Source organism: Methylosinus sp. KRF6 (assembly GCF_018887255.1).
Taxonomy (GTDB): Bacteria; Pseudomonadota; Alphaproteobacteria; order Rhizobiales; family Beijerinckiaceae; genus Methylosinus; species Methylosinus sporium.
The window spans coordinates 170,777-280,996 of the sequence record NZ_JAHLJF010000001.1 but is presented as its reverse complement, the minus strand read 5'-3'; the positions used below and the strand labels follow the sequence as shown (position 1 = coordinate 280,996).

The 110,220-nt window shown below is 64.8% G+C and carries 115 protein-coding genes and 4 tRNA genes (1 of these 119 running past the window's edge); 59 read left to right on the top strand and 60 right to left on the bottom strand.

Annotation, left to right across the window (positions count from 1 at the left end):
- The 4 genes from KP010_RS01400 to KP010_RS01385 all read right to left on the bottom strand — a co-directional run.
- On the bottom strand, window positions 1–410 hold the 5' portion of the coding sequence (locus tag KP010_RS01400; RefSeq protein WP_142863291.1) for a Uma2 family endonuclease. Its footprint begins 148 nt before the window's first position; 410 of the gene's 558 nt are visible here — the first part of the coding sequence; it begins with the start codon at window positions 408–410; the stop codon falls past the left edge of the window.
- Between the two features lie 46 nt (window positions 411–456).
- A complete protein-coding gene (locus KP010_RS01395; RefSeq protein ID WP_142863292.1) occupies window positions 457–1,092 on the bottom strand; it encodes a glutathione S-transferase family protein in 636 nt (211 codons plus the stop codon).
- Between the two features lie 190 nt (window positions 1,093–1,282).
- Window positions 1,283–4,030, bottom strand: coding sequence for a DNA gyrase subunit A (gyrA, locus tag KP010_RS01390; RefSeq protein WP_142863293.1), 2,748 nt, complete (start codon window positions 4,028–4,030; stop codon window positions 1,283–1,285).
- Window positions 4,031–4,402: 372 nt separating this feature from the next.
- Window positions 4,403–5,527, bottom strand: a complete 1,125-nt coding sequence (locus KP010_RS01385) for a hypothetical protein (RefSeq protein WP_142863294.1) — start codon at window positions 5,525–5,527, stop codon at window positions 4,403–4,405.
- A 176-nt stretch (window positions 5,528–5,703) separates the two neighbouring features.
- Between KP010_RS01385 and KP010_RS01380 the strand changes: the two genes are divergently transcribed.
- Window positions 5,704–6,021: a GCG_CRPN prefix-to-repeats domain-containing protein gene (locus tag KP010_RS01380; protein ID WP_216280299.1), complete on the top strand. Its 318-nt coding sequence runs from the start codon at window positions 5,704–5,706 to the stop codon at window positions 6,019–6,021.
- A gap of 178 nt (window positions 6,022–6,199) precedes the next feature.
- Window positions 6,200–6,273: transfer RNA gene (locus KP010_RS01375), tRNA-Cys, on the top strand.
- A 127-nt stretch (window positions 6,274–6,400) separates the two neighbouring features.
- Here the strand turns inward: KP010_RS01375 and KP010_RS01370 are convergent.
- From KP010_RS01370 to nhaA, 4 genes are all read right to left on the bottom strand, one after another.
- Window positions 6,401–7,135, bottom strand: coding sequence for an FkbM family methyltransferase (locus KP010_RS01370; protein WP_166141632.1), 735 nt, complete (start codon window positions 7,133–7,135; stop codon window positions 6,401–6,403).
- A gap of 431 nt (window positions 7,136–7,566) precedes the next feature.
- Window positions 7,567–7,929: a hypothetical protein gene (locus KP010_RS01365; RefSeq protein ID WP_166141631.1), complete on the bottom strand. Its 363-nt coding sequence runs from the start codon at window positions 7,927–7,929 to the stop codon at window positions 7,567–7,569.
- A gap of 103 nt (window positions 7,930–8,032) precedes the next feature.
- Complete coding sequence (locus KP010_RS01360; RefSeq protein WP_216280298.1) at window positions 8,033–8,371, bottom strand: hypothetical protein; 339 nt, start codon at window positions 8,369–8,371, stop codon at window positions 8,033–8,035.
- Between the two features lie 46 nt (window positions 8,372–8,417).
- Window positions 8,418–9,617, bottom strand: a complete 1,200-nt coding sequence (gene nhaA / locus KP010_RS01355) for a Na+/H+ antiporter NhaA (RefSeq protein ID WP_167398732.1) — start codon at window positions 9,615–9,617, stop codon at window positions 8,418–8,420.
- A gap of 172 nt (window positions 9,618–9,789) precedes the next feature.
- Here nhaA and KP010_RS01350 point away from each other — a divergent pair, with 172 nt between their 5' ends.
- Window positions 9,790–10,908 carry an anhydro-N-acetylmuramic acid kinase gene (locus KP010_RS01350; RefSeq protein ID WP_216280297.1) on the top strand — a complete coding sequence of 373 codons (1,119 nt, stop codon included), beginning with the start codon at window positions 9,790–9,792 and terminating at the stop codon, window positions 10,906–10,908.
- Between the two features lie 100 nt (window positions 10,909–11,008).
- On the opposite strand, the gene KP010_RS01345 is transcribed toward KP010_RS01350, so the two are convergent.
- Window positions 11,009–11,452 (bottom strand): hypothetical protein, encoded by a 444-nt coding sequence (locus tag KP010_RS01345; protein ID WP_216280296.1) that lies wholly within the window; start codon window positions 11,450–11,452, stop codon window positions 11,009–11,011.
- A 216-nt stretch (window positions 11,453–11,668) separates the two neighbouring features.
- Here KP010_RS01345 and KP010_RS01340 point away from each other — a divergent pair, with 216 nt between their 5' ends.
- The gene (locus KP010_RS01340) at window positions 11,669–12,238 is read left to right on the top strand and encodes a redoxin family protein (RefSeq protein ID WP_108918202.1); all 570 of its coding nucleotides are present in this window, start codon (window positions 11,669–11,671) and stop codon (window positions 12,236–12,238) included.
- A gap of 301 nt (window positions 12,239–12,539) precedes the next feature.
- On the opposite strand, the gene KP010_RS01335 is transcribed toward KP010_RS01340, so the two are convergent.
- The gene (locus KP010_RS01335; RefSeq protein ID WP_108918173.1) at window positions 12,540–13,214 is read right to left on the bottom strand and encodes an alpha/beta hydrolase; all 675 of its coding nucleotides are present in this window, start codon (window positions 13,212–13,214) and stop codon (window positions 12,540–12,542) included.
- Between the two features lie 301 nt (window positions 13,215–13,515).
- Between KP010_RS01335 and KP010_RS01330 the strand changes: the two genes are divergently transcribed.
- From KP010_RS01330 to KP010_RS01280, 11 genes are all read left to right on the top strand, one after another.
- Complete coding sequence (locus tag KP010_RS01330; RefSeq protein ID WP_142863302.1) at window positions 13,516–14,676, top strand: cysteine desulfurase family protein; 1,161 nt, start codon at window positions 13,516–13,518, stop codon at window positions 14,674–14,676.
- A gap of 67 nt (window positions 14,677–14,743) precedes the next feature.
- A complete protein-coding gene (sufB, locus tag KP010_RS01325) occupies window positions 14,744–16,213 on the top strand; it encodes a Fe-S cluster assembly protein SufB (RefSeq protein ID WP_108918175.1) in 1,470 nt (489 codons plus the stop codon).
- A 140-nt stretch (window positions 16,214–16,353) separates the two neighbouring features.
- Window positions 16,354–17,103: a Fe-S cluster assembly ATPase SufC gene (gene sufC / locus KP010_RS01320; RefSeq protein WP_142863303.1), complete on the top strand. Its 750-nt coding sequence runs from the start codon at window positions 16,354–16,356 to the stop codon at window positions 17,101–17,103.
- Window positions 17,084–18,418, top strand: a complete 1,335-nt coding sequence (sufD, locus tag KP010_RS01315; RefSeq protein WP_142863331.1) for a Fe-S cluster assembly protein SufD — start codon at window positions 17,084–17,086, stop codon at window positions 18,416–18,418. The genes sufC and sufD overlap by 20 nt, the downstream gene beginning before the upstream one ends.
- Entirely contained in the window at window positions 18,415–19,665 is a 1,251-nt protein-coding gene (locus tag KP010_RS01310; RefSeq protein ID WP_142863304.1) for a cysteine desulfurase, read from the top strand. Before sufD ends, KP010_RS01310 begins: the two co-directional genes overlap by 4 nt.
- A gap of 69 nt (window positions 19,666–19,734) precedes the next feature.
- On the top strand, window positions 19,735–20,091 hold the full coding sequence (locus tag KP010_RS01305; RefSeq protein WP_026598750.1) for an iron-sulfur cluster assembly protein: 357 nt from the start codon (window positions 19,735–19,737) through the stop codon (window positions 20,089–20,091).
- A gap of 15 nt (window positions 20,092–20,106) precedes the next feature.
- Entirely contained in the window at window positions 20,107–20,532 is a 426-nt protein-coding gene (locus KP010_RS01300) for a VOC family protein (protein ID WP_108918178.1), read from the top strand.
- A 58-nt stretch (window positions 20,533–20,590) separates the two neighbouring features.
- Window positions 20,591–20,959: an iron-sulfur cluster assembly accessory protein gene (locus KP010_RS01295; protein ID WP_185966512.1), complete on the top strand. Its 369-nt coding sequence runs from the start codon at window positions 20,591–20,593 to the stop codon at window positions 20,957–20,959.
- Window positions 20,960–21,099: 140 nt separating this feature from the next.
- Window positions 21,100–22,167 (top strand): phosphoribosylformylglycinamidine cyclo-ligase, encoded by a 1,068-nt coding sequence (purM, locus tag KP010_RS01290; RefSeq protein ID WP_216280295.1) that lies wholly within the window; start codon window positions 21,100–21,102, stop codon window positions 22,165–22,167.
- Window positions 22,164–22,817: a phosphoribosylglycinamide formyltransferase gene (purN, locus tag KP010_RS01285; protein ID WP_216280294.1), complete on the top strand. Its 654-nt coding sequence runs from the start codon at window positions 22,164–22,166 to the stop codon at window positions 22,815–22,817. Before purM ends, purN begins: the two co-directional genes overlap by 4 nt.
- A 368-nt stretch (window positions 22,818–23,185) precedes the next feature.
- Entirely contained in the window at window positions 23,186–23,896 is a 711-nt protein-coding gene (locus KP010_RS01280; protein WP_216280293.1) for a glutathione S-transferase family protein, read from the top strand.
- A gap of 4 nt (window positions 23,897–23,900) precedes the next feature.
- Here KP010_RS01280 and ndk read toward each other — a convergent pair whose 3' ends face one another.
- A complete protein-coding gene (ndk, locus tag KP010_RS01275; RefSeq protein ID WP_108918182.1) occupies window positions 23,901–24,323 on the bottom strand; it encodes a nucleoside-diphosphate kinase in 423 nt (140 codons plus the stop codon).
- 205 nt (window positions 24,324–24,528) lie between these two features.
- Between ndk and tpiA the strand changes: the two genes are divergently transcribed.
- The 5 genes from tpiA to KP010_RS01250 all read left to right on the top strand — a co-directional run bounded on the left by tpiA (window position 24,529) and on the right by KP010_RS01250 (window position 27,732).
- Window positions 24,529–25,287 carry a triose-phosphate isomerase gene (gene tpiA, locus KP010_RS01270; protein WP_216280292.1) on the top strand — a complete coding sequence of 253 codons (759 nt, stop codon included), beginning with the start codon at window positions 24,529–24,531 and terminating at the stop codon, window positions 25,285–25,287.
- 99 nt (window positions 25,288–25,386) lie between these two features.
- Window positions 25,387–25,617, top strand: a complete 231-nt coding sequence (locus KP010_RS01265) for a hypothetical protein (protein WP_142863310.1) — start codon at window positions 25,387–25,389, stop codon at window positions 25,615–25,617.
- 212 nt (window positions 25,618–25,829) lie between these two features.
- Window positions 25,830–26,909, top strand: coding sequence for a 3-deoxy-7-phosphoheptulonate synthase (locus KP010_RS01260; protein WP_216280291.1), 1,080 nt, complete (start codon window positions 25,830–25,832; stop codon window positions 26,907–26,909).
- Between the two features lie 220 nt (window positions 26,910–27,129).
- The gene (locus KP010_RS01255; RefSeq protein ID WP_142863312.1) at window positions 27,130–27,342 is read left to right on the top strand and encodes a hypothetical protein; all 213 of its coding nucleotides are present in this window, start codon (window positions 27,130–27,132) and stop codon (window positions 27,340–27,342) included.
- 81 nt (window positions 27,343–27,423) lie between these two features.
- A complete protein-coding gene (locus KP010_RS01250; RefSeq protein ID WP_216280290.1) occupies window positions 27,424–27,732 on the top strand; it encodes a hypothetical protein in 309 nt (102 codons plus the stop codon).
- A gap of 18 nt (window positions 27,733–27,750) precedes the next feature.
- Here KP010_RS01250 and KP010_RS01245 read toward each other — a convergent pair whose 3' ends face one another.
- Window positions 27,751–27,981, bottom strand: coding sequence for a hypothetical protein (locus tag KP010_RS01245; protein WP_108918204.1), 231 nt, complete (start codon window positions 27,979–27,981; stop codon window positions 27,751–27,753).
- A 165-nt stretch (window positions 27,982–28,146) separates the two neighbouring features.
- Here KP010_RS01245 and KP010_RS01240 point away from each other — a divergent pair, with 165 nt between their 5' ends.
- Entirely contained in the window at window positions 28,147–28,593 is a 447-nt protein-coding gene (locus tag KP010_RS01240; RefSeq protein ID WP_142863314.1) for a four-helix bundle copper-binding protein, read from the top strand.
- A 61-nt stretch (window positions 28,594–28,654) separates the two neighbouring features.
- On the opposite strand, the gene KP010_RS01235 is transcribed toward KP010_RS01240, so the two are convergent.
- From KP010_RS01235 to KP010_RS01225, 3 genes are read right to left on the bottom strand one after another with little or no spacing between them, the layout of a single operon-like run.
- The gene (locus KP010_RS01235) at window positions 28,655–30,091 is read right to left on the bottom strand and encodes a TadE/TadG family type IV pilus assembly protein (protein WP_142863315.1); all 1,437 of its coding nucleotides are present in this window, start codon (window positions 30,089–30,091) and stop codon (window positions 28,655–28,657) included.
- Window positions 30,092–30,111: 20 nt separating this feature from the next.
- Entirely contained in the window at window positions 30,112–30,687 is a 576-nt protein-coding gene (locus KP010_RS01230) for a TadE/TadG family type IV pilus assembly protein (RefSeq protein WP_142863316.1), read from the bottom strand.
- 27 nt (window positions 30,688–30,714) lie between these two features.
- Window positions 30,715–31,302: a TadE/TadG family type IV pilus assembly protein gene (locus tag KP010_RS01225; RefSeq protein ID WP_246659882.1), complete on the bottom strand. Its 588-nt coding sequence runs from the start codon at window positions 31,300–31,302 to the stop codon at window positions 30,715–30,717.
- 195 nt (window positions 31,303–31,497) lie between these two features.
- On the opposite strand from KP010_RS01225, the gene KP010_RS01220 reads away from it, so the two are divergent.
- Window positions 31,498–32,262, top strand: coding sequence for a metallophosphoesterase family protein (locus KP010_RS01220; protein ID WP_142863317.1), 765 nt, complete (start codon window positions 31,498–31,500; stop codon window positions 32,260–32,262).
- 68 nt (window positions 32,263–32,330) lie between these two features.
- On the opposite strand, the gene KP010_RS01215 is transcribed toward KP010_RS01220, so the two are convergent.
- Window positions 32,331–32,798 carry a MucR family transcriptional regulator gene (locus tag KP010_RS01215; protein ID WP_142863318.1) on the bottom strand — a complete coding sequence of 156 codons (468 nt, stop codon included), beginning with the start codon at window positions 32,796–32,798 and terminating at the stop codon, window positions 32,331–32,333.
- A 332-nt stretch (window positions 32,799–33,130) separates the two neighbouring features.
- A tRNA-Val gene (locus KP010_RS01210) sits at window positions 33,131–33,205 on the bottom strand.
- Window positions 33,206–33,462: 257 nt separating this feature from the next.
- Between KP010_RS01210 and KP010_RS01205 the strand changes: the two genes are divergently transcribed.
- The 5 genes from KP010_RS01205 (at window position 33,463) to KP010_RS01185 (ending at window position 37,820) form a co-directional block, all read left to right on the top strand.
- Window positions 33,463–33,642 carry a YdcH family protein gene (locus KP010_RS01205; protein WP_142863319.1) on the top strand — a complete coding sequence of 60 codons (180 nt, stop codon included), beginning with the start codon at window positions 33,463–33,465 and terminating at the stop codon, window positions 33,640–33,642.
- A 155-nt stretch (window positions 33,643–33,797) separates the two neighbouring features.
- Entirely contained in the window at window positions 33,798–35,234 is a 1,437-nt protein-coding gene (locus KP010_RS01200; RefSeq protein ID WP_142863320.1) for a protein adenylyltransferase SelO family protein, read from the top strand.
- 10 nt (window positions 35,235–35,244) lie between these two features.
- Window positions 35,245–35,838, top strand: a complete 594-nt coding sequence (locus KP010_RS01195) for a hypothetical protein (protein ID WP_142863321.1) — start codon at window positions 35,245–35,247, stop codon at window positions 35,836–35,838.
- 111 nt (window positions 35,839–35,949) lie between these two features.
- Complete coding sequence (locus KP010_RS01190) at window positions 35,950–36,168, top strand: YdcH family protein (protein WP_108918206.1); 219 nt, start codon at window positions 35,950–35,952, stop codon at window positions 36,166–36,168.
- 500 nt (window positions 36,169–36,668) lie between these two features.
- On the top strand, window positions 36,669–37,820 hold the full coding sequence (locus KP010_RS01185) for a PepSY domain-containing protein (RefSeq protein WP_108918207.1): 1,152 nt from the start codon (window positions 36,669–36,671) through the stop codon (window positions 37,818–37,820).
- A 10-nt stretch (window positions 37,821–37,830) separates the two neighbouring features.
- On the opposite strand, the gene KP010_RS01180 is transcribed toward KP010_RS01185, so the two are convergent.
- Window positions 37,831–38,400, bottom strand: coding sequence for a hypothetical protein (locus KP010_RS01180; protein WP_166141610.1), 570 nt, complete (start codon window positions 38,398–38,400; stop codon window positions 37,831–37,833).
- Window positions 38,401–38,477: 77 nt separating this feature from the next.
- A complete protein-coding gene (locus KP010_RS01175; RefSeq protein WP_246659883.1) occupies window positions 38,478–38,999 on the bottom strand; it encodes a copper resistance CopC family protein in 522 nt (173 codons plus the stop codon).
- A 220-nt stretch (window positions 39,000–39,219) separates the two neighbouring features.
- Between KP010_RS01175 and KP010_RS01170 the strand changes: the two genes are divergently transcribed.
- Window positions 39,220–40,350 (top strand): HupE/UreJ family protein, encoded by a 1,131-nt coding sequence (locus KP010_RS01170; RefSeq protein WP_108918209.1) that lies wholly within the window; start codon window positions 39,220–39,222, stop codon window positions 40,348–40,350.
- A gap of 188 nt (window positions 40,351–40,538) precedes the next feature.
- Entirely contained in the window at window positions 40,539–41,852 is a 1,314-nt protein-coding gene (locus KP010_RS01165; protein ID WP_216280289.1) for a glycosyltransferase family 2 protein, read from the top strand.
- A 118-nt stretch (window positions 41,853–41,970) separates the two neighbouring features.
- On the opposite strand, the gene KP010_RS01160 is transcribed toward KP010_RS01165, so the two are convergent.
- Window positions 41,971–42,046: transfer RNA gene (locus tag KP010_RS01160), tRNA-Glu, on the bottom strand.
- A 156-nt stretch (window positions 42,047–42,202) separates the two neighbouring features.
- Here KP010_RS01160 and KP010_RS01155 point away from each other — a divergent pair.
- Window positions 42,203–44,053 (top strand): ABC-F family ATP-binding cassette domain-containing protein, encoded by a 1,851-nt coding sequence (locus tag KP010_RS01155; protein WP_142862566.1) that lies wholly within the window; start codon window positions 42,203–42,205, stop codon window positions 44,051–44,053.
- Between the two features lie 10 nt (window positions 44,054–44,063).
- Here the strand turns inward: KP010_RS01155 and KP010_RS01150 are convergent, their stop codons facing one another.
- Window positions 44,064–44,390: a GNAT family N-acetyltransferase gene (locus KP010_RS01150; protein WP_142862565.1), complete on the bottom strand. Its 327-nt coding sequence runs from the start codon at window positions 44,388–44,390 to the stop codon at window positions 44,064–44,066.
- Window positions 44,391–44,625: 235 nt separating this feature from the next.
- On the opposite strand from KP010_RS01150, the gene KP010_RS01145 reads away from it, so the two are divergent.
- Window positions 44,626–45,927: a lipoprotein-releasing ABC transporter permease subunit gene (locus KP010_RS01145; protein ID WP_185966466.1), complete on the top strand. Its 1,302-nt coding sequence runs from the start codon at window positions 44,626–44,628 to the stop codon at window positions 45,925–45,927.
- 5 nt (window positions 45,928–45,932) lie between these two features.
- Entirely contained in the window at window positions 45,933–46,610 is a 678-nt protein-coding gene (locus KP010_RS01140; protein ID WP_142862564.1) for an ABC transporter ATP-binding protein, read from the top strand.
- 50 nt (window positions 46,611–46,660) lie between these two features.
- Here the strand turns inward: KP010_RS01140 and KP010_RS01135 are convergent, their stop codons facing one another.
- Entirely contained in the window at window positions 46,661–47,230 is a 570-nt protein-coding gene (locus tag KP010_RS01135; RefSeq protein ID WP_142862563.1) for a hypothetical protein, read from the bottom strand.
- Between the two features lie 467 nt (window positions 47,231–47,697).
- Here KP010_RS01135 and KP010_RS01130 point away from each other — a divergent pair, with 467 nt between their 5' ends.
- Window positions 47,698–48,447 (top strand): enoyl-CoA hydratase, encoded by a 750-nt coding sequence (locus tag KP010_RS01130; RefSeq protein WP_142862562.1) that lies wholly within the window; start codon window positions 47,698–47,700, stop codon window positions 48,445–48,447.
- 61 nt (window positions 48,448–48,508) lie between these two features.
- Here the strand turns inward: KP010_RS01130 and KP010_RS01125 are convergent, their stop codons facing one another.
- The 3 genes from KP010_RS01125 to KP010_RS01115 all read right to left on the bottom strand — a co-directional run bounded on the left by KP010_RS01125 (window position 48,509) and on the right by KP010_RS01115 (window position 53,374).
- Entirely contained in the window at window positions 48,509–50,815 is a 2,307-nt protein-coding gene (locus KP010_RS01125) for a bifunctional diguanylate cyclase/phosphodiesterase (RefSeq protein WP_142862561.1), read from the bottom strand.
- Window positions 50,816–50,869: 54 nt separating this feature from the next.
- Window positions 50,870–51,766 carry a crotonase/enoyl-CoA hydratase family protein gene (locus KP010_RS01120; protein ID WP_142862560.1) on the bottom strand — a complete coding sequence of 299 codons (897 nt, stop codon included), beginning with the start codon at window positions 51,764–51,766 and terminating at the stop codon, window positions 50,870–50,872.
- 234 nt (window positions 51,767–52,000) lie between these two features.
- The gene (locus KP010_RS01115; protein ID WP_142862559.1) at window positions 52,001–53,374 is read right to left on the bottom strand and encodes a multicopper oxidase family protein; all 1,374 of its coding nucleotides are present in this window, start codon (window positions 53,372–53,374) and stop codon (window positions 52,001–52,003) included.
- Between the two features lie 286 nt (window positions 53,375–53,660).
- On the opposite strand from KP010_RS01115, the gene KP010_RS01110 reads away from it, so the two are divergent.
- From KP010_RS01110 to KP010_RS01090, 5 genes are all read left to right on the top strand, one after another.
- A tRNA-Leu gene (locus KP010_RS01110) sits at window positions 53,661–53,745 on the top strand.
- A gap of 76 nt (window positions 53,746–53,821) precedes the next feature.
- On the top strand, window positions 53,822–55,186 hold the full coding sequence (gene tig / locus KP010_RS01105; protein ID WP_142862558.1) for a trigger factor: 1,365 nt from the start codon (window positions 53,822–53,824) through the stop codon (window positions 55,184–55,186).
- A gap of 245 nt (window positions 55,187–55,431) precedes the next feature.
- Window positions 55,432–56,067, top strand: coding sequence for an ATP-dependent Clp protease proteolytic subunit (locus KP010_RS01100; RefSeq protein WP_142862557.1), 636 nt, complete (start codon window positions 55,432–55,434; stop codon window positions 56,065–56,067).
- An 81-nt stretch (window positions 56,068–56,148) separates the two neighbouring features.
- Window positions 56,149–58,161 carry an acetyl/propionyl/methylcrotonyl-CoA carboxylase subunit alpha gene (locus KP010_RS01095; RefSeq protein WP_142862556.1) on the top strand — a complete coding sequence of 671 codons (2,013 nt, stop codon included), beginning with the start codon at window positions 56,149–56,151 and terminating at the stop codon, window positions 58,159–58,161.
- A gap of 124 nt (window positions 58,162–58,285) precedes the next feature.
- Window positions 58,286–58,972 carry an arylesterase gene (locus KP010_RS01090; protein WP_142862555.1) on the top strand — a complete coding sequence of 229 codons (687 nt, stop codon included), beginning with the start codon at window positions 58,286–58,288 and terminating at the stop codon, window positions 58,970–58,972.
- Window positions 58,973–58,981: 9 nt separating this feature from the next.
- On the opposite strand, the gene KP010_RS01085 is transcribed toward KP010_RS01090, so the two are convergent.
- From KP010_RS01085 to purE, 4 genes are read right to left on the bottom strand one after another with little or no spacing between them, the layout of a single operon-like run.
- Window positions 58,982–59,227 (bottom strand): DUF2442 domain-containing protein, encoded by a 246-nt coding sequence (locus KP010_RS01085; protein WP_142862554.1) that lies wholly within the window; start codon window positions 59,225–59,227, stop codon window positions 58,982–58,984.
- Complete coding sequence (locus KP010_RS01080) at window positions 59,202–59,444, bottom strand: DUF4160 domain-containing protein (RefSeq protein ID WP_142862553.1); 243 nt, start codon at window positions 59,442–59,444, stop codon at window positions 59,202–59,204. The genes KP010_RS01085 and KP010_RS01080 overlap by 26 nt, the downstream gene beginning before the upstream one ends.
- Window positions 59,445–59,487: 43 nt before the next feature.
- Window positions 59,488–60,576 (bottom strand): 5-(carboxyamino)imidazole ribonucleotide synthase, encoded by a 1,089-nt coding sequence (locus KP010_RS01075; protein WP_142862552.1) that lies wholly within the window; start codon window positions 60,574–60,576, stop codon window positions 59,488–59,490.
- Entirely contained in the window at window positions 60,573–61,046 is a 474-nt protein-coding gene (purE, locus tag KP010_RS01070) for a 5-(carboxyamino)imidazole ribonucleotide mutase (RefSeq protein ID WP_142862567.1), read from the bottom strand. The genes KP010_RS01075 and purE overlap by 4 nt, the downstream gene beginning before the upstream one ends.
- Before the next feature lie 237 nt (window positions 61,047–61,283).
- Between purE and KP010_RS01065 the strand changes: the two genes are divergently transcribed.
- On the top strand, window positions 61,284–61,820 hold the full coding sequence (locus tag KP010_RS01065; protein ID WP_142862551.1) for a phage tail protein: 537 nt from the start codon (window positions 61,284–61,286) through the stop codon (window positions 61,818–61,820).
- An 18-nt stretch (window positions 61,821–61,838) separates the two neighbouring features.
- On the top strand, window positions 61,839–62,381 hold the full coding sequence (locus KP010_RS01060) for a GNAT family N-acetyltransferase (RefSeq protein ID WP_142862550.1): 543 nt from the start codon (window positions 61,839–61,841) through the stop codon (window positions 62,379–62,381).
- A gap of 30 nt (window positions 62,382–62,411) precedes the next feature.
- Here the strand turns inward: KP010_RS01060 and KP010_RS01055 are convergent, their stop codons facing one another.
- Window positions 62,412–63,911: a Hint domain-containing protein gene (locus tag KP010_RS01055; RefSeq protein WP_216280288.1), complete on the bottom strand. Its 1,500-nt coding sequence runs from the start codon at window positions 63,909–63,911 to the stop codon at window positions 62,412–62,414.
- Between the two features lie 296 nt (window positions 63,912–64,207).
- Between KP010_RS01055 and KP010_RS01050 the strand changes: the two genes are divergently transcribed.
- From KP010_RS01050 to KP010_RS01040, 3 genes are all read left to right on the top strand, one after another.
- Window positions 64,208–64,864 carry a hypothetical protein gene (locus KP010_RS01050; RefSeq protein WP_142864438.1) on the top strand — a complete coding sequence of 219 codons (657 nt, stop codon included), beginning with the start codon at window positions 64,208–64,210 and terminating at the stop codon, window positions 64,862–64,864.
- A 117-nt stretch (window positions 64,865–64,981) separates the two neighbouring features.
- Entirely contained in the window at window positions 64,982–65,536 is a 555-nt protein-coding gene (locus KP010_RS01045; RefSeq protein WP_246659993.1) for a TIGR02281 family clan AA aspartic protease, read from the top strand.
- A gap of 75 nt (window positions 65,537–65,611) precedes the next feature.
- Window positions 65,612–65,998: a GtrA family protein gene (locus KP010_RS01040; RefSeq protein ID WP_108918513.1), complete on the top strand. Its 387-nt coding sequence runs from the start codon at window positions 65,612–65,614 to the stop codon at window positions 65,996–65,998.
- A gap of 24 nt (window positions 65,999–66,022) precedes the next feature.
- On the opposite strand, the gene KP010_RS01035 is transcribed toward KP010_RS01040, so the two are convergent.
- From KP010_RS01035 to KP010_RS01005, 7 genes are all read right to left on the bottom strand, one after another.
- Window positions 66,023–67,519: a Hint domain-containing protein gene (locus KP010_RS01035; RefSeq protein ID WP_185966613.1), complete on the bottom strand. Its 1,497-nt coding sequence runs from the start codon at window positions 67,517–67,519 to the stop codon at window positions 66,023–66,025.
- Window positions 67,520–67,700: 181 nt separating this feature from the next.
- Window positions 67,701–68,522, bottom strand: coding sequence for a phosphosulfolactate synthase (locus KP010_RS01030; RefSeq protein WP_142864435.1), 822 nt, complete (start codon window positions 68,520–68,522; stop codon window positions 67,701–67,703).
- Window positions 68,523–68,555: 33 nt separating this feature from the next.
- Window positions 68,556–69,950 (bottom strand): MmgE/PrpD family protein, encoded by a 1,395-nt coding sequence (locus KP010_RS01025; protein WP_142864434.1) that lies wholly within the window; start codon window positions 69,948–69,950, stop codon window positions 68,556–68,558.
- 64 nt (window positions 69,951–70,014) lie between these two features.
- The gene (hrpB, locus tag KP010_RS01020; protein ID WP_253203517.1) at window positions 70,015–72,489 is read right to left on the bottom strand and encodes an ATP-dependent helicase HrpB; all 2,475 of its coding nucleotides are present in this window, start codon (window positions 72,487–72,489) and stop codon (window positions 70,015–70,017) included.
- A gap of 90 nt (window positions 72,490–72,579) precedes the next feature.
- Window positions 72,580–72,957: a helix-hairpin-helix domain-containing protein gene (locus KP010_RS01015; RefSeq protein ID WP_142864433.1), complete on the bottom strand. Its 378-nt coding sequence runs from the start codon at window positions 72,955–72,957 to the stop codon at window positions 72,580–72,582.
- A gap of 72 nt (window positions 72,958–73,029) precedes the next feature.
- Entirely contained in the window at window positions 73,030–73,869 is an 840-nt protein-coding gene (gene hisN / locus KP010_RS01010) for a histidinol-phosphatase (protein WP_142864432.1), read from the bottom strand.
- A gap of 20 nt (window positions 73,870–73,889) precedes the next feature.
- Window positions 73,890–74,813 (bottom strand): N-formylglutamate amidohydrolase, encoded by a 924-nt coding sequence (locus KP010_RS01005; RefSeq protein ID WP_216280287.1) that lies wholly within the window; start codon window positions 74,811–74,813, stop codon window positions 73,890–73,892.
- A 212-nt stretch (window positions 74,814–75,025) separates the two neighbouring features.
- Between KP010_RS01005 and cpdR the strand changes: the two genes are divergently transcribed.
- Complete coding sequence (cpdR, locus tag KP010_RS01000; protein WP_108918517.1) at window positions 75,026–75,400, top strand: cell cycle two-component system response regulator CpdR; 375 nt, start codon at window positions 75,026–75,028, stop codon at window positions 75,398–75,400.
- Between the two features lie 97 nt (window positions 75,401–75,497).
- Entirely contained in the window at window positions 75,498–75,728 is a 231-nt protein-coding gene (gene rpmE, locus KP010_RS00995) for a 50S ribosomal protein L31 (RefSeq protein ID WP_108918516.1), read from the top strand.
- Window positions 75,729–75,840: 112 nt separating this feature from the next.
- Here rpmE and KP010_RS00990 read toward each other — a convergent pair whose 3' ends face one another.
- Together KP010_RS00990 and KP010_RS00985 are read right to left on the bottom strand one after the other, a co-directional pair.
- Window positions 75,841–76,377, bottom strand: a complete 537-nt coding sequence (locus KP010_RS00990) for a DUF1465 family protein (protein ID WP_167398743.1) — start codon at window positions 76,375–76,377, stop codon at window positions 75,841–75,843.
- Between the two features lie 340 nt (window positions 76,378–76,717).
- Window positions 76,718–76,930 carry a hypothetical protein gene (locus KP010_RS00985; protein WP_142864430.1) on the bottom strand — a complete coding sequence of 71 codons (213 nt, stop codon included), beginning with the start codon at window positions 76,928–76,930 and terminating at the stop codon, window positions 76,718–76,720.
- A gap of 209 nt (window positions 76,931–77,139) precedes the next feature.
- Between KP010_RS00985 and KP010_RS00980 the strand changes: the two genes are divergently transcribed.
- Window positions 77,140–77,931 (top strand): inositol monophosphatase family protein, encoded by a 792-nt coding sequence (locus tag KP010_RS00980; RefSeq protein WP_108918505.1) that lies wholly within the window; start codon window positions 77,140–77,142, stop codon window positions 77,929–77,931.
- Between the two features lie 2 nt (window positions 77,932–77,933).
- Entirely contained in the window at window positions 77,934–78,425 is a 492-nt protein-coding gene (locus tag KP010_RS00975; RefSeq protein ID WP_142864429.1) for a GNAT family N-acetyltransferase, read from the top strand.
- Between the two features lie 6 nt (window positions 78,426–78,431).
- Here the strand turns inward: KP010_RS00975 and pyk are convergent, their stop codons facing one another.
- Window positions 78,432–79,865, bottom strand: a complete 1,434-nt coding sequence (gene pyk / locus KP010_RS00970) for a pyruvate kinase (protein ID WP_108918515.1) — start codon at window positions 79,863–79,865, stop codon at window positions 78,432–78,434.
- 45 nt (window positions 79,866–79,910) lie between these two features.
- Window positions 79,911–80,336 carry a DUF1036 domain-containing protein gene (locus KP010_RS00965; protein WP_108918503.1) on the bottom strand — a complete coding sequence of 142 codons (426 nt, stop codon included), beginning with the start codon at window positions 80,334–80,336 and terminating at the stop codon, window positions 79,911–79,913.
- A gap of 288 nt (window positions 80,337–80,624) precedes the next feature.
- Between KP010_RS00965 and KP010_RS00960 the strand changes: the two genes are divergently transcribed.
- Window positions 80,625–83,156: a hypothetical protein gene (locus KP010_RS00960; RefSeq protein ID WP_142864428.1), complete on the top strand. Its 2,532-nt coding sequence runs from the start codon at window positions 80,625–80,627 to the stop codon at window positions 83,154–83,156.
- Between the two features lie 29 nt (window positions 83,157–83,185).
- On the opposite strand, the gene hemB is transcribed toward KP010_RS00960, so the two are convergent.
- Window positions 83,186–84,211 (bottom strand): porphobilinogen synthase, encoded by a 1,026-nt coding sequence (gene hemB, locus KP010_RS00955; protein WP_108918501.1) that lies wholly within the window; start codon window positions 84,209–84,211, stop codon window positions 83,186–83,188.
- Between the two features lie 327 nt (window positions 84,212–84,538).
- Here hemB and KP010_RS00950 point away from each other — a divergent pair, with 327 nt between their 5' ends.
- A complete protein-coding gene (locus KP010_RS00950) occupies window positions 84,539–84,949 on the top strand; it encodes a hypothetical protein (protein ID WP_142864427.1) in 411 nt (136 codons plus the stop codon).
- A gap of 203 nt (window positions 84,950–85,152) precedes the next feature.
- Here the strand turns inward: KP010_RS00950 and KP010_RS00945 are convergent, their stop codons facing one another.
- The 8 genes from KP010_RS00945 to gatC form a co-directional block, all read right to left on the bottom strand.
- A complete protein-coding gene (locus KP010_RS00945; RefSeq protein ID WP_108918499.1) occupies window positions 85,153–85,512 on the bottom strand; it encodes a histone in 360 nt (119 codons plus the stop codon).
- On the bottom strand, window positions 85,487–85,714 hold the full coding sequence (locus KP010_RS00940) for a hypothetical protein (protein WP_216280286.1): 228 nt from the start codon (window positions 85,712–85,714) through the stop codon (window positions 85,487–85,489). The genes KP010_RS00945 and KP010_RS00940 overlap by 26 nt, the downstream gene beginning before the upstream one ends.
- A 457-nt stretch (window positions 85,715–86,171) precedes the next feature.
- Entirely contained in the window at window positions 86,172–87,644 is a 1,473-nt protein-coding gene (gene gatB, locus KP010_RS00935) for an Asp-tRNA(Asn)/Glu-tRNA(Gln) amidotransferase subunit GatB (protein WP_166143844.1), read from the bottom strand.
- A 153-nt stretch (window positions 87,645–87,797) separates the two neighbouring features.
- Window positions 87,798–88,361, bottom strand: coding sequence for a DUF4276 family protein (locus KP010_RS00930; RefSeq protein ID WP_166143846.1), 564 nt, complete (start codon window positions 88,359–88,361; stop codon window positions 87,798–87,800).
- Entirely contained in the window at window positions 88,358–89,545 is a 1,188-nt protein-coding gene (locus tag KP010_RS00925; RefSeq protein WP_216280285.1) for an AAA family ATPase, read from the bottom strand. The genes KP010_RS00930 and KP010_RS00925 overlap by 4 nt, the downstream gene beginning before the upstream one ends.
- A 66-nt stretch (window positions 89,546–89,611) precedes the next feature.
- Window positions 89,612–89,956: a chorismate mutase gene (locus tag KP010_RS00920; protein ID WP_216280284.1), complete on the bottom strand. Its 345-nt coding sequence runs from the start codon at window positions 89,954–89,956 to the stop codon at window positions 89,612–89,614.
- The gene (gene gatA, locus KP010_RS00915; protein WP_166143851.1) at window positions 89,953–91,452 is read right to left on the bottom strand and encodes an Asp-tRNA(Asn)/Glu-tRNA(Gln) amidotransferase subunit GatA; all 1,500 of its coding nucleotides are present in this window, start codon (window positions 91,450–91,452) and stop codon (window positions 89,953–89,955) included. The genes KP010_RS00920 and gatA overlap by 4 nt, the downstream gene beginning before the upstream one ends.
- A gap of 75 nt (window positions 91,453–91,527) precedes the next feature.
- Complete coding sequence (gatC, locus tag KP010_RS00910) at window positions 91,528–91,815, bottom strand: Asp-tRNA(Asn)/Glu-tRNA(Gln) amidotransferase subunit GatC (RefSeq protein WP_166143853.1); 288 nt, start codon at window positions 91,813–91,815, stop codon at window positions 91,528–91,530.
- A gap of 137 nt (window positions 91,816–91,952) precedes the next feature.
- On the opposite strand from gatC, the gene ruvX reads away from it, so the two are divergent.
- On the top strand, window positions 91,953–92,435 hold the full coding sequence (gene ruvX / locus KP010_RS00905; RefSeq protein WP_024880149.1) for a Holliday junction resolvase RuvX: 483 nt from the start codon (window positions 91,953–91,955) through the stop codon (window positions 92,433–92,435).
- A gap of 10 nt (window positions 92,436–92,445) precedes the next feature.
- Here the strand turns inward: ruvX and KP010_RS00900 are convergent, their stop codons facing one another.
- On the bottom strand, window positions 92,446–92,946 hold the full coding sequence (locus tag KP010_RS00900) for a hypothetical protein (RefSeq protein WP_142864423.1): 501 nt from the start codon (window positions 92,944–92,946) through the stop codon (window positions 92,446–92,448).
- A gap of 573 nt (window positions 92,947–93,519) precedes the next feature.
- Here KP010_RS00900 and KP010_RS00895 point away from each other — a divergent pair.
- Window positions 93,520–93,723 (top strand): hypothetical protein, encoded by a 204-nt coding sequence (locus KP010_RS00895; protein WP_142864422.1) that lies wholly within the window; start codon window positions 93,520–93,522, stop codon window positions 93,721–93,723.
- A 21-nt stretch (window positions 93,724–93,744) separates the two neighbouring features.
- Here the strand turns inward: KP010_RS00895 and dprA are convergent, their stop codons facing one another.
- Together dprA and plsY are read right to left on the bottom strand one after the other, a co-directional pair.
- Window positions 93,745–95,013: a DNA-processing protein DprA gene (gene dprA / locus KP010_RS00890; RefSeq protein WP_216280283.1), complete on the bottom strand. Its 1,269-nt coding sequence runs from the start codon at window positions 95,011–95,013 to the stop codon at window positions 93,745–93,747.
- Entirely contained in the window at window positions 95,010–95,606 is a 597-nt protein-coding gene (plsY, locus tag KP010_RS00885; protein ID WP_142864420.1) for a glycerol-3-phosphate 1-O-acyltransferase PlsY, read from the bottom strand. The genes dprA and plsY overlap by 4 nt, the downstream gene beginning before the upstream one ends.
- Window positions 95,607–95,822: 216 nt before the next feature.
- Between plsY and KP010_RS00880 the strand changes: the two genes are divergently transcribed.
- The 4 genes from KP010_RS00880 (at window position 95,823) to xth (ending at window position 100,404) form a co-directional block, all read left to right on the top strand.
- Complete coding sequence (locus tag KP010_RS00880; protein ID WP_142864419.1) at window positions 95,823–96,920, top strand: helix-turn-helix transcriptional regulator; 1,098 nt, start codon at window positions 95,823–95,825, stop codon at window positions 96,918–96,920.
- Between the two features lie 38 nt (window positions 96,921–96,958).
- Complete coding sequence (locus tag KP010_RS00875) at window positions 96,959–98,326, top strand: WYL domain-containing protein (RefSeq protein ID WP_142864418.1); 1,368 nt, start codon at window positions 96,959–96,961, stop codon at window positions 98,324–98,326.
- Between the two features lie 143 nt (window positions 98,327–98,469).
- A complete protein-coding gene (locus KP010_RS00870; RefSeq protein ID WP_108918524.1) occupies window positions 98,470–99,558 on the top strand; it encodes a YcjF family protein in 1,089 nt (362 codons plus the stop codon).
- Window positions 99,559–99,603: 45 nt separating this feature from the next.
- A complete protein-coding gene (gene xth / locus KP010_RS00865; protein ID WP_142864417.1) occupies window positions 99,604–100,404 on the top strand; it encodes an exodeoxyribonuclease III in 801 nt (266 codons plus the stop codon).
- A 4-nt stretch (window positions 100,405–100,408) separates the two neighbouring features.
- Here the strand turns inward: xth and KP010_RS00860 are convergent, their stop codons facing one another.
- The gene (locus KP010_RS00860) at window positions 100,409–100,906 is read right to left on the bottom strand and encodes a hypothetical protein (protein ID WP_142864416.1); all 498 of its coding nucleotides are present in this window, start codon (window positions 100,904–100,906) and stop codon (window positions 100,409–100,411) included.
- Window positions 100,907–101,271: 365 nt separating this feature from the next.
- On the opposite strand from KP010_RS00860, the gene KP010_RS00855 reads away from it, so the two are divergent.
- Complete coding sequence (locus tag KP010_RS00855) at window positions 101,272–101,883, top strand: hypothetical protein (protein WP_246659992.1); 612 nt, start codon at window positions 101,272–101,274, stop codon at window positions 101,881–101,883.
- A 192-nt stretch (window positions 101,884–102,075) separates the two neighbouring features.
- The gene (locus tag KP010_RS00850) at window positions 102,076–102,675 is read left to right on the top strand and encodes a superoxide dismutase (protein ID WP_142864414.1); all 600 of its coding nucleotides are present in this window, start codon (window positions 102,076–102,078) and stop codon (window positions 102,673–102,675) included.
- 71 nt (window positions 102,676–102,746) lie between these two features.
- On the opposite strand, the gene KP010_RS00845 is transcribed toward KP010_RS00850, so the two are convergent.
- Window positions 102,747–102,914 (bottom strand): hypothetical protein, encoded by a 168-nt coding sequence (locus KP010_RS00845; RefSeq protein ID WP_166143866.1) that lies wholly within the window; start codon window positions 102,912–102,914, stop codon window positions 102,747–102,749.
- Window positions 102,915–104,117: a pyridoxal phosphate-dependent aminotransferase gene (locus tag KP010_RS00840; RefSeq protein WP_142864413.1), complete on the bottom strand. Its 1,203-nt coding sequence runs from the start codon at window positions 104,115–104,117 to the stop codon at window positions 102,915–102,917.
- A 182-nt stretch (window positions 104,118–104,299) separates the two neighbouring features.
- Between KP010_RS00840 and KP010_RS00835 the strand changes: the two genes are divergently transcribed.
- Together KP010_RS00835 and KP010_RS00830 are read left to right on the top strand one after the other, a co-directional pair.
- Entirely contained in the window at window positions 104,300–105,556 is a 1,257-nt protein-coding gene (locus KP010_RS00835; protein WP_216280282.1) for a glycosyltransferase family 87 protein, read from the top strand.
- Between the two features lie 156 nt (window positions 105,557–105,712).
- The gene (locus KP010_RS00830; RefSeq protein WP_108918532.1) at window positions 105,713–105,958 is read left to right on the top strand and encodes a hypothetical protein; all 246 of its coding nucleotides are present in this window, start codon (window positions 105,713–105,715) and stop codon (window positions 105,956–105,958) included.
- A gap of 64 nt (window positions 105,959–106,022) precedes the next feature.
- Here the strand turns inward: KP010_RS00830 and KP010_RS00825 are convergent, their stop codons facing one another.
- From KP010_RS00825 to KP010_RS00810, 4 genes are all read right to left on the bottom strand, one after another.
- Complete coding sequence (locus tag KP010_RS00825) at window positions 106,023–106,631, bottom strand: copper chaperone PCu(A)C (protein ID WP_142864411.1); 609 nt, start codon at window positions 106,629–106,631, stop codon at window positions 106,023–106,025.
- A 130-nt stretch (window positions 106,632–106,761) separates the two neighbouring features.
- Window positions 106,762–108,705, bottom strand: coding sequence for a c-type cytochrome (locus tag KP010_RS00820; RefSeq protein WP_142864410.1), 1,944 nt, complete (start codon window positions 108,703–108,705; stop codon window positions 106,762–106,764).
- 88 nt (window positions 108,706–108,793) lie between these two features.
- Complete coding sequence (locus tag KP010_RS00815; protein ID WP_142864409.1) at window positions 108,794–109,159, bottom strand: copper resistance CopC family protein; 366 nt, start codon at window positions 109,157–109,159, stop codon at window positions 108,794–108,796.
- A 61-nt stretch (window positions 109,160–109,220) separates the two neighbouring features.
- Complete coding sequence (locus KP010_RS00810; protein ID WP_108918536.1) at window positions 109,221–109,835, bottom strand: hypothetical protein; 615 nt, start codon at window positions 109,833–109,835, stop codon at window positions 109,221–109,223.
- Between the last annotated feature and the right edge of the window lie 385 nt (window positions 109,836–110,220).

Here is a 110,220-nt window from a genome sequence, read left to right as displayed (position 1 = left end):
ATGAGATAATGCGCGACGCTCGCGATGCGAAAATAGCCGACGAGCTTGCCGAGAGCGTCATTGCGCCCTGTGGATGGCGACAGCACCTCGACGACGATAAGAGGCGCTTCGACGAAAAGCGTGTCCGGCGGCAGCTCCGGTCCGCAATAGAGCTGCGCATCGGGCTCGAAGACGGTCGTCGCATCGACGCGCACGGCCATTCCGTCCGGCAGCACATGGCAGGGTGCGCCTGCGTGGCGCACAGCGTCCTTCAGCGCGATAAAGGCCGCGCCTTTCGCCTTCGCATGGGCGGCTCGTTCCGCCGCCTGAGCGAAAACTTCACCATCGACGAGCTCGTGTCGGCCGGGCTGTCCTTCGGCCCAGACCACGAATTCCTCGGCGGTCATTTTCGTCTTCGGCAGAGCGCTCATGCGGAGCATCCTAGCGGAATGGCGCATCCGGCGCCATTCCGGGGCGTCACCCCTTCAGATCGTCGAAGGGCACCATCACATGCTGGCGATAGGCCGGCCGCTCGCAGAGGCGCGCATACCAAGCCTCGACATTGGGGAGCGACGGCCGCTCTATGTCGAGCGAGAAATAGCGAAACAGCGTCGTTCCGGCGGGAATGTCGGCGAGCGTCGGCTCGTCGCCGGCGAGGAAAGGACGATCCGCGAGCCAGCCGTCGAGAAATCGATAATGCTGCGCGCAGCGCGCGACGGCGGCGATGATCGCCGGCCAGTCGCGCTTTTCCTCCGGCGTGCGGTAATAGCCCATGAACACGCCGTCGATGAAAGCGGGCTGCAGCGTCGTCTGCGCCCAATCCATCCAGCGATCGGGATAGGAGCGCGTCGCCGGATCCGCTGGCCAGAAGGCCTCGCCGCCGTGCCGCGCGGCGAGATAGCGCAGAATGGCGTGAGACTCCCACACCACCACGCCTTCGTCGTCTATGACCGGAATGCGGCCATGCGGATTTTTCGCGCGAAACTGCGGATCGTCCAGCCCGCCGAAAGCGCCGCCGAGCGGCACATGGGCGTGATCGAGCGCGAGCTCGCCGACGAGCCACATGACCTTCTGCACATTGAAGGAGTTGCGCCGTCCCCAGATCGTGAGCATGCGTTGGTCTCCTTCTTCGGCAATCTCGGCGTTGCGGTAATCTAGCCCGAGGCGCAGGCGCGCGCCATTGACGTGGGGTTGCGTTTATCGAAGCCGCGTAGCTGCGCGCGACGAGAGCAATTCATGAAAACAAATTGCGTTTCGCCGAAAATCCCCCGGCGAAACGCGCTTCTTTGGCGGCGACCAAGGCTCAAGCGATCTCGCCGCCTGTATCGCCGGCCCCCTCGTCCTCGCCGGCGTCGGCCAAATGCTCGACCGAGACGACGCGCTCGCCCTCCGCCGTGTCGAAGACGATGACGCCCTGCGTGCCGCGGCCCGCTATGCGTATGCCTTCCACCGGGCAGCGGATGAGCTGGCCGCCATCCGTCACCAGCATGATCTCATCGCCGCGCCCCACGGGGAAGGAGGCGACGAGCTTGCCGTTGCGGGCGTTCACCGCCATGGCGACAATGCCTTTGCCGCCGCGTCCGGTGATGCGATATTCGAAGGACGAAGAGCGCTTGCCGTAGCCGTTCTCGGAGACGGTCAGAATGATCTGCTCGGCCTGCTCCATTTCGCGATAGCGCGCCTCGGTCAGCTCGATCGCGGTCGAAGCCTCCTCGGCCTCCGCCGCGCCCTCCTCCGCGCCTTCCGCTCCCGCATTGCGGCGCTGCGCGGCGGCGCGCTTGAGATAGGCCGCGCGCTCCTCGCCGACAGCCTCGAAATGCCGCAGGATCGACATTGAGATCACGCGGTCGTCGCCAGCTAGCGCTATGCCGCGCACGCCCATGGAGGTGCGGCCCTGGAACACGCGCACGTCGCTGACCGGGAAGCGGATGCACTGCCCCTCGCGCGTCGTCAGCAGAATATCCTCCTGCTCCGCCGCTGTGGCGACATCGACGATGGCCTCGCCTTCGTCGAGCTTCATGGCGATGATGCCGGAGCGCCGCACATCGGAGAAATCCGAGAGCTTGTTGCGGCGCACTGTGCCGCCCGTCGTCGCGAAAATGGCGTCGAGCGTCGCCCAGCTCGATTCGTCCTCGGGCAGAGGCATGATGGTGGTGATGCGCTCGTCCTGCTCCAGCGGCAGAAGATTGACCAGCGCCTTGCCGCGCGCCTGCGGCGCCGCCAAAGGCAGACGCCAGACCTTTTCCTTGTAAGCCCTGCCGAGCGAGGAGAAGAACAGCACCGGCGTATGCGTCGAGGCGACGAAGAGGCGCTGAACGAAGTCTTCTTCCTTCGTCTGCATTCCCGAGCGGCCCTTGCCGCCGCGCCGCTGTGCGCGATAGGTCGAGAGCGGCACGCGCTTGATGTAGCCGGCGTGCGAGACGGTGACGACCATATCCTCTCTGGCGATGAGGTCCTCGTCCTCCACATCGCCGTCGCCATCGACGATCTGCGTCCGGCGAGGCGTCGCATAGGCCTCCTTGACCGCGATCATCTCGTCCTTGACGATTCCGAACAGCTTTTCGCGCGAGCGCAGAATCTCGAGATATTCGGCGATCTCGGCGGCGAGCTTGTTCAGCGCCTCGGCGATCTCCTCGCGGCCGAGCGCGGTGAGACGCTGCAGGCGCAGCTCGAGAATGGCGCGCGCCTGCGCCTCGGAGAGGCGGATGGTTCCGTCCTCGGCGAGCACATGGCGCGGATCGGCGATCAGCGCGACCAGCGGCGCCATATCCTTGGCCGGCCAGGCGCGCTCCATCAGCGCCTCGCGCGCGGCGGCGGCGTCGGCAGACGTGCGGATGAGGCGAATGACCTCGTCGATATTGGCGACGGCGATGGCGAGGCCGACCTGCAGATGCGCGGCGTCGCGCGCCTTGGCGAGGCGGAACTTCGTGCGCCTTGTGACGACCGTCTCGCGGAAGTCGACAAAGGCGACGAGCACGTCCTTCAGCGTCAGCAGCTCGGGCCGGCCGCCATTGAGCGCGATCATATTGACCGGGAAGCTCGATTGAAGGGCCGTATGGCGCCAGAGCTGATTCAGCACCACATCCGCAACCGCGTCGCGCTTCAGCTCGACGACGATGCGCATGCCTTGGCGATCGGATTCGTCGCGGAGATCCGAGATGCCTTCGATCTTCTTCTCGCGGACGAGCTCGGCGATGCGCTCGATCAGCGCGGCCTTGTTCACCTGATAGGGAATCTCGGTGAAGATGATCGCCTCGCGCTCCTTGCGGAGCGTCTCGACCTCGGCCTTGGCGCGCATGATGATCGAGCCGCGCCCGGTCGTATAGGCGTTGCGTATGCCGCCGCGGCCGAGGATCGTCGCCGCCGTGGGGAAGTCCGGGCCGGGCACGATCTCCATGAGCTCGGCGACGCCCATCTCGGGCCGGTCGATCAGCGCAATTGCGGCGTCGATCACCTCGCCGAGATTATGCGGCGGAATATTGGTGGCCATGCCGACGGCGATGCCGCCCGCGCCATTGACGAGGAGATTGGGAAAGCGCGCCGGCAGAACCGTCGGCTCCATCTCCTTGTCGTCATAGTTGGGCTTGAAGTCGACCGTGCCTTCGTCGATATCCTCGAGCAGGGCAAGCGCCGGCTTGGCCAGACGCGACTCGGTGTAGCGCATGGCCGCCGGCGGGTCGTTGTCGACGGAGCCGAAATTGCCCTGGCCGTCGATGAGCGGCAGCCGCATGGAAAAGGGCTGCGCCATGCGCACCAGCGCGTCATAGATCGCGGCGTCGCCATGCGGGTGATATTTACCCATGACGTCGCCGACGATGCGCGCCGATTTCACATAAGGCTTATCGGGCGTATGGCCGTTCTCGTGCATGGAGAACATGATGCGCCGATGCACGGGCTTGAGCCCGTCGCGCACATCCGGCAGCGCGCGGCTCACGATCACGCTCATCGCGTAATCGAGATAGCTGCGCTTCATCTCGTCGGCGATCGAGACCGGGCGAATGTCTGAACCGGGCGTCGGAGGCTTTGTGTCGTCTGTGTCGTTCTCGGCCAATGGCTCGCCAATCCGCTTCGATCGTCCCGCGCTCCGCGGCGAAATCCTGCCGCGGCGAAGTCGCGCCGGCTCTGGGAAAGAGCGCTTCTCGTCGTCGTCCCGTCTCGCCGACGAAGGCGAGGCGGCTGCAAGGTCCGCCGCTCGGGAGAGCGGCGGGACGTGGAGATCGCGCTCGCAGGACGTTTCGAGCGAAGCGCGCCGAGGCGAGCCTAGCGGCAGCCGTCGACGACGCTCGAAACCGCCATTTTTCTATAGGCGATTCTCGGCGGCGACGCCAGTTCGCCCCGCCGCGCGGCGTCGCGGTTCTGCTCGGAGAAACACGGGTTTAGAAAAATTCCTCAAATCTTGTCCGATTCATTTTGGGCGGCGGCGTCAGCTCTGCGCCGAACGCAGCCGACGTCGGGCGTTCATGACGATCGCCCGCGCGCTGGCGTCGCCCGGCTCCAGCAGCTCGAGCCCATCCTCTTCGCTCGTCTCCCACGAATCGGCCACGCGCCCCCTGCCCTCCGACTCGACGAGGCCGATCGAGCGATTTTGCTGGGCCGCCACCGGCTCGCCCGTGGTTTTCGCGCCGCCGAAACGCGCGCGGAGCGCATTCGCGACTTCCGCCCAATCGAGCGATTTCGGCTTCTTCGGCGCTTCATTCGGCGCCGCGGCGGTGGGCGCTTCGAGTGCTCGCTCGGCCGGCTTCCGGCCGCGCAATGCGAGGAATTTGGCGCGCAGCGGCTCGATTTTCGCGCGCATAGCGGCGAGACCGGCGGCCGGCGCGGCCTTCTCCTGCGCGGACGGGGCGGCGGGCGCGCGCCGGACATATTTCATGCCGAGCAGCCCGATGAGCGCGAAGGCGGCGACCAGCGCCTGCCAGAGGGCGAGCGGCGACTCGCTCTCCTCCGCGGACGCTTCTTCGGGGAGTGGAGCGGGAGCGGCCGCCGCGGCGGGGTTAGGCAGAGTTTCGACTGCGGCGAGCGGCGGCGCGGCCTCCCCGGCGACAGGCTCCTCGCCTTTTTTGGATTCGGCGATCGCTTCCGAATCTGCGGCTCGCGGTGAAGGCTCCGCCGGCTCCTCCATCGCGGCGGCTATGTTCTGCGGCGCAGCCGCGGCCGCCTCCGGCTCGGCCGGCGGCGCGACGGGGCCCGGCTCCCCGGCCGTCGCGACCTCGGCGACGGGCGCGCTCTCGATGAGTGGAAGCGGCGCGTGCAGGAAAACGGGAGCCGCCGGCTCCGACTTCGTCGATACGGTCGGCGGTGGCGCGGCGACCGCGGCCGGCTCCGCCGGTCGGACCGCTTTTGCAGGTTTCGCAGCGACGAGCGGCGCGAGCTGCACGACGATATCGTCGTAGCCTTTGCTGGTCGGCGCGCCGAACTCCTCGATCGGCGCGCTCCCGCCGCCGCGCGAACGGCGCGGCTCGGCGACGGCGCATCCGAAATGTGCGGCGGCGACGGCCAGAGTCAGGCCGCCGACGAGCAGGCGCGTGAACGGCGTGAATATCGACCTCATCTCCGAAGCTCCACTGCAATGACGAGGCGTCAGCTTGCCTCTCGGAGTTGAACAAAGCCTTAGCAATGCGATGAACGATCTGTTAACGCCGTGATCTCGCGACGCATTCACCGTCGGTTCACCCGCATGGGGCGATGCTCAGGCCCTCGCTTCGCATTCCCGACAGGAGGAGACAAATGAAGTTGAAGCTCGCTTTCCTCGCCGCTCTGGCGCTCGCCGGCGTCGAGGCCTCGTCCGCCATGGCCATGCCCCTCGCGCCACTGGCGGAAGGGGTGGCCGCCCCGCTGACCCAGGCTATCGGCTATCGTTGCGGCCCCGGCTGGCACGTCGATCCCTGGGGACGCTGCGTCCCGCATCGCCGTCCGCCGCCGCCGGCCTATGGTCCGCGTCCGGGCTACCGTCCGCCGCCGGTCTATGGACCGCGTCACGGTTACCGTTGCGGCCCCGGCCTCCATGCCAATCAGTGGGGCCGCTGCGTCCCGAACCGCTGGTGATCGGCCACGGCGCGTAGAACCGAAGAGCTCGCCGAGTTCTGCGCGCCGCGCCAACTCTGTTGCAACGAGACCGACTGTTGCAACCAGACTGTCGCTACGGAGTCTTGCCGTTCGCCGCCGGGTCCTGTATGAGCGAGCCTTCTCACGTCGACGTCGAGCTTTCGGCGCCCACGTCTGGGGCCTCGTGGCGGAGTGGCTACGCAGAGGACTGCAAATCCTTGTACGGGGGTTCGATTCCCTCCGAGGCCTCCAACATCAATCCTCACATATGGGTGGGATTACCCGATAGCTCGCTATCGGGTATGCTGGTTTCGAGGAGTATGCGCTTCGGCGTCGGGGCTTTTTGTTCTTTTGCTTGACGCACTTGCTTTTGGCGCACTCAAAACGCGCGCTCGTCATTGAACAATTTGCTTCCATCCCGCACAAAAACAATCTCTGTTTGCAAGAGCGCGCCATCGCAGCCCCGCTGCATGTACGAGACAAAATCATACATGCGGAACCCGTTCATCCCCGCGTATGCGATCACCTCATGCGCGAGCGGGCCACTGTCGTAAATGCGCCGGAATGACACCTCCAGCAGCATCACATCGACAAATGGCAAGCATTCCCTCGCGCCCTCTAAAACTTCGAGTTCGAATCCTTGAACGTCGGCCTTGAGCAGCATCGGCGCCTGGAATCCGAGCTCGTCCCGGAACGAGTCCAACGTTCGCACAGGCACGCTCCGCTTGACTCCATGGAAATCATGGCTGGAGAAAAAGCTCGATTGTGCGTCGTTGTCGTTGAGTTCGAGTTGACCGTTCCTGGAGCCGATTCCACCGAGGAAATAGCGAACGCGATTGTTGGAAGAAGCTAAAGATTTGAGCGCCGTGCACTTGTATTCCAATGGCTCCGCCAAAAAATACTGCGCCAATGGAAAGATCGACATGCACTCTCGTGACCAACTCCCGGTCGATGCGCCGATGTCTAAAACTGTGGCCGGCGCCCATCCTGTTCTAGCGATCTGGCGAAATGCGGCTTGAAATCCACGCGGCCCCCATTCGGCATTGACGACGCGCGCACCGAATGTGGCGACTGTGCTATTGACGATATGCTTCGCATATTGACGCACCTTCATTCGCTCGCCTCGCTACTCGTTGCTGCCGCTACAATTTGCCGCGCAGCTCGATGAACGTGGTCGGCGCCTCGGCAGCTTCGATGCGATCCTTTTGCTGCCCGCGGGCGCCCTTTAACTCGTCGAGCTTTTCTTTCTAGGCCGCTTCTGCGGGCCGCACAATCTGAGGGGCGACGTCTGAAAAACCCCTCACCATGTGTTTGACATCATGAATTTGTTCATTTTTGGAAGTCCCGCCGCGGCCTCCAGCCGCGCCCCTTCTCTCGACAGCCAGATCGAACAAAGCGAAAGAGCGAGCAGGAAGGCTCGCTGTCCGGGATGCGCCCTTGGACCGCGAACCTTCGGACTCGCTCTCGATACTTTGCGAATGAGATTCTAAGCTATTGTTTCAACGCGTTTCCGACGTTGAGCGGCGTCCCCTTCGGCGGGAACGGCTAGAGGCGCTCGCTCAGCAGCGATTTCTCCAGAGCGCCCAATTTCTCGGGAAGATCGGCGACCGTGTCCGCGAGGGCGGCGGCGAGCAGGCTCTCGGCCACCTCGTGCTTATATTCGTCGAACACGGCTTCGAGCGCGTCATAAGAGTCGTCGAGGATCGGCCGCGCCACGGCGACGCCGGCATGGTCGTCCGCGCAATTCGCGATGCGATCGAATCGCTTACGCGTCGCCTCCGGCAGCATGGACAGAACCGCCCGCTCATAGGCCCCATCGAACATGTCCCGCAGCGCGAGAAGCGCGCGCATCAGCCGATAGAGCTCGATGACCTCGGGGCTGTTGGATGCTCTGAAAACTTGATCCATCGGAAATCCTACTTTCTCGAATTCAATAATTTCGAGTTCAACCCGGTTCGCAACGCTTGTCAAGGTTGTGGTGGGCGCGTCGCACGCGCGTCAGGGCTCTGTGTCAGGGCGCTGCGACCTGCCGGTCATGGCGGCGCTTGATCGCGTCGATTTCTTCCAGCATCGCCGTCAGCGCGTCGAGCGCGGCGCGCTCCTCCGCCGTGAGCTCGCATTGCGGATGAAAATGCTTCAAGAGCACGGCCATAGCGTCGCCGATGCGGCCGAGCTGCTTACCATAGCTGCCGACGTCCGCGAGAACATCCTCCTCGACCCGAGGGGCGCTCGAGCGGCCGAGATTTATATTGATGAGTCCGAATTGACCGCCATAGGGGCTGAAGACGGCGGTCCAGGGATTGATCGTCTGGGCGACGTCGCCGGACAGAGGAAGCTTGAAATTGGCCATGAGCCGACCTCGCTGAAATGGAGCCGATCGAGCTTACCCTATTTTTTCACGAATCGATCGGCGCGCGTCCTGCCGACGCGCGCTTCGACATGATCCACAGCGCCAGTGAGCCGAGCAGAATGGACGCGCCCGAGCCGGCGAGCACGCCGATCTTGGTCGCGCGCATCGCCCCCTCGTCGGCGTCGAATGCGATCTGGCCGATGAACAGGCTCATGGTGAAGCCGACGCCGCAGAGGACGGACACGCCGTAGAGCTGGCCCCAGCCGCTCTTGGGAGGTCGGGACGCGATGCGCGTCCCTATGGCCAGCGCGATCGCCGCGAAGACCCCGGCCTGCTTGCCGAGGAAGAGTCCGAGCGCCACGCCGAGCAGAACCGGCCCCCCGCCCGCCGCGAGATCGCCGCCGCCGAACGCCACGCCCGCATTGGCGAAACCAAAGAGCGGCAGCACGATGAAGGCGACGAAAGGCCCGAGCGCATTCTCGAGCCGGTGCAGCGGCGTATGCTCCTCCGGATCCGGCCCGGAGAGGCGCAGCGGAATCATCGCGGCGAGCAGAACGCCAGCGAGGGTCGCATGGACGCCGCTGAGCTGCACGAAATGCCACAGCGCCACGCCGAGCAGCAGATAGGGCGTGAGGAATTTCACCTCGAAGAGATTGAGGCCGAGCAGCAGAAACAAGGTCACCCCGGCGCCGAGCAGGGGCGCCGCCGACGGCTCGCCCGCATAAAAGACCGCTATGATGACGATCGCGCCGAGATCGTCGAGAATGGCGAGAGCGGTGAGAAACACTTTCAATGCGCCGGGAACGCGATCGCCGAGCAGCGCCAGCACGCCGAGCGCGAAGGCGATGTCGGTCGCCGAAGGAATCGCCCAGCCGCGCGCCGTTTGCGGCGATTGGGCGTTGAAATAGGCGAAAACCAGCGCCGGCGCGACCATGCCGCCGAGGGCTCCGACGCCCGGCAGCACGCGCGCCGACCAATGGCGCAAATGCCCATCGACGAGCTCGCGCTTGATCTCGAGTCCGACGAGCAGAAAAAATATCGCCATCAGCCCGTCATTGATCCAATGCAGCGTCGAATGACCGGCGATCGGCGCCTCGAGCAGATCGTGATAGGCCGACGCCCAAGGCGAATTGGCGAGCGCCAGCGCGACGGCCGCGCTCACCATCAGCACCACGCCGCCGGCCGCTTCGCTGGCGAGAAAACGGCGCAGCGTCGAAGGCTCCGCATGATGCGAATGATGTTTCACGGCGCGCTCCGCCCAAGGTGAACGAGAAGCGCCACAGTTGAGCGATTTGCGGCGATCTGGCAAGGAAAACCGGATTGAAAATCCGGTTCGGAAAACCGATTCGGAAAACCGGATCGGCTCAGAGCGCTCTATATGGACGCGGACCGGATATCGACGCCGACAGGAGACGCAAATGACCCTCTCCCGCGCCATCGGCCTCATGTCCGGCACGTCCATGGACGGGGTGGACGTCGCCTTGCTCGACACGGATGGCGAAGCGCGACTCGTCTTCGGACCGACCGGCTTTTTCGCTTACTCCGAAGCGGACCGCGATCTGCTTCGCGCCGCCCTCGCCGAAGCAACGGATCTCGCCGACCGCGAGGCGCGGCCGGGCGCGGTCGGCGCGGCCGAGCGTCTGATCACCGAGCGCCATGCGCAGGCGGTCGAATCGTTCCTGCGCGACGAGAAGCTCGATCCGGCCGCCGTCGATATCATCGGTTTTCACGGGCAGACGGTCCTGCACCGGCCCGAGCGCCGGCTGACCGTCCAGATCGGCGACGCGAAGGCGCTGGCCGAGCGGCTCGGCGTCGATGTCGCCTTTGATTTTCGCGCCGACGATGTGGCCGCCGGCGGCGAAGGCGCGCCATTGGTTCCGGCCTATCATCGCGCTCTGGTTGCAGCGAGCGGGATCGCAGGGCCGGCCGCCGTGATCAACATAGGCGGCGTCGCCAATGTCACTTTCGTCGATGGCGCGGCCGAGCCCGTCGCCTTCGACACCGGCCCCGGCAATGCGCTCATCGACGATGTCATGCTCGCGCGAACCGGCCAGCCGGTCGATCGCGACGGCGCGACCGCCGCCAAAGGGCGCGTCGACGAGGCCGTTCTGCAATCGCTCCTTCTTCATCCATATTTTCAAAAAACCTATCCGAAATCATTGGATAGAAATGATTTTTCATTTCACCTAACAGATAAGCTCTCGGTCGAGGACGCGGCCGCGACGCTGACCGCCTTCACTGCGGCCTCGCTCGCTCTCGCCTTCGGGCAGAGGCCTTCTGCTCCGGCGCGCGCGATCATCTGCGGCGGCGGCGCGCATAATCCGACGCTGATGGGCGAGCTCGCCCGCCGCCTCCCCTGCCCGGTCGCCACCGCGGCCGAGGTCGGCTGGATGGGCGATGCGATCGAGGCGCAGGCCTTCGCCTTTCTCGCGGTGCGTGTGCTGAACGGCCTGCCGCTGACCTTCCCCGGAACGACCGGGGTGAGCGCGCCGACCAAGGGCGGCCGGATTGTCCGATCCGATCGGACGATGCGCTAGAGTCATTCCGTGTTTCATTGAAACACGGAATGACTCTCGGCCTTTGTTTTGACGCGTTTCCAACGCCGAACCGGTGTCCACTTCGGCTGGAACGGACACTCTAAAGGACGTGAATCACGGCCGTGTACCGCAGGCGCCCGCCGTTGAATGTCCAAATCTCATATTCGACGAGGTCTTCGCCCTGAAAACCGGGCGTGGAGCGATATTCGACCTTGGCGCCCTGCGTCCCTTTGCCATTGCAATGCGCGCGCGGATTGCCGGGTGAAAAGCCCGGATAAACCACCGACCTCACGATCGTCAGACGCCCGTGCTGCGGTTCCCGCGCGACGCGAACGTCGGCGCGGCGAATGCTGGAGCAGTCCGGATCGATATTATTGCTCAGAGTGTGGAGGCGCACGAGCGCGCCCGACGCGACCGTCGCCTCCCGTCGGATGAGAACCTCGCTGCCGCCATTGGCGAAACTGACCTGTGGTCCGACGTTGCAACCCGCCAGCGCCAGAGCGAATAGGATTGCGACGCAACGCCATCGTCTCGAAATTTTCATGAAGAGCCTCCTGAAATCGGCCGCATATCGAAGATTTTCCGCGGAACAATTCGGCGCCGCCCCACTCTCCGCGCGTAGGGAGAAGCAATCGTTCAGAAACGATGAAGCAGGACAATCGCAATTGTCAAGAACCAGCCGCCTCGCACGCGCCGCCCTGTTCATTCCATATTGAAGGTTTCCAATCCAAGCTGCGGCGAGGCGAATGCAGGAGCGAAGATGCGCGCGGCCACCAATGACGACAGACGCATGACCACAAGCCGGCGCGGCCTGCTATTGGCTGCTTTCGGGCTGGCGGCTGTCGGCGCGGAAGTCTGGTCGAGAAAAGATCTCTCTGTCCGCTTCTTCAACACTCTGTCGATCGAGGCTTTCGACCTGCCGCCGACGCCGGGGCTGACTTTCGCCGATGGGCGTCCGACGCCCGGATTTGCATCCGCCGATCTCGCTGACAAGCACGCCCTGCTCTATCTTTGGGCCTCCTATTGCCCGAGTTGCCGGGCCGAGCATCATCTGGTGATGGCGCTGGCGCAAAAAGGCGTCGCCATCTACGGCGCCAATGTGAAGGACGATCCCGACCACGCCCGCAGATTTTTGGCTGAGCATGGCAATCCGTTTGTCGCGGTCGGACGGGACGAGCGCGCCTTGCTCCAGCGGGCGCTCGGCGCGCGCGGCGTTCCGGCGAGCTTCGTCGTGGCGCCGGGTCCGAAGATCGATATCGCGATTCTCGGACCGATCGACGAAGACGCGATCGCGACCCGCGTGCTGCCGGCGCTGGCCAAGGGCGCGTGAGAGCGTCGAATGCGCACATTAAATTTTCGTAATAAAGAATTGAGCGTCAGGCGGCGGCGTTTATTCCGCGCCTCTTCCAATATTGACAAAATTTAACTTGAGCTCGGAGCGCGTAGAGAAGAGTCTTCTCCCGCTCCCGCCGGTTCGCGGCTCTCTTTCTCGAGACCGCGCCCCGCCATCCGGCCCGCCCCGGCCCCGTCTCAGCGGATCGTGGGGACGGCGGGAGCGCTCCCTGCCGCAGACATGAAAATGCACGACGCCCGCATAGCGTCGCGCTCCCCTTTCGGCTCTTCGACCGTCGTCAGTCGCCACGCGCGGGAATGGCGATGCGCGGCGGATTGCCGAGACGCTTGTCGAGATAGGAATCGACATGAGCGATCAGCGGCTCGATGCGGTTCTCGAAGAAATGGTTCGCCCCCTGCACGACGGCGTGCTCGATGACGATGCCCTTCTGCGTCTTGAGCTTCTCGATGAGGCCGGTCACTTCCTTGAGCGGCGCCACGCGATCTATGTCGCCATGGATGAACAGGCCCGATGACGGGCACGGCGCCAGAAACGAGAAATCGAATCGATTGGCCGGCGGCGCGACCGAGACGAAGCCCTCTATCTCCGGCCGGCGCATCAGCAATTGCATCCCGATCCAGGAACCGAAGGAGACGCCGGCGATCCAGCAGGCGCGCGCCTCCGGATTGACGGCCTGCGCCCAATCCAGCGCGGCCGCGGCGTCGGAGAGCTCGCCGGCGCCGTGATCGAAAGCACCCTGGCTGCGGCCGACGCCCCGGAAATTGAAGCGCAGCACGGAAAAGCCGCGCTCGGCGAAAGCGTAATAGAGATGATAGACGATCTGATTATTCATCGTGCCGCCGAATTGCGGATGCGGATGCAGCACGATGGCGATCGGCGCGCCGCGCTGCGCCGATTGATGAAAGCGGCCTTCGAGCCGGCCGGCAGGGCCGGTGAAAATGACCTCGGGCATTGAGTTCCTCGTCTCCCCCGCGCGAAAAACGCCCTATGCGGCCGAGCGGTTTCCGCCGGGGCCGAAAATGCGTTATGCTCCGGCCGGAGCGCCCCTTTCGGGCGTCCGCGCGTCCGGCGCGCTCCGAACCCGCGGCCCTTTGACGGCCGAGCGGGCCTTCTAGCATGTGTGACCTCGCTAGATGCAAGAGTTTTGAAGGTCGCGGCGCTTTCTGTCCGACCGATCGCGAGCTCGGCCGAGATCGCAATTCGCCGGCCGCAGGCCTCTCCCATTCTCGTTGCGGAACGATTAGCTTCGCCTCATGTCCGCACCGCGCGCCTATCTCGATCACAACGCCACCACGCCGCTGCGGCCGCAGGCGCGCGACGCCATGCTCGCGGCGCTGGAGACACTCGGCAATCCGTCCTCCGTCCATGCCGAAGGCCGAGCCGCCCGCGCGCTGATCGAGGGGGCGCGCAGTGAAATCGCCGCGGGACTTGGGACGAAATCGCGCAATGTCGTCTTCACGTCCGGCTCGACCGAGGCCGCCAATCTGATTTTGACGCCTTTCTTACAACGAGACCAAACTACGGCGGAGATCGATTTGCTGCTCCTCGGCGCCGGCGAGCATCCGGCCGTTCTCGCCGGGCATCGCTTCCCCGCCGAGCGCGTCGAGACCATCGGGCTCGACCCGGAGGGCGCCCTGTCGCTCGATGCGCTGGCCGATACGCTGCAGCGCAACAAAGACAAACGAATCCTGCTCGCCCTGCAGGCCGCCAACAATGAGACCGGGGCCATACAGCCGGTCGCCGCGGCGGCCGATCTCGTCCATGCGGCAGGCGGGCTTCTGGTCTGCGACGCCACCCAGGCGGTCGGACGGCTGGAGACCACATTCGCGGCCCGGCCGGCCGATGCTTTGTTCTTTTCCTCACATAAGATCGGGGGACCTATGGGCGCCGGAGCACTGGCGTTCGCGGAGGACCGGCTCCATATCAGAGAGGCGCTTTTGCGCGGCGGCGGCCAGGAGGGCGGACGCCGCGCCGGAACCGAGAATGTGGCCGCCATCGCCGGCTTCGCCGCGGCTTTCGCAGTCGCGAAAGACAGCATGGAAGCGGAGGCCGAAAGGCTCGGCGCGCTGCGCGACCGACTGGAGGCGAAAATCGCGGAAATCTGGCCGGAAGCCATGTTTCTCAGCGCGAAAGGCCCGAGGCTCGCCAATACCTCCGCCTTTCTGACCCCGGGCCAGAAAGCGCAGACCTTGCTGATGGCGCTGGACGTCGAAGGGATCGCGCTCTCCTCCGGCTCGGCCTGCTCCTCGGGCAAGGTGAAAGCCTCCCATGTGCTCGCCGCTATGGGCCTCGAGGACAAAGCCGCGCTCAGGGCGAGCTTGGGTTGGAGTTCGACGGAGGAGCATGTAGATTTGTTTGGTATCGCTTTTGCAGGGGTCGCGAAGAGGATCAGGGCGCGGCGGACGGCCGCCTGAAGGGCGGCTTAGGCGGCTCTAATTTCGGCCGGCGGGCCTTGAACCCGTCGAGACGAGGAGAGGACAAATGGCGGCTCGCCAGGAGACGGTGGCGCGCGTCGAAGAGATCGACGTCGACGCATATAAATACGGCTTCACCACCGATATCGAATCCGAAAAGGCCCCGAAGGGCCTCAGCGAGGATATCGTCCGCTTCATTTCGGCAAAGAAGAACGAGCCCGAATGGCTGACCGAGTGGCGGCTCGAGGCCTATCGGCGCTGGCTGACGATGGAGGAGCCCAAATGGGCTCGCGTCGATTATCCCGCGATCGACTATCAGGACCTCTATTACTATTCCGCGCCGAAATCGACGCCCGGCCCCAAGTCGCTGGACGAGGTCGATCCGGAGCTGCTGCGCACCTATGAGAAGCTCGGCATTCCGCTGCGCGAGCAGGAGGCGCTCGCCGGCGTCGAGCAGCGCAAGGTCGCTGTGGACGCGGTGTTCGACTCGGTCTCGGTGGCGACGACCTTCCGCGAGGAGCTCTCCAAGGCCGGCGTGATCTTCTGCCCGATCTCGGAAGCGGTGCGCGAGCATCCCGAGCTGGTGCGCAAATATCTCGGCTCAGTCGTTCCGGTGACGGATAATTTCTACGCCACGCTGAACTCCGCCGTCTTCTCGGACGGGTCTTTCGTCTACATCCCGCCGGGCGTACGCTGCCCGATGGAGCTGTCGACCTATTTCCGCATCAACGAGAAGAACACGGGACAGTTCGAGCGCACGCTGATCATCGCCGACGCCGGCTCCTATGTCAGCTATCTCGAAGGCTGCACGGCCCCCAAGCGCGACGAGAACCAGCTGCACGCCGCCGTGGTCGAGCTCGTCGCTCTCGACGACGCCGAGATCAAATATTCGACGGTGCAGAACTGGTATCCCGGCGACAGCGAGGGCAAGGGCGGCATCTACAACTTCGTCACCAAGCGTGGCGATTGCCGCGGCAAGAACTCGCATATCTCCTGGACGCAGGTGGAGACGGGCTCCGCGGTGACGTGGAAATATCCGTCGTGCATTCTGCGCGGCGATAATTCGCAAGGCGAGTTCTATTCGATCGCAGTGTCGAACGGCTATCAGCAGGTCGACAGCGGCACGAAGATGATCCATCTCGGCAAGAACACCAAGAGCCGCATCATCTCCAAGGGCATTTCGGCCGGCAATTCGCAGAACACCTATCGTGGACAGGTGTCGGCGCATCGCAAGGCGGAAGGCGCGCGCAATTTCACAAATTGCGACAGCCTGCTCATCGGCGACAAATGCGGCGCGCATACTGTGCCCTATCTCGAGTCGAAGAACGCCTCCGCCGTGTTCGAGCATGAGGCGACGACGTCGAAAATCTCCGAGGACCAGCTGTTCTATTGTATGCAGCGCGGCCTCTCCGAAGAAGAGGCGACGGCGCTCATCGTCAATGGTTTCGTGCGCGACGTTCTGCAGAAGCTGCCGATGGAATTCGCAGTGGAAGCGCAGAAACTGATTGCAGTGAGCCTCGAAGGCAGCGTCGGTTGACGTATCGATGAGCAAAGAGGCGCTCTGCGTTTATTGAGCGCCTCTTTACGAGGCAGGCGGGCGACGAAACGGCCCCGATTGAGCGGCCTCCGATTTGCAACGTCCCTCGCACGACAGCGAACAGCCAACAGGACGACACCATGATCGAAATCAAGAATCTCCACGTCTCCATCGGCGAGCGTAAAATTCTCGACGGGCTGAACCTCACGGTGAAGGACGGCGAAGTGGCGGCCATCATGGGGCCGAACGGCACCGGCAAATCCACGCTCTCCTATGTCATCTCCGGCCGCGAGGGCTATGACGTCACCGAGGGCGAGGTGCTGCTCGACGGCGAGAATATTCTGAACCTCGAGCCGCATGAGCGCGCCGCCAAGGGCGTGTTCCTCGCCTTCCAATATCCGGTCGAGATTCCGGGCGTCGCGACGATGACCTTCCTCAAGGCCGCCGTGAACGCGCAGCGCCGCTCGCGCGGCGAGGAAGAGCTGCAGACGCCTGACTTCATGAAAATGGTGCGCGAGGCTTCCACCAAGCTCGGCATCAACATGGACATGCTGAAGCGCGCGCTGAACGTCGGCTTCTCCGGCGGCGAGAAGAAGCGCATGGACATTCTGCAGATGAGCCTGCTGGAGCCCAAATTCGGCATTCTCGACGAGACCGACTCCGGCCTCGACATCGACGCGCTGCGCATCGTCTCCGAGGGCGTGAATGCGCTGCGCTCGCCGAAGCGCGGCTTCCTCGTCATCACCCATTATCAGCGCCTGCTCGATTACATCAAGCCGGACACTGTGCATGTGATGGCCAAGGGCAAGATTCAGAAGACCGGCGGGCCGGAGCTCGCGCTCGAGCTCGAGAAGAGCGGCTATCGTGATTATGTCGGCGAAGCGGCGTGAGGGTGAGATCATGACCGTGCAGGCGATCGACAAGAAGAGCGAGGCCGAGGCGGCCTTCGCCGGCGCCTTCGAGGCGATGAAGGGCAAGGGCGCGCCCGCGTTGCGCCAGGCCTCGTGGGAGTTCTTCACGCGCAAAGGGCTGCCGACGCGTCGCGTCGAGGCGTGGCACTATACCGATCTGCGCGCCTCGCTGCGCACCGTGGCTCCGCTCGGCGCGCCGGGAGCGATCACGCTGCCGCCGACGACCCTCGGCCGTGTGCGTCTCGTCGTCGCCGACGGCGCGTTCCGTCCCGAGCTGTCGGACGTCGCTTCTCTGCCGGCCGGCGTCGAGCTCTCCTCTCTCGCCGATGTCCTCGCCAAGGAGGACGCTTCCGTCCTCACGGCGCTGGGCCTGCCGGAGAACGCCGGGGCCGACGCCGTCATCGCTCTCAATGCGGCGCTGATGCAGGACGGCGTGGTGCTGCGCATCGCTCCGGCGACAGAAGTCGCCGAGACGATCGAGATATTGTTGCTCTCCTCCGGCGGCGAGGCCTGCTCCTCCTTCACGCGCTCGCTCGTCATCGTCGGCGACGGCGCCAAGGCGAAGATCGTCGAGACCTCGCTCGCCCTCTCGCCCTCCGGCGCGCAGGAGAACCACGTTCTCGCTTTCGCGATCGGCGCGGGCGCCGAGGTCGAGCATATCGCCGACATCGGCCCGCAATCGGAATCCGCCATCCGCCTGTTCAGCCTGCTGATCACGGCGCAGGCGAAAGCCGCGTTCAAATCGCTCGGCTTCGTCGAAGGCGGCGGCCTCGTGCGTCGGCAAATCTTCGCGCGACTCGCCGGCGAGGAGGCGAGCGTCTCGCTCGACGGAATCTCCCTGCTCGGCGGCAAGGATCACGCGGATACGACGCTCGTCGTCGAACATGCCGCGGCTCATTGCCAGAGCCGCGAGCGTTTCCGCAGCGTGCTCGACGGTCAGTCGACCGGCGTGTTCCAAGGCAAGGTGGTGGTGCGCCCGGGCGCGCAGAAGACCGACGGCTCCATGCAGTCGCGGGCTCTGCTGCTCAGCGAGAACGCCACGATGAACAATAAGCCGGAGCTGGAGATTTTCGCCGACGACGTCGTTTGCGGCCATGGCGCCACTTGCGGACGCCTCGACGCCGACCAGCTCTTCTATCTGGTAGCGCGCGGCCTGCCCAAGCATGAGGCCGAGGCGCTGCTGATCGAAGGCTTCGCCGGCGAGATCGTCGAGGCGCTCGGCGAGGAGGCGGTGCGCGACATCTATTTCGAGCGCATCCGCAGCTGGCTCGGCAAGCGAGGGGGAGCGAAGTGAACCAGCCGCTCTTGGCCGAGGCCACGCCCGCCTATGATGTCGAGGCGATCCGCCGCGACTTTCCGATCCTGGCCGAAAAGCCCTATGGCAAGGATCTCGTCTATCTCGACAACGCCGCCTCGGCGCAGAAGCCGCGGCAAGTGATCGAGCGCATCTCCCAGGTCTACGAGCACGAATACGCCAATGTGCATCGCGGCCTGCATTATCTCGCCAATGCGGCGACCGACGCCTATGAGGGCGCGCGCGAGACTTTGCGCCGCTTCCTCAACGCGGAGAATCGCGAGGAGATCATCTTCACGCGCGGCGCGACGGAGGCGATCAATCTCGTCGCCTCTTCCTATGGGCTCGCGCATATCGGCGAGGGCGATGAGATCATCCTCTCGATCATGGAGCATCACTCCAACATCGTGCCCTGGCATTTCCTGCGCGAGCGCAAGGGCGCGGTGCTGAAATGGATCGAGACCGACGATGACGGCGTCTTCTCGCTCGAGGATTTCGAGAAGCTCATCACGCCGCGGACGAAGATCGTCGCGCTGACGCATATGTCCAATGTGCTGGCGGCGCCGACGCCGATCGCCGATATCGTGCGCATCGCCCATTCTCATGGCGTGCCGGTGCTCGTCGACGGCTCGCAGGGCGCGGTGCATCTCGATGTCGACGTGCGCGCGCTGGACGTCGATTTCTACATCGTCACCGGCCATAAGCTCTACGGACCGACCGGCATCGGCGCTCTCTATGGCAAGCGCGAATGGCTCGAGAAGCTGCCGCCCTTCGCCGGTGGCGGCGAGATGATCGAGACGGTCACGCGCGACTATGTGACCTACAACACGCCGCCGCATCGCTTCGAGGCCGGCACGCCGCCCATCGTGCAGGCGGCGGGGCTCGGCGCGGCGCTCGACTATATGCAGAAGATCGGCCGCCCGGCGATTCGCGCCCATGAGGCCGATCTCACCGCCTATGCGCATGAGCGCCTCTCCGTTATACCGGGGCTTCGAATCTTCGGTCACGCCAAGGACAAGGGACCGATCGTCGCTTTCGACATGCCGGAGGCCCATGCCCACGACATAGCGACCGTTATCGACCGCTCCGGCGTCGCCGTGCGCGCCGGGACCCATTGCGCCATGCCGCTATTGCAGCGCTTCAACGTCACCTCCACCTGCCGCGCCTCTTTCGCAATGTATAATACGCGCGACGAGGTCGATCGCCTGGCGGAAGCGCTGCTGAAAGCAAAGGCGCTGTTTTCTTGATGAGGAGACAGAATCGTGACCAAGACCGATGACGCGGTGGAGCCGCAGGAAGTCGTGACCGGTCGGGAGCTGACTCGGGATGAGCAGCAGTCCCTGCCCGCGGGCCGATCGAAGGAAGAGGTCGAACGGCTGACGCAAGGCATTGTCGCCGCGCTGAAGACCGTGCAGGATCCCGAGATTCCCGCCGATATTTTCGAGCTCGGCCTGATTTACAATATCGACATCACGCCCGAGGACGTCGTCTATATCGATATGACCTTGACCGCGCCGGGCTGTCCCGTCGCCGGCCAGATCGTCGAGCAGGTGCAGAGTTCGGTGAGCCTCGTGCCGGGCGTGATGGCCGTCATCGTCAAGCTCGTCTTCGAGCCGCCATGGGACCAGAGCCGCATGTCGGACGAAGCGCGCATGACTCTCGATATGTGGTGAGAGTGAGGAGAGCCGATGGACGCGCCCGCGCCGAAGATCGACGGGTGTCTCGAGACGGCTCTCTATGTCGAGGATTTGGCGCGCGCCTCGCATTTCTATGAGGACGCGCTCGGCCTCGAGCCAATGTTCGCCGATCAGCGGCTCATAGCTTATGATTGCGGACCGCGTAGCGTGCTCTTGTTGTTCGCGCGGGAAACAATGAGCGAGGCGGTGGTTCTGCCGGGGGGCGAGATACCGCCGCACGAAGGTCGCGGGCGCCTGCATTTCGCGCTCGCGATCCGGCCCGACGATCTCGGCCTGTGGGAGCGGCGGCTCGCGGAGAGGAATGTGCCGATCGAAGCGCGGATGGAGTGGCCGCGCGGCGGGCGGAGCCTCTATTTCCGCGATCCCGACGACAATCTCGTCGAGCTGGCGACGCCGGGCATATGGAAGAATTATTGATCGCGACGTCGGCTCGCGCATTCACGCGGCAGACGAAAGGGATGTAGGGAGCGAACAGATGAACGTCATGAGCCTCAGCGATTCCGCGGCGGAGCGCGTGCGCGGCCTGCTCGCCGGCGCCGAGAACCCCAATATCGGCCTGCGCATCTCCGTGGAGAAGAGCGGTTGCGCCGGCATGGCCTATAAGATGGAGTTGGCCGAGCCCTCGCCGGGCGACGAGGTGATCGAGGAAAAAGGCGCGCGCGTCATCGTCGCCGGCCAGGCGGTCATCTATCTGCTCGGCACGCGCATGGATCTCGATGTGCAGCAATTCTCGTCGAGCTTCGTGTTCCAGAACCCGAACCAGACCTCGGCCTGCGGCTGCGGCGAGAGCGTCGAGCTCAACCCGGTCGATCCGAGCGCGGTCGAGAAGCATGTGAGCGGCTGAGTCCGTCTCGCGCGGAGCGGGGCGACGAGGCGGTCGGAAAAATCGTCCTTCGCTCTGCCCCGCGACACCCGCAAAACGGATTGCGCCCAGCCGCGTAAGGCGCTAGGCCGCAGGCTCGAAATCGAGCGCGGGATATCGCAATGGCGGCAGGACAAAAAGATCTCACTTACGCCCAGGCCGGCGTCGACATAGACGCCGGAAATCGGCTGGTGGACCTCATCCGCCCCGCCGTGCGCTCGACGCGCCGACCAGGCGCGGATGGCGAGATCGGCGGCTTCGGCGGCCTCTTCGACCTCAAGGCGGCAGGTTTTTCCGATCCCGTTCTGGTCGCCGCCAATGACGGCGTAGGCACCAAGATCAAGATCGCCATCGAATCCGGCCTTCATGACACGATCGGCGTCGATCTCGTCGCAATGTGCGTCAACGATCTCGTCGTGCAGGGCGCCGAGCCTCTGTTTTTCCTCGACTATTACGCGAGCGGCAAGCTCGAGCCGGGCGCAGCGGCGGCCGTCGTCTCGGGGATCGCCGCCGGCTGCGTCGAGGCCGGCTGCGCGCTGCTCGGCGGCGAGACGGCGGAAATGCCGGGCCTCTATTCCAAGTGCGATTATGATCTCGCAGGTTTTGCCGTCGGCGCGGCCGAGCGCTCGCGCCTGCTGCCGCGCGCCGAGGTGAGGGAAGGCGATCTTCTGTTCGGTCTGCCCTCCTCCGGCGCCCATTCCAACGGCTTCTCGCTCATTCGCCGCATCGTCGCCGAGTCGGGCCTCGCCTGGGACGCGCCCGCGCCCTTCGCGGCCGAGCGGACGCTGGCCGAGGCGCTGCTCACGCCGACGCGCATCTATGTGAAGCCGCTGCTCGCGGCGTTGAAGCGCAGCGAGAAAATTCTCGCCCTCGCCCACATCACCGGCGGCGGCTTTCCCGACAATCTGCCGCGCGTGCTGCCGAAGGGGCTGGGCGCCGCGCTCGATCTCGGCGCGTTTCGCCCGCCGCCGGTCTTCTCCTGGCTCGCGCTGACGGGCGGCGTCGCGGAAGCCGAAATGCTGCGCACCTTCAACTGCGGCATCGGCATGGTCGTGGTCGTCGCCAAAGACGGCGCGGACGAAGCCGTCGCGGCGCTGCGCGAAGCGGGCGAGACGCCGATCGCCATAGGCGAGATTGCGGCGACCGGCGACGGGCCGCGCGTCGTCACGCGCGGGAATCTGCCGCTGTGAGCCGGCGGCTGCGCACTGCGATCCTCATTTCCGGGCGCGGCTCCAATATGGACGCGCTGATCGAGGCGGCCCGCGCGCCGGATTTTCCGGCCGAGATCGCGCTCGTCGTCTCCAATCGCCCGGAAGCCGTCGGACTCGCCAAAGCCAAAGCGGCGGGCGTCGCCGTCGCCGCCGTCGATCATAAGATCTACGCCGGCCGGGAGGAGTTCGAGCGCTCGCTACAGATCGTGCTGGAGACGCATCGAATCGAGCTTCTCTGTCTCGCCGGCTTCATGCGTCTGCTGACGCCCTGGTTCATCGGCCAATGGCGCGGGCGTATGCTCAATATCCACCCGGCCTTGCTTCCGGCCTTTCGCGGCCTGCACACACATGAGCGGGCGCTCGCCGCTGGCGTGAAAATTCACGGCTGCACGGTCCATTTCGTCGTCCCGGAAATGGATGAGGGGCCGATCGTCGCCCAGGCGGCGGTCGCCGTGCTCGATTCCGATACGCCGGAGAGTCTCGGGACGCGCGTGCTCGAGCAGGAGCATCTGCTCTATCCGCGGGCGTTGCGGCTCGTCGCTTCCGGCGCCGTCAGGGTCGAGGGCAATCGCGTGCTCGGGGCGAGCCCGTCGCCGCAGCCGGCGCTCGCCGTCCCCTCCTCCGGCTGATCCTGCCGCGGGCATCCGGCGCCTGGGCGAAAGCCATGGCCGAAGGGATAGGACGCGCCGCCCTTGCAGGGGCTCGGAAGCGCGAACCAGCAGAGATAGACGCCGAAAGCCAAAAGCTTGGCGAGGCCGAGCGCGCCATCGAAGGGCATCGCTACGAGCAGAATCGCGAGCGCCAGCAAGCCTGTCGCCCTAGCCCCCCAGTCGACCCAGCGTTTCGTCATCATATCGCCCTCGCCGCCATCGCGCGCGGATCAGCCCCAATGTTAACGCAAAGATACGAGACTTACTTGCCTTTGCCCGTCGAGAATAGGGTCTTTGCAGCTTCTCGATCATATTCTCGAAGTGGCTTCCGCAAAGAGGTTTCGACAATGATAAAATTATACTCGTTCGGCCCTTATTTCGGCCTCCCGGATGCAAGCCCCTTTGTGCTCAAGACCATGGCGCTGCTGAAATTCGCCGGTCTTCGATACAGCGAAGATCACTCCGGCTACGGCCGCGCACCCAAGGGCAAGCTGCCTTATATCGATGACGAGGGAAAAATCATCGCCGATTCCACCTTTATCCGCCTCTATCTCGAAAAGACCTATGGCATGGATTTCGACGCAGGCCTCACGCCGGAGCAGCGCGCCGCCGGCTGGGCCGTCGAGAAAATGCTGGAAGAACATTATTATTGGCTGATGGTGCAGGCCCGCTGGATCGACGATGGCAATTTCGAGCGTGGTCCGGCGAAATTTTTCGCGCGCGTTCCGGCGCTCGTTCGCCCGCTCATAAAGGCGCTGATCCGAAAGAAGATCGCCCGCTGCCTCACGGCGCAGGGCCTCGGGCGGCATTCGAATGAGGAACTCGCCGAATTGGCGCGTCGCGACGTGGACGCGCTCTCAATTCTGCTCGGCGACAAGCCCTATCTCTTCGGCGCGGCGCCGAGCGCCGCCGACGCCACGGCCTTCGCCATGGTGGCGGAATCGCTCGTTCCCGAGCTCGAATCGCCGCTCCGCGACGCGGTGGCGAGCAAGCCCAATCTCGTGGCTTACCGAGACAGGCTGCTCGCCGCCTATTTTCCGAATTATGTCGCGGCCTGAAAAATCAGCCGACGATCTCATTGCCCGAAAAGAACTGCGGGATCTCGATCGCCGCCGTCTCCGGCGCATCGGAGCCATGCACGGAATTCTCGCCGATGGAGACGGCGAATTCCTTGCGGATCGTGCCCGGATCTGCGCTGGCCGGATTGGTCGCGCCCATCACAGCGCGATATTTGGCGATGGCGCCCTCGCCTTCCAGAACCTGGACGACGACCGGGCCGGAGATGATCGAGTCGATCAGCTCGCCGAAGAAGGGGCGCTCCTTGTGGACGCCGTAGAAGGTCTCGGCTTGCTCGCGCGTCATCTGAATGCGCTTCTGCGCCACGATGCGGAGCCCGGCGTCCTCGATGAGGGCGTTGATCTTGCCGGTCAGATTACGCTTGGTGGCGTCCGGCTTGATGATGGAGAATGTGCGTTCGGTCGCCATGGGCGCGTCTTCTCGTCGAGTTCGAGGATGGGAAAGATCGCGGCGCTTATAGCTGTCGGCCGAACGCCCGGCAACCCGGCCGGAGCGGCGACAATTTTCCTTTTGACCGCAACCGCGCCGCGTCGCGGCGAATTGCCCATGGCGGCGAGCGCTGATATGGCCAGATTGCTCGCTTCACGCTTCGATTTGAGAGGAACGCCCGGACATGTCTTCCACGCCGCGCCCGCTCGTCGCCGGAAATTGGAAAATGCACGGGCTTTCGGCGTCGCTCGGCGAGATCGAGGCGGTAGCGGGCGGCTATGACGCGGCTCTGCGAAAAAAAGTGGAGCTGGCGATCTGTCCGCCGGCCACTCTGCTGGAGCGCGCGTCGCGACTCCTCGCCGGGGCCGAAATCGCGGTCGGCGGCCAGGATTGCCACGAAAAGCCGAGGGGCGCCCATACGGGGGATATATCGGCTGAAATGCTGGCCGACGCCGGCGCTTCCTATGTGATCGTCGGCCATAGCGAGCGGCGCGCGGATCATGGCGAGAGCGACGCGCTGATCCACGCCAAGGCGCTGGCGGGCCTACGCGCCGGGCTCTCACCCATCGTCTGCGTCGGCGAGACTCGCGCCGAGCGCGACGCCGGCCGCGCATCCGCGATCGTCGAGGCGCAGCTCGACGGCTCGCTGCCGCGCCGCGCCGCGCCAGACAAATTGGTTGTCGCATACGAGCCCGTATGGGCGATCGGCAGCGGCCTCACGCCGACGCCTCTCGACGTCGCGCAAATGCACGCCGCCATCCGCGCCCGGCTCATCATACTCTTCGGCGCCGGCGCCGCGGCGACTCGCATTCTCTATGGCGGCTCGGTGAAGCCCGCCAACGCCGCCGAGCTGCTGCGCGTGAAAAATGTCGATGGCGCGCTCGTCGGGGGCGCCTCTCTGACCGCGAAGGAATTTCTGGAAATCGCCGAAGTCTATCGCTGAGCGGCGACGTTCTCGCAATCGTTTCGCGATAGGGTCTCGAAGCGTAACGGCGTCTTCGCCATTTTTCATTCGCTTTCATTGCTCGCGAGGAGATTTTCAATGTCCTACACGCTCATCGTCGCGACCTTCGTCGTCACCACCTCCCAGGCCGCCGGCGCCGTGGCGACCAACGCCATTCCCGGCTATGCGACGGAAGAAAAATGCGTCGAGGCCGCACGCAAGCTGCAGCCGCGCGCCTCCTTCGGAATAGCGGCCGACGGCAGGGAGAACGGCTCGCCGTTGAATACGCGCATGACCGGATATTCGGGACTCTGCGTGCCGGCGCCTTGACTCCTTCCCCCTCTCCGCTTTAACTCTGCCGTCATGACCCTCGCCCGCTCTACGCGCTACTACTGGTACTTTAGCTATCCTGCGCCGGCGGCGACGGGAGGCGAACGCGTGTGACTTGACGTAACGCGAAGCCTGAAAACCCCGAGAGCCGCCAGTCCCGCTGGCGGCTTTTTTATGCCGCCGGCGTGACGCTCGAAAACAAGGAGCCCGCCGTGCCGACCGAAACCGACGACCTTCGCATCGTCAAAATCGCCGAATTGAGCCCGCCCGCCGAGATCATGCGCGAGCTTCCGCGCAGCGAGACGGCGAGCGCCACCGTGCTCGGCGCGCGCGCCGCCCTGCGCGAAATTTTGCGCGGGCGCGACGATCGCCTCGCTGTCGTCATCGGCCCCTGCTCGGTCCATGATCCGGACGCCGCGATGGAATATGCCCGCCTGCTGGCCGAGGCCGAGCGCGAGCTCGGCGACCGGCTCCTGATCATCATGCGCGTCTATTTCGAGAAGCCGCGCACCACTGTGGGCTGGAAAGGCCTCATCAACGACCCGCGCCTCGACGGCAGCTTCGACATAGAAGCGGGCCTGCGCCTCGCGCGGCGGCTGCTGCTCGAGGTCAATGAGCTCGGCCTGCCGGCGGGCTGCGAATTCCTCGATATGACGACGCCGCAATATATCGCCGATCTCGTCGGCTGGGGCGCGATCGGCGCGCGCACCACGGAGAGCCAGGTGCATCGCGAACTCGCCTCCGGCCTCTCCTGCCCGGTCGGCTTCAAGAACGGCACCGACGGCAATGTGCGCATCGCGCTCGACGCCGTGCTCTCCGCCTCGCAGCCGCATCATTTCCTCGCCGTCACCAAGGACGGCCGCTCCGCCATCGCCTCGACCAGCGGCAATGAGGATTGCCACATTATTCTGCGCGGCGGAAAGACGCCCAATTACGACGCCGCCAGCGTCGACGCCGCAGCCAAAGAAGCCGAGAAATCGCGCGTCTCGCCATATCTGATGATCGACGCCTCTCACGCCAACAGCAGCAAGAAGCCCGAGAACCAGCCTCTCGTCGTCGATGATGTGGCCCAGCGGATCGAGGGCGGCGAGCGGCGCATCATCGGTCTGATGATCGAGAGCAATCTCGTCGCAGGGCGACAGGATATCGTTCCCGGCAAGCCGCTCGTCCATGGCCAGAGCGTCACCGACGGCTGCATCGACTGGGCGACCTCGCTCGCCGCGCTGCGTCGTCTCGCGACCGCTGTCGAGCTGCGGCGATCCACCTCGGGGACGACGCGCATCGCCTCCTAAGCCGATGCGCCGCACCCCGTAGCTTCAGCTGATCAGCTTGAAAGAGCGGGGATATATCGACTTGTCCCCGATCTTTCGCGAGCTTCGGCTGGAACGCGCGGCCTGCGGCTCGGCCGGAAAACGCGACACTGCGCCGCAGGGCCGGCGCTCTACGTCATGTGCCACAGATATGTCGCGTGAACGAACGCGGCTGCAACGGCTGCGACGAGGAGCTGATCCTATGGAGATTTCCCTGGAACAGGCCGTCGAGATTCATGCACGCGCGCTGACCCACCGGCTGCTGGGTGAAGCGCCGTCCAATGCGCGGGAAAGGGCCACCGATTTCCAAAAAACGGGCGACAGCGAGGGCTGCGTCGTGTGGCTGCGCGTCGCCGAATGCGCGGAGCGGCTGCTGCGCGAGAAAGCCCCCGCCGCGCCTGCGCTCGATAGGTAGTTCCCCCGATAGCCACTGTCACAAAACGTCATTTTCGTCGGTTTAGCGCTCTGCGTCAGAAACGAGTCGTGGAGCCGACCGATGATACAGATCGCCGAAATACTGGCGCCGAGCGGCCTCGATCTCCTGCCGATCGAAGACGCCGCCCCCTCGAAGGCGCATGAGCGAACGCTCGCCAGCTATCTCCTCAACAGCCACCGCGGCGCCGCCGCCGTGCGCGACATTCTCGTCGCCGATATTCGCGGCTTTGTCGATCTCGGCCAGGCGCGCGCCGCCGCCGATCTCATGGTCGTCTTGCGAATGCTGCTGGCGAGATGGCCGGAGACGCGCCGCCGCGCGCCGCGGCCGCTGGCCTGGGACGCGACGGCCCCTTCGCCCTGCGATGCGTGACGCGCAGACGCTCGCGCCTCAGTGGCGCGGCTCCTCTTCGAGGGCGCGCGCCAATTCGCCGATGACGCGCTCGACAAGCGCATTCTCGGCGTCGAAATAGGCGCGCTCCTCGCGCTCCAGCTCGTCGAATTCGTCCGGCTCACAGAGTTCTTTGCGGATGTCGCACAGCCGCTCGAAGCGACGTCGCAGGCAACCCATGAGCGCTTCCGCATCTCCGCGCGCGAGCGTGAGCGCGATTTTCGGCTCCATCTCCCCCTCCTTGCGTCTTCCTCCCCTTTTTCCTCCTAAATGGCCTTTCCGCTCGCGTGCGCAATAAAAATGACGCGCTGCTAGACCGAGAAAAAAGATTGAATTTTCTGCGGCCTGCGCCAGTTGGAGCAAAACTTTCCTATCGAAGCGAAAGGAAGGCTCTCCATGGAACGTCGCGAATTCGTCGCCGCCGCCGTCGGCGCGGCCGCCGCCCTCTCCGCCACGCGCGCTCTGGCCGAGGAGCAGTCCGCCAGTCCGCACTCGGAGCACATGATGCACGGTCCGAAGTTTCAGCCGCTGATGAAGACCAGCGCTGAATGTGTCTCGACCGGTAATGAATGCCTGCGTCACTGCTTCGGAATGCTGTCGATGAACGATACGAGCATGGCCGGCTGCACCAAGGCCGCCTATGATCTCGTCTCCGCCTGCGCCGCGCTCGAATCGCTGGCGGCGGTCAATTCGCCGTTCACGCCGACCCTGGCCAAGGCGGTCGGCGACGTCTGCATGGCGTGCAAGAAAGAATGCGACCGCTTCCCGCAATATTCCGAATGCAAAGCCTGCGGCGACGCATGCAAGGCCTGCGCGGACGAATGCCGCAAGGTCTCGGTCTGACGCGGACGCGAGCGATCGAGCCTGCGCGGGCGACCGGCGAATTGCGCAGGCTCGCGCCCGATCATTGCGTGAGATGCGAGGCGGTGGAGACGGCCTTTTGGAACAAGGTCGCCAGAGCGGTGGTGATGTTGCCGCCCGTGTTGACCTCGAAGTAGAGATCCGAGGACGAGGCGCAGCTCTTCAGATTGTCGGAAATCTGCGAGGCGAAAGTCGCGACGGTGGCGTTGTAGAAGCCGTTGCTCGGCACGGGATAATAGGTCGTATAGAGCACAGCGATGCGAATGCCGCGATTTTTGATCGCCGTGCAATATGAGACATCGACCGGCTGAAGGCAGCGATAGAAAGAACCATAGGAATTCGAATAGCTCGAATTGATCGAGGTCGTGCAGCTCGTGTTGGAATAATTGCTCGCGTCGATCACGCCGTCGGTCACCAGCATCAAGACCTCTTGCGGCGTGTCGCCGGCGGCGGTCGTGCCACTACCCGGCGCCGGCATGGTTGCGTTCAGCTTGGTGAACGCCTGATTGAGATCGGTCATCGCATCATTGTTGCGCAGCGCGCCGCCGGTCGTGACCGTATTGTAGGTCGAGACGCCGGTCGGATAGGTGTAGGACGAATTGGACGCGAGATAATTGTTCGAATCCATCAAGGGCGGAGTCATGGTTTCGATATTGGCCTGGATGAGGCTCACATTGGCGCTCGTCGTCGGAACGAGGCTCTGCATCATCGAGACCGCATAATTGAAATTATAGGCCGCCAGACGATAGGTCGCGCCATTGGAGGACATCAGCGATTGCGCCGTCGAGGCGAGGCTCTTGGCGGCCTCGCGCACATTGTCGATGCGCAGCTTTATGCCATTGTTCTTGGCGTAGGCGTAGCTGTCGATGGTTCCCCAGCCTGCATATTTGTTCGTGTATTCGCCGTCGCTGAGGTTTTTCTCGTGACACGCGAAAGCGCATCCGGTCGCGTTCATCGCATCGACGCCCGCTTGCGTCGCCGGCAGCTCCATCGAGGGGGAGTTGTCGAGCAGCAGATAGAAATCGATATTGCGCGCCGTCGTCGCGCTCGCCACGGCGTTCACCGTTATGTTCGACGTGCGCAAGCCGTAGAAAGCGCCGAAAGAATTCGGCACCTGCGTCGTATAGGTGACCGACACGCTGCGCGTCATGGAGCCCGGTTCGACTTTGTCGTGGACGTCTATGGCGAGATTGGCCGCGTTGTAGGTCTGACGCGTGATCTGCGCCGCCTGCGCGGCGAACATGGTCGTTGCGGCGGCTTTGGCGACGGCCTCCGATTTCAGCATCATCGGCGGAGTCGTCGCGGCGAGCGCTGCGGCGTCGGCGGCCGCGTAGAGCTGCGTCTTGACGCGCCCCGCGCTCGCATAATCGACGGCGCCGCCGGCGGCGATCATCAGAGGGATCGCGGTGAGCGCGAATATGATTGCGACATTGCCCTTGCGATGGGCGAAGAATCTCGCGAGAGCCGGGAAGATCGTCATGCGTCGCGCCGCCTTTTCGTTCAGTTCACCCGCTGCACCGACGAGGTGATGCGTGGATTGATATAGAATGTGTAACGGATCGGCACGGCGGGGATCAGCTTCGCGCCGAAGGGCGGGGTATAGTCATAACGAACTTCGGCATAGATCAGCCAGGTTCCGGCCTGCGCCATGCCGGCCGGCAGCACGAAGGTCGATTTGTCGACGAGACCCGTCGTATTGAAGGGCTCGTTCCATTCGACCGTCGTCGTCTTGCCTTTGTCATCCGTGGACAGCTGGGCGAGAACGATCTTCAGATTGGCGCTCGGGAAGGGCGCGATGATTTGCGTCGAAGCGTTCAAAATAGTGGTGAGATCGGCGGAAGACACGACCGCGCGCCGCGCGACGAGATCGGTCAGCGTGCGTCCCGTGATCGCCACCTTGCGGCTGATGCCGATCGCCTCTCCGAGCGTGAATTCGGCGACGAGGATCAGCACGGCGATCGGAATCAACAATGCGAATTCCACCGCGATCATGCCGCCTTCGTCGCGCCGCAGCGTGCGAGCGCCATCTCGCGCGCGCCGGCAGGCGCGCGAGAAGAAGCGGCTGAGACAATGCATTCGCAAAGGACCTGCTCCGATGCTATTTCAAGAATAAGGCTCGACCTGGAATACGGCGGTCGCCATCAGCAAGCGTCTGCCATTGGCGAGATTGGCCAGATTGAAGCCGAGAGGCCCGCCGACGACGGGAAATTGATAGATCACGCGCAGCACGAGGATGCTGCCGACGCCGCCGGTCTGGAATTTCCAGCTATTGGTGACCTTGCCGCTGGAATCATATGTGAGCGTCGGCGCCGATGTGTCGACGGAGGAGAAGGCGCTCGCGGTCTGCAGATCGACCAGCACCTGCGAGCAGGTGAAGAGCGCTGTGAGACCGCCGCAGACCTTGGTCGTGAATTGCTCCCGATTGAGGCCGCTCTTCTGGACCTCGCCGGTCAGCAGAGTGCGCGCCGATTTCTCGACGGCGGATTCGAGCTCCTGCTGCGCGAGAAACACGACGCCGACCTGGCAGATCGCGATCAAAATCGCAAAGAGCGGCGCCGCGACGAAGGCGAATTCGACGATCGCCGCGCCGCGGCGGCACGCCAAAAGCGCCGCGCCCGTGCGAAACGCCCTTACGTCGACATCGGCCTCGCGCGCCGCTCGATCGCCGGCTTTTTCATCGTCCCCGCGCATATTTTCTCTCCGCCCCCAGCATGAGCGGAAGCCGGCAAAAAAAACGTTACCAGAGCGGAGCTGTTCGCGGGGGCGCGAACAGGATAAAGGCGACGATCGCGGTCCCGCGCGATTTCATCGGCCGACGATCTGCTCTAGTGTCTGGACAGAATGTCGCGGCGGGCCTCCGAGCGCGACTGGTCTCGGACCGACGAAATGACAAATTCTCGCTTGACGCAATTTCAGACATTGCAGACCGGGCTTCCGACGCGCCTCCCACCCGATCTGCGAATTTACGCCGTCGGCGACATCCATGGACGCGCCGACCTCCTCGACAAGCTCGCGCGGCGCATCGAGGAGGAGCGCGCATCGGCGCCGTCGGCTGTGCTGACGATTTTTCTCGGCGACTACATCGACCGCGGCCTGCAGTCCTCCACCGTCGTCGATTGGCTGAGCCGCGGCGATTTTCCGACGCCCTTTCTCGCGCTCCGCGGCAATCACGAGGAGATATTCATGCGCTTCCTCGAGGACGCGTCCGTCCTCGAGAGCTGGCGCAGGTTCGGCGGCATCGAGACCCTTCATTCCTATGGGGTGGAGGTCTCTTCCATCATGCGCGGCAAGGGCTATGAGGAGGCGCGCCGCGCTTTGTCTGCGCGGCTCCCGGACGCGCACAGGCGCTTCATTCAGGAGACGCCGCTGACCGCGAGCTATGGCGATTATTTCTTCTGTCATGCGGGCGCAAAGCCCGGCGTGCCGCTCGACGCTCAGAGAGCCGAGGATCTGTTGTGGATTCGGGAGGAGTTTTTGAGCTTCCGAGGCGCCTGGGAAAAGATGATCGTGCATGGCCACACGCCCGTCTCCGAGCCCGACATCCTGCCCAACCGCATCAATGTCGATACGGGCGCATTCGCGACCTCTATCCTCACCGCTCTCGTTCTCGAGACGGACAGTCGCCGAATGTTGTTCGCGGGCCATGTCTGACAGGCTCGTGAAACCGACGCGCGGCCGCTCTCGCGCCGATCCGGCGAAAGCGGCGCGACGGATGTGCGTCACGCCTCGGCGACCGCCTTGCGCGCCGGCGCGCCGCGCTTTTTCGGGGGCGGCACGAGCTTCGCGGCGGGCTTGCGGCCGAGGCCGAGCGATTTCGCCAGCGCCGAGCGCCGGGCGGCGTAATCGGGCGCGACGATCGGATAGTCGCTCTTCAGATCGAAAGCGGCGCGATATTCGTCCGGGGTCAGCTTATGTTCGGCCTGCAGATGACGCTTCAAGGATTTGAACGGCTCTCCGCAGCAAAGACAAATAATCGCTTCGGGGCTCACCGATTTCTTCACGGGAACGGACGGCCGCCATTGCTTGGCTTCTCCCTCGGCGGCGGCCGCCATCGCCGCATCGCCGTTGCCGAAAGCTTTTTTCACCGCCGCAATGACAGAAGGGAGATCGACAGGAGCAACAGTATTATTCGAAAGATAGGAAGAGAGTATCTGTGCGACGAGCGCTTTGTCTTCGGCTTCGGACATGGTGCTTTCCTCGGCGTTCAAATCTTTTATATTGGAGCCGATATCGCTGTCGATTGCAATCGTCGCCTTACTCGCAAAGACACGCGCATCGAACAAGAAACTCGCTTTTTTTGCAGCGGCTCATCACGTCGAAATATTGCAGAGCGATCGAAACCGTCGCACGGCGCGAAAGCCGCTTCTCGGCAATCGGAGCATCCCCTGCGACCCGAGCGATTCTTCGGCGGACGCTTTCGCTGCGTGATGGCCCTTTTGGCCGAATCGGACGCACGACGATGCGCGAAGCGAGAGGTCGAAGCCCGCTCGAAGCGACATGAAACTCGATGTGACATAGATGGTGGGCGCGACAGGGATTGAACCTGTGACCCCTACGATGTCAACGTAGTGCTCTCCCGCTGAGCTACGCGCCCCCTGCGCCGACCGGTTTCGTTCGACGCGAGTGACGCCCGTATAGCGGCAGTCGGGCCGAGGCGCAAGCGCCCTGGAACGGTTTCCCCGCGCGCGGCCGAACATCGGCCCGACGCCTGAAAACTTTAAGAATTCGTTCCGCGGCCAGGGCTTTTGAACGAAATAATTCGCGCACCCGCGACGTCGCCGCCCCTTGCGGGCCATATAATTCCTGTCACACTGGCGTCGTCCTTCTGTCATCAACCAAAGGAGGCGCCGTATGTCGCTACAGACCCATCTCGTCGAGCTCGAACGCCGCCATCAGGCGCTCAAGAAAGAGATCGAGCAGGTGCAGCATCATCCCCGATACGACGATTCGAAGCTCCACGAATTGAAGCGAAAAAAGCTTCAGCTCAAGGACGAGATCAACAAGCTGCGGCAAGGCGCCAGCGTGCACTGACGGCCCGAACCCGAGGTCCAGCGTCGAGGCGGAGAGCTTTCTCCGCCTTTTTTTCGGCAGGTCCTCTCTCGCTCCGCCCGCGCCGCACGGGCGCCCGGCTTGCTTCGCGGGGCTCAGAGCCGCAGAATCTCCTGCCAAAGCGAGAGCCGAGACCCATGCCCCCTGCCCCGCGCTATCGCGCCGAAACGCTCCACGCCACGCTCGGCGACGGTTTCTTCGATCCCGTCGACGCCGCCCGCTTCCCCCGGCATATTTTGCGCTATCGCAATCAGCGCTGGGCGGCGCGCGTCGGCCTCGATACGCTGACCGAGGAGGAATGGATCGCCCATCTCGGCCGTTTCGAGCCGCTGCCCGGCGGTTTCCCCAAGCCGTTGGCGCTGCGCTACCACGGCCATCAATTCCGCGCCTACAATCCCGACATCGGCGACGGCCGCGGCTTTTTGTTCGCGCAATTGCGCGACATAGAGGACGGGCGCCTGCTCGATCTCGGCACGAAGGGGTCCGGCCGCACGCCCTGGTCGCGCCAGGGCGACGGCAAGCTCACGCTCAAGGGCGGCGTGCGCGAGATTCTCGCCACGGAAATGCTGGAGGCGCTCGGCGTCGACACCTCCAAGAGCTTCAGCCTGATCGAGACCGGCGAGCCGCTCTATCGCGGCGACGAGCCCTCGCCGACCCGCTCCAGCGTGCTGGTGCGGCTGTCCCATTCCCATATCCGCATCGGCACATTCCAGCGCCTCGCCCATATCGGCGACGAAGAGGCGCTCGGCCGGCTCGTCGCGCATTGCGTCGCCCATTATTTCCCCGAGCTCGCGGGCGAGCCGGCGGAAAGCCGCGCCGGCGCCTTTCTGGAGCGCGTGGCGGCGCGCGTGGCGCGGCTCGCCGCCCGCTATATGGCGGCGGGCTTCGTCCATGGCGTGCTCAATTCGGACAATATCAACATAACGGGCGAGAGCTTCGATTATGGGCCGTGGCGTTTCGCGCCGCGCTATGATCCGCAATTCACGGCGGCCTATTTCGACGACAGCGGGCTCTATTCTTTCGGCCGCCAGCCCGGCGCGCTCGGCTGGAACCTGACGCGGCTCGCCGAAACCATTCTGCAGCAGGTCGGGCTGCAGCGGGCGGAACAGATACTCGGCGGCTATCAGAACCATCTTCAGCGCGAGTTCCGACTCGCCCTGCTCGATCGCTTCGGCCTGCTGCCGGCGCGAGATCCCGAGCAGGACGCCGCCCTCGCAAAAGCTCTGCTGGAATTTCTCGGCAAGACGCAGGCGTCTTTCGAACAGACCTTCTTCGATTGGCGCGGCGGCATGGCGAGCCGCGAGCGCGCCGCCGCGAGCCCGCAGGCGGCGGCCTATGACGCGCCGGAATTCGCGAGCCTGCGCGAGGCGCTCGCCGCCCATGAGACGGCGCCGGGCGCCAATCTCGACCATCCCTATTTCCGTCGCGCCACGCCCTGCACTATGCTGATAGAAGAGGTCGAATCGATTTGGGCGCAGATCGTCGAGCGCGACGATTGGAGCGCGCTCGACGACAAGATCGCCCAGATCGCGTCGATGCGCGAAGCCTATGCGCCGGCGCCCGCCGGGGGATGACGTTCGGAAGATGAACCGCTCGATCTGCATCTGTCTGCTCTGCGCTCTCTCGAGCGCCGCCGCGGCCAAAAATCTGCTGATCGAGAAAATCCCGCCGAGCGGGGCCTGCTTCTTCAACCGCTTCGACGAAGCCTATCTGCGCGCGCATCCCGGCCAGACGATCGTCTCGGTGCGGCTCTCGCTTCGGCGCGAGTTCCCCGCCGCCGCCGAGAATGAGCGCGAGCTGCGCGTCGAATTCCGTCACAAAGGCCATGGCAAGCCCTTCTATGTCGTCGGCGGCTGCGCCTGGAGCGAGGAGGCCAATCGCGACGTCGGCGGCCACCGCCTCGCGCGATCGTTCCGCGAGGACGCCGCCGCCCGCTGCGTGGCGCACGGCGGCCTCGGCCGCGCGGCTGCGGAAGGCGGCGACTTCCCCATCGATCTCTCCGAGGACGGCGCTTCGCTCACGCTCTATCTGGACGAAAGCGTGAGCGGCTGGCGCGGCCCGGATCAGAACAAGAAAGCGATCCGTCTGGAGCTCACGCGCCACAATCGGGTCTTCGAGCTGGAGCGCGTCGACGCTTCGGCTTGCGTGGAGCTGGACAAAGCGGTCGCGGTCGACTGATCCTTCGGAATTTATGCGGAGCCGCCGCCGTATCGGGACTTGAAGATGAAGGCGATGCGAGGCGATAATCACATGTCACGACTCGCCGCGCCGCTCGGGCAGGCTCTCCTAATGATCGATGAACTCAACGAAACAGAACGCAGCTCGATCCGGGTCGAAGTAGAGCGTCTGAGGCTCGAGCACCGGGATCTCGAGGATGCGATCGACGCCCTTCTCACCGTCGGCGCCGTGGACCAGCTGCAAATTCAGCGGCTGAAAAAGCGAAAATTGCTGCTGCGCGACCGCATCGCTTTTCTGGAAGATCAGCTGACGCCCGACATCATCGCCTGAGACGGGCGAAAGCGACACGCTATTTCCACATTCTGAGGCCGACAGCGACGACGAGGGAAACGACCGCGACGATCGCGATGACCGCCACCAGCCTCACTGTCTCTTTGCTTTCCTGGGCGCTCCCCATACGGTCCTCCGCCGTGCTTTTTTCAATTTTGGCGAGCCTAGGCCTGTTCAAGAGAGATACAATATGCCGAAATGCGACGGAACAGCGCAGTGAGCATCGCCCTTCGAGCGCGCGACATCGCAGCCGGCGCCTCGATCATTCGATATTACACATTTGCGGCCCGCAACCAAAACATCCCGAGGCGCGCGATCGAAATTTGTCGGAATGCGGCGCCACGACCGGCGCGGTCGCGCCGCGAAAACCCGGCGCTTCGGCGCCATTGACACAGGCCGCGGAAGACGCTCCCCTCGCGGCCGCGGAGCGCGGGCGAAGCCGAAACGAAAACTGTCTCGATCCCGCCGCGCCCGCAGTCGAGACGGCGGAGGCGTCTGTCATGAGTCGAACCGGCTCGGGCCGCGAGATTTTTCTGGCGACGCATCGCATCATCGGCCTCTTCGCCGGCGCGATCTTCGTGCTCATCGGGCTCAGCGGCGCTCTGCTCGCCTTTCGCGAGGACATTGACGAGTGGCTGAACGCCCCGCTCATGCGCGTCGAATCGCCGACGCGACCCGCCATGCGTCCGCTCGACGAGATTTTCGCGGCGGCGACCGCCGCCATTCCGGCGGACGGACGGCCTGAACGCATCACGCTCCCGCGTCATTCGCGCGCGGCCGCGATCGTGAGCTACATGGTCGAAAGCGACGATCTCGACAGCTACTTCCACCAGCTGTTCGTCGATCCCTATACGGCCAAAGTCATCGGCAGCCGCTTATATTCGCATGGCGACGATGTGTTCTCGCAGCCTTTCGTCCAGATCGTCATGGCCTTTCACTGGACGCTGCTGCTCGGCGCGAACAACGCCTATCTCGTCGGCGCCGTCGGAATTCTTTTGTTCTTCTCCGTTCTCTTCGGACTTTATCTCTGGCGCCCGCGCAATGGCCGATGGCGGCAGGGCTTGACGATCAAATGGGGCGCGAGCTTCGAGCGGGTCGCCTATGACGCGCACAGATGCGTCGGGGCCTATTTCGCCATTCTTCTGCTCGCGACGCTCGCCACCGGAGTCGCGATGATTTTCAAGCCGGCGACGCATTCGCTGGCGACTCTCATCTCCCCCGTACGCCCCGAACCCGATTTTGGAAAATCGACGCCTATCCCCGGCCGAGCGCCGATCGGCATCGACGCGGCGGTCGCCAGCGCGGAGCAGATTTTTCCGACGGGTCGGCTGCATTGGATTTTGCTGCCGAGCGGCGAAGACGGCGTCTATGTCGTCGGCGAGCAATCGGCGGACGAGCCCAATCGGACCAAGACATTCCGCAATGTCGGCGTCGACCGCTACAGCGGACGCGTGCTGCAGACGCAGGACCGCGGCGAGTTCACCGCCGGCGAGACGCTGCTCGAATGGCTGTTCCCGCTGCATTGCGGCGAGGCCTTCGGCGCGCTCGGCCGCACGATGGTTCTGCTGACGGGGCTCGCGCCCCTGCTCCTCTACGTGACCGGCGTCCTGCGATGGCGCCACAAGCGCCGCGCGCGCCGCCGGACGATATGACGCGAAGACGTCACTGGCCGACCGAAATCGGCATTTCGATCATGTCCTCATCGCTCTTGCCGTCGCCGAAAGCGAGCTTCAGCATATATTTCCCCTTGTGATCGACAGAGGATTCCAAGGTCACGAAACCAGCCGGATGCGTCTTGGAGGGCAAGGCGGTCAAGAGCTCGAGCCCGCCTTTGGCGTCCGTCTTGTAGAAGGACAGCGCGACCGCCTGGCTCCGCACGTCTTTCTCCATCAGAGTGACGGAGAAGATCACCTTTCCGGTCCCCGGCACCCGATCGCAATATTCGTCGTATTTGCTGAGATCGTCGGTCCGCCCGCCGGCGCTCTTGTCCGAGTCGGCGAGGAAATAGGTGGTCAGCCGCGCCGAATAGAAATCACTCACCTTGAGGCAGTTCGCCATGGTGCGGTCGCCGGCCTTGACCGCCGGCCGATAGAGATGCGCGTCGAGAAAATCGTTCCAATACAGGCTGAAAGAAGGGCCCCAGAGAGAATAGGAGAAGGCGGCGACATTGCCGGCGGCGATCACCACGACGGCGAGGAACAAAATCAGATTCATCCGGCCGTTCGGGCTCATCGCGACGGCTTCCTTCCCTTTGCGGAGCGGCTTATGGTCGCGCGAAGACGGCCGCTCGCCGCCGGCCTTCGCGCCTTTCAGGGGCGCACCTCGAAATCCCAGGCGCCGCTGACGAGATGGCCGTCAGCGGACAGAGCGCGATAGCGAACCGTATATTTGCCGGGACCGAGCGGATTGACGCTCACCGAGACATGGGCGGGGTCGGCTCGGTCGATCGCCGCATCGCGCTTGTCGACGCGCTCGCCGGAGGCGCTGATCACCGCCAGAGCGGCGAAGGCGTCTCTTATGCCGGCGTCATACCAGACGTCGACCTTGCCGATGTTTCCGGCGGCGACGCCGTCCTGCGCCGGAGAGGTGCGCACGACGATCGCATGGGCGAGCAGAATGGGCCGCTCCGCTTTCTGCGCAGGGCCGGGAAGCGTCTCGAAATGCGGCAGGCGGCCTTTGGGGAGAGTCTCTGCGCCGCTCGCGCGCGCCCATGCGCTCGGCGCGACGTCGATCAAAAAACCGATCGCCAGAAGAATGCTGCGCGCCACCGACCAGCGGCTGGCGCCACCTCGGCGTCGCTCGCATCGGGGAGCTGCGGCGGGAAGGATCATGGTTTCCGTCTGTCGTACATCCATCGATGCTAAGCCGGTCGTCGAATACGAGCAAGGCGCACGCTCGACTTGTGATTGTGCGCCGCGGCGCCCGATCGGCTCCCCGACACGAGCCCGGATACGAGCCTGGACGCCGGCCTTGTCAAGATCGGCGTGATATGCACTATCGATATTTCGTGCATACGCCGCCATGTCGCGAGGCGTCAAGGGAGTCGAAGGAATGGCGCTTTCGCGCATCGCTCTGCTGCTCATCGTCGCCCTGTCGGTCGTCGGCGGCGCGGGAACGGCGAAGGCGCATACGGCCGATATCTCCAGCAGCCGCATCGTTCCCGAAGGAGACGGCCGCTATCGCGTCGATGTCGGCTTTCTCGGAGCCGACATAGAGCGCATGTTCGCCGAGAGCGGGCCGAGCCGGGCCGATGTCGATCTCACCGAGCCGGGCGTGATCGAGGCGATGATCGGCAAATTCATTCAAAGCCGCGTCGCGCTGCAGAACGAGGCCGGCGCCGCCTGCCCGAGCGAGATCGTCTCGGTGGGCGCGGACCCCGCCAATCCGCGCGACTCGAAAGTCGTGCTGCGCATGGATTGCAGCGCGGTTCCGGGCCAGATCCTCTACAACCCCTACAAGCTGCTCGAGGCGCAGGGATCGCGCGCGAAACATCTCGTCGGCGTCGGCGAGCGCAACGCCGACGAGCGCCTCACCGAGGCGCAGAGCCTCGGCGCGGAGCCGGCGCCGGGCGAGGTCATGATCTTCCCCGGCGACGCTCTGGTCGATCTCTCCAAGCCGCTACTGACGCCCTGGGAGCTCGCGCCGAAATTCTTCGCCGCCGGGATCGAGCACATTATGACCGGCTACGATCATTTGTGCTTCCTCATCGCGGTGATGCTGTGGGCGACGCGCGTCTGGCCGGTGGTGAAGCTGGTGACCGCCTTCACCGTCTCGCATTCGATCACGCTGTCGCTGGCGGCGCTCGGCCTCGTCGATCTGCCGAGCCGCTGGGTGGAGATCGCGATCGCGGCGTCGATCGTCTATGTCGCGATCGAGAATTTCTTCACCTGCAAGGTGGAAGGCCGCTGGCGCGACACTTTCGTCTTCGGCCTCATCCACGGCTTCGGTTTTGCGAGCGGGCTCATCGAAATCGGCGTGCCGCAGCGCGCCATCGCGCCGGCGCTGGCGAGCTTCAATCTCGGCGTCGAGGCCGGCCAGATCGGCGTCGTGCTCATCGCGCTGCCCCTGCTCTCGGCCTTCGACAGGCTGTTCACCCATGGAGTGCGCGATCCGCGCCTCGTGCGCCTCGGCTCGGGCGTCATCGCCTGTCTCGGCGCCTATTGGCTGTTCGAGCGAGTTTAGGGCGCTTTTCGGTCGCGCGGACTCGGCTCGTTCGCTTCCAAAGAGAGCATCCGCCACATCCAGAGCCGCGCGTTTTACAATTCGGTATATTACGTATATTATCCTCGACAATCGATTTTCCGCCGCGACGGGACGTCGCCGAATTGGCGTCGAAATCGCCGCAAATAGTATAAAGCGTCGAGTCGGCCATGCTTGAAGATTTTACACAATTTCACGACGCCGACCATAAGATAAAACTCGTCGACGAGGACGATCGGCGGAGCGAAGGGCGCGCATCCGGCAGGAAGCTCGGCTTCGACTTGCCGCTCGTGAGCATAATCATCACGAACTATAATTATGGACGCTTCTTGATCGAAGCGGTCGATTCGGCGCTCGCTCAGACCTATCCTCGCATCGAATGCATCATCGTCGACGACGCGTCGACCGATGAAAGCGAGGTCATTCTCGCGACGATTCGACGGCGAAATCCGCAAGTCGAGATCATTTCGCATAGAGCCAATCAGGGGCAGACGGCCGCTTTCGGCACCGGCTTCGCCGCCAGCTCCGGCGAATATGTCGTCTTTCTCGACGCCGACGACATCCTCCTCCCGACCTTCGTGGAAACGCATATCTTCGTGCATTTCTCACTACGGACGGCGGTCGGCTTCACCTCTTCCGATATGTTGCAATCCACCAAGGGCGGCGTGGTCAGAACGTCGTGGATCGCCTTTGGCGACTTCATCGCTTCGGGACGCGGCTTGCGAAAGGAGCGGCTGCGCCCCTTCGGCCTATCCTCCGGCCTCTGGCCGTTCGAAGAAGCGCCGCTGAACGATATCGAGTCGCGCATTCACTTCATCGACGCGCATGATTGGGAAAACTGGGTCTCCGCGCCGACCTCGGGCAATTGTTTCCGGCGCGACGCGCTGACATTGTTCCTCGGCGGCCGCACGTCCATGGATCTGCGGTTCCACGGCGACACTTATCTGAACAAGGGCGTGCGGCTCGTGAGCGGCGTCGCGCTCATCGACGCCCCCCTCACCATTTATCGAATTCACGGCGGCAATGGATATGCGGGCCATGCCGAGCTTTGCGGCGTCCACAGCGCCGATCCCATGAAGGCGTTCAGGGCCGAATATGCGGCGTGGCGCGCCGTCGTGGATCGGCTGATCGACGAAGTCGATGCGCTGGCCGTGCGCCTTGGCTCGGATCGCTATGTCAGCGCCCTGCTCTGCCTGCAAAAATCCTATGCGGCACACCCCGACTTTGAGCAATATGAGAGCCTCGCGCGCTATATAGAGACGCGATTGGCGGCGCGCGCGGAGGCGATGCGCCTATGTCTCGGTGCGGATGGATTCGAGGAATTGTCGAGACGCATAAGACGCGCCCGCAAAGGCCAGATCGCTTCGAAAAGACGCGCTCCCCGGCCCTGGACGCGCCCTATGGCCGAATTTTGCCTGACTTTCGGACGCCTGCTGAGTCTACCGGAGCTGGTAAAACTCGGCGATCAGCTCTGGCATTTCTAAAAATCGACCCGGCGCAACCCCCGATTTGGGACGCCCGCCGCCACGCCGAAATTCACCCGCCTACTCCGGCCGATTCGGACGGCAAAATCCGATGGCGGCTGTAATGCTCGATTTTCATTGGCGCGCCCAACGGGAATCGAACCCGTGTTTTCGCCGTGAAAGGGCGACGTCCTAGGCCTCTAGACGATGGGCGCGGGCTGCGCCGTCCAGCGGGCGGCGCGAAGCGGGCGCAGATATAGAGGGCTGCGCTCGGGCTGACAAGCGTCAAGACGGCCTTCTCACAAGCCGAGCGCGAGGCTTCGGCGGCGCCGACGTTGCACATCGCCAGCAAAGGCCCTAGAGGCGAGGCCATGCTCTCCATTGACGATCTCACTTACAGGCTCGGCGAGAGGCTGCTCTTCGACAAGGCCTCGGTCTTCGTGCCGCCGCGGACGCGCGCGGGCTTCGTCGGCCGCAACGGTGCCGGCAAGACCACGCTGTTCCGAATCATCTGCGGCGAGATCGCCGGCGAGACCGGAACCATCTCCCTGCCCGCCAGACTGAAGATCGGGCGCGTCGAGCAGGAGGCCCCGGGTGGGCCAACGGCGCTGGTCGATTTCGTGCTCGCCGCGGATGTGGAGCGCGCCGCTCTGCTGGAGCGCGCCGAGACCGAGACCGACCCGCATGAAATCGCCGAAATCCAGACGCGCCTCGTCGATATAAACGCCCATGCGGCGCCGGCGCGGGCGGCGGCGATTCTCTCCGGCCTCGGCTTCGACGCCGAGGCGCAGCGGCGCCCGCTCTCGGAGTTTTCGGGCGGCTGGCGCATGCGCGTCGCCCTCGCCGCGGTGCTGTTCTCGCAGCCGGAGCTGCTGCTGCTCGACGAGCCGACCAATTATCTCGACCTCGAGGGCACGCTCTGGCTCGTCGATTATCTCGCGCATTATCCGGCCAATGTCGTCGTCATCAGCCATGATCGCGATCTGCTGGACGCGGTGGCGACGCATATTCTGCATCTCGAGCGCGGCAAGCTGACGATCTACAAGGGCAATTACAGCTCCTTCGAGGCGCAGCGGCTCGAGGCGCGCGCGCTCGCCGCCAAGGCCGGCAAGAAGCAGGAGGAGCGCCGCCGCGAGCTGCAGGCCTTCGTCGACCGCTTCCGCGCCAAGGCGACCAAGGCGCGTCAGGCGCAGTCGCGCCTCAAAATGCTGGCGAAGCTGGGGCCGGTCACGGCGGTCGTCGACGACGAGGTGCTGCCGATCTATCTGCCGTCGCCGGAAAAGCCGCTGTCGCCTCCGATTATCGCATTCGAGAATGTGAGCGTCGGCTATGGCGAGCGCACCGTGCTGTCGCGCCTGTCGCTCAGCCTCTCCAATGACGATCGCATCGGATTGCTGGGCTCCAACGGAAACGGCAAATCGACCTTCGCCAAGCTGCTGGCAGGGCGGCTCGAGCCCAAGAGCGGCAATATGGTTCGCGCCGCCAAGCTGGAGGCGGGATTTTTCGCGCAGCATCAGGTCGACGATCTCAACGAGAAGGACTCGCCCTACTCCGTCTTCGCCGCGCTGATGCCCGGCGCGCCCGAGGCGCGCATTCGCGCGCGGGCGGCGCAGACCGGCTTTTCCGGCGCGCGGGCGGACACCAAGGTTGAGCGCCTCTCCGGCGGCGAGAAGGCGCGGCTGCTGCTCGGCGTCGCCTCATTCTACGGGCCGCATCTGCTCATTCTCGACGAGCCGACCAACCATCTCGACATCGACAGCCGCGCCGCGCTGGTCGAGGCGATCAACGCCCATGAGGGCGCGATCGTGCTGGTCTCGCATGATCGCTATTTGCTGGAGGCCTGCGCCGATCGCCTATGGCTCGTCGAAGGCGGCACGGTGAAGGCCTTCGACGGCGATGTCGACGAATATGCGCGATACGTTCTGGCGCGCGCCAATGGCGACGCCCGCGAGCAGCGCAAGGAGGAGGAGCCGCGCGAAAAGCCGCGCCGGGTCGATGGCAAGCGTGACGCCGGCCAGATGCGCCGCAAGCTGGCGGCGACGGAAGAGCGCATGAAAAAGCTCGCAGAGCTATTGGCGCGCGTCGACGCCGCGCTGGCCGATCCGAGCGCGTTTTCACGCAATCCGCAGGAGGCCAATCGCCTCGCCCAGCAGCGGGCCGATCTCGCCTCGGCGCTGGCCGAGGCGGAGGATCAGTGGCTCTCGCTCTCGGACGAAGGCTAGAGCGCCCGCGTCAGGCCGATTTGCGCAGGACCAGTTCGGCGAACTCCGGGTGGCGCGCGATATAATCGGCCACGAAGGAGCATTCGGGAACGACCTTCAGCCCGCGCGCCCGCGCCCATTGCAGCGCGCCGCGGATCAGCTCCGAGGCGGAGCCTTTGCCGCGCAGCGCCGGCGGCGTCTCCGTATGGGTGAAGACGATGGCGCCGGGCGCCATGCGGTAATAGGCGACGGCCGTTCCGTCTTCGAGATCGAGCTCGAAACGATCGAGCTCGACATTGTCGTGGACAGCGCCGTGCGCCTTATGAGCGCTGCTCTTCGCCTGGGCGATCGAACCCATTTCTCGTCTCCTCGATTGCCCACCGCCGATGTCGAGGTGGTGAATGCAGTGCAGCAAATTAAGGGCCAGACGTTAATTTTTCTGGCCTCGGCAGACTCGGCTCTAGGCCAGCTGTCGGTTTTCCGTCCATGCCGGCGACGACCGCGCCTTCGCCTTCGATTCGCCTCTCTCACATGGGAAACGCCCATTTCTGTGGCGCGCTTGAAAGGCTCGAGCGGATGGGCACAATGCCGAAATGAGCGAATCTACTTTGTCCTCCGTGGTCGAGACCCAGCCGCCGCCGCGCTTGCGCGCCTTCGCGCCCTTCGAATGGATGGTCGCCTTCCGCTATGTGCGGGCGCGGCGCGCCAATGGCTTCGTCTCGGTGATCGCCGGCTTCTCCTTTCTCGGCATCATGCTGGGCGTGGCGACGCTCATCGTCGTCATGTCGGTGATGAACGGCTTTCATCACGAGCTGATGGACAAGATCGTCGGCATAGACGGCCACGCCTTCGTGCAGGCGGCCGAGCGGCCGCTGACCGATTGGGCCGAGGTCACGGCGCGGATGCAGCGCCTGCCCGGCGTGAAGCTCGTCGCGCCCATGGTGGAGGGCGCGGCCGGCGTCTCCTCCCCTTATGGGCAGTCGGGCGCGCTGGTGCGCGGCATACGCGAGCAGGACATTCTGCGCCTGCCGGGCCTCGCCGGCAATGTGAAGGACGGGACCTTCCAGGGCTTCGACAGCGCCGGCGGCGTCGCCATCGGCCAGCGCCTCGCCGAGTCGCTCGGCGTGCGCGTTGGCGACAATATCAGCATTCTCATCGCCAAGGGCGCCTCCACCCCCTTCGGCGTCGCGCCGCGCATAAAAGCCTATCCGGTGACGGCGATCTTCCAGATCGGCATGTCGGAATATGACCGCGTGTTCGTCTACATGCCCTTCGCCGAATCGCAATTGTTCTTCAACCATGAAAATGAAGCGACGGTGATCGAGGTCTTTCTCGACGCGCCGGACGCCGTAGACAAGTTCCGCGCCGACATAGACGCCAATATCGATCGGCCGATGATGCTCACCGACTGGCGGCAGCGCAACAAGACCTTCTTCGACACGCTGCAGGTCGAGAGCAATGTGATGTTCATCATATTGACGCTGATCGTGCTGGTGGCGGCGCTCAACATCATCTCCGGCCTCACCATGCTGGTGAAGGACAAATCCTCCGACATCGCCATTTTGCGCACAATGGGCGCGACGCGCGGCGCGGTGCTGCGCATCTTCCTCATCATCGGCGCGTCCATCGGCGTCGTCGGCGACATCGCCGGCTTTCTGCTGGGACTGACGCTCGCCAAAAATCTCGACACGATCCGGCTGCTGCTCAACAAGCTGATGCACGCCAATCTGTTTCCAGCGGAGCTCTATTTTCTGTCGCGCCTGCCCTCGATCGTCGAGCCGCGCGAGGTGGCGCTCGTCGTCATCATGACGCTCGTGCTCGCCATTCTCGCCTCCATCTATCCTGCCTGGAAAGCGGCGAGCCTCGATCCGATCGACGCCCTACGCCACGAGTGAGACCCATGACAGTTCTCGAGCTTTCCGGCGTCGCCCGCCATTATCGCGAAGGCGACGGGCGTCTGGACATTCTCATCGGCGCCGATCTCACGCTCGCGGCCGGCGAGACGGTGGCGCTGATCGCGCCTTCAGGCGCCGGCAAATCCACTCTGCTGCATATCGCCGGCCTGCTGGAGCGCGCCGACGATGGCGAGGTGCTCATCACCGGGCTGGCGACCTCCGACATGAGCGATAATGAGCGCACCAGCCTGCGCCGCTCGACGATCGGCTTCGTCTATCAGTTCCACCATCTTCTGCCGGAATTCACCGCGCTCGAGAATGTCGCGCTGCCGCAGGCGATCAACGGGCTGGATCGTCGCGAAGCGGAGCGGCGCGCCACGGAATTGCTCGATTATCTACGGCTCGGAGCCCGGGCGAAGCACTCGCCCTCGCAGCTGTCGGGCGGCGAGCAGCAGCGCGTCGCCATCGCCCGCGCGGTCGCCAATGCGCCCCAATTGCTGCTCGCAGACGAGCCGACCGGCAATCTCGATCCGCGCACCGCGGAGCATGTCTTCGCGACATTGATGACGCTGGCGCGCAACACCGGCCTCGCCGCGCTGGTGGCGACGCATAACCTCGATCTCGCCGATCAGATGGATCGCCGGATCACGCTCAGCGACGGCCGTTTGGTGGAACTCGCCTGAAGCGTTCCGGCCGGGCGCTCGCCCGACCGGAGCTTTCGCGCCGATCGAAGTCAGGCGGACTTCTTTTTCTTGTCGATGAAGCTGCTCTTGTACCAGAGCCCGAAGCCGACGAGGCCGAGCGCGGCGAAGAACACAGCGATAATGATGTTCTTGTCCTCGGTCGTGCCGACCGCGAAGGGGAAGCGCGAGACATATTCACGCCCGTCGTCGGCCTTGGCTTTCACCAGGCCGATGAAATTGCCCTTCTGAGTGAAATTGTATTCGAAATTCAGCGTGCCCGTGCGGTATTTCTTCGGCGGCACGTAGACTTCCGTGTTCTGCTCCAAATTCTCGTTGTCGTCGCTCTGGCCGACATTGCGAAGAATGCGGATTTCCAGCTCCATGTCGCGCAGCTCGTCCTGCACGGCGTCCAGCACGATGATGGTCGGGCCGACATCGGGAATGTCGTCGCAAAACACCTCGCGTGACTTCAGCGGCTGATAGCCGGTGAAGTTCATCGTATCGGGGCCGATCTTCATGATGCATTGGCCGGTGTCGGAGCTCACGCCGCCATGCGCATGGGCCTCGCCGACCAGTCCGGCCGTCGCCAGGGCAAGAGCGACCAGAAGTCGAAGATTCATCTTTTCTCTCCCTCTCCTTCGTTTTCGCCGCTTCTGCGAGCGGCTGCAGCACTCTCGCCGAGAGTGGCGTCGATGACCGCGCTGCGACTCGGCCCGGGCGGCCGAATGTCGCTCCCGGCTTTTAGCACACACTGTCATCGAGATAGGGACGAAGTTTTCGTCTGCGAACCCGAGCGCGGGAAAATGCCGCGGCCACGCCGTGACAGCCGACGCCGATGAGGCGTCCGGCTTCGCCCTTTTTCGTCGCCGTTCGCGCGTAATCCGCTCTTTCGGGCGGGACTTCCAACGGTCGAGCACCCGTCTAGCGGCAAAAAGTCGCAGCCTGCTCAGTCGGCGCGAATCCTTGGAGTACGTACGTAAATTTCGGACCGAAGCGTTAACCATAACCGAAGACGCAGCCGAAATTTCTTTAAAAATTTAAGTAATCCGGTAAGAATTATGAAACCTTTCGAGATAGGAGACGAAACATGAATGCGGTTGTTTCGAAGAACGACATCACCTCCGCTGTCGCTGCCGAGACTTATGTTTCACCTTCCGACTTTTCGGATCCGCTGGATTTCATCCGCCAGCGCTCGTCGCTGGAAATCCATCGCATGGATGAGCTCGATACGATCCTCGTGAGCAAACTCGCTTGCGGTTTCGATCGCGACAGCATCGACGGGCTGGCCTTGTTGCTCCAGAGAATTTCGGAGGGCCATCTGCCGGGCCTGAAATATCTGGTTTTCGACTTTGCGCATTGCGACGACGCTCGCGCTGTCGCGGCGGACGGCTTCGACGAGCTGGCGTCGGCGACGGCGCGCCTCATCCTCGACGCTCCGGTGATCTCGATCGCATGGGCGAGGACCTATCTGAACGGAGCGGATCTCGACTTCGCCCTCTCCTGCTCGATGCTGGTGGCCGATCGCTACGCGCGCTTCTGCTTCGAGGCCGATCTCGCCTCGGCGGTCGGCGTCTATGGCGCGCTGGCGCAGAAGCTCGGCTTCGTGAAAGCGGAGCGGCTCATGGAAAATGGCGAGATACTGACCGCCGAGCAGATGCAGGAGCTCTGCCTCGTCAAGCACATCGTCGAAAATGGCGAGGGCCTCATGGGAGCGGAGAGCTATGTGCGGCAATGCGGGCGCCGCTACAATTCCTCCTACAGCATGTTTCGCGCGCAGCGCATCAGCGCGCCGCCGGTGCGTCGGCAGACGACGACGGCGGCGAGCCGGCGCGTCTGAGACGACGACGAGACAAACGGCAGGCGCCCGCATTTCGCGGGCGCCTACGGCCTAACCTCTGTCAGGCGACGACCTTCAATTTGCCGCCGCGCGAGACGCCGGCGAAGAGCAGAGCCAGCTCCGCCTGCGGCTTCGCCATGCTGAACAAAAACCCCTGCATCAGATGGACGTTCTTCGCGAGAAGGAGCGCCCTCTGCTCATTCGTCTCGACTCCCTCCGCCACGAGGTCGATCCCGAGCTCGGCGGTCAGCAGCGAGACCGCGCCGATGATCGCCTGCGTCTTGCTCGAAGCGCTCAGATCCGAGACGAAGCTGCGGTCGAGCTTCACCTTGTCGACCGGAAAACGATTTAGATAGCCGAGGCTGCTGAAACCCGTTCCAAAATCGTCGAGCGACAAGCGGACGCCGAGCGCGCGCAGACCCGCGATCTTGTCGGCGGCGTCCTCCGTATCCTGCATGAGCGTGGATTCGGTGATTTCGATCTCGAGCCGGCTCGGCTCCAATCCAGCGACGTCGAGCGCGTTGCGGACCTTGTCGATCAAATCGGGCTGCTGAAACTGCCGCGACGAGAAATTCACCGCGACGCGCGCCTCGGACGGCCACAGATGCGCGTCCCGACAGGCCCGGCGCAGCACCCATTCGCCGAGCTCGACGATCATGCCGGTCTCCTCGGCGATCGGAATGAAGGCGGAGGGCGACACATAACCCAATTGCGGATGGCGCCAGCGCGTCAGGGCCTCGCAGGTGGACACCGATTGATCGCGGGCGTCGAAGATCGGCTGATAATGAACCTCGAGCGCCTCGGTCCGCAGCGCCTCGCGCAATTCGCGCTCGATGCGCCGCTTGCTAACCAGCGCATCCTCCATCGCCGTATCGAACCAGAGCGCCTGCCGTCGTCCGGCCGCCTTGGAATTATACATTGCGAGATCGCCGCATTTCAAAAGGCCCTCGGCCGTGCTCGCGTCCCGCGGCGCGACGCAGAGGCCGACGCTCGCGCCGATCACGATCGTATGTCCTTCGACGACATAGGGGCGGCCGATCGCCTCTATGGCGCGGCGCGCCAACGCGTCCGCAGGCGGCGTCTCTATGGTGGGATGCATGAGAATGCAGAATTCGTCGCCGCCGAAGCGCGCCACCATATCGACGGACCGAACGCATTCGCGCAGACGTTCGGCGACCGCGCACAAGAGCCGATCGCCGATCGTGTGGCCGAGCGTGTCATTGACCTCCTTGAACTGATCGAGGTCGATGCACAAGAGCGCGAGGCTCAATCCGCGTTTGCGAATGTGCCGAAGATCCCGCTCCAGCCGCTGCTGAAACTGAAAGCGATTGGCCAATCCGGTCAGCGTGTCGAAATGGGCGATCCGCTCGATCTCGCGCGCGGCGCGTCTTTGCTCGGTCACATCCTCGACCACTGTGACGAAAGCCCCATTGTCGGCCGGCTCGCAGCGGAAATCGAAGATTCGCGCGCCGATCTCGCGCGAGAAAACGTCGGTGCGCGAAAGCGACGTGCGCGACGTCCATTGCTCCAGGAAAATTCGCGCATCCTCGTGCGACATTTTCGTGCTGTCGCCGATCATGTCGGTCAGCGTGGCGAGGTCCTTCGGCATATTCTGCGGGTCGAGGCCGAAGAAATCATACATGCGCCGATTGACGACAGTGAGCGACTTGTCCGCGCGGCCCATGCACAGACCATGCGTCATGCTGTTCAAGGCGGATTTGAAGCGGCGCCGCTGCGTATCGGCGTCGCGTCCGTTGCGCAGAGCCGATTCGAGATTCCCGTGAAGGAATTTCGTCGTCGAGCGCAGCGAGACCATGACGAGGACGAAGATAGAGGCGAGCCCCCAATAACGCAGATCGTCGTGCATGAGGGCCGCAACCGTCAGCGGCGTGCAGAGACCGATCATCTGCGCATAGACGATCCTCGGACTGCCGGCGTTGCGTCCAGCCAGCATTCCGACGCCGCTCATCATGATCACTATGCCGTAATAGCCGCCGATCTCGTCATGGTGCTCCGAAAATAGAATCGCGACGCTGACGCCGACGGCGGTCATGAAGCCGACGCCGCCGATCCCGTAACGGATCTCCCAGAGCTGCGCGTCGCGACGGCGGATATCGCGCGGCGTCATCGTGTGGGAATAAAGGACGTAGAGCCGATATGCGGCAAAACACATCATGACGATCGTCAGAACGACATAGACCTCGCGCCCGGTCATCAGCCAGGCGCTCACCGGCGCGATCAGTCCCCCGACCAGGCCGGCCGCGAATGAGCCGGGCGTTCCGAAAAGCGTGTCCACGAGGTCGCGATAAATCTCCTCGCGCGCTTCGCAAGCCTCTGTGTCGTTCGCATTTACGTTCGACGCCCGCATGAAACCGTCTTTCGAGTTGAGCGCCGCGGACGGACTCCGAACGGCGGCGCGCAATTATGCCGATTTCGTCTTCTGGCCAGAGAGGCGCCCCTGGGCGGCGACCAATCTCTCCATATGACGCAAATCCGGCTCTCCGATCGAAAACGAGCAATCCACCCACAAGTCGACGACGCGCAAAAGCTCTTCGCGCGTGATCGGAAAACACGAACGACGCAGATCGGCGAGCGCCCGGCGCCGCAGCCAACGCTCCTCGCCGCCCTCGCACATCCAAGCGAGCGTGGTCTCCCGCAGGCCCCCGTCCGGCGCCAGCACGTCGACGACGCCGAGCTCGTGCATTTTTACCGCAGTGTGAGCGGCGCCGGTCGCGATGATCTGTTCGCCCAGCGCCACCCCCAGCCGACGCTTCAAGAAGCTCACGGCCCCCATGCCGGGAAAAGTATTGAAGGCGACCTCCGGAACGCCGAGCTTGGCGCTCTCCTCGGCGATCAGGAAGTCGGTCGCCATCGCGCCCTCGAATCCGCCTCCGAAGCATTGGCCGCGGACGGCGGCGAGGGTCACGAGCGGCAGTCCGAGCGCGGAGGTCAGCCCATACATCACGTCGATGCAGACATAGGCGTAGGTCCGCAGACTATCCCTGTCGCGCTTGCGGACAGCGGCCGCAAAGGTGGCGAGATCGCCGCCCAGGCTGAAAACCGCCGGCTTGTTCGAGCTCATCACGAAATAGCGGATCGGCCACTGCGCGCCGCAGGGCGAATTAACGAGCTCCTTCAGCGATTCGCGCAGAGCGACGGCTTCCAGAAGCATCTTCAGCGTATAGCAATGCGGAGCGGTTTCTTTATAGCTCATCCAAACGGATCGGCTCTCGACCTCGTAGCCGATGTCGAGAGTCTCGAACTCCCAATCTGGGAACTCGCGCGGATTTCGGCGTTCATGCTCGAAGGCTGCCGTCATGGCCTTTTCCGGGATTGATTTCGCAAGTCGACGTCTATCGCGCCCCGCCGGGAGCTCATCCTTTTCGACCAGCCCGATCTCACTGCCATTATATGCTATTAATCGAGACGGGTTATCGTAGAGTTACCCCGATCATCGCGAAAGTCCTCGATCTGCTCGCTTTTCGGAGCGCGACGACATTATTCCGCGATATTGCATGGGGCCGCGGCGACGCGCAACCGACAAGGCTCGCGCTCACTTGACCTCGAACCAAGCGGCGAGCCCGGCCGCCTCATGCTCGAGAATATCGTCGTGGACCGCCCATTTGCCGGGACTGTCGGCGACGAAGGCGACATGCTTGGTCTTGCCCGGCGGCACGACGACGCCATTGCGCCAATAAGGCTCCCATCCATCGTCGAGGTCATGCAGAAGGCGCACGCAATGGCCGTGCACATGCATGACGACCGGGACCGCGGCGCGATTGACGAAGCCGAGCGTCACCGGGCTCCCGCGCTTCACCTGGAACAAGGGCGGCCCGCCATAGGCCTTGCTCGCCGCGCCATTGATGCGCCAGCCGGACCCCGGCGACGCCGGCGGCTCAATCAGCAGATCGACCTTCTTGGCCGCTTGCAGCTTGATCTCCGTGGGCAGCAGCGGATTTTGCGGCGCCGCCGCTATTGGCGGGCGAGCCGGCGCCGCGGCGCCGCGCGTGGTGAAGATCGCGAGATCGCGATCGGCCTCGTCGACCCCACGCAGGACGAGCTTGGCGGCGGCGTTCTCGGCCCGCGGCAGATCGAACATCAGCTCGAAGCGCGCGCCCGGCGCGGCGGGGATCGTGCGCCGCACCGGCTCGAAAGCGTCGCAGGGCTGGCTGTCCACGGCGACGACGAATGGCTGAATATTCTCGAAGCCGACGAACATGATTCGCGCATTGGCGAGATTGGCCAAGCGCAGGCGGATGCGCGCGCCGGGCGAAAAATCGCGGCGCGCCGGCGCCGGAGCGCCGTCTACGGCGACCAGTGTTCCGATGCGCCCGGCCGCGGCGGCCGCGCCGAAATCGCCCTCGATCACGCCATTTTTGTCGAGCCGCCAATCGTCGAGCGCGAGCAGCAGATCGGCGTCGGATTCGAGCGGCTTCAGCGACGACTTGGGCTCATCGACCACGAGAAGCCCCTTCAATCCGCGGCCGCAGAGTTCAGGCGTCGCGCCGAAAACCGAGGGGCGGTAGCAAAAGAGCCCGGCGTCGAGCGCCCGCCGGCGATAGTCGAATCGCGCGCCGGGCGCGACCTCGGCCTGTGTCAGCGGCGCGACGCCGTCCATGGCGTTGTCGCCGCGCATCCCGTGCCAATGAATGGAGAGCGGCGCGTCGAGGCGGTTGACGAGGCCGACCGCGAGCTCCTCTCCCTGCGAAAGGCGCAGCACAGGGCCGGGCGTCTTCCCCTCGAAACCCCATATCTCCGTCGCATGGGCGTGGTCCGGCAGCAGGCGCGCCGTCCCCTTGCGCGCCTCCAGCGTCGTGAGCCCGGCCATCTTGGTCCCGGCGACGGGCGGCTCGGCGCGGGCGTCGAGCGAGACGAGGGTCGCGGCGACCGAGCCCAAAAATGCGCGGCGTGAACAATTGAACGGCATGGGGGCTCCGATTCTCGCCGCCGCATATGGCCAGACCGGCGCGCGGCTTTCAACCGAGAGCGGTTAGCATCCATCCGATGACATTTTCTTTAGCGCCGGCGGCGCGTCGTGCTATAGAGCCCCCCGCCCGAGCCGGCGCGTGGCGGCGTTCGCGCGTCGACGCCGACGTTTCGAAGCTGGCGTTCGATTGTCGCCGCGACGTTTCGACGCCGTTTGGCTCGTGGCTTCGGTCCTTTGGCGTTTCGCCCGCGAGCCGGCGGCTCGTCGGGCGTTTGCGCGTCGGGGCGCGGGCGTGGCGGAACTGGTAGACGCGCCGGATTTAGGTTCCGGTGACGCAAGTCGTGGGGGTTCGACTCCCTCCGCCCGCACCATCCGACGCGCGCCGGCGGCAGAGATATTTTCCCGGCGCACGCCGGACTGGTCGAGATTCGAGAAGGCGAAAACGACATGCAGGTGACGCAGACCCTGTCGCAGGGCTTGAAACACGAGTTCAAAGTGGTGCTTCCGGCCGGCGACCTCGCCGCCAAGCTCGAGTCGCAGCTCGTCGAGCTGCGCGGCAAGGCGCAGATCAAGGGCTTCCGCCCCGGCAAGGCGCCGATCTCCTATCTCAAGAAGATCTACGGCAAAGGCATAATGAGCGAGGTCCTGCAGGAGGCCGTCAACGAGGCCAATCGCAAGATCGTCGAGGACAATAGCCTGCGCGTCGCCATGGAGCCGCGCCTCGACTTCCCGACCGATCAGGCCGAGGTCGAGAAGGCGCTCGAGGCCGAAGGCGACTTCTCCTATTCCGTCGCCTTCGAGGTGCTGCCGGCGATCGAGCTCGGCGGCTTCGACGACATCGCCATCGAGCGTCCCATCGCCGAGGTCTCAGAGGAGGAGGTCCAGAAGGCGATCTCCGATCTCGCCGACCGCATTCGCGAATTTGAGGATAAGGAAGGCGCCGCCGCCAAGGGCGACCGCGTCACCATCGATTTCGCCGGCAAGCTCGACGGCGAGCCCTTCGAGGGCGGCACTGGCGGCGACGTGAATTTGGTGCTCGGCTCGGGCTCCTTCATCCCCGGCTTCGAGGAGCAGCTCGAGGGCGCGGCCAAGGACGAGCAGCGCGTCGTCAAGGTGAAATTCCCGGAGGATTACGGCGTGCCGACGCTCGCCGGCCGCGACGCCGAGTTCGACGTGACCGTCAAGGCCGTCGCCGGCCCGAAGGAGCTGCCGATCGACGACGCTTTCGCCAGCAAATACGGCTTCGAATCGCTCGCCGAGCTGACCTTCGCCGTGCGCGGCAATCTCGAGGCGGATTACGCCAAGGCCTCGCGCGCCAAGCTGAAGCGCTCGCTGCTCGACGCTCTCGACAAGAAATACAGCTTCGAGCTGCCCGAGGGTCTCGTCGCCCAGGAGTTCGACACGATCTGGAACCAGCTCGAGGCCGAGCGCAAGCGCTCCGGCAAGAGCTTCGAGGACGAGAACACGACGGAAGAGGCGGCGCGCGAGGAATATCGCAAGATCGCCGAGCGCCGCGTGCGTCTCGGCCTGGTGCTGGCCGAGATCGGCCAGGGCGCCGGCGTCACCGTCGAGGACAAGGACGTCACCGATGCGCTGGTCGAGCGCGTGCGCGCCTTCCCCGGCCGCGAGAAGCAGGTGTGGGACTATTACCGCAACAACCCGCAGGCGCTCGCCCAGATTCGCGCCCCCCTCTATGAGGAACGCGTCGTCGACCATCTGGTCGCCAAGATCAGCGTCACCGACAAGACCGTGACCAAGGAAGAGCTGCTGGCCGCCGAAGAAGAAGACGATCTGGCCCAGCCCGCCGTCTGATCCGGCCCGCCGACCCGGGGCCCTTAAGGGTGGCCCCGGGGTTTCCGCCCGCCCCTTTTGCGGTTTGCGTCTGGACGGCCTGCCGCAATATGCTACCAACGAGTCAAAAGCTGGCTCGTGGCTTTCGCTCCAAATCGGGAGAAAGACGGCGGGTCGAAGAGGCCGCCGCGAGGCCGGGAGCGCCATGCCCCCGCCGCGCGGGGCCCGGTTCGCAGGCCAGTCAAATCTAAAAAAGGCGCAAACAGATGCGTGATCCGATCGACGTCTACAACCAATATCTGATCCCCCAGGTGATCGAGAACACGAGCCGCGGCGAACGCGGCTTCGATATCTATTCGCGCCTGCTGCGCGAGCGAATCATCTTTTTGACCGGCCAGGTCGAGGACCATATGGCCTCGGTCATCATCGCCCAGCTCCTCTTCCTCGAGGCGGAAAATCCCAAGCGCGAGATTTTTCTCTACATCAACTCGCCGGGCGGCGTGGTGACCTCCGGTCTCGCCATCTACGACACGATGCAATACATCAAGCCCAAAGTGGCGACGCTCTGCATCGGCCAAGCGGCCTCCATGGGCTCGCTGCTGCTCTGCGCCGGCGAGGCCGGCAACCGCATCGCTCTGCCCAACGCCCGCATCATGGTCCATCAGCCTTCGGGCGGCTTCCAGGGCCAGGCCTCGGATATCCTCCGCCATGCGGAGGATATTATGAAGATCAAGCGGCGTCTCAACGAAATCTACGTCAAGCACACCGGCCGGGACTATGACACGATCGAGCAGACGCTCGATCGCGATCACTTCATGTCCGCCGAAGAGGCCAAGGAATTCGGCATCGTCGACCGGGTGGAGATCAACCATCCGGACGATCCGACCGAGACCAAGGCCTGAGGAAGACCAAATCCCGGCGCGCCCACTTTTCTCGCTGGTCGAGAAAGGCAGGCGCGCCGTTCCGCATGTATCGGGGCGCGCATGTTTCGTAAAATCCTGATCGCCAATCGTGGCGAGATCGCTTGCCGCATCATCAAGACCGCCCGCCGCATGGGCATAAAGACGGTCGCAGTCTATTCCGACGCCGACGCCGACGCGCTTCATGTCGAAATGGCCGACGAGGCCATTCATCTCGGCCCGCCCCCTGCTGCGCAATCCTATCTGCTCATCGACAAGATCGTCGCGGCCTGCAAGGAGACCGGCGCCGAGGCCGTGCATCCGGGGTACGGCTTTCTCTCCGAGCGCGCCGCCTTCGCCACGGCGCTGGCAGAGGCGGGCATCGTCTTCATCGGCCCCAATCCACGCGCTATCGAGGCGATGGGCGATAAGATCGAGTCGAAGAAATTCGCCTCCGCCGCCAAGGTGAATGTCGTTCCCGGCTATCTCGGCGTTATCCAGGACGGCGAGGAAGCGGTCCGCATCGCCAATGAGATCGGCTATCCGGTCATGCTGAAGGCCTCGGCCGGCGGCGGCGGCAAAGGAATGCGCGTCGCCTTCAAGGCAGAGGAAGTGGTCGAGGGCTTCAACCGCGCCCGTTCCGAAGCCGCCTCCTCCTTCGGCGACGACCGCGTCTTCATCGAGAAATTCATCGTCAATCCGCGCCACATTGAAATTCAGGTGCTGGGCGACAAGCACGGCAATGTGATCCACCTCAATGAGCGCGAGTGCTCTATCCAGCGACGCAATCAGAAGGTGATAGAGGAAGCCCCCTCGCCGCTTCTCGATGAGGAGACCCGCGCCGCCATGGGCTCGCAGGCCGTCGCCCTCGCCAAGGCGGTGGATTACGATTCCGCCGGCACGGTGGAATTCGTCGCCGGCCAGGACAAGAGCTTCTACTTCCTCGAGATGAACACCCGCCTACAGGTGGAGCATCCGGTCACCGAGCTCATCACCGGCGTCGATCTCGTCGAGCAGATGATTCGCGTCGCCGCCGGCGAGCCGCTGTCGCTGCGCCAGGAGAAGGTGACGATCAACGGCTGGGCGGTGGAAAGCCGCATCTACGCCGAGGATCCGACCCGCAACTTCCTGCCCTCCATCGGCCGTCTGGTGAAATACCGCCCGCCGGCGGAGAAACGCGAGGGCGCGATCACCGTCCGCAACGACACGGGCGTCGCGGAAGGCCGCGAGATCTCTATCCATTACGATCCGATGATCGCCAAGCTCGTCACCCATGGCCCCGACCGCCTCGCGGCGATCGACGCCCAGGGCAATGCGCTGGATCGCTTCGTGATCGACGGCATTCGCCACAACATCCCCTTCCTCGCCTCGCTGATGCAGCATGAGCGCTGGCGCTCGGGCCAGCTCTCCACCGGCTTCATCGCGGAGGAATATGCAGGCGGCTTCGCCGCCCCGCAGCCGGATGGCGAGGTCGCCCACGTGCTGGCGACCGTCGCCGCGCTGGTCGACCACATCGGCAATGAACGCAAGCGATTGATCAGCGGCCAGCTCGCCCATGGCCGGCCGCTCGAATTCGAGCGCAAGCGCGTCTGCGCGCTCGGCGAGCAGCTGTTCCATGTGACTCTGGACACGCAGGGCGAGGCGCTGATTGTCCATTTCGAGGAGGAGGACGGCCGCACGCGGCGCATCTCCTCCTCCTGGCGGCCGGGCGATCCCGTCTTCGAGGGAGCCATAGACGGCGCCTCCATCTATGTGCAGGTGCGGCCGATCCTCAACGGCTTCCAGCTCTCGCACCAGGGCGTCGCCGTGGACGCCCGCGTCTTCACCCAGCGCGAGGCCGAGCTCAATGCGCTGATGCCGAAGAAGAAGAGCGCCGGCGTCTCCAAGCATCTGCTCTGCCCCATGCCCGGCCTCGTCAAGACGGTCGATGTCGTCGAGGGCCAGGAGGTGAAGGCCGGCGAGCCGCTCTGCATGGTGGAAGCCATGAAGATGGAGAATGTGCTGCGCGCCGAGCGCGACGTGACGATCAAGAAGATCGTCGCCAAGCCGGGCGACAGCCTCGCCGTCGATGCGGTCATCATGGAGTTCGCCGAGTAACGGCCGAGCCAAAGCATTGAAAAGATTCGAGAGCCCGGCGAATGCGCCGGGCTTTTTTCATGGTCGGTCAACGCGCCGCCGCTACCGTCCGCTCGATTTCATTTCAGGCGTTCGAGGTGACCAAATGGCCCGTCAAATTTTCCGCTTCGGCGCCGCTCTCGGCGCCGCCATTGCGCTCTCCGCGTCGACCCATGGCTCGCCCGCGCGGAGCCAGCCCTCCGCCCCGCTGAAGCTGCTGATATTGGGCGATAGTCTCAGCACCAGCCTCGGCGTGCCGGAAGGCTATGGTTTCGGCCCGGCGCTGGCCGCGCGTCTGCGCGCCGACGGCTATCGCAATGTCGAGGTGGTCAATGGCTCCATGGCCGGCGACACCACTGCTGACGCGGCCACGCGCCTCGCCTCGACGCCGCAGCAATATGACGCCGACGTCGTCATCGTCGAGCTCGGCGGCAATGATATGCTCACGCAGACCGAGCCGGCCGTCGTCGCACGCAATCTCGATTGGATTCTCGACGGCTATAAGAAGCGCGGAACTCGAATCGTCATCGGCGGGATGCTGTCCAAGCCCGAGCTCGGCTTCGTCTATAATGTGACCTTCGATCAGATCTATCCGAAGCTCGCCGCGCGCTGGGGCGCCTCGCTCTATCCCTTCTTTCTCGCGGGCGTCTTCGGCCATCCGGCGCTGATGCAGGACGACCACATCCATCCCAATGCGGCGGGCGTCGCTCGCATCGTCGCCGGCATAGCGCCGCTGGTGGAGCGCAATCTCGACGCGGCGGCGGGCCGGCGCAGAGTGGCGGAGGCGCCGTGAGGCGGAGCGTCAACTCGGCAAGCCGAGAAGATTATAGACGGAGATATCCTCGTCTATATCTGGCCAATGAATGCCTTCGCCTCGACCGACGAGCCGCCAATTGCGTCGCTGCTCGGGCTCCGCGTCACGCAGGAGAGGAAACCATTCGAGAGGCGCAGCAATTTCCCGCCCGTCCGCGAGAAAAACGCGCAGCGTAGCGTCGTCGATCTCGAGGTCGACTGCAGCGGGATCAAGTCTGGCGGCCGTGCCGGGCATTCCACGCCTCCTCGAATGTCTTTCTATACTCGATCACTGTCAGCCGCAGTCGTTGAAGCTCCTGCGATCGAAATCCCTGAGAACGCGCCAACTCGACCGGATCGAGCCAGAATTTGGCGGAGCCGCCATTGCTCTCGACATGGATATGGGGCGGCTCACCCCTTTCGGAACTGTAAAAGAAGAATCGAAAAGACCCAACACGCAAAATCGTGGGCACGTCTCGTCATCCTTCGCAGAAGAGAATCGAGACAAAACGAAAATCAGTCTCGATCCGCGAACACCCGCGTCACATGCCCCATCTTGCGGCCGGGGCGCGTCTCCTTCTTGCCGTAGAGGTGGAGGCAGGCCCCCTCCTCCGCCAGAAGATCCGGCCATTCGTCGACTTGCTCGCCGATCAGATTGCGCATCTCCACGCGCGCGCCATGGCGGCGCGTCGAGCCGAGCGGCCAACCGGCGACGGCGCGCATATGCTGCTCGAATTGCGAGGTCACGGCGCCGTCCAGCGTCCAATGACCGGAATTATGCACGCGCGGCGCGATCTCATTGACGACGAGAAGCTCGCCGCCCGCCGTCTCGACCACGAACATCTCCACTGCGATCACGCCGACATAATCGGCCGCCTCGGCGATTTTGCGGGCCATTTCGACGGCGGCCGCCGCCGACTGCGGCGAAATCCGCGCCGGCGCGACGGTCAGCGCGAGAATATGATGCTCATGGACATTCTCGCAGACGTCATAGGCGCGAAAGGCGCCGTCCGCGCCGCGCGCCGCCACCACGGAGACCTCGCGCGCGAAGGGCACGAAGCCCTCGAGGACGCAAGGCGCGCGGCGGAGCTGCTCGAAAGCGGCGGAAAGATCGGCGCCCTCGCGCAGCATGATCTGGCCCTTGCCGTCATAGCCGAAGCGCCGCGTCTTCAATATGGCGGGTAGGCCGAGACGCGACACGGCGGCGGCCAGCATGTCGACGCTTTCGACATTCTCGAAAGGCGCCGTCTCTATGCCCAGGCCGCGGACGAAATTCTTCTCGGTGAGCCGGTCTTGCGTCAGCGCCAGCACGCGCGGATTGGGCCGCACGAGCGAATGCGCCTCGAGAAAAGCCGCCGTCTGCGACGGCACATTCTCAAATTCATAAGTCACGACATCGACGGCCGCGGCGAATTCGGCGAGCGCCGTCTCGTCCTCGAAAGAGGCGATGGCGCGCGCGGCGCAGACATCGAAAGCCGGATCATCGGCCACGGGCGAATAGACATGAGCGCGCAGGCCGAGCCGCGCGCCGGCCTTGGCCAACATGCGGGCGAGCTGGCCGCCGCCCAATATTCCGATGGTGGAGCCGGGGCGCAGGCTGGTCATTTCGTTCCCGCATCGTCGCTCGGCGTCTCGGCGACCTGCTCGGTCTGGCGGCGACGCCATTCCTTCACCCGCGCGTCGAGATCGGCGTCGCCGCGCGCGAGAATGGCGGCGGCGAGCAGAGCGGCGTTGATCGCGCCGGCCTTGCCGATGGCCAGAGTGCCGACCGGCACCCCGCCCGGCATCTGCACGATGGAGAGCAGCGAATCCATGCCGGAGAGCGCGGCGCTCTCGATCGGCACGCCGAGCACGGGAAGCGTCGTATGCGCCGCCGTCATGCCGGGCAGATGCGCCGCGCCGCCGGCCCCGGCGACGATGACCTCGAACCCCTCCGCCTCGGCGCCTTTGGCGAAGGCGCTGAGCCGGTCCGGCGTGCGGTGGGCGGATATGATGCGCGCCTCATAGCCGACGCCGAGCGCATCGAGCGTCTCGGCGCCATGCCGCATGGTGGCCCAATCGGATTGGGACCCCATGATGATCGCGACAGGCTTCTTGGACTGCGCCACGGCTCTTCCGGCGGGCTCGAGTGCATGAAGCACAGCCCCTTAGCCGAACCGACGGCGCGGCGCAAGCGCATGTGCGCCGGGCGCCATGGCTTCGAGCGGCGTCTCGGGCGCGACGCATTCGACGCTACCGTTGCAGTGGACTCGCTTCTCGCCTCGAGGTAGCAAGACGAGCTTTATCGGAGTTTTTCAGTTCGGGAGCAAAATATGTCCGAGCCATTTATCGGAATGATCGTCGCATTCGCCGGAAACTTCGCGCCGAGAGGATGGGCGCTCTGCCAAGGGCAGCTTCTCAGCATTGCGCAGCACACCGCGCTCTTCTCCATACTCGGCACCACTTATGGCGGCAATGGTCAGACCAACTTCGCGCTGCCCGATTTGCGCGGCCGCGCCATTGTCGGCCAGGGCCAAGGTCCCGGGCTGGGCTTCTATGCGCTCGGCGAGATCGCCGGCGTCGAAAGCACGACGCTGACGACCAGCCAGATGCCGGCGCATACGCATCTGGTCAGCGCGCAAGCGACCGCCGCGAGCACGCCCAGCCCCGCGGGCGCCGTCCCCGCCGAGCTGGGAGCCGGAAAGAACGCCACCAACCTCTACGGCCCGCCGACCCCGGCGACAGCCGTTGCCATGGCGCCGTCGATGATCTCACCGACCGGCGGCAATCAGCCCGTCTCCGTGCTGAGCCCCTTCACGGTAATCAATTATATCATCGCTCTGGAAGGCGTTTTCCCGTCTCCCGCCTGAGAGACGGCGTGCGCGCCGATGGACGAGAGCGACCCCACTGCGGAAATGCGCCTCGGCCGCCGAAACGAGACGCCCGCGGATGCGGCGTTTCGTTTCGAGCTCTTCTGTCGGTCGCGTCCGCCGGGCGAGGAGTTCGGAGCTCTCGACCCGTCGCTTCGGGACATGCTGCTGCGCCAGCAATTCCTGGCGCAGATCGCCGGCTATCACGCGCAGTTTCCACAGGCTCGCCATGAGATATTGGAAATAGGCGAAGAGCCGGTCGGCCGCCTCGTCGTCGAGCGCGGCGTAGAGGCTCTGCATATCGTCGATCTGGCGATCATGCCGCAATGGCGCAGCCGCGGAATCGGCGCGCGCCTGCTTCGAGAGCTCGCCGACGAGGCGCGCATCGCGCATATGCCGGCTCGCTTCCGCTCCTTCCTGCTCAATGAGGATGGAAACCGGCTCTTTCAGCGCCTCGGCTTCATCCCGGTCGCCCGCACGGAGCTGCAGATCGTGTGGGAATCGCGCAGCGGCGACGAGCCGCTCTCTCCCCCCGAAGGCCGCGCGCCCGCGCGTCCGTGAGACGAGCGCGCGGGACGAGAGGGAGCGCGCTCAGGCCGCGCGCGAATCCAGAGCCTCGGAACGCACCGCATAGAGCCGAGGCCGCGCCGGAGCGTTCGTTTCCGCCGGAGCTTTCCATCCACGCTGCGCCGAGGCGTCGAAGGAGATGGTGAGCGCGACATGGGCGCCGGCGAGCGTATCGAAGAGCGACGACGGCAACCCCGTTTCCTCGCCGATGGTCCAGCGCCGGTCCGCGGCGTCGCTCGCTTCCACGGGATGGAAGCAGGGAGCCAGACGCGCATCGTCGAGAGCGATCGGAAAGGCGCTGCGTCCGTCCGAAACGGAGAGGCCGAGGATCGACAGGCCGAGCGGCCGAGCGTCACGATCGAAGCGAATATCCGCGGGCGAGAAGCTCGCGCATCGCAGGCGAATGTCCTGCGCGGCCTTAGGAAACAGAAACACTGCCGAATCGCCGGCCAACAGCGGCAGATATTCGACGCCATCGGCGACGAGCCGCAGATCGGCGTCGAAGTCGCGGGCGTAGCCGAGCTGCTCGGCGCGCCGCTCGAGCTGCAAACGCATCGCCGCGACGACGACATTCGACGCGAAAGGCCGGCAGAAATCCGACGCCGCGAGGCGTTCGACGCGCACCGCGCCGAAGCTCTCCGAAAATGAGCCGCGCTCGCCGGTCGCGCTGTAGCTTTCGGCCGGCATTCCATTGGCGATCAGAATGTCATGGCTCTCGAGCTCGATATGCCAATAATCGACGACGTCGGTCGGAACGCGGGCGATCGTCGCGCCATTGACCAGCTCATCGGCATAGACCAGCACCTCGCCGAGAAAATCGACACAGAGGGCGTGGGCGGGCGAGACATAGAGATCGCGCTCGGGGCGGTTCTCCGCAAAGGCGCCCGCCGCGATGCGCACCGGCCAGGCGTCGCGCGGGCGCGCGCGCGGAGCGCAATCGACGATCCGGTGACCGATCCAGGCGATCGGACGCTCCTCGTCCTCCGCCGTCAGCACGACGTCGCCGGCGCGCAGCGTCTCTATGGCGACATCGCCGCGCGGCGTGCGGATCAGCGTCCCGGCGGCGAAGCAGGTGATGGTGATCGAGACGCTCTGCGCGGCGTTGAAGTTGCCCCCGGTTCTGGTGTCCTGAAAATAGCTGCTGCGGCCGGCGTCGTAATAGAAATCGACGTTCGGGCCCGAGTAGCCGCTGACGGCTTGATTGCCGTTCGCTGTCGGATTGTCGGTGACGAAATTGATCCCGTTGAAATTGACATAAGCGCCGCTCGGCCCGTTTCCCGCGGGCCAGAAATGATTGTCGGAGCCCTCCGCCAAGCCGGCCGCGCTGGCCGGGTCGACGACGCCGATGATATTGTAGGTCGTGCTGCCGACCTTATAGGTCCCGGTCGCATTGGTGACGGTATATGATCCATCCGCGTTGAGCGTGTCGCTGTACGTCAGATTGAGCGTCACATCGACTCTCGTGTTCGGCGGCATGCCGTCGGACGCTGGCGGAATAGTGTAGGAAATCGTCGCCGTTCCCATGAATAGCCTCCGAATTCATCAATCTATGAGGCGGCGCCTCATTCCTATTTCCATGAAACGAGTAATTAATAAATAGCCGGCGAGGCAGTGTCAATAATCCGCGACATGAGCTTCTCGTGGAGCGCCGCGCCTCTACATGCGTTGAGAGCCGTTGCAGAAACCTCGATCCCGATGATTTGCTCGAGCACGACGATCGCCATTCGGCTGCGGCGGGCGAATTCACGCCGGCCCCGAATGGCGAAGCGCGTCCTCCTCCGCTATCATCGCGACATATTGCGTGCTGTTTCGGAGGCGAAATGGATATCAAGGGAATGCAGGAGGCGCTCGCGGCTCTGAAGAGCCTGATCGCGACTTTGGGCCTCGTTCTGGCGATCGGCTTCGCCATCGTCAACGCCAATGCGATCGGCGACGGACTCGCGGCTCTCGCCGATCGCTTCGGCGGGCTGCGCGGAGCCGAGATCGCCGGCGTCAAGCTGGATTTCGGCGAGGCGACGATCGAGCAGCGCGTGCCGCCCACGCTGTTCGAGCGGCTCGACGCCAAGGACCGCCGGCGCGTCGCCCGCGATTTGAACACGCTCGAGCCGCGCATGGCGCTGCGGCTGCTGCAGGTCGGCCTGCTGGCCAATCTCTGCGAGTTCGAGAGGCCGACGACCTCTATGATCGACGATTTCAGCACCGATCATCATCTGCAGGATCGCGGCCTCGCCTCTCTCGTCGACAATCCGCAGATCAAGGCGAGAGTGATCGCCGAACTGGCGAAGGCGGGCGGGAAACCCGGCATAGGCGAGCCGCGCGCCTGCTACGACATCACGCTGACCGATCATGGCTGGGACGTGCGGACCGCGCTGGTGCATGTGGTGAGCGCAGGCTTCGGCTCCGCGCCGATGTTCCGCGAGCCGGCGCCCGATCAGGAGGTCGCCCAGGAGCAGCGCGCCATCTCCAAAAAGCGCTGACCAAAATCCTCCGACACGCCCGAGTTTGAGAAAACGCCTTAAGTATTGATCAGGGTCCCTCGGCTAGTTTGCCCTCCGTGGCCGGCGGTGTGTCGCCGGCGTTCAGGGACCATGCCGATGTCCAGCTCTATCCTCCGCACCGCCATCGGCGGGGCGTTTTTCACGCTCGTCGCCTCTCAATCGCTCGTTCACATTCTCACCCAGGTGCAGGCCAAAACAGCGCCCTACCGCCCTCAGGCGGAATATGCCGCCCCGATGCGCGCCTATGCGCCCGTCGCGCCGGCGACGCCGAACGCCGCGATCGGCGAGGCGATCATTCCCGCCGATCGTCTCGGCCAATATTCCGCCAATGTCGAAATCGAAGGCCAGCGCGTCCGAATGCTGGTGGACACGGGCGCGAGCACGGTCGTGCTGTCCTATGAGGACGCCGCCGCGATCGGCTGTCTGCCGGCGCCCGCGGATTTCAAATATCCCGCCCAGACCGCAAATGGCGTCGCCCATATGGCGTGGGTGAAGCTGCGCGAGGCCCGTCTCGGTCAGGTCGCGCTGCGCGACGTCGACGCCTATGTGGCCGAGCGCGGCGCCCTCGGCGCCAGCCTGCTCGGCATGACCTTTCTGTCGCGCCTGTCCCATATCGAGGCGGGAAACGGAAAGCTGGTTCTGCGTCAGTAGGCGCGGAGCGCCTCCCGGTCTCATCCGTGGGCCCGGCCTCTCGCGCGGGAGCGGAAAACATGCGATTGTCCGCGCATGTCGCTCCCCCGCCAGCTCTCCGTCTTCGCTCTGGTGGGCGTCGTCGCGACCGCGCTCCATTATGGCGTGCTCGTCGGGCTCGTCGAGCTTTTGGCCTGGCCGCCGGTTCCGGGCGCGCTCGCCGGCTATCTCTCCGGCGGAATCGTCTCCTACATCCTCAATCGCCGTCACACATTCGAGAGCGACCGCCCGCATGAAGAAACGACATGGCGTTTCGCCCTCGTCGCCTTCGTCGGCTTCTGCCTCACCTATGGATTCATGAATCTCTTCATCGAACGCATGGGCGCTCCCTATCTTCCGGCGCAGATCGTCACCACGGGGATCGTCTTCTTCTGGTCCTATCTCGGCAACCGCCTGTGGACCTTCCGCGCAGGGCCGGCCTGAGCGGCCGATCCTGCGCCATGATCGTCAGGCCGCCTCACGGCCCTCGGCGATCAAGACGTCGACGCCGCGAAGCGCGCGCTCCTCCGCCTCGCTTCGCGACAGAGGCGGCGCCCAGCCGCGCATCTCGTCGCAATTATAAGCGACGACCAGCGCGATCTGCGCGCCGCTCAATTGCGCGAAGAGCGACGGCGGCAGCGCGAGCCCCTCTTCGCGAGTCCAGCGCCAGGGGCGTTGCTCGCTCGCCTCCTCGGGATGGAAGAAAGCGGCGAGCTGCGGATCATCGAACGGAATGCGCGCGATCTCGCGACCGTCGGTCGCCACGAGGCCGCTCAGCGAGACGCCGAGCCGGCGCGTGTCGCCTCCGAGCCCTGAATCATCGGCCGGAACGAAGCTCGTCGAGACGAGCCGAATGTCCTGCGCCGCACGCGGAAACGAGAAGATCGCCGAGCCATTGGCGCGGATCGGAGCGATCTCCGCGCCATCGACCAGAAGCCGCACGTCGGGATCGAATTCGCGCGAATAGCCCGAGCGCTCGGCGCGAGCCACGAGCCGCTCGCGCACGGCCGCGATCATCGCCGGTGAAGCGAAGGGACGGCAGAAGTCGGAGTCGAGGCGCCGCTCCGACGCCGGCGAGCCTTGGATATGGAGAAAGAATCCACGCTCGCCGGTGGCGCTATAACTCTCGGAGGGCAGATTTTCGGCGATCAGAATATCATGGCTCTCCAGTTCGACATGCCAATAATCGACCGTCTCGACCGGGACGCGGGTGATCGTCGCGCCATTGACGAGGCTTTGCGCGTGAATCAGCGCCTCGCCGACGCATTCGACGCAGAGCCCATGGCCGGGCGACACATAGAGATCGCGCGCCGGGCGATTTTCGCCGAAAGCGGCCGCCGCGATGCGCACCGGCCAGGCGTCGCGCGGCTGCGCGCGCCCCGTGCAATCGATCTTGCGATGGCCGATCCAAACGATCGGACGTTCGCGTCCTTCCGTCGTCACGACGAGATCGCCGACGCGAAGATTCTCGACGGCGATTTCGCCGCGCGTCGTTCGAATGCGTGTGCCGGTGACGAAGCAGGTCACGGTCGCGCTGAAATTGGTCGCGGCGAGCGGACTCTTCTGAACGCCCGTGTCCTGAAGATAGGCTTGCTGACGCGGATCATAGTAGAGATCGACATTGGGCCCGACATAGCTGCCGTTTCCGCCGGTCTGATTGCCATTGGCGGCGGGATAGTCGGTAATGAAATTGACGCCGCTGTAATCGACATAGGCGCCATTCGGCCCGTCGCCGCCCGGCCAGAAATGATTGTCGGCGCCCTCGGGCGATCCGCTCGGGTCGACGACGCCGACGACATTATAGACCGTTCCGTTGACGGTGTAGGTCCCGGTCGCGCTCGTCACGGTGTGCGAGCCGTCGGAATTGACCGCATCGGCGTAAGTCAGATTGAGCGTGACGTCGATGCCGGGAGTTCCCTCCGCCACATTGGCGGGAATCGTATAATTTACTGTAGAAGTGCCCATCTTGATCACCATACCAACACTATAGAGAGGACTAAAATCCAGAAGAATGGGAGACGTTTATCTCGACTGAAACCTCGAATTAAATCCGATAATAGAAATAAAGCTTGATTTGAGTCTATTTATAAACCACAAGTTGCAATCTATCAATCCGTTGCAACTCGTACGTCGCGTCGCGGCCTCCTCACCCGCCGACGTTCTGAATGCGTCCCCAAGTGCTCTTCGTGCCCCAAATGCCCTGGCGCAGCGCCTCCAATTGCACGATTTGCGAGTGGTCGACGAAGAGATTGACCTCATTGCCGTAATTCTTGACGTACCATTCGAAGACCGGCGGATCGGCGGCCTCGAACATCACTTTCTCGAGCCCGAGACTGTCGATCACGCGCGCCGCCACATCGGTGCGCCAGCGCTTCACATTTTCGGTGATCCCTTCGCTCTCGATCATGATGATGTCGGCGCCGGCGTCGAGCGCGCGCTCGGCCTGCGCGATGAGCCAGGAGACGTCGCGCGTTCCCTCCGCCTCCAATTCCGCCGCCGAAGTATCGCCGCCGGCGCCGAATTGAATGCCGACCTCGGGCTTGGCCTTCAGCCCCGCCTTCTTCACCATGCGCACCAGCCGCAGCAGGCTGTCGACCGGCAGGCTGACGAAGCCCGCCGAAATTTCCACCACATCGAAGCCGAGCGATTTCGCTTCCTCGATATACCGGCCGATCGCCTCAGGGCCGAAGCGCATCACATTCTCGAGCCAGCCGCCGGTCGAGATATAGGCGCCATGGTCATGCGCGGTCTTGTTGAAGCTCCTCACCGCCTCTGGCGGCATCAGCGCGAAGGAGCCGCCGGCATATTTCACGCCGTCGATCCAGGCGCCCATGGTCTCGAAGAGATCGGCTAGATGGCGTTTTCCATAGGCGCTGTAATAAGGTCCGCGAATTTCGGTGAGCCCGCGCTGGCGTGGCTTGCCCGTGCGCGCGGCGCGGGGAATGAAGGAGAATGTGGTCTCGACCATGGCGTTTCCCCTGATGTGCTCGAATGCGAGCCTTCAGGCTCGCATTCGTCGCTCTCCCTCCGTCGATCCGCCGATCCGCCCGAGCAGTCCCGTCAGCTCCGCGACGCGTCGCCGCTCGAGCGTCTCGATCACATTGGCGATGGCGTCGCGCTCGATCTCGCTCGTCTTCTCGCGCGTGACGCGATCGAATTTTCGTCGCGCCGCGTCCCAATCGAAGGGATCGGTATAGAAGCCGTGATAATCATCGCGCGAACAGGCGAGCAGACGGCCGTCCTCGAGCTCGATCGCGAGCCGCGCCGGCAGAAATTTCGGAAACAGAGCGGTAAGCTCCGGCGAAGGGGCGATCTTCACCTTGCGCAGCAGCGTCTGCGCATCCTCGGCGAGAATGCGCTGCGGCGCATATTGTTCCGGCTGCACCTCGCCGTCGATGAGCGCGACGGCGAGCATATAGGGAAGGCTGTGATCGGCCTCCTCCTTATTGCGCACCAGGCGCTTGTTGCCTTCTTCGCCGCCGCCGATGATCTGAAAGGCCACCGCGAAAGTCTCGAGCCGCGCCTCACGCACAGAAGCCGCCGAAAACCCCGGCCGCGCGCGAATGTCGAGCGCCGCGTCGATCGCCGATTGCGAGTGAATCTCGGCATTGTGCTTCTTGAGAATCGTGCGCGTCACGCTCTCCAAATCCTCGCGCAGCCAGTCGATTTCGAAATGCCCGGCGATCGTCTCCTCGAAGCCCTTATTGCCTTCGAAAACTTCCGCCGGCCCGGTGATCCCATGCGCGGCGAGCAGCGCCGCATGGGTCGCCGCCATCGCCGTATTGGGATAGGCGAGGCCCTTCCAATGCGAGAGCGCGCCGGTGCGGGTCACGCGCAAGGCGTTGTTCGCGGTTCCGCTGATGGCGATGGCGTTGGCGATTTGCTCTGGCGAGAGACGCAGCGCCTTGGCGACGCCCGCGGCGGCGGCATAAGCGCCTTGTGTCGTATGGTCGAAGCCGCGCGCCCGCACCGGCGCGACATCGCTGAGGCGCGTATGCACCTGATAGGCGACGGCGAGCGCCGCTAAAAATTCCGCGCCGCTGGCGTCGCGCATTTCCGCCGCCGCGAGAACGGCGCCGAGATTATCGGAAGGGTGACAGGTCTCGCCCGGCGCGAGATAGCTGTCCATGAAATCGAGATAGCGCGACAGCGCGCCATTGTAGAAGGCGGCGCGATCGGGCGCGGTCTTGCCGCCGCCGATGAGCGTCGAAATCGGCGCGCCGCCGAGCGCCAGCGTCATCTCGCGGATCGCCTTTATCGGCGCCGCGTCGAGCGCGCCCAAGGCGACGCCGATCGTGTCGAGAACGCGGATTTTCAATTGCCGCAGCGCGGCCTCGCTCATCTCCTCGAGCTGCGCCCGATCGACGAATTCCGCGAGCGTCTGAACCTCGGTCATTGGCGAGATTCCTTGCAGGCCGTCGTATCTGTCGCGCCGGCCCGCAGTATCAAGCCGTCTTCGCTCACGTCCCTCGCGGCTTCGCCCGCGTCGTCGGCGCTGCGCCGGCGGGATCGTCGGGCCAAGGATGGCGCGGATAGCGGCCCTTCATCTCGCGCTTCACCTCGCCCCAGGAGCCCGCCCAAAATCCCGGCAGATCGCGCGTCGTCTGAATGGGCCGATGCGCCGGCGACAAGAGCTCCAGCGTCAAGGGAACGCGGCCCTTGGCGAGCGTCGGATGCGCAGAGAGGCCGAACAGCTCCTGCACGCGTACCGATAAGAGCGGCCCATTGGCTGCCGAATAATCGAGCGCATGGCGCGAGCCGGCCGGCGTCTCGAAAAAGGCGGGCGCCTCGAGGTCGAGCCGCCGGGTCAGCTCGTAGGGAAGCAGCGCCGAAAGCGCGGCGCCGAGATCGTCGGCCGTTATGGCGGCGACGCTGGCGCGGCCGAGAATGAAAGGCGCGAGCCAATCTTCGACGCCCTGCGCGAGGCCTTCGTCGCTGACATCCGGCCAGTCGTCGCCTTCGGCGCGGCGTAGAAAGGCGATGCGGTCGCGCAATTGCTCCTGCGCCTTGCTCCAAGGCAGACGCGCTACGCCGAGGCCGGCGACGCCGCACGCGAGAATGGCCGCATTCTCCTCGCTGGCTTCGACCGAAAGATTCTGCTCGGCGAGGCGGATCGCCCCGAGCCTGCGGAAACGCCGTCGCCGCAGGCTCGCGCTCTGCGCGTCGAAAATTGTTTCGTCGCGCGTCTCGATGCGATCGGCGGCGATGCGCTCCACCTCTTCGGCCGATAGCGCGCAAGCGGCGAGAATGCGCGCCTGCGCGGCGCGGCCAGTGATCTCGGCGATCGCGAGAAAAGGCGCCTTGGCGAGAACGTCATGCGGCGGCGTGGCGGCGGCGCGGCCATTGGCCATCAAAAACTCGCCGGCCGCGCCACGCGCTTTGGCGATGCGATCGGGATAGGCCATGGAAATGAGCGCGCCATCGGAGAGATCGGCTTCCGCCTCACGCCGGACGGCGGCTTTCGCCTGCTTGGCCCAGCTCGCCGAAAGCCGCTGCGCGTCGCGAGCGCGGCGAGAGCCGTCGGAGCGGAAACGATCGAGCCGATCCGAGAGATCGCTGGACGTTCCCCCGAGCCCGCGCTCGGAGAGCAGCAGAGCGAGATCGGCGGCGCGTTCGGCCTCGCCATGGCGGGCGGCTTCCAAGATCATGCGCGCGAGGCGCGGCGCCAGCGGCAGCGAGCGGATCGCGCGGCCGGTCGCGGTGAGCGCGCCTGCTTCATCGAGAGCGCCGAGCGCGCGCAGCAGAGCGACAGCCTCCTTCCAGGCCGGCGCCGGCGGCGGATCGAGCCAGGCGAGCTTATTCGGATCGTCGAGGCCCCAGGAGCGCAGATCGAGGGCGAGGCCGGAGAGATCGGCGGCGAGGATTTCCGGCGCGGCGAAAGCGGGCAGCGAAACGGTCGCCGCCTCGTCCCACAGGCGATAGCAGACGCCCGCTTCCGTGCGCCCCGCCCTGCCCCGCCGCTGATCGACGCTGGCGCGCGCGGCGCGCACCGTCTCGAGCCGCGTGAGGCCGAGATCGGGCTCGAAGACGGCGACGCGCGAGAGCCCGCTGTCGATGACGACGCGGACGCCTTCTATGGTCAGCGAGGTCTCGGCGATGGAGGTGGCGAGCGTCACCTTGCGGCGCCCCGGCGCGGCGGGCGCGACGGCGAGGTCCTGCTCCTTGCGATCCATCGCGCCGAACAGCGGCGCTATATCGACATCTGCAGGAAGGCGCCGCTCGCCGAGAAAATTGGCGACGCGCTGAATCTCGCCCTGCCCCGGCAGGAAAACCAGGATCGAGCCCTTCTCCTCCGCCAGCGCGCGCGTCACGGCGCGGATCACAGCCTCTTCCAGGCGCTCATTGGAGTCGCGGCCGAGATAGCGCGTCTCCACCGGAAAGGCGCGGCCCTCGCTCTCGACAATTCCCGCGCCGCCCATCAACCCCGCGACGCGCGCGCCGTCGAGCGTCGCCGACATTGCGATGATGCGCAAATCGTCGCGCAGCCCCGCTTGCGCGTCGAGCGCCAGAGCGAGGCCGACATCGGCGTCGAGCGAGCGCTCGTGAAACTCGTCGAAGAGCACGGCGACGACGCCCTCGAGCATGGGATCGTCGAGGATCATGCGCGCGAAAACGCCTTCGGTGACGACCTCCACGTGCGTCTTCGCGGAGATTTTCGACTCGAGCCGCATCCGCAGGCCGATGGTCTCGCCGACGGATTCGCGCAGGCTCGCGGCCATGCGCGCGGCGGCGGCGCGCGCGGCGAGACGGCGCGGCTCCAGCAGAATAATCTTGCCGCCTTTCGCCCAATCGGCGTCCAGCAGAGCGAGCGGAATGCGCGTCGTCTTGCCGGCGCCGGGCGGCGCCACCACGACGAGATTGCGCCCTTGGGCGAGCGCCGCCGTCACGCGCGGCAGAACCTCGTCGATCGGCAGCTTGTCGGTAAAGGCGATCAAGGAAGCGTCCGCGCGTCACAGCGCTTGCCGCTCGAACGGACCATTCGAGCGATCAGAATTCGCTGCAAGCCACAACCGCGCGGGGCGCGCTCACTTCTGCTTGGCGATGATCTTGTCCTTGATCTTCTCATAGACGCCTTTGGGGAGGATGTTCTTCTGATAGAGCTCGTCCTTGCCCTTATAGGGCCTCCCCTTGATGATCGCCACGGAGCGCGCCTCGCCTATGCCCGGCAGCGCATCCAGCTCCTCTTTCGTCGCGGAGTTGATGTCAAGAAGCTCCGCCGGCTTGGGAGCGGCTTCTTTGGCCGGCGGCTCTTTGGCGGGCTCGGGGGCCGGCGTCGCGGGCTGCTGCTTGGCGGGCGCGCTCTTGCCCGCTTTGGCGATGGAGGTCGCAGGCGCCTGCGCCAGCGCGGCGGCGGCGAAGGTCGAGAGAAGGACGAGAAGGCAAAGGCGCAAAATATTCCGCATGACGAGACCTCGCATTAGGACGCCTCGAGGGTAGCGTCTCGTCGAAGCGCGGTCGAGCGGCGGAGGCTGCGGTCATCCCGCAGAGAGCGCCCGCATCGCCACCTCATGCACGCGCTTGTCGCCCGCCGCGATGATCGCGCCGCCCTGCGCGGCCGGGCCGCCGTCCCAAGTGGTGACGACGCCACCCGCGCCTTCGACGATCGGGATCAGCGCGACAATGTCGTAAGGGTTGAGATTGGTCTCGATGACCAAATCCACATGTCCGGCGGCCAGCGCGCAATAGGCGTAGCAATCGCCGCCATAGCGCGAGAGCCGAGTTTGCGCCTCCACTCGGAAAAAATCATCGCGGAGGCGCTCGTCGATGAGCCTCGGCGAGGTGGTCATCAATGTCGCCTCGGCGAGCGTGGCGCAGGGGCGCGTCTGCAGCTTGCGACGCTCCTCGGTCGGCGCCGGCGGCTGCGCCTTCCAGCTGGGCTCGACATGGTGATGCCGCGCTGGCCCGCGCCAATAGGCGGCCGCGCCATCGCCGGAGAAGCGCTCGCGCGTGAAGGGCTGGTGCATAAGCCCGTAGCAGGGCCGCCCGCGATGCTGGAGGCCGATGAGCGTGCCCCACAGCGGCAGGCCGCAGATGAAGCTCTTGGTCCCGTCGATCGGATCGAGCACCCAGACATATTCGGCGTCGGCGCGGAGATCGCCGAATTCCTCGCCGATGATTCCATGGCTCGGAAAAGTCGCCTCGATCAGCCTACGCATGGCGATCTCGGCGGCGCGATCGGCCTCCGTCACCGGATCGAAGGCGCCGCCGGGGGCTTTGTCCTCCGCCGCGAGGCTGGTGCGGAAGAAGGGCAGGATCGCCTCGCCGGAGGCGTCGGCGAGGCGTTCGACGAATTTCTCGAAATCGACGGCGGTCATTGCCTCTCCGGGCGGTGAGATTATTCGGCGGCGGCGCGCTGCTCGCGCGGGCCGAAGGTCTGCGTCAGCAGCCGGACGATCTCGCCGAGCCGGGAGGCCAGCAGATCGAAATCGAGATTGCGGCGCAGATCGGCCTCGTTCATGTAGAGATTGCGCGAAATTTCGATCTGCACCGCGTGCCAGCCGGCGCCCGGCTTGCCGTAATGCTCGGTGATATAGCCGCCGGCATAGGGCCGATTGCGCTGCACATGATAGCCCCATTGCCGCAAACGCGCCTCCAGGGCTTCGACGATGTCCCCCGAGCAGCTCGCGCCGAAACGATCGCCGAGCACGAAATCCGGCTTGCGCTTCTCGCCGCGGCCGGCGGCGCTCTCCTTGGCGACGCTGGAGGGCATGGAGTGGCAGTCGACGAGCAGCGCCGCGCCGAATTTGTCGCGGGCGCGCTCCATCAGCGAGCGCAGAGCCGCGTGGTAGGGCTTGTGCAGGCTCTCGATGCGATGCAGCGCCTCGGCCACGCGCAGGCGGCCGGAATAGATCTCGCGGGCGTCGGCGACGACGCGAGGAATGGCGCCGAGGCCCGCCGCCACGCGCAGCGACCGCGTATTGGCGAATTCGGGCAGCGCATCCTCGAACATGCGCGGGTCGAGCTCATAGGGCTCGCGGTTCAGATCGAGAAAGGCGCGCGGGAAATTGGCTTTGAGCAGCGGCGCCCCGAGCGTCGGCGCGAGGGCGAAGAGCTCGTGCACATGCGCGTCTTCCGAGCGGCGCAGGCTCGAAATGTCGAGCCGCGAGCTGGCGAGGAAGCTCGCCGGATAGATGTCGCCGGAATGCGGCGAGGAGAACACCAGCGGCGAGGAGAGCTCGGCGGGCTCGACCAGCTCGAACGGAACATGGAGCTCGGGATCGGCGGGCGTGGGGCTCGCGGCCCGCTCGTCATTGCTCATCGTCGGCGCCTCATCGCTCTCACTCTCGTCGCCCTCCGCCCACGCACCTATCGAGGTCGAGCAGCATAGACTTTTCGGCGCGCATATTCCCGAAAATTTCGGTTCATGCGAAACAAGGGCCAGAATTTCCCGGCAGGGCGTGAGCGGGTCCTTATTTTCACCCGATTTTTACCCAGATGCGCCCTTATGTCATAGAACATGCGAGGAGCGATATGACCGACAAGATTGCCGCAAAAATCCTGCTGGCGGAGGATGACACCGATATGCGCCGCTTTCTGGTGCGCGCGCTGCAGACGGCCGGCTTCTCGGTGACGTCCTTCGACAATGGGCTCTCCGCCTATGACCAGCTCCGCGTGGAGCCGTTCGAGCTGCTGCTCACCGATATCGTCATGCCGGAGATGGACGGCATAGAGCTCGCGCGCCGCGCCACCGAGCTCGACCCCGACATAAAGGTGATGTTCATCACGGGCTTTGCGGCCGTCGCTCTCAATCCCGACAATCAGGCCCCGCGCCAGGCGAAAATCCTCTCCAAGCCTTTCCACCTCAAGGACCTCGTCAACGAGGTGCAGCGCCTGCTCGCCGCCTGACAGATCCACGCGCCGCGCGCTTGCTCCTTTGCGCGCCATGCGCTATGAGCGCCGCCAAACGCCGGCGTCGGCGCGGCTCTCATTTCGAGGAATGACGATGAAAAAGGAAATCCATCCCGACTATCACACGATCAGGGTCGTGATGACCGACGGGTCGGAATATTTCACCCGCTCGACCTGGGGCTCCGAGGGCGACACGCTCAATCTCGACATCGACCCCAAGACGCATCCGGCCTGGACCGGCGGCTCCGCGCAGCTGCTCGACCGCGGCGGCCGCCTGTCGCGCTTCAACTCGCGCTTCGGCAATATGTCTTTCGGCAAGAAGTGAGCGCCCGGCCGACGCCGGCGCCATAAAAAAAAGCCGCGCTTCTCGAGCGCGGCTTTTTTCGTTTGAAAGCGTCTCCAGCCGAAGCGGACGCCGGTTGGACGATTCCGAGCCCTCAAAGGCCTGGAGCGAAGGCGTTGCGCAGGCGCCGGAGCTGCGCCTCGACCGGACTCTCCGCGCGATTTGGCGGATAGCCCGCCTCGGACCCGTAGATCAGCTGATCGAGATGGATCACGCGCGCCTGCAGGCGCAGCGAGTGAATGGCGAGGTCGCGCAGCTTCTGCGGCAGATGGGCGAAGACATCCGGGTTCGACGCCAGCTCCTGCTGCGACAGCCGCACCTTGTGCTTGTCGCTCGCGGCCTGGGCTCTCGTGATCTCGCCCTGATTGACCGCCCGCTGCAGCAGCAGCCAGGAGGCGATCTGCATCAGCCGCGTCGTCAGCCTCATGCTTTCGGCCGCATAAGCGAGCGCCTCCGGGCGCGGCAGCGATTTGGCGTCGTCCCGGCCGGCGCCGTCGAGATAGCCGGCCGCCTCCTCGACCAGCGCCATGCCCTCGCGAAACATGGCCCCAAAGGCCTCAGACCCGGCCAGCTTCTCCACGAAGGAGACCGTCGTCTGAACGCTTCCCACCGAATCCGACGCTTGCCCCATCATACGACGCTCTCGAACGCTCGAACGGCGGCGATCGATACGCGCCGCTCCAATGGATCCCTATGTAACGCAAAAATGCGGGGCGCGCCTTATTAGGTTTTGCTTAACCTTAATCTTCGAGTCCGTACGTAATATACCTCGGTTCACGGTGAGCGGCGCGCTCGCGCGGCAGCCGCGGCCCGCTCGCTTCAAGGCCGCCAATGCTGATGCAGAATATTAGATCAGCTGTTTAAATAAATGAAATATCCAGCTTTATCGATCTGCTTTAACCGTCGCTCGAACACTCCGCCGTTCCGAGGCGGAGCACAGTTGAAAAGCCGTCGCATATTCGTGGCTTAGCTCAAGTTCTCACAGTTTTGCCGGAGGTCTGTGGCGCGGCTGCGCGCTCGGCCCCGGCGACCCTTCGTCCGAGGCCGGCCTCGAGGGAGGCGACGCAGAGCGCGGCGATCGCCAACATCAGACCGACGCGCAGCAATTGGCCTTTCGAGGGCGTCGGTCGGCCGCTCCGCGCGCCGCCTTTCGTCTCGACGATGTCCATAGTTTCGAACGGCATGGGCATAATCTCCATCGACGCGGCCGAAGGCCTCACTCTGGCAAAACAGCGCTTTCGAAACGGTGAAGGCCACGACAGGCGTCGCCGGCAGGGTTTATCGCTGGTTAAAGCCGGGACGACGAATGCGCATGATGCTTGACGCGCCCGCCGCCGGCCTGTCATTTGAGGCCTCGCCCCTCCTCCCCCCACGCGATTTTCCTCAGGACTCCATGATCCGCTCCGCTTTGATGAACGTCATGACTGCCGCAGCCATAAAGGCGGGGCGCAGCCTGAAGCGCGACTTCGGCGAGGTCGAGAATCTGCAGGTGTCCGTGAAGGGCCCCGGCGATTTCGTCTCGGCCGCCGACCGCCGCGCCGAGAAGATCGTCTTCGAGGAATTGTCGCGCGCCCGTCCGGGCTACAGCTTTCTCATGGAGGAGAGCGGCGCCGTCGAGGGCAGCGACAAGACCCACACCTGGCATATCGATCCTCTGGACGGCACCTCCAACTTCCTCCACGGCATTCCCGTTTTCGCAGTGTCGATCGGGCTCGAGCGGGAGGGCCAGCTCGTCGCCGGCGTCGTCTATAATCCGGCGACCGACGACATGTTCGTCGCAGAGAAGGGTCAGGGCGCCTATTTCAACAATCGGCGCATGAGGGTCGCCTCGCGCAAGGGGCTGAGCGACTCGCTCGTCGCCTGCGGCATCCCACCCCTCGCCGCGGTCGCCCGCCACGCCCGTTTCCAGACGGAGCTCGCCGCCGTCATGGCCAAGACCGGAAATATTCGCCGCATGGGCGCGGCCGCGCTCGATCTCGCCTCGGTCGCCGCCGGCCGCTGCGACGGCTATTGGGAGCGCGGCATCAAGCCCTGGGACATAGCCGCGGGAATCGTGCTGGTGCGCGAGGCCGGCGGCTTCGTCAGCGATCTCGACGGCGGCTCCGACATGCTGCCCAAGGGCGCGATCTGCGCCGGCAATGAGGCGATCCACCGCCTCTTGCTCGACACTGTGCGCAAGGCCTGAGCATGAGCGGCGGCGGACCGATCATCGCCCCGCGCATCGTCGCGCGTCGGGATTCGGACTGGCCGGCGCTTCTCGATCTCTGGGTCGCCGCCTGGCGGACGACCTATGCGGACATTGATTTCGAGGCGCGCCGCGATTGGCTGCGGGATCGCCTCGTCCAGCTCGAGCGCGGCGGCGCGCAAACGCTGCTGCTGCTCGAAGGCGCCGGGCGCGCGCTCATCGGCTTCGTCACTGTCGATCCGCGAACGCATTGGCTCGACCAGCTCTGCGTGCGCCCGGACCGTTTCGGCTCCGGCGCCGCGGAGGCGCTGATCGAGGCGGCGCGCAGCCTCTCGCCCGCGCGGCTGCGGCTCGACGTCAATCAGGACAATAGACGCGCCGTCGCCTTCTACGAGCGCGAGGGCTTCATGCGCATCGCCGAAGGCGGGCCGAGCCTCTCGGGCCGGCCCACCTCGATCATGGAATGGACAACGGACGGCGCGCCGAAGTCCTGAGCGGGCTCAGACCCCGCCCTCCTCGCCGACCAGCGCGAGCCGCACCATATTGGTGGCGCCCGGCGAGCCGAAGGGCATTCCCGCGACAATGATGACGCGATCGCCCGGCGAGGCGAAGCCCTCGCGGAGGGAATTGACGCAGGCGCGGTCGACCATATCCTCGACGTCGCGGGCGTCCTGAGTCTCGAGCGCATGGACGCCCCACACCAGCGCCAGCCGGCGCGCGGTGTCACGATTGGGCGTCAGCGCCAGAATCGGCGGCCGCGGCCGCTCGCGGGCGATGCGCAGCGCCGTCGCGCCGGAGGCGGTCCAGGCGCAAATAGCCATGGAGTCGAGCGTCTCGGCCACATCGCGGGCGGCGACGGCGATTGCGTCGGCGGCGGTCGGATTGGGCGGCGCATTGCGCTGGGCGTTGAGGATGGAGCGATAGACCCCGTCGGTCTCGACCTCTTCCGCGATGCGGCTCATCGTGGCCACGGCCTCGATCGGATATTGGCCGGCGGCGCTCTCGGCCGAGAGCATGACGGCGTCGGCGCCCTCATAGACGGCGGTGGCGACGTCGGAGACCTCGGCGCGGGTCGGCAGCGGAGCCAAAATCATCGATTCCAGCATTTGAGTCGCCACCACGACGGGCTTGCCGAGCCGGCGCGCCGCGCGAGTGATTCGCTTCTGCAGGCTCGGCACTTTCTCGAGCGGCACTTCGACGCCGAGATCGCCGCGCGCCACCATCAGCGCATCGGCGTGCTCGATGATTTCGTCGAGCCGCGCGATGGCCTGCGGCTTCTCGATCTTGGCCATGACCAGCGCGCGCGAGCCGACGACGCGCTTGACCTCGAGCACATCCTCGGCGCGCTGCACGAAGGAGATCGCCACCCAATCGACGCCCTCGATCAGCGCCGCGTCGAGATCGGCGCGGTCCTTGGGCGTCATCGAGGTGATCGGAATATCCGTGTCCGGCAGGCTCACGCCCTTGCGATTGGAGACGCGGCCGCCGATGTCGACGACGGCGCGGGCCATGACGTCCGACGTCTCGACCACATGCAGCCGCACCTTGCCGTCGTCGATCAGAATGGCGTCGCCGACCTTCAGCGCCTGCAGAATCTCGGGATGCGGAAGCTGCACGCGGGTGGCGTCGCCCGGCGTCGGATCGGCGTCGAGCAGGAAATGATCGCCCTTGCGCAAATGCACCGGCCCGTCTGCGAAGGCGCCGATGCGCAGCTTGGGTCCCTGCAAATCGACCAATATGCCGATGGCGCGGCCGGTCTCGGCCTCGATCTCGCGGATCATGCGCACATAGGCGGCGAGCCCGGCATGATCGGTGTGGCTCATATTGATCCGAAACACATCGGCGCCGGCCGTCGACAGGCCAGCCACGACGGTCTTCTCGACGCTCGCCGGACCGAGCGTCGCGATGATCTTCACGCGCCGCAACCTTCTCATTTTCTCGCCCAATCCTCTTTTGTCAGAGCCGCGCGGCCATCCTCGTCATTGCGTCGAGGACGGCGTCGGATCGGTGAGCTGCACCGTCCAGTTCTTGGCGTCGCGCCCTGTGTCTATCTCGAAGAATCCCGTGCGGTCGAAGCCGCGCGCGAAACAATCGTCCCGCCCATCGATGCGAAACTCGTGATCGCGCGTGCACATGAACGCCTTGCCCTTCCACTCTCCGCCGCGCTCGTCCATCGCATATACGTAGTAGTACTGCGCCGCGAGTGGTCCGCGCAACAAAGTCTCGCAGGCGGAGGCGTGCAAATTCCACCACCCTTCCGACAGCCAATTGCGTCCATCCGTATAGGCCAAGGCCACGCTCACCCTGCTGGTCGTGTTGTTGCACAGGCGAAAATCCGCCCTCGCCGCGGATATAGCGCAAAGACAACACGAAATGATCACAAGGCGAGTCGTGCGGCCGGACATAGGAAAAGACAGTCGCGAGAGAGATCGAAGAGCGGCGACGCGGGCCGGCGGCCCGGCGCTCACACAGCCAAACCACGGGACGGCCGCTTTGTCTACCCCGACCTAGCCGCCCGACCGAACCGCCCGACGAACCGCCCGAGCCGAGCCGAACCGGCGGACCGAGCCCCGCCGCGCCGCGCGCCGCGGGCGTGACCGTCTTGTCACCGTCGCGGCCTAGCGTAAACTTCGAGACAGGATTTCCTGCGGAACCGTCGTGGTTCCGACAAGATTTTTTCGATGGAGCGCATCATGTCGCAATTGCTCGAGACGAAAACAGAGCTTCACCAGGAGGTCGCGCCGCCGGCCCCGCAATGGAAGACGGACTTCTACTGGATAATGCGCATTCTCTGGGCCTGCCGGGTGAGCGTCGCCAGCGCGCTGGCCGGCCTGCTGCTCTTCGGCCTCGTCGATCAGGCGCAAAATCTCTTCGCCGACCGCTCCTTCGACGCCTTGTTCTACGGCGCGCATTATTGGCTCTCGGTCTTCGCCGCGATATTCCTGGTCTGGGCTTTTCCGGTCCATTACGGCGCGCGCCGCGTGCTCGACGACGCCGATTCGGCATGGATGATCCCCTATCTGCTGCGCGTCGAGATGCGCGACAACGACATTCGTTCGGTGCGCGACCATGTTCATCGACGCTTCGGCCGCGTCATTTCCTGGACGCCGCGACTTCTCGGGCTCATACCGTTCATCGCCGTGGCGCTCGGCCTCATGGGCGCGCAGGCCTCGATCGAGAACGCCGCCATTCTGCAAGAGGCGACGGCGACGCGCGATCAGATCAATGCGCTGCTGGCGCTCGACGCGGCTGCCGCCGCCGCTTTCGTCCTTTTTGTCGTCAAACGCCGGCATATCGCCAAATTCATCGGCGCCAACATGGATTTGCGCCTGCTGACCTCCGTCTCTCTGCACGCCACCATGGCGGTTTTCGTCTCGGCGCTGATCTGGCCGTTCTTCTTGTCCGATCATGCGCCGCGCGCGCTGCTGGTTCCCTTTCTGCTCGGCAGCCTGGTGCTGGGCGCGAGCTGGCTGGTGCGCAAGGGCTATGAGACAGGCCGCCCACTGCTGCTGATCGCGGTCCTGTTCGCCGCCGCGATCACGGCCGCGAACACACGTCTCGACGATGTGCGCACCCTGCCCGAGCCCCTGCCCGTGACAGCCGGCGCGCCGGCCAAGGAGGAGCGGCAGATCGACATCGCCGCGGCGGTGAAAAATTGGAAAGCCGCCAATGGCTGCACCGAGACGGAATGTCCGCCGGCGCTCATCGTCGCGGCGGAAGGCGGCGCGAGCCGCGCCGCCTATATGGCGGCGACAGTCATCGGCCATTTGATCGATCGCGACGGCGATCTCCACGACGCGCCGACGCTGAACTCGCCCGGACGTCGAGTCTTCGCTTTCTCCGGCGTCTCCGGCGGCGCCTTCGGCTCGGCGATTTTCCGCGCCGCTCTCGCCGACGTCGCGGAAAAAGGCGTGGCGACGCCGCCCTGCGTCAATACGGCGCGCGTCTGGGTCGGCGCCCATGAGGGCCGCGATCCGACGGGGAGCTGGCGCAATTGTCTGCAATTGCTGGTCGCCGGCGATTATCTCTCGCCGGCTTTCGTCGGCCTCGGCTTTCGCGACAATTTCTCGCCGCGCAAATTTTTCGTGGGCGAGGAGAGCTGGATGGAGGATCGCGCCGCTCTGCTCGAGAAATCCTGGGAGCGTCACTATGATTTCGTGACCAACCCCGCCTATAAAAACGACTATTGGACCAGCGAGCTGATCCAGACCGGCGAGCCCTGCGCCAATGGCGCTGCGACCGGCATGTGCCGCAAATTGGGCTATGCGCGTGCGACGCCGCCCGGCAAATGGGCGCCGCTGCTGCTGCTCAACGGCACGTCGGTGGACAGCGGAGCGCGCATCATCGGAACCGATCTCGTTTCGACGCGCCCCGCCCCGGCGACCAATTCGCGCGCGCCGCTCTATCCCGCGGCCTATGATTTCTTCGAGATGATCTCGACGCCCTGCAAATCGCCGCGGGGCGATATGTGCCCCGCGGCCGCGCAGGGCGACAAGGACGTCGCGGCGCTGCGCGACGGCCCCGACATTCTTCTCTCCACCGCGGCGCTGCTCAGCGCGCGCTTCCCGGTCATCTCGCCGGCTGGAACGCTGCGCGCCAAGAATGACGCGACGCATGGCGACCGCATCGTCGACGGCGGCTATTTCGACAACGCCGGCCTCGCCTCTGCGCTCGATGTGGCGCGCGCGCTCAAGAATGAGGGGATCACACCGCTGATCCTCTGGGTGCAGAACGATCCTGTGGGCGCGCTGACCGACAACACGCTGCCGCCCCGCGCGGCGGGGACGCCGCGGCTCGGCGCGACGGGAGTCGGCTTCGTTTCGGATCTCTTCGGCCTCGTCGCCGCGCCGGTCGACGCTCTGCTGGCGACGCGCGCCGGCCATGCGGCGGAACAGGCTGCGCTGGCGCAGCGCAGCCTCGTCGAGATGAACGCCGACACCGACCGCTACGCCGGCGACATGACCGCGAGCTTCTTCCAGATCGGCGTACGCGTGCAGCCCGTGCTGGTCGCCGACGGCGGCGACGATCCGCTGCTCGACAAGACATGCGCGCGCTTCAAGGGCCAGACCTTGTCCATGTCCAAGGTCTCGATGAGCTGGTGGCTGTCGCAATCGGTGCAGGCCGATCTCGACGCGCAGCTCTGCGACAAGACCAATCGCCGGAGCCTGACCGACCTCATCACGCGGCTGAAGCAGAAGCTGCCGCTGGTGAAGGCCGAATGGTGAAGGCCGAGTGGTGACGGGCGGCCGCGGCGTCAGCCGCGGCGCAGCAGAGCGGCGGCGCGCGGCGCGTAATAAGTGAGAACGCCGGCCGCGCCCGCGCGCTTGAAGGCGGTGAGGCTCTCCATCATCGCGCGCTCGCCGTCGAGCCAGCCATTGGCGACGGCGGCCTCGATCATCGAATATTCGCCCGACACCTGATAGGCGAAGGTCGGCGCATGAAAGGCGTCGACGACACGGCGCACAATGTCGAGATAAGGCATTCCCGGCTTGACCATCACCATATCGGCGCCCTGCTCGAGATCGAGCGCCACTTCGCGCAGCGCCTCGTCGCTGTTGGCGGGGTCCATCTGATAGGTCCGCTTGTCGCCGCGCAGAGTCTTATTGGTGCCGATGGCGTCGCGGAACGGCCCATAGAAGGCGGAGGCGTATTTGGCGGCGTAGCTCATGATCTGGACGCTCTCGAAGCCTTCGGCGTCGAGAGCGGCGCGGATCGCGCCGATGCGGCCGTCCATCATGTCCGAGGGCGCGATGATATCGGCGCCGGCGCGCGCCTGATTGACCGCCTGCGCCGCCAGCACGGCGACGGTCTCGTCATTGACGATCTCATCGCCGACCAGCAGCCCGTCATGACCGTGGCTCGTATAGGGGTCGAGCGCGACATCGGTGATGACGCCTATGCCCGGAACCGCTCTTTTGATCGCGCAGCAGGCGAGGCAGACGAGATTTTCCGGATCGAGCGCGGCCGAGCCATGCGGATCGCGCAACGCCGGATCGGTGTTGGGAAAGAGCGCCACCGCCGGCACGCCGAGCGAGGCCGCCTCCTCGATCGCCTCCAGCGCCGTGTCGATCGAATAGCGATAGACGCCGGGCATGGATGCGATCGGCTCGCAGCGCCCTGCCCCATCGAGCAGAAACAGCGGCCAGATGAGATCGTCGGCGGAGAGTCGCGTCTCGCGCACGAGACGGCGCGCCCATTCGCTCTTGCGATTGCGGCGCGGGCGCGCGGTGAGCGCGAGCCGAGCGGAAGAGGCGGCGAGCTTGTTTTCAGGAGAATCCATATCGACCTCCAGCGCGGCCCGTGGGAGCCGAAACCGCGGCGAGAGCGCTCTGCACCGAACGGAAACGAGAGCGTTGTTCGATCCAATTGGATCGAACAACGCTGTAACACGCCGCTCGCAACAATGGGAAGACCGCGAAACAAGCCGCGAAATCGCCCAACATTGACGCCCCGCAGCGTTCCGGTCTAGAGCGTTTCCAGCCGAAGTGGACACCGGTTCGGCGTTGGAAACGCGTCAAAACAAAAGGCCTAGAGTCTTTCCGCGTTTCAATGAAACACGGAGAGACTCCTAGAGCCGTCGTCACGCGCGACGCATCGATGGGAGCCGATGGCTGAACGAGTGATCGCAAGAGAGCCCGGCGCTTCCTCTCGGCGGCGGAGCGCCTATGCGGCGATCCTCGCCTCGCTATGCGCATTCGCGACCCTGGCCGCGGCCGCGCCTCTGCCCATGCCATCCGCCGATCGTCCGCAACAGGCGGCGCGCCGCGCGCCGCGCGCGCCCACGCCCCCGAAGCGTCCGCCCGAGCAGCGCGCGCCGCAGCCGCCGGCGATGGAGGCGCCGCCGGCCATGCCGCAGGAATTGCCGCCACTCGACACATCGACGCCGCCGCCATCGCTGCCGCGCGCCTCGCGCGAGCGTATGCGCCAATGCGCGACGCAATGGATGAAGATCAGGCAGGAAGGTCGAACGGCGGGAACGAGCTGGCGCGAATTCGCGACGCGTTGCCTGACCCGTTGACGGCCTGAAGCCGCATCTCCCGCCGAAACAGCGCGCCGGAAACAGTGGGCGCCGACTAGCAGAGCGCGCCGGAGAGAGATCGCGCGCCGAGGTGAGAGAAGCGCGGGCCGAGCCGGCCCGGGCGACAGAATGGCTGCGAAACGCGTTCACGATGCGAGAGTTCGACTGCGCATGGCGAACGCGTTTCGTCCGCGGGTCTTTCGTCAGACCGCTTCCGAGCTTTCCGGCGCCGGAGGAGTCTCCTTGGGCTTGCGCGGAGCGCGACGCTTGACGGGCGCCTTGCGCACAGCCTTCTTCGTCGCGGTCTTCTTCGTAGCGGTGCGCTTCTTCGTGGCGACGCGCTTCTTCGTCGCAACACGCTTCTTCGTCGCCGTCTTGCGCGTGGTCTTGCGAGCGACCTTCTTCGAAGCGGCCTTGCGCGCGACCTTCCGCGTGGCCTTCTTGGCGGCGGCCTTCTTGGTCGCGGCTTTCTTGGTCGCCGCTTTCTTGGTCGCAGTCTTACGAGCACCCTTCTTCGCGGCCGCCTTTTTCGCAGGCTTACGCTTCGTCGTTGGTTTCGCCATCTTCAGTCCCCTTGATCCATATCGTCGGAATGTCGCTATGACCGACAATAGGCGGCAATAGCGTAACGTGGTTAAATAGTCGTTCAAGTGGCGCTTTCACGAATTGCTCGCGAAAACGATGTCGCAAATCGCGAAACAAGCGCGAATGCGCCATGCGCGCGACGTCGAAGCGCGCATCGACGAAGCGCGCGACGCCGCGCATTCGCGGCGTGACGACAATGATCCCGGCCATATCCGAAAAGCGCGTCGCGCAATGGCGAAGCTGCATCTTCGTCGCCGCGACACGCCGCGCGCGGCCCATGAGGAAACCATTCAATCTATTGTTTTTCTTCAAAAACTAGGACGCGTGCGATCTCGATACCGACATGCGCGCGACAACGCCCGCGTGACCGAAGGAGATTTCGCGCATTCGTTTCATGCTGTCGCCGACGCTCTCTCGTCGATCCGATCGCAAGTCTCGACGCATGTGCGAGGACCTCGGCGCCGCGCTTCGCGCAGCCGTCGCGCACGCTCCGGCGGCGTCGCGGAACGCATGAAAAAAAAATTGTGCGCAGCGCGCGCGACGGCCTTCGCGAAAGCCTCGCTGCGGCCGTCGCGCGGAGTCGATTCGATCGAATCGACTCCGTCGTGATTCGAGTTTCGGCTATATCGGAAGCGTCTCAGACGCCGAGACGGCTCTTCAGCAGATCATTGACGGCTTGCGGATTGGCTTTGCCGCCAGTCGCTTTCATCACCTGGCCGACGAACCAGCCGAGCATGGTCGGCTTCGCCTTGGCTTGCGCGACCTTGTCCGGATTGGCGGCGATGATCTCGTCGATCGCCTTCTCGATCGCGCCGGTGTCCGTCACCTGCTTCAAGCCGCGCGTCTCGACGATCTCGCGCGGATCGCCGCCTTCCTGCCAGACGATCTCGAACAGATCCTTGCCGATCTTGCCCGAGATGACGCTGGTCGAGATGAGATCGACGATCGCGCCGATCGCCTGCGCGGACACGGGCGAACGCGTAATGTCGAGCCCCTCCTTGTTGAGGCGGCCGAACAGCTCGTTGATCACCCAATTGGCGACGAGCTTGGCGTCGCGGCCTTTCGCCGCCTCCTCGAAGAAGTCCGCGCTCGCGCGCTCGGCGACGAGCACGCCGGCGTCATAGGGCGGCAGGCCGTAATCGGCGACGAAGCGCGCGCGCTTCTCGTCCGGCAGCTCCGGCAGTTCGACCTTCAACGCGTCGACATAGGCCTGATCGAATTCCAGCGGCAGCAGATCGGGGTCCGGGAAATAGCGATAGTCGTGCGCCTCCTCCTTGGAGCGCATGGAGCGCGTCTCGCCCTTGCCGGGATCGAAGAGGCGCGTCTCCTGAGCGATGACGCCGCCATCCTCGAGAATGCCGATCTGGCGGCGCGCCTCCACCTCCACCGCCTGGCCGATGAAGCGGATGGAGTTGACGTTCTTGATCTCGCAGCGCGTGCCGAAGGGCGCGCCCGGCTTGCGCACGGAGACGTTCACGTCGGCGCGCAGCGAGCCCTGCTCCATATTGCCGTCGCAGGAGCCGATATAGCGCAGAATGGTGCGCAGCTTGGAGACATAGGCGCGCGCCTCCTCCGCCGAGCGAATGTCCGGCTTGGAGACGATCTCCATCAGCGCGACGCCGGAGCGGTTGAGGTCGACATGGCTCTCGGTGGCGGAAAGGTCGTGGATGGACTTGCCGGCGTCCTGCTCGAGATGCAGACGCTCTATGCCGACGGTGATGCGCTCGCTGGGCGTCACATCGACGATGACCTCGCCCTCGCCGACGATCGGATGCTTGTACTGGGAAATCTGATAGCCCTGCGGCAAGTCGGGATAGAAATAATTTTTCCGATCGAACACGGAACGCAGATTGATCTGCGCCTGAAGGCCGAGGCCGGTGCGAATGGCCTGTTTGACGCATTCCTCATTGATGACCGGCAGCATTCCCGGCATGGCGGCGTCGACGAGCGAGACATGGTCGTTGGGCTCGCCGCCATATTCCGCGGAAGCGCCGGAGAAGAGCTTGGCCTTGCTCGTCACCTGGGCGTGAATCTCCATGCCGACGACGACTTCCCAGTCGCCGGTCGCGCCTTTGATGAGTTTGGACGGAGTGGCGTTTGTAGTCGTCATCCTACTTCCTCGAAATCGAACTGCGCTGGCCTGCGCCAGCTCCCCGGCTCCTGCGTGTTATATAAGCAAAAGCCGTGCGCCGCGATAAGGCGTCTCGACAGATGCGTCGGCCGAGACACGGTTAAGCATAGGCTACCGGGCCGCCATGCTCGTTCAACCTGGAAGCGGTAGAGACGAGATTCGCGCGATCCCTTCTACCAGAGCTCGAAAGCTGGGGGACCGATTGCTCCCATAGGAAAGCCGCTCCGCCATCCTGCGCGCTCCGTCAGTCTTCTGGAAAGCGGGATAGAGCCGGATGAGTTCTTTCGACGGTTTCGCAATCGCGTCTGGATCACGGTAGCCTACTCGCGCCGCCTGCCGACGCAGAGCCGGCGCGCTGAAGACATCCGCGAAGGCTTCCAGATCGCCGAAATACCAAGCTTCCAACTCCTGGCACACGATACGAACCAAGGTGTCTTCGCGTCCAGCCTCCGCGCACATCTTCGAGAGCGACGCCTTCAAGGCTTTGCAGTCCTTGCCATCGCCGTCGCGGAGGACGACGAAATGGTCGTCTGGACGGTTCCATGCTCGCAGCTTTCTCGGCAGGCTTTTTTCCAGATCGCTCTTTCCTTCATGCTTGATACAGAGAATGTCGAGCGTGGGAAACAGTCTCGGGAGAAGACCTTCGAGCAGAACTTTGATCGAAGGCTCCTCCAAAAGGAAAACAAGTCGGCTCATCGAGGGTGAGCCCCCTCGAAAAGCCCTTGCTTCCACAGCGCTCCCGGCAGATCCCCCTCCTCGACGAGCCTGACGAGCTGCGGGTCGTCGGACGCCCTCCGGACGTTCGTGAAGCCATCGTTCTTCACGAGCCAAAATATCTCCTCGAGACGAGCGCCGTTCAGGAAGTCCGGCGAGTGCGTGGAGACGAAAACCTGTCCGCCTCGTTCGGCATAGACCCTGAATTCCTCGATCAACTCGATCATCAGCTCCGGGTAGAGCTGGTTCTCCGGCTCCTCGACCGCGAGCAGCGGAAATGGCTTCGGGTCGTAGAGCAGCACCAGATAGGCGAACATTTTGATCGTGCCGTCCGACACATATCTGGCGATGAAAGGGTCCTTGAAGCTGCCGTCCTTGAAACGCAGGACGAGACGCCCGTCCTCGGTCGGACGCGCCTCGACGCCGGCGACGCCCGGCACGCGCCGCTTCATTGCGTCGAGCACCTTGTCGAAACGGTCACGATGATGCTCGTAGAGATATTGGGCCACCTGAGCGACATTCTCGCCGCGCGTGGACAAATGCTCCGCCTCGCCGGCCTCCATGCTCGGTCGCGCGTCCGCGATGTGGAAGTCGGAAACATACCAGCTCTCGATGTGGCTGCGGAGTTCTGAGACGAGCCGAAACTCGCGGAATTGCCCGAGCCCTTTGATTGCGAGCACGCTCGGATCATCCAGCTCATAATATTTGAGGACCTCAATCGCTCCGCCGTCTCCGTACGCAGGCTCTTTAGTTATCGCCTTTCCACGTCCTCGCGTGAAGTCTACGAAGCGCAACGGCTTTCCGTTTTGGCCGCGTCGAATTTTCAAAACTTCGCGTTCGACCACAACTCGACCGCCGTCTACTCCTATATGCAAATCATAGGTGGCGAGCCGTCCACCGCTTTCCCGAAACTTCACGGTAATCGCGATAGGACCCTTCTCTCCTCTGCTCACCAACTCGTTGAAGCCGCCTCGTCGCGTGACGGCGGTCGCGACGTTCTGAGTGAGCGCCTCCTTCAAGAAGCTGAATACATCGAACAGGGTCGACTTGCCGGATCCGTTCGCGCCGACGACGACGGTCAAACGAGCAAGATCGGAGAACTTCACATCTTTGAAAAGACGATAGTTTTTTATCTCCAGCGACTCGATCTGCATCGGCTGCGACATTGCTTGATCCTCAGCGCCGGCCAACGGGACGAATAGCGCCGATAGTATCGAACTCCTACGCCGGCGCTACTCGGCATTCCGTCCGGTTGTTCCCTGCTCGCGATCGCCCATCAGCCGCTCTTCATAGCCGATCGACCATTCGATCAGCGCGCGCCAAAGCGCTTGCCCCAGTTCGACATCGAGCCCCTCGCGCTGCGACGCCGCGGCGACGCGCGCCAGCACTTCATCCACCCGCTCCGGCACGCGCGCGGGAATGCCGAGCGAGGGTTTCACCGCCGCGGCGCGCTCGATCTGGCGCTGGCGGCGCGCCAGTAGAGCGACGAGCTCGTCGTCGAGCGCGTCTATGGTGGCGCGCACGTCCGACATTTCGTCGCGCGGTTCGAGCTTTGCGGCCTCTGCTCTGCGCGTCATATCGCCTTCGTCCACCAGGGCTGCGGGAAATCGATCTTCGGCGCCGCGCTCTCCAGCGCCGCGGCGAGCGAGAACAAGGTCGCCTCGTCGAAGGGGCGGCCGATGAGCTGCAGGCCGAGCGGCAATCCGTCGGCGCCGAGACCGCCCGGCACCGCAATGCCCGGCAGGCCGGCCATGTTCACCGTCACGGTGAAAATGTCGTTCAAATACATTTCAACCGGATCGGCCGCGCCCTTCTCGCCTTGCGCGAAAGCGGTGGAAGGCGTCGCCGGCGTCAGCACGGCGTCGACGCCGGCCGCGAAAGCCTCGTCGAAATCGCGCTTGATGAGGCTGCGGATTTTTTGCGCGCGCACATAATAGGCGTCGTAATAGCCGTGCGAGAGCACATAGGCGCCGATCATCACGCGACGGCGCACCTCGGCCCCGAAGCCTTTGGCGCGCGTCTTCTCATACATGTCGGCGATGTCGCGGCCCTTCTCGCGCAGGCCATAGCGCACGCCGTCATAGCGCGCGAGATTGGAGGAGGCCTCCGCCGGCGCGATGATGTAATAGGCCGGCAGCGCGAAACGCGTATGCGGCAGGGAAATCTCGACGATCTCGGCACCCGCGTCGCGCAGCCAGGCGACGCCCTGGTCCCAGAGCGCATTGATCTCGGCGCCGCCGCCGATACGATATTCCTTGGGAATTCCGATGCGGCGGCCCTTCACCGAGGCGCCGATCGCCGCCTCATAATCGGGAACCGGCGCATCGACGCTGGTCGTGTCCTTGGGATCATGGCCCGCCATGGAGCGCAGCATGATCGCCGCGTCGCGCACAGTGCGCGTGATCGGCCCCGCCTGATCGAGCGAGGAGGCGAAAGCGACAATGCCCCAACGCGAGCAGCGGCCATAGGTCGGCTTTATGCCGACAGTGCCGGTGAAAGCCGCCGGCTGGCGAATAGAGCCGCCGGTGTCCGTCGCCGTGGCGCCGAGCGCCAGTCGCGCGGCGACCGCGGCGGAGGAGCCGCCCGAGGAGCCGCCGGGAACGATCTTGGCGTCGTCGAAGCCATCGCCCTTCTTGCGCCGCCAGGGCGAGACGACGGGGCCGAAGGCGCTGGTCTCATTGGAGGAGCCCATGGCGAATTCGTCGAGATTGAGCTTGCCCAGCATCAGCGCGCCGTCGCGCCACAGATTGGCGGAGACGGTCGATTCATAAGTGGGCGTGAAATCGTCGAGGATGCGGCTCGCCGCCGTGGTGCGCACGCCTTTGGTGCAATAGAGGTCCTTAATGCCGAGCGGCAGGCCCTCGAGCGGGCGCGCCTCGCCGCGCGCGATGCGCGCGTCGCTGTCGCGCGCGGCTTCGAGCGCGAGCTCTGGCGTCTCGGTGAGAAAAGCATTGAGCGCGCGCGCTTTCTCTATCGCCTCTATATGGGCCTTGGTCAGCTCCGTCGCCGACAGCTTCTTCGCAACGAGCGCGTCGCGCGCCTCGGCGAGGGACAAATGCGTAGGATCGGACATGAATGCGTTTCGCTCGTTCGTGTCTTATTCAAAGGCCCGCGTCTGGCGGGCGTCGCTCGTCTTTGCGGAAGGCGTTTATTCCACGACCTTGGGCACGACGAAATAATGGTCGTCCTTTTCCGGCGCATTGGCCAGAATGGCGTCGGCGAAGCCGCCGTCGGTGACGACGTCCTGCCGTTTCTTCATTTGCATGGGCAGAACGGAGGTCAAAGCCTCGACGCCCGCGACATCGACGCTCGACAGCTCGGCGACGAAATCCAATATGGCGTTGAGCTCCGCGCCGAGGCGCTCGACCTCTTGGTCCTCGACGGCGATGCGCGCGAGATGGGCGATGCGGCGGACAGTCGCCTGATCGACGGACATTTTATGGAGCTCCGTTCCGACTTCGTCCCGCGCGCTATACCACTCGCGGCTTCGAGGGCGCAATGCGCGCGTCCGCCCGTGATGCAACGAGCGCGCCGGATTTCCAGAAAGCCGCGCGACGTGCTAGGCGAATAGGCATGACCGCCGGACAAAAGACGCTCGAGGAGCTCGCCGCTCTGCTGCCACAAAAAAGCAGGCTGATCGGGCTCGATGTCGGCACGAAGACCGTAGGGCTCGCGCTGTCGGACGTCGAGCGCCGCCTCGCGACGCCGCTCGAGACGATCCGCCGCGTGAAATTCACCAAGGACGCCGAGCGGCTCGTGGCCTTGATCGCGCAGCACGAAATCGCCGCGCTGATCGTCGGCCTACCGCTCAACATGGACGGCTCTGAAGGCCCGCGCGCGCAAGCGACGCGGGCCTTCATGCGCAATTTCGACGCGATGCGCCGAACGCCCTACGCCTTCTGGGACGAACGGCTTTCCACCGCCGCCGTCACCAGAGAGCTGCTGGCGCAGGACGTGTCGCGCGCCAAAAGGGCCGAGGTCGTGGATCGCATGGCCGCGGCCTATATTCTGCAAGGCGCCCTAGACAGGCTGGGGCGCCTCGCTACGGGAGGCTAGAACGACTGGCTCACCACCAGCCGCGACGCCCCCAGCCACCCCAGCCGCCGCCCCAGCCGCCGCCCCAGCCGCCGCCGCCGAAGCCGATGTTCAGCGCGCCGCCGAGAAGACCGGCGCCGGCGCCGATGATGCCGGGTCCGGCGCCATAGCCATACCCATACCCATAGGACGGATACGCGTAGGTCGCCGCAACGACCGGCACGGCGACCGCAGTCGCCACCGGAGCCGCGACATAGGCCGTGCGGCGCTCATACAACGGATAGTAGGCGGTGCGGCGCTCGATGATGCGGCGCACATAGACCGTACGATGCTCGATGCGACGCGGTGGGCAGTAATGGGCGGAACGGCCCTCGCGATGACGACGGTAATGAACCTCGTCCGTCGACGCCGGAAGCGACACGGACGCGACATTCGCCATGCCGACCGGTCCGGCCACCGCCGCGCCGGGCGCGGCGAAGCCGATCACGGCGCCAGCAACGCCGAGCAGAGACAACTTCACAACCTTGCTCATGACCCAAGCCTCCTCGTGGCTCTCGCCCCCCTTTCCCGCCGCCCGAACCAGGCGGCCGGAACCTTTCGTCGCGGCGCGCGAGCGCCGGCGCAGACGTTTCATCATGTAACGGCGGTCACGATGGCGCGGACGACCGGATGCGCCGGGAGGAGCGCGGTCGGTGAAGACAAGCCAACGCACATATCAGTCCCCCAACGCATCGGTCGCTCAAGTCGCGCCTCGAGAAAAATTCCAATTACGCCGCCGTTCCGATGGAAGAACAGCGGTCCAGGTGAAGGGGAACTAAGGCGCGCTTACTTTCCGTCCAGACCGTCGAGCGTCAAAAAAAACGTCCCGTTAACGCTGCTGTCGCCTGAGCGCGCCCGAAATATGAAAACTTTGAGTTGTATCTCGCCGAATTTCTTCGACCGCCGCCACGGCGACGACCCTCCACGAAGGCTTGACAGCGAGCCCGGCGGCGCGACGAAACGCGGCTCGGGCCTCGTTGACAATGCATCGTCAGCGAGGCATTTTACGACTATAGGTTGAAAATTCGAATTGCCGGCGCGCGCCTCGCGCCGAGGCGAGGAAAATATGTCCGACAGTCGAGACGTCATCCCCACACAGTCGGAAGCGACGATCGCGTCTCTCGCCAATTACATTGCCGAAATGGCGGGCGAGCTGGCGACGATGGCGAATCGGTCCGAGCTGACGATGCTCGCCTATTTCCTCAATCTGGCGCGTGTCGAGGCGGAGACGAAATCGCGCGAGGCGGCCGCCGTCGGCGACGGACGCTGAGGCGATCGGCGCGACGCGCGCTCACGCCAACGAGACGAGATTGGAGCCGTGTCGCACGAGACGTCCGGCGAGATCGAGCTCCAGCAACGCGGCGTTGACCTCGCGCGCGGGAAGCCCCGCCGCGCGCACGAGATCGTCGATCGCGACAGGCGCCGGGCCGAGCAACGCCGTGACGCGCGTCACCGGATCGACTGTGTCTGTCGTCTCGTCGTCCGTGGCCGGCTCTCCGTTTCGCGATGCGCTCTCGGCGGGCTCTGGAGCCACGGACACGAGAGCCACGGGCGCAGCGCGATCATGCGCGAAGGCGCTCGTTCGCTCCTGCAGCGAGAAGAGATCGTCCATCTCTTCCCAGAACGGCTCCTCGGCGGGCGCGTCCCCTTCGCCGAAGAGATCGCCCTGGCGCCCGGCGCCGGCGGCGAGCGCGCGCGTGACATCGTCCGGCCCGATGCAGAGAGTGGCGCCCTGGCGCAGGAGATCATTGGTCCCCTCGGCGCGCGGATCGAGCGGCGAGCCGGGAACGGCGAAGATTTCGCGGCCCTGCTCCATGGCGAAGCGCGCGGTGATGAGCGAGCCGGAGCGACGCGCCGCCTCCACCACGACGACGCCGCGCGACAGGCCCGAGACGATGCGGTTGCGACGCGGAAAATCGCGGCCGCGCGGCTCCCATTCGAGCGGCATTTCCGTCACCACGGCGCCGCCGCGCGCGATGATCTCCTCGATCAGCGGCCGATGCTCGGAAGGGTATGGCCGCGAATGGCCGCCCGCGAGCACGGCGATGGTTCCCGCGGCGAGGCTCGCGCGATGGGCGGAGAGATCGACGCCGCGCGCGAGGCCGGAGACGATGACATAATTTTCGCGCGCGAGGCCCTGCGCGAGACGTTCGGCAAAAGTCAGTCCCGCGGCCGAGGCGTTGCGCGAGCCGACGATGGCGACGCAGGGACGCGACAAAATCTCCGCCGAGCCACGCAGCGCGAGCAGCGGCGGCGCCGCCTCGATCGCGCGCAACGGCGCGGGATAATCGGCGTCGCCGAGCGACGCGAAACGAACGCCGAGCTGCTTCGCGCGCTCCATCTCCGCGCGCACGTCGTCCGGCTCGGCGATGCGGATCATTCGTCCATGGGCGGAGCGCGCGAGAAGAGCGGGAAGCGCCTCCAGCGCCGCCTGCGCGCCGCCGAATTTATTGACGAGCTGACGAAATGTGCGCGGCCCGACGTTCTCGGAACGTATCAGCCGCAGCCAATGAAAGAGCTGCTCCTCCGTCAATCGCGAAGCGGAGGACGGCTCGCTCATGCCTTCTGCCCGATGCGGCTCTCGCTGCCGGCGAGCAGGCGGCGGATATTGTCGCGATGCTTCCACCACAGCATCGCCGCCATTGCGGCGAAGACGATCGCCTCGCGGTGACGGCCGCCGGCTGCGAGAACGAGCGGCGAAGCCAGGCTCGCCGCGAGCGCCGAGAGCGACGAGTAACGGAACAGCGCCGCCATCGACAGCCACACGCCCGCGAAGGCGAGGCCCGCCGGCCAGGAGAGGCCGAACAGCGCGCCGAGAAATGTCGCAACGCCCTTGCCGCCGCGAAAGCGCAGCCAGACGGGAGCGATATGGCCGACGAAGGCCGCCGCGGCGGCGATTACGGCGCCGTCGGGCGCGATCATCCCGCCGACCAGCGCGGCGGCCGCGCCTTTCAATGCGTCGAGCAGCAAGGTCGCGGCGGCGAGATCCTTGCGCCCTGTGCGCAGCACATTGGTCGCGCCGATATTGCCCGAGCCGATGGAGCGAATATCCGTCGTCCCGGCGAGCCGCGTCAGCAGCAGGCCGAACGGGATCGAGCCGAGCAGATAGCCGACCGCCAGCGCGCCGAGTTCCGGAAATGAAAAGAACGCCAAGGAAAAAGACCCGCGTCGTGCGGCCGGCGCCTTTCGCCGAACGCGGCGCGCAAACTAGTCGAGCGCGCCGTTCCCCGCAAGACGACGAGCCGATCGACGAAAACCAGATCGAACTCGGCCGAGCCCCGACCGAGATCGGCTCGGAAGCTGGTCCAACAGTTTACCAAGAGTGTAGTTTCTCGCCTCGAAACGTTATATTCGCTGTCGAGTTCCGCCATGACCGCTTCCGACCGCCTCATCGAAGACATCTATCGCGCCGCCACCGATCCCGATCTGTGGCCGCAGGTGATGCATGATCTCGCCGCCTCGGCCGACGCCGCGGGCGGCGTCATCCTCACGCGACGCAGCGACGCCTGGGCCGGCTGGCGCTTTTCCGCCGGAATGGTCGGGGTCGACGAATATCTCCGATCGCCGGAGGTCGCGCGCAGCGAGGCGCCCGCGCGGCTGCTCGCGGCGAATCGGGCCGGCTTCGTCGACGCCGCCGAAGTCTTCACGGCGGAGGAATGGCTCGCCGATCCGGTGATGACGCATTGGGGAGCTCCCAATGGCCTGCACCATGCCGCGGCGATGGCCATGCCCATGCCGACCGATGATTTCGTGGTGGTCCATCTGGCGCGCCGCGCCGGCCGGCCGCGCTTCGAGCCGGACGCCATCGCGCGCCTCGACTCCTTTCGCCCGCATCTCGCCCGTGCTGGACTTCTGGCGGCGCGTTGGCGGCTCGAACGGCTGCGCGCCGCCACCGAGGCGTTGTCGCTGATCGGACTTCCCGCCGTGATCCTCGATTTGCGCGGCCGGGCGCTGGTCGCCAACGCTCTCATCGAGAAGCTGACGCGCCATGTCAAATGGCTGCCCGGCGATCGCGTCGCGCTCGCCGACGCCTCCGCCGACGCCCTGCTGCGGCGGGCGCTCGCCGATATTTCCGCTCCCGCCGCCGTGACGGCCCGCTCTTTTCCCGCCCGCGGCCGCGCCGAGGTCACGGTCCTCGTCCATCTCGTTCCGATGATCGCCGATGCGCGCGATTTCTTCGACGGCGGCTACGGCCTGATGGTGATCACGCCGGTCACGAGGAGCGGCGCGCCCGATACGGCGCTGATCCGCGGACTCTTCGATCTCACCGCCGCTGAAGCGAATGTCGCCGGCGCAATCGCAGAGGGCCTGTCGCCGGAGCAGATCGCCGAACGGCACGGCACGACCTCGGCGACCGTTCGCTCGCATCTCAAAAGCGTGTTCGCCAAGACCGGCGTCGCTCGCCAGTCTCAGCTCGCCGCCCTGCTCGCGCGCCAGATCGAGCTGCCCTTTCCGCCGGTCGAATAGCGCGATCCGCGCCGCGCATTCGTGCTAATTTCGCGCTCATGTCTCGCGCTGGCCGCCTCTTCGAAATCCTGCAACTGCTGCGCGGCCGCCGACATCCCGTCGCCGGCGCAGAACTCGCGCGCGAGGCGGGCGTCTCCTTGCGCACGCTCTATCGCGACATCGCCGCGCTGCAGGCCATGGGCGCGGAGATCGATGGCGAGCCGGGCGTCGGCTATGTTCTGCGTCCCGGCTTTTTGATGCCGCCGCTGATGTTCTCCGAAGAAGAGATCGAGGCGCTGGCGCTCGGCGCCGCATGGGTCGCGCGTCGCACCGACGACGGGCTATCACGCGCCGCGAATAGCGCCATGGCGAAAATATCCGCGGTTCTACCGCAAGGGTTGCGGATGCGATCGCAGGACGAGGCGCTCATCATCGGCCCGCCTTGGCGCAAGGCCCAATCCGCGGAGCTGAAGCTGCTGCGCGGCGCGTTGCGCGAGGAGCGCAAGCTCGCCATCTCCTACAACGACGGAAAAGGCGCGCGCACCCAGCGCGTCGTCTGGCCCGTGGCGCTCGGCTTTTTCGAATCCGTCCGCGTGCTCGTCGCTTGGTGCGAGCTCAGAGGCGATTTCCGCCATTTCCGCGCCGACCGGATCGAGGCGGCGACCCTGCTGGACGAACGCCCGCCACGCCGGCGTCATGCGCTGCAAAAGGAGTGGCGCCGCTCCATACTGACAGAATCTGACAGGGCCTCGGCTTATGCACGTTCCATATCGGGACGAACCAAAGGAGACCTCATGTCCGATGCACTCACTTTCTACACAAATCCGCAATCGCGCGGCATGATCGTCCATTGGCTGCTCGAGGAGATCGGCGCGCCCTATGAGATCGAGATCGAGGATTATGGGACGTCGATCAAATCGCCGGAATTTCTCGCGATCAATCCGATGGGCAAGGTGCCGGCGATCCGCCACGGCGACAAAGTGGTGACCGAAGCGGCGGCCATCTGCGCCTATCTCGCCGACGCTTTTCCGCGGGCGGGCCTCGCGCCGCCGCCGGCCGAGCGCGGCGCCTATTATCGCTGGCTGTTCTTCGCCGCCGGCTGCGTGGAGCCGGCGATGACCAACCATTCCGTCGGCTGGGACCCCGCCGCCGACATGCAGCGCCGTTTCGGCTACGGCTCCTACGCCGCCGTGGTGGACACGCTGGCGGCGGCCTTGGCCGGCCGGCGCTATATAGCGGGCGACGCCTTCAGCGCGGCCGACGTCTATGTGGGCTCGATGATCGGCTTCGGGATGCGCTTCGGCGTATTGGAGAAGAGACCGGAGTTCGAAGCCTATTGGGGCGGCCTCGAGAATCGCCCGGCGCGGCTGCGGGCGGTCGAGCAAAATGAAAAGCTCGCCGCACGGCAGGCCTGGGCTCCCGCCTGAGCCGTCCCGCGGGGGCTGGGGGAGCGCGCCCCGCCCCCGCTGATTTCTGTCGAGAGCTCGGCGCGCGCGGCAATTTTCCCGAGCAGGGCGCTCGCCCATGCGCTAGAAAGCTGCGGGGCGAAAGCGCTATCGAAGCGACAGAGATGACGGAACCAGAACGCAGACCGCGCCCGCGCGCCTTTCGCCTCGACGGCGAGCAGATCGTTCCGCCCAAGAGCGCGCGGCCCGCGAGCGCGCGGCCCCAGGAGGCGGAGCGCGCACAGCCGAGCATGGTCGAGGCGCAGATCGACGTCTTCGCGCTGGAGGCCGAGACGCCGCGCGATTTCGTCGAGGAGGAGAAGGCGATCGAGGCCGCGCAGAAGCGCGGAGTCCTGCGCAGCATGCTGGTCTCCTGGGGCGGCTTGTTCGTCTCGGCCTTGGCCGGCCTGCTGTCGCTGGCCGGCGGCATGTGGCTCACCAATCTCGTCGAGGACCTCTTCGCCCATTCGGCGCTGCTCGGAACGGTCGGGCTCGCCCTCGCCGGCGCGGCGCTGGTCGCGGCGCTGGCGATGCTCGCCAAGGAAATCGTCGCCATCGCGCGGCAGAACCGAGTCGCCCGGCTGCATATCGCCCTCGCCGAGGCGCGCCGGCGCGACGACATCAAAGCCGCGCGCGAACATGTGAAAGAGCTGTGCAAGCTCTATGAGGACCGCCCCGAGACCGGCCGCGCGCGCGCGCTGGTGCTGGAATTCTCGCAGCAGATCATCGACGGGCGCGATCTCGTCGATCTCGCCGAGCGCCATATCGCGCATCCGCTGGACGCGCAGGCGCGCCGCGAGATCGCCGACGCCTCCAAGCGCGTCTCCATCGTCACCACGGTCAGCCCGCGCGCGCTGCTCGACGTGCTGTTCGTCGCCGCGCAGGCGATCAGGCTGATGCGCCGCATCGCCGAAATCTATGGCGGACGGCCGGGAATGCTGGGCTTTTTCAAGCTCGCGCGCTCGGTCGGCGCGCATCTCGCCATCACCGGCGGGCTCGCCATCGGCGATTCGATCCTGCAGCAGGTGGTCGGCCACGGCATCGCCGCCAAGCTCTCCGCCAAGCTCGGCGAGGGCGTGCTCAACGGCCTGCTGACGGCGCGCGTCGGCCTCTCGGCCATGGCGGTCTGCCGTCCCATGCCCTTCAGCGCCGAAAAGCCGCCCGGCGTCGCCGACGTGGCGCCTTTCTTGTTCGGCGACCGTAGCGGCGGCTGATTGAACGGCGGCGCGGATTTTCCCTCTCGAGAAAACGACAAGCGGATGAAGATCACCACCTGGAACATCAATTCCGTGCGCCTGCGAATGCCGATCGTCGCGCAATTCTTGAAGGAGCACGCGCCGGACGCGATCTGCCTGCAGGAAACCAAGTGCCGCAACGCCGAATTCCCCTATTCGGATTTTCGCGCGCTCGGCTATGAGCATTTCGCCATCAATGGCCAGAAGGGCTATCACGGCGTCGCCATCGTCTCGAAACAGCCGATGGAACTGCTGGAGACGCGCGATTTCTGCGAGAAAGGCGACGCGCGCCATGTGTCCGTCGGCTTCGCCCATGGCGGGACGCCGCTCACCATTCATAATTTCTACGTGCCGGCCGGCGGCGACGAGCCCGATCGCGAGATCAATCCGAAATTCGCGCATAAGCTCGATTTTCTCGACGAGATGGCCGAATGGATTCAGCGTGATCGCGTGACCGACGGCCGCGTGATCCTCGTCGGCGATCTCAATATCGCGCCGCTGGAGCAGGACGTCTGGAGCCACAAGGCGCTGCTCCAAGTGGTGAGCCATACGCCGATCGAGGTCGAGAAGCTCGGCCGCGTCATCGACGCAGGACGCTGGATCGACACCATGCGTCGCTTCGTGCCCAAGGAGGAGAAGCTCTATACGTGGTGGAGCTATCGCGCCTCGGATTGGGAGAAATCCGACCGCGGCCGCCGGCTCGATCACATTTGGGCGAGCGAGGCGCTCTCCGAAACGCTCGAGCAGATGCATGTGCTGCGCGAAGCGCGCAATTGGACGCGCCCCTCGGACCATGTGCCGGTGACAATTTCTCTCGCGATCTGAGACGTCACGCGCCGACCTGCGCCCTCAGTTCCGAAAGCGAAGCGAAGCGCCGCACGCGGCCCTCGTCGCGAATCTCGACCGAGCCGTCCGAAAACATCACATAGAGCGCGCCGCCATTCTCGTAGCGGTCGACCTCGACCGGCTCTTCCGCGACGAAACGTTTCGGCGCATAGGCCTCGAATCCCGGCGGCGACGCCACGGCCGGGGTCGCCGTGGCCGGCGGCGAGACGGGAGCAGGCGGTTCCGCGGCGGCGGCCGGGACCGCGACGCGCGGAGCGAGCGTCGCCAGCGCATGATCGAGCCGCGACAGAGCGGCGGCGATCGCCAGCGTCACCACGCCTCCAGAAACCGCCACGGCGCCCGAGATGAACAGGCTCCAGCCGCGCTCGATCTGGATTTTGTCCCAGCCTTCGAACATCGCCGCCACGCCCCAGAGCGCGAGCGTCAGGCCGAGCCCCGCCACGCCCCAACGCGACAGACGAAAGAACCAGACGCCTCGCATGTTCCGCCTCTTTGCTCTCGCATGACGCAATCGCGTCGTCCCGTTCTGTTAGCACGCCGGCCCGCGCGTCGCTCGGACGGTTTTCATCTGCCATTCGGCGCGAGAATTCCGGCGTGATTATGGAGGGGCTTCGCGCGCCCTGCGACCGGCGCCGGCAGATAATATTCAAGCCCCTCGAAAACAACAAATATGCGTCGTAACGCCACATGGATTTCGTGGTCGCAGAACCAAACATCAAAAGAGGAGACAGAAGTCTCCATAACGAAGATCGGCGACGATCCGCCTCATTCAGGGGAGTCGAAACCATGGATACGCGCTCTATGAGGCGTAGCTTATTTGTACTTGTCTTGGCTGCAGCCTCGGCCATGACCGGTTCTGCTTTGGCGCATGGCGGCGTAAAGCTCGAGCAGGACGAATGCGTGGCGACGGTCGGCCCGGTGAAAGTGCATTTCATCGGCTATCAACGCAAAGGCGAGCCCGAAGAATTCTGCGACGATATCGTCAGAACCGGCCCGACGGTGATCGCGCTGACCGCCGTGGAGTCTGGACGACTCCCCGATTCCTACATGGCGCAGAATCAGGCGTCCAATGCGGCGCCCCCGGCTCCGGCCGTGGATGTGCGCGACATCGCCATCGGCGTGCGCATCGTCAAGGATGTCGGCGAGGCTGGCGACAGCGCCGCGGCGACCGAGTTCTACGCGCCGCCGAAAATCCATCGCAACGCCACCATGACCTTCGAGCATGACTTCAAGGAGGCGGGAAATTATGTGGCCATCATCACCGTCGCCGATCGCGACGGCCATGAGTGGAGTTCGCGCTTTCCCTTCCGCGTCGGCGTGCTCAGCCTGTGGAACATGATCGAATATGTCCTCTATGGAATCGGATTTCTGGCGCTCTCCGCCGGCCTCTGGCTGATCGCCTGGCGACGCCCGCCGACCGAGCCCGGCGCAGACGGCGCCCTTCACCACGCCGAGTGAGAAACCGCCCCTTCGAGCCCGCCCGATCCCCATCGGGCGGGTTTTTTCGCGCCCGGAATGCGCTTGTCGTCCGAGCTTTGCACGAAAATTGTTAGACTGCGGCCGTGCGAGATTGCTTGGAGCCCTGCCGGGTTCTAGGTAGAGGCGAGCGGAGAATGCTGCGCTCGCGAACCCAAGTCAGGAGCAAGGATTATGAGCTTCACCCTTCCCGACCTTCCCTACGCCTATGATGCGCTGCAGCCCTATTTGTCGAAGGAATCCTTCGAATATCATCACGACAAGCATCATGCGACCTATGTCGCCAACGCCAATAATCTGATCAAAGGCACCGAGTTCGAGGGCAAGCCGATCGAGGAGATCATTGTCGCCTCCTATGGCAAAAACGTGCCGATCTTCAACAATGTGGCGCAGATCTACAACCACTCCGAATATTGGAAGTGGCTGAAGCCCAATGGCGGCGGCGCGATTCCCGCCAAGGTGGAGAAGGCGATCGTCGAGTCCTTCGGCTCGGTCGACAAGTTCAAGGAAGAGTTCCAGACCCAGGGTCTCGGCCAGTTCGGCTCGGGCTGGGTGTGGCTCGAGATCAAGGACGGCAAGCTCGCCGTGCGCAAGACCCCGAACGCCGAGAACCCGCTGGTGTTCGGCGCCAAGCCGCTGCTGGTCGCCGATGTGTGGGAGCACGCCTATTACATCGACTACCGCAACCGCCGCGCCGACTTCCTCAAGGCTTTCCTCGAGCATCTCGTGAACTGGGAATATGTGGAGGAGCTCTACGAGGCCGCGACGAAGTAAGCCGATTTCATACGGCGGCGGCGCGATGCGTCGCCGCCGTCAAATTTGCTTCTGTCTTTCAGGCGAGAAATTCAGTGCGCGCGCGGCAAATGCCGAAGCGCCGCGAGGATGATGCCGGTCGCGATGATCGTCAGGCCGCCCATCCTCACCGTCATGCGCAATTCGAACGCGCGAAGGTCGGAAAGCAGGACCGACAGGTCACGCTTTACGGCCTGCGCCCGATTTGTCGCCTCGGCCATTTACGTCAAGCTCGCGCAGAACCTCTGTATCTTCGAGCACGCGTCCTCGAGCGTCGCATTGGACGCAGCATAGGAGACGCGGAAATTCGGTCCCGTGCCGAAGGCCGAACCCTGCACCACGGCGACGCCTTCCGCCTCCAGGAGAGCGGTGACGAAATCCACGTCGCTCGCGATCACTCTGCCCTCCGGCGTTTTGCGGCCGATCGCCTCCTTGCAGGAGGGGAAGACATAGAAGGCGCCCTCGGGCGAGGGGCATTGCAGATATTTCGCCTGGCCGAGCATGGAGACGACGAGATCGCGCCGCTCCTGAAACGCTTTGCGGAACACGGCGAGATGATCCTGCGGGCCTTCCAGCGCCGCGACCGCCGCCCATTGCGCGATGGAGCAGGCGCCCGAGGTCTGCTGGCCCTGCAGCATGTCCATGGCCTTGATGAGCGGCGCCGGGCCGGCGGCGAAGCCGATGCGCCAGCCGGTCATCGCATAGGCTTTGGAAACGCCGTTCATCGTCAGCGTGCGCTCGAAGAGGCCCGGCTCGACCTGCGCGATGGTGGCGAATTTGAAATCGCCATAGACGAGATGCTCATAGATGTCGTCGGTGAGAATATGCACCTGCGGATGGCGCAGCAGCACCTCGGCGACCTGTTTCAGCTCGTCATGCGTATAGGCGGCGCCGGACGGGTTGGAGGGCGAGTTCAGCACCAGCCATTTGGTGCGCGGCGTGATGGCGCGCTCGAGGTCCGCCGCCTGCAGCTTGAAGCCATGCTCCATCGTCGTGTCGACGAAGACAGTGGTTCCGCCGCAAATGGCGACCATCTCGGGATAGCTGACCCAATAGGGCGCCGGGACGATCACCTCGTCGCCGGGATTGATCGTCGCCAGAAAGGCGTTGAAAAGAATGTGCTTGCCGCCGGTGGCGACGATCACGTCCGAGGCCTTGTAGTCGAGGCCGTTCTCGCGCTTGAACTTCTTGGCCACGGCCTCGCGCAGCGGCGGAATGCCGAGCACCGGCGGATAGCGCGTCTCGCCGCGGCGGATCGCCTCGACGGCGGCGTCGCAAATATGCGTCGGCGTGTCGAAGTCCGGCTCGCCCACCGAGAGCGAGATGACCTCCCTGCCCTGCGCTTTGAGGTCACGCGCCTTCTGCGTCACGGCGATCGTGGCGGAAGGTTTCACGCGTGACAAAGCGTCGGCGATAAAGGCCATTTGGGGAACTCCTCTGGGCATGTGTGCGCTGCACAATCGCAGTCTCGAAGATAGACGCCGCAGCGGCGCCCGGCAATCGAAAATCCGCCTCCGCCCCCGCGTCGAAACGAAGCGATTAACCTCTCGCGCCTAAGCTCGCTCCGACGCCGAACCGGCGGGAAGGCACTGGAAGGGCGCGGAACATGTGGGAGAAGCTGCGCAGCGGCGACTGGCTCGACGAAGAGCGCCTGCGCGTCTATCCCGCCATGCTGCTGCTGCTCGCAATCGGCTGTATCGCGGCCGTGCTGATGACGGCCAATGGCCGCTTCGACGTCAATAGCCATCCGCTCGGCACGGATTTCAGCCAGGTCTGGGTGGCGGGCCTCGAGACTTTGCGCGACCATCCGGAAGCGCCTTTCGACCTCGAGCGCCATATCGCCGCGCAGCGCGCGGAATTCGGCGCCGATAGCGACGTCTTCGGCTGGCATTATCCGCCTTATTTTCTCGCGCCGGCGGCGGCGCTCGCGCATCTCCCCTATCTCGAGGCGCTGGCCCTCTGGCAAATGGCGACGCTCGCGCTCTATCTCGTCGCCCTGATCGCGCTCATGCGCTGCGCCGCCACGAGCGTCGAGGGCTGGCGCGTCGAGGGCTGGCGCGTCGCGCTGCTGGCGCTCGCCTTTCCGGCGGTGCTAGTCAATCTCGGCCATGGGCAGAACGGCTTTTTGACCGCCGCTCTGCTCGGCTTCGGCTTTCTCGCTCTGGAGCGCCATCCGGCGCTCGCCGGCCTCGCCTTCGCGCTGCTCGCCTATAAGCCGCAGTTCGCGCTCGCTCTGCCGGTGGCGCTCATGGTCGGCGGCCATTGGCGGGCGCTCGCCTTCGCCGCCGCCGCGCTCGCCGTCATTACGCTCGCCAGCCTCTCCCTCTTCGGAGCCGAGAGCTGGGTCGCCTTCGCGCAGAATCTCGACGTCACGCGCGATCTCGTCGTCGAGCGCGGCGCTGCGGGCTTTGCGAAAATCCAGAGCGTCTTCGCTGCGGCCCGCCTGCTCGGCGCCGACATCTCGACCGCCTATGCTGCGCAAACGCTGGTCACGGCGACGACGCTCGCCGCCCTCGTCTGGCTGTGGCGCAGCAAGGCCGATGATCGCGCCAAAGCCGCCGGAGCGATCGTCGCGACATTCCTCACGACGCCCTATTGCCTCGATTACGATATGACGGCGCTCGCGCCCGCCTTCGCTCTGCTCGCGTCTCTCGGACTCGAGCGGGGCTTCGGCCCTTATATGAAGAGCGCGCTCGCCGCGGCCTTTGTCATTCCTCTCGCGGCGCGTCCGATAGCGACGGCGCTGTCGCTCCCTCTCGGCGCGATCACTCTGGCGACATTGTTCGCGCTAATTGTCTCAAATGCGCGCGACGCATGTTTTCGCCATACGGACGCCGCTGCGCCGCTACGATCGACGCTTTGACGACCACAAAAAATTCACCTCGCCAAAAAAATTGCCGCCCACTGCTCCCGACGTGAAACTTTTCGGCGCGCGCCGCCGTTTATTCTTCACCGAGCGATCGTGGGAGCGGTCGCGACGCGTCGGACGTTCGGGGGAGCGTCCCGGAGAGGGTGCGTCATGTCGTTGGTGGACAAGTTCGAAGACCGTATGGAGCCGGCTTTTACGCGCAGCTTCGATCCGGAGTCGGCGCGGCGTCAGTTCAGGGTTTCTCTTTTCCTGGTCGCCGCTATGGCGCTCGCAGCCTTTGTCCTGGGCTTCGCCCTGCCGCTCAACGCCCCGCGCAGTTCGCCGCCGACGCCCGCCGTCTCCTCCGACGCGAGCGATTTTTCCGGCCGTCTGCTCAGCTTGGATTCGACCGACTGAGGTCACGCCGACGCGCGGCCCGGCCGAGGCCTAACCGCGCGTCGGGATCACAACCGCGTGACGATCACTTCATGTCCATGGACTTGTGATCGCCGTGGTCGTGATGATCGTGGTGATGCCCTTGCTCTTTGGCGTCGCCGGCCGGCGAGGTCACGCCGCCTTCCGGATGGGCCTTTTCCCAGCGCTGCATCGCCTCGGCGTCATGCGCATGTTTGGCGTCGGGCGCGTCGACGGCCGCGTCCACCGTCACTTCGCCCGCCTTCTCGAAAACGAGAACGAGCTCCATTCCCCAGCCGACCGGATTGATCTTCTTGACCTCGGCCAGCACGACATGCGGGCCTTCGGGCGAGAGTGTCGTGGTCTTATCGGCCGCAATGGCGATGCCGCCTTGCGCGATCGTATGCTTGGCGTCGGAATGCAATGTGACCTTGCCGACATTCGGCGATTTCACCGCGATGAGCTTGTCGGCGCCGCCCTTATTGTGGATGAAGGCGTAGAAATAAGCCGTGGTCTCGCCGTCCTTGGGCGCGCGCACCCAGGGATGCTCGATCGTCAGCTTGCCGAGCTCATATTCGTGAGCCTGCGCCGAGCGCATCGGAGTCGAGACGCCCAACGCCGCGCCGCCCAATAGAGCGCCGCCCGCCGCCAATAGATCACGCCGCTTGATCATCATGTGCGTTCTCCCTTACACGCCGACGAAGCCGTCGGACTTTGCATTCGTCGCTTGATTGTCTGCGGGGCCTTCGGCCCCGTCCGCCGCATCGCGACCGTGCGACGAATTGCGCGCCATTTCGTCTCGCCGCTCAATGCTGATGCGGCGAGACATAGACGATCGGCTCTTTCGCGGTCAGCGCGATCTGCGCCTTCAGCAAGGCGAGATTGCCGTCGTCGGTCCCAAAATGGCGGAAGCGGGCTCGAACATAGCCGGAGCGATCGATCAGGAAATGACCTTCCGGAATCTCATTGACGACCGGCTCGTCGAGATAATGGTTGATGAGAGAATAGGTGAGCTCCGTGGCGTCGGGATGACTGGGCGTCAGCGCGCTCGGATCGGCCGGGCATTCACCGAAATAATCGGCGACGTGATGCGCGCCCATCGCCTTCACCGTTTCGGCGGCGGCGTTCAGGCTCGCGACGCGATCTGCAAAACCCGCCTCTTCCGGCTTGCAGCGCGCGAAGGAGACCAGCGTCGGCACGCCGCGCAGCTTTTCGACGTCGTCGATCTCGCCCTTGGGATCGTCCAGCGCGAAATTGGGCGCGACGAGCCATTGGATCACGCCCTTGGGGCTCAAGAATCGCGACTGGTTCGAGTTCGACAGAACGGTGAGAAAATTGATGAGGTCCCAACGCTCGTCCTCTGTGACCGTATCGGCGAAGGCCGGCATGACGCCGCTCTGCCCGCCATAGGTCAGCCAGTGGAAAATATCGCCGAGCGTATGCGTCGCGACATGTGGCGCGGTGAGATCGGCGGGCGCCACAGGCAGACCCTTGGCCATGGGCCCATTGCCCTCGCCGGTGACGCCGTGACAGGCGATGCAATTGGCCTGGAACGTCTCATAGCCGCGCTTCACCGAGGCGGCCGTGTAAGCGATGGGCGGATCGGTATAGGTCTCGGGATAGGCTTGCACCGACAGCGAGACCGTGCCGCAGACCGCCGCCGCCAGCGCCAGCGCCGATGTCGAATATTTTCGCCACTCGCGGAGCTGCGGCGAAGGCGTGAAACCCACGGCGGCGACTAGCGCAGGCGCGAACCAGGCCAAGCCGGCGACGACCGCCAAGACTGCGCCGGCGACGCCCCATTGCCAGGTGGGATCGATCCAGGGCGTGACCTTGAGGCCCCAAGTGCCGGCCCAAGTGACGCGGAATGGCAGCGGCCAATAGACATTGGTCTCATGCGCCGCCGGCGTGATGGTGGCGATCCAGCCGGCGATGAACAAAAGGCCGAGCGCGCACGCCCCCTCGAAGCCGCCGATCTTGCCGTACCAGGCGAAATCGAAGCTCTTTTTGGAGCCGGCGAGCGTCAAATAGCGCGCCAGCGAAAGGGCGAGCAGCAAGGCCGCGCAGAGCAGCGCCAATTTGACGGTGAGCAGCCGCCCATAGGGCGTCGCCAGCATGAAGCCGAAGCTTCCGACCGTCTCCCAGGCCAGGACGAGGCCGCTGATCAGCACGATGACCATGGCCGCCTTGGCGACGAGCGACCAGCGCTCGGCGAGGCGCCACGCCTCCTCCGGCGGCTTGCCGCGGCCGGTGATCATCCAATAGACGAGGCCGAGCAGGCCGCCGATCCAAGTGAGGCCCGCCAGAGTATGGAAAGGGAAGCTCAGCTGCGTATAGATCGGCAGGCTGTCGTCCACCGCATGGCCGGTGACGGAGACGACCGCGAGCACCGCGAGCCCGAGCCCGAGAGTCGCGCGATCGAGCCAGAGATTTTTCACCCGCAGCCGCAGCAATGCCGCCGCGGCGAAAACGGCGGCGAGAACCTGCGTCGCCACCCAGGCCTTGCCGATCAGCGTGCCGAAGATGAATTGAAGCAGCGCCGCTGAATCGAGCGGCCGTCCCGCCGGGATAATGTTGCGCGCCGAAGCGACGATGAGGCCGAAGCCGAGCAGCAGGCGCAGGACCGCCGCCGCCGCGACCGGCTTTTTGAAACGCGCGCCATCCTCCTCTATGAGGCGCGGCAGCAGCAATAGTCCGACGGCGAGAGCGGACAGAACGCTCTCCACGAAGCGAAGCGTCGCCAATTCCATGAGTTTCGACTTCCGTTACGCTCACGAACGCGGCGCGGCGCCCCGCCGATCGGCGCCGCCCGCTTTCATTTTTGTTCGAGAGCCAGAGTTAGCGAGCGTCGACCGTGAATTCGTATTTCCCCTCGACGATGTGGCCATCCGAGGAGAGAACGCGATATTTCACGGTATATTTGCCGGCCGAAAGATCGGGCGCGTCGAGCGTCAGCTCGCGCGGCTTCTCGGGCGCGCCCTTCGCGCCTTCGACGACCGTCTTGCCATTGGCGTCGATGATCGAGATCGTCGAATAATTGGGCTCCACCCCGCCGCCGAAGCGCAGCTTCACGGTCTTGGGGGAAGCGGCGACATGATCCTTGGCCGACGGAGACGCGTCGACCAGAAAGGAATGGGCGAACGCCGCGCCGGCGCTCACGCATAGAAACGCCGCCACGAGACCGGCTCCGAGCTTCACCTTCATCGTCGCTCCTCCATATTATCGGCTTATTCACATCATGATCTGGTCAGTCGACCGCATCAGTTCAAGACGACTTCATCGCGTCGACGGGATTCGCGCTTTTCGGCGTCGATTTGCTGTGGCGCCAATAGACGCCCACCATGAGCGCGATCAGCACGGCGCCGAGCGCCTGCGGCACGAAGGACCACAGCGTCTGACCGACCATGAATTTGAACTGCTGGGTTTCTTTCTCGCCATTCGCTCGGGTGAGCGTCACATAGCCGATGAAATGACCCTTATCGGTGAATTTGTGCTCGAAGTTGAAGGTGCCTGTCTTATACAGCTTCGCCGGCAGATGAATGATGGTGAGCGGATCGAGATCCGTATCGGCGGAGATCGGCGTCAGCGGATCGCGAATGATGCGCAGTTCGAGCGGCAGGTCGCGAAAATCCGGATTGGCGATATCGAAAGTGAAGATGACGCGGCCGACGAAGGGAATGTGCTCGCAATATTGCTCACGCGCGCCTTCGGCCTCATAGGCCGTGATGTGGATCATGTCATAGCCGAACATGACCATGCACATATTGTCCATGACCATCGCTTCCGGGCCGTCGCCCCCGGCGCGAGCCGGAGTCGCGGAGAAGGATGCGAAGAGCAACGCGAGCGCCAGCAGACACGAATTCACGGAACGAACGATCATCGCTTTCCTTCCTCCCGACCACGCGCGCCTCGAGGGTCGCCGCGTCGCCTTTTTTTGATTCGAGCGTCGAGAGGCGAAAATCCTCGCCCTCGCTTGTCCCGATTTTCTTAGTGCAAAAAGGAATCGATTTGAAATCGCTATTTCGTCGACCTGTCGCGGCGTCGCTCGCGCCTGCGAGCCCTCGGCCGGTGCGAGACTCTATGCATAAATTCTATGCGCCTTCGGGCGCAGACGCGACAATTTCTCCTGCGTCCAAACGCCGCATATATCGCACTGCGATATAACTGCCGCCTTCACGCCCGCGACTCGCGATGCGACGCCCCGACACTTCGGAGCGCAAAGAAAAACCGGCCGGGCGCGAGGCCCGGCCGGCGTTGTCATCAGG

Bases quoted from the DNA above. Each gene is read 5' to 3' on its own strand.
- KP010_RS01095 (WP_142862556.1), top strand. From the start codon at position 56,149: ATGTTTCGTAAAATCCTGATCGCCAATCGTGGCGAGATCGCTTGCCGC.
- KP010_RS01190 (WP_108918206.1), top strand. From the start codon at position 35,950: ATGATCGATGAACTCAACGAAACAGAACGCAGCTCGATCCGGGTCGAA.
- KP010_RS01165 (WP_216280289.1), top strand. From the start codon at position 40,539: ATGCTTGAAGATTTTACACAATTTCACGACGCCGACCATAAGATAAAA.
- KP010_RS01365 (WP_166141631.1), bottom strand. From the start codon at position 7,929: ATGGATCAAGTTTTCAGAGCATCCAACAGCCCCGAGGTCATCGAGCTC.
- KP010_RS00840 (WP_142864413.1), bottom strand. From the start codon at position 104,117: ATGGCCTTTATCGCCGACGCTTTGTCACGCGTGAAACCTTCCGCCACG.
- KP010_RS01135 (WP_142862563.1), bottom strand. From the start codon at position 47,230: ATGAATCTTCGACTTCTGGTCGCTCTTGCCCTGGCGACGGCCGGACTG.
- KP010_RS00825 (WP_142864411.1), bottom strand. From the start codon at position 106,631: ATGATGATCAAGCGGCGTGATCTATTGGCGGCGGGCGGCGCTCTATTG.
- KP010_RS00980 (WP_108918505.1), top strand. From the start codon at position 77,140: ATGATCCGCTCCGCTTTGATGAACGTCATGACTGCCGCAGCCATAAAG.
- KP010_RS01045 (WP_246659993.1), top strand. From the start codon at position 64,982: ATGTCCAGCTCTATCCTCCGCACCGCCATCGGCGGGGCGTTTTTCACG.
- KP010_RS01255 (WP_142863312.1), top strand. From the start codon at position 27,130: ATGGAGATTTCCCTGGAACAGGCCGTCGAGATTCATGCACGCGCGCTG.
- rpmE (WP_108918516.1), top strand. From the start codon at position 75,498: ATGAAAAAGGAAATCCATCCCGACTATCACACGATCAGGGTCGTGATG.
- KP010_RS01330 (WP_142863302.1), top strand. From the start codon at position 13,516: ATGTCCGCACCGCGCGCCTATCTCGATCACAACGCCACCACGCCGCTG.
- KP010_RS01335 (WP_108918173.1), bottom strand. From the start codon at position 13,214: ATGCCCGAGGTCATTTTCACCGGCCCTGCCGGCCGGCTCGAAGGCCGC.
- KP010_RS01155 (WP_142862566.1), top strand. From the start codon at position 42,203: ATGCTCTCCATTGACGATCTCACTTACAGGCTCGGCGAGAGGCTGCTC.
- KP010_RS01235 (WP_142863315.1), bottom strand. From the start codon at position 30,091: ATGACGATCTTCCCGGCTCTCGCGAGATTCTTCGCCCATCGCAAGGGC.
- KP010_RS01180 (WP_166141610.1), bottom strand. From the start codon at position 38,400: ATGAGCCCGAACGGCCGGATGAATCTGATTTTGTTCCTCGCCGTCGTG.
- KP010_RS01035 (WP_185966613.1), bottom strand. From the start codon at position 67,519: ATGGGCACTTCTACAGTAAATTATACGATTCCCGCCAATGTGGCGGAG.
- KP010_RS01130 (WP_142862562.1), top strand. From the start codon at position 47,698: ATGAATGCGGTTGTTTCGAAGAACGACATCACCTCCGCTGTCGCTGCC.
- KP010_RS01340 (WP_108918202.1), top strand. From the start codon at position 11,669: ATGCGCGCGGCCACCAATGACGACAGACGCATGACCACAAGCCGGCGC.
- KP010_RS00990 (WP_167398743.1), bottom strand. From the start codon at position 76,377: ATGGGGCAAGCGTCGGATTCGGTGGGAAGCGTTCAGACGACGGTCTCC.
- KP010_RS01040 (WP_108918513.1), top strand. From the start codon at position 65,612: ATGTCGCTCCCCCGCCAGCTCTCCGTCTTCGCTCTGGTGGGCGTCGTC.
- cpdR (WP_108918517.1), top strand. From the start codon at position 75,026: ATGACCGACAAGATTGCCGCAAAAATCCTGCTGGCGGAGGATGACACC.
- KP010_RS01175 (WP_246659883.1), bottom strand. From the start codon at position 38,999: ATGATCCTTCCCGCCGCAGCTCCCCGATGCGAGCGACGCCGAGGTGGC.
- purM (WP_216280295.1), top strand. From the start codon at position 21,100: ATGGCGGCAGGACAAAAAGATCTCACTTACGCCCAGGCCGGCGTCGAC.
- KP010_RS00985 (WP_142864430.1), bottom strand. From the start codon at position 76,930: ATGCCGTTCGAAACTATGGACATCGTCGAGACGAAAGGCGGCGCGCGG.
- KP010_RS00815 (WP_142864409.1), bottom strand. From the start codon at position 109,159: ATGAAGGTGAAGCTCGGAGCCGGTCTCGTGGCGGCGTTTCTATGCGTG.
- KP010_RS01170 (WP_108918209.1), top strand. From the start codon at position 39,220: ATGGCGCTTTCGCGCATCGCTCTGCTGCTCATCGTCGCCCTGTCGGTC.
- KP010_RS01065 (WP_142862551.1), top strand. From the start codon at position 61,284: ATGTCCGAGCCATTTATCGGAATGATCGTCGCATTCGCCGGAAACTTC.
- xth (WP_142864417.1), top strand. From the start codon at position 99,604: ATGAAGATCACCACCTGGAACATCAATTCCGTGCGCCTGCGAATGCCG.
- KP010_RS00870 (WP_108918524.1), top strand. From the start codon at position 98,470: ATGACGGAACCAGAACGCAGACCGCGCCCGCGCGCCTTTCGCCTCGAC.
- KP010_RS01125 (WP_142862561.1), bottom strand. From the start codon at position 50,815: ATGCGGGCGTCGAACGTAAATGCGAACGACACAGAGGCTTGCGAAGCG.
- sufB (WP_108918175.1), top strand. From the start codon at position 14,744: ATGGCGGCTCGCCAGGAGACGGTGGCGCGCGTCGAAGAGATCGACGTC.
- KP010_RS01230 (WP_142863316.1), bottom strand. From the start codon at position 30,687: ATGCATTGTCTCAGCCGCTTCTTCTCGCGCGCCTGCCGGCGCGCGCGA.
- KP010_RS01205 (WP_142863319.1), top strand. From the start codon at position 33,463: ATGTCGCTACAGACCCATCTCGTCGAGCTCGAACGCCGCCATCAGGCG.
- KP010_RS01140 (WP_142862564.1), top strand. From the start codon at position 45,933: ATGACAGTTCTCGAGCTTTCCGGCGTCGCCCGCCATTATCGCGAAGGC.
- ndk (WP_108918182.1), bottom strand. From the start codon at position 24,323: ATGGCGACCGAACGCACATTCTCCATCATCAAGCCGGACGCCACCAAG.
- KP010_RS01225 (WP_246659882.1), bottom strand. From the start codon at position 31,302: ATGCGCGGGGACGATGAAAAAGCCGGCGATCGAGCGGCGCGCGAGGCC.
- KP010_RS01085 (WP_142862554.1), bottom strand. From the start codon at position 59,227: ATGCCCGGCACGGCCGCCAGACTTGATCCCGCTGCAGTCGACCTCGAG.
- KP010_RS00880 (WP_142864419.1), top strand. From the start codon at position 95,823: ATGACCGCTTCCGACCGCCTCATCGAAGACATCTATCGCGCCGCCACC.
- KP010_RS01395 (WP_142863292.1), bottom strand. From the start codon at position 1,092: ATGCTCACGATCTGGGGACGGCGCAACTCCTTCAATGTGCAGAAGGTC.
- KP010_RS01220 (WP_142863317.1), top strand. From the start codon at position 31,498: ATGACAAATTCTCGCTTGACGCAATTTCAGACATTGCAGACCGGGCTT.
- KP010_RS01240 (WP_142863314.1), top strand. From the start codon at position 28,147: ATGGAACGTCGCGAATTCGTCGCCGCCGCCGTCGGCGCGGCCGCCGCC.
- KP010_RS01150 (WP_142862565.1), bottom strand. From the start codon at position 44,390: ATGGGTTCGATCGCCCAGGCGAAGAGCAGCGCTCATAAGGCGCACGGC.
- KP010_RS00895 (WP_142864422.1), top strand. From the start codon at position 93,520: ATGTCCGACAGTCGAGACGTCATCCCCACACAGTCGGAAGCGACGATC.
- dprA (WP_216280283.1), bottom strand. From the start codon at position 95,013: ATGAGCGAGCCGTCCTCCGCTTCGCGATTGACGGAGGAGCAGCTCTTT.
- KP010_RS01120 (WP_142862560.1), bottom strand. From the start codon at position 51,766: ATGACGGCAGCCTTCGAGCATGAACGCCGAAATCCGCGCGAGTTCCCA.
- tpiA (WP_216280292.1), top strand. From the start codon at position 24,529: ATGTCTTCCACGCCGCGCCCGCTCGTCGCCGGAAATTGGAAAATGCAC.
- KP010_RS01075 (WP_142862552.1), bottom strand. From the start codon at position 60,576: ATGACCAGCCTGCGCCCCGGCTCCACCATCGGAATATTGGGCGGCGGC.
- KP010_RS01195 (WP_142863321.1), top strand. From the start codon at position 35,245: ATGAACCGCTCGATCTGCATCTGTCTGCTCTGCGCTCTCTCGAGCGCC.
- KP010_RS01370 (WP_166141632.1), bottom strand. From the start codon at position 7,135: ATGAAGGTGCGTCAATATGCGAAGCATATCGTCAATAGCACAGTCGCC.
- KP010_RS00965 (WP_108918503.1), bottom strand. From the start codon at position 80,336: ATGTCCGGCCGCACGACTCGCCTTGTGATCATTTCGTGTTGTCTTTGC.
- KP010_RS00930 (WP_166143846.1), bottom strand. From the start codon at position 88,361: ATGAGCCGACTTGTTTTCCTTTTGGAGGAGCCTTCGATCAAAGTTCTG.
- KP010_RS01185 (WP_108918207.1), top strand. From the start codon at position 36,669: ATGAGTCGAACCGGCTCGGGCCGCGAGATTTTTCTGGCGACGCATCGC.
- KP010_RS01055 (WP_216280288.1), bottom strand. From the start codon at position 63,911: ATGGGAACGGCGACGATTTCCTACACTATTCCGCCAGCGTCCGACGGC.
- KP010_RS00950 (WP_142864427.1), top strand. From the start codon at position 84,539: ATGGCTGAACGAGTGATCGCAAGAGAGCCCGGCGCTTCCTCTCGGCGG.
- KP010_RS01005 (WP_216280287.1), bottom strand. From the start codon at position 74,813: ATGAGCAATGACGAGCGGGCCGCGAGCCCCACGCCCGCCGATCCCGAG.
- KP010_RS00925 (WP_216280285.1), bottom strand. From the start codon at position 89,545: ATGTCGCAGCCGATGCAGATCGAGTCGCTGGAGATAAAAAACTATCGT.
- KP010_RS01360 (WP_216280298.1), bottom strand. From the start codon at position 8,371: ATGGCCAATTTCAAGCTTCCTCTGTCCGGCGACGTCGCCCAGACGATC.
- KP010_RS00835 (WP_216280282.1), top strand. From the start codon at position 104,300: ATGTGGGAGAAGCTGCGCAGCGGCGACTGGCTCGACGAAGAGCGCCTG.
- KP010_RS01245 (WP_108918204.1), bottom strand. From the start codon at position 27,981: ATGGAGCCGAAAATCGCGCTCACGCTCGCGCGCGGAGATGCGGAAGCG.
- ruvX (WP_024880149.1), top strand. From the start codon at position 91,953: ATGACCGCCGGACAAAAGACGCTCGAGGAGCTCGCCGCTCTGCTGCCA.
- KP010_RS01250 (WP_216280290.1), top strand. From the start codon at position 27,424: ATGATACAGATCGCCGAAATACTGGCGCCGAGCGGCCTCGATCTCCTG.
- KP010_RS00810 (WP_108918536.1), bottom strand. From the start codon at position 109,835: ATGATCGTTCGTTCCGTGAATTCGTGTCTGCTGGCGCTCGCGTTGCTC.
- KP010_RS01295 (WP_185966512.1), top strand. From the start codon at position 20,591: ATGAACGTCATGAGCCTCAGCGATTCCGCGGCGGAGCGCGTGCGCGGC.
- KP010_RS00875 (WP_142864418.1), top strand. From the start codon at position 96,959: ATGTCTCGCGCTGGCCGCCTCTTCGAAATCCTGCAACTGCTGCGCGGC.
- KP010_RS00945 (WP_108918499.1), bottom strand. From the start codon at position 85,512: ATGGCGAAACCAACGACGAAGCGTAAGCCTGCGAAAAAGGCGGCCGCG.
- KP010_RS00960 (WP_142864428.1), top strand. From the start codon at position 80,625: ATGTCGCAATTGCTCGAGACGAAAACAGAGCTTCACCAGGAGGTCGCG.
- purE (WP_142862567.1), bottom strand. From the start codon at position 61,046: ATGGGGTCCCAATCCGATTGGGCCACCATGCGGCATGGCGCCGAGACG.
- KP010_RS01350 (WP_216280297.1), top strand. From the start codon at position 9,790: ATGACCCTCTCCCGCGCCATCGGCCTCATGTCCGGCACGTCCATGGAC.
- gatB (WP_166143844.1), bottom strand. From the start codon at position 87,644: ATGACGACTACAAACGCCACTCCGTCCAAACTCATCAAAGGCGCGACC.
- gatA (WP_166143851.1), bottom strand. From the start codon at position 91,452: ATGTCCGATCCTACGCATTTGTCCCTCGCCGAGGCGCGCGACGCGCTC.
- hisN (WP_142864432.1), bottom strand. From the start codon at position 73,869: ATGACCGCCGTCGATTTCGAGAAATTCGTCGAACGCCTCGCCGACGCC.
- KP010_RS01090 (WP_142862555.1), top strand. From the start codon at position 58,286: ATGGCCCGTCAAATTTTCCGCTTCGGCGCCGCTCTCGGCGCCGCCATT.
- KP010_RS01050 (WP_142864438.1), top strand. From the start codon at position 64,208: ATGGATATCAAGGGAATGCAGGAGGCGCTCGCGGCTCTGAAGAGCCTG.
- KP010_RS01265 (WP_142863310.1), top strand. From the start codon at position 25,387: ATGTCCTACACGCTCATCGTCGCGACCTTCGTCGTCACCACCTCCCAG.
- KP010_RS00920 (WP_216280284.1), bottom strand. From the start codon at position 89,956: ATGACGCGCAGAGCAGAGGCCGCAAAGCTCGAACCGCGCGACGAAATG.
- KP010_RS00820 (WP_142864410.1), bottom strand. From the start codon at position 108,705: ATGGAATTGGCGACGCTTCGCTTCGTGGAGAGCGTTCTGTCCGCTCTC.
- pyk (WP_108918515.1), bottom strand. From the start codon at position 79,865: ATGAGAAGGTTGCGGCGCGTGAAGATCATCGCGACGCTCGGTCCGGCG.
- KP010_RS00860 (WP_142864416.1), bottom strand. From the start codon at position 100,906: ATGCGAGGCGTCTGGTTCTTTCGTCTGTCGCGTTGGGGCGTGGCGGGG.
- KP010_RS01060 (WP_142862550.1), top strand. From the start codon at position 61,839: ATGGACGAGAGCGACCCCACTGCGGAAATGCGCCTCGGCCGCCGAAAC.
- KP010_RS01100 (WP_142862557.1), top strand. From the start codon at position 55,432: ATGCGTGATCCGATCGACGTCTACAACCAATATCTGATCCCCCAGGTG.
- KP010_RS01215 (WP_142863318.1), bottom strand. From the start codon at position 32,798: ATGTCCGAAGCCGAAGACAAAGCGCTCGTCGCACAGATACTCTCTTCC.
- sufD (WP_142863331.1), top strand. From the start codon at position 17,084: ATGTCGGCGAAGCGGCGTGAGGGTGAGATCATGACCGTGCAGGCGATC.
- sufC (WP_142863303.1), top strand. From the start codon at position 16,354: ATGATCGAAATCAAGAATCTCCACGTCTCCATCGGCGAGCGTAAAATT.
- KP010_RS01200 (WP_142863320.1), top strand. From the start codon at position 33,798: ATGCCCCCTGCCCCGCGCTATCGCGCCGAAACGCTCCACGCCACGCTC.
- KP010_RS01280 (WP_216280293.1), top strand. From the start codon at position 23,186: ATGATAAAATTATACTCGTTCGGCCCTTATTTCGGCCTCCCGGATGCA.
- hemB (WP_108918501.1), bottom strand. From the start codon at position 84,211: ATGGATTCTCCTGAAAACAAGCTCGCCGCCTCTTCCGCTCGGCTCGCG.
- KP010_RS00975 (WP_142864429.1), top strand. From the start codon at position 77,934: ATGAGCGGCGGCGGACCGATCATCGCCCCGCGCATCGTCGCGCGTCGG.
- KP010_RS01380 (WP_216280299.1), top strand. From the start codon at position 5,704: ATGAAGTTGAAGCTCGCTTTCCTCGCCGCTCTGGCGCTCGCCGGCGTC.
- KP010_RS00845 (WP_166143866.1), bottom strand. From the start codon at position 102,914: ATGGCCGAGGCGACAAATCGGGCGCAGGCCGTAAAGCGTGACCTGTCG.
- KP010_RS01385 (WP_142863294.1), bottom strand. From the start codon at position 5,527: ATGAGGTCGATATTCACGCCGTTCACGCGCCTGCTCGTCGGCGGCCTG.
- KP010_RS00850 (WP_142864414.1), top strand. From the start codon at position 102,076: ATGAGCTTCACCCTTCCCGACCTTCCCTACGCCTATGATGCGCTGCAG.
- KP010_RS01015 (WP_142864433.1), bottom strand. From the start codon at position 72,957: ATGCGGAATATTTTGCGCCTTTGCCTTCTCGTCCTTCTCTCGACCTTC.
- KP010_RS01025 (WP_142864434.1), bottom strand. From the start codon at position 69,950: ATGACCGAGGTTCAGACGCTCGCGGAATTCGTCGATCGGGCGCAGCTC.
- gatC (WP_166143853.1), bottom strand. From the start codon at position 91,815: ATGTCCGTCGATCAGGCGACTGTCCGCCGCATCGCCCATCTCGCGCGC.
- tig (WP_142862558.1), top strand. From the start codon at position 53,822: ATGCAGGTGACGCAGACCCTGTCGCAGGGCTTGAAACACGAGTTCAAA.
- KP010_RS01030 (WP_142864435.1), bottom strand. From the start codon at position 68,522: ATGGTCGAGACCACATTCTCCTTCATTCCCCGCGCCGCGCGCACGGGC.
- KP010_RS00940 (WP_216280286.1), bottom strand. From the start codon at position 85,714: ATGCGCGGCGTCGCGCGCTTCGTCGATGCGCGCTTCGACGTCGCGCGC.
- KP010_RS00855 (WP_246659992.1), top strand. From the start codon at position 101,272: ATGACCGGTTCTGCTTTGGCGCATGGCGGCGTAAAGCTCGAGCAGGAC.
- KP010_RS01145 (WP_185966466.1), top strand. From the start codon at position 44,626: ATGAGCGAATCTACTTTGTCCTCCGTGGTCGAGACCCAGCCGCCGCCG.
- KP010_RS01345 (WP_216280296.1), bottom strand. From the start codon at position 11,452: ATGAAAATTTCGAGACGATGGCGTTGCGTCGCAATCCTATTCGCTCTG.
- KP010_RS01115 (WP_142862559.1), bottom strand. From the start codon at position 53,374: ATGCCGTTCAATTGTTCACGCCGCGCATTTTTGGGCTCGGTCGCCGCG.
- KP010_RS01300 (WP_108918178.1), top strand. From the start codon at position 20,107: ATGGACGCGCCCGCGCCGAAGATCGACGGGTGTCTCGAGACGGCTCTC.
- KP010_RS00900 (WP_142864423.1), bottom strand. From the start codon at position 92,946: ATGAGCAAGGTTGTGAAGTTGTCTCTGCTCGGCGTTGCTGGCGCCGTG.
- KP010_RS00830 (WP_108918532.1), top strand. From the start codon at position 105,713: ATGTCGTTGGTGGACAAGTTCGAAGACCGTATGGAGCCGGCTTTTACG.